Source organism: Halopiger aswanensis (assembly GCF_003610195.1).
In the GTDB taxonomy this organism is placed as follows: Archaea; Halobacteriota; Halobacteria; order Halobacteriales; family Natrialbaceae; genus Halopiger; species Halopiger aswanensis.
Genome location: NZ_RAPO01000002.1, coordinates 54,428 through 165,698 on the forward strand (window position 1 = coordinate 54,428; position 111,271 = coordinate 165,698).

Below are 111,271 nucleotides of genomic sequence, written 5' to 3' on the forward strand. Positions count from 1 at the left end.
GCTCGTGAGTACGAGCGCGGGTACGGGATTTGCGCTCGCAGAGCCGGACCGCGTTCGCGAGCGGTTGGCCGCGGAGACCGATGAGGGCCTCGAAATCGAAGGCGAGGATGCTGCTGCGACTGGAGGCGAAACCGAGTCCGACCCAGAATCCGACGCTGGCGGCGAGGACGACCCCCTTTCGCCTGCGGCCCTCGAGCAACTCGCGAACGACGGTATCGAACCGCAGCGGTGGTCGACGATGGACAAAGCGGCGGGTGCGTTCGCACTCGCCCTCTTTGCCGGCTACTGGAGCACGTCGCTTCGCAACGTTATCGCGTCGGTCGAGAGCGTCGTCTTGGGGCCGATCACTGGCGTCGTCCCCTTCCACGAACTGATACTGCTCCTCGCTGTCGCCACCGGCCTCTACTCGACCGTGCTGCAATCCCGGCTGAGCGACCGCGACGTCATCGAACACCACCGCGAACGGATGACGGAACTCCAGGAGCGAAAACAGATCGCCGAGGAACGCGGCGACGAAGACGCCCTCGAGCGGGTCCGCGAGGCCCAAACGGCGGCCGCAGCCGATCAGCTCAAACTGTTCAAAGTGCAGTTCCGGCCGACGGTCTGGATCATGCTGCTCACTATTCCCGTCTTCCTCTGGCTTCGCTGGAAGGTCAGGGGCGGCCACCTCGGCGCCGCCGAAACGGGATTGGTCGTTCCGATCGCGGGGGCCGTCTCCTGGCAGGACCCGCTGCTCGGCCCGATGTCGACGTGGATCGTCTGGTACTTCCTCGGATCGATGGCCTCGCGCCAACTCATCCGGAAGCTCTACGACTTCTGGGCCGCCGAAGGCGGCCCCGTGTAGCGGGCCCATAATCCGGTACTAGCCTCCGGTAGCTGCCACCTACTCCCGTTTTCTTCGGGTGTGTGACCGAGTAACACTGGTTGCGGGTCGGGTATCTGTATCGTCGTCTCGAGGCGCAGTACGAACGATCATCGGGCGTACACCCCGCTGGACTCGCGTGAATCGCGGCTAGCGGATCGAAAGCGTCGCGGCGATATATGGGGCTCGGACACGGTATTTCGACCGTCTCAGGTGTTTCGATGTCGGATTCCTCAGCGACAAGCGATCGACGGTCGACTTCGAGTTCGCCCTCGATCAGCAACAGAGCGGGCAGCGCCGACAGCGGCGACGACCATCGCCTCGAGCGAGCGGCGCCGACGATCGCATCCTCGGTCCGGAAGACGTGTTTCTGGGGGGCGATCCTGCTGCCGTTTCTCCACGTGCCGCTGTTGCTCACCGGGTTAGCGACCCCGGCGGAGACGGCGGTGTTTTTCGGACTGTTGACCATCAACTTCGTCGCGCTCTACGTCGGCCACGCCTACGAGAAGGACACACAGTAGCGTCGGCGCCCGGTAGCGTCGGCGCTCGGTAGCGTCGGCGGTCGCGTTGCGGTCGCCGACTTCAGTCAGTCGCCCGACACCCACCGCTGCACGTGGCCGAACTCCTCGCGGATCGCCCGCCGCTTCACGAGGAGGAACCCGACGACGATCAGGCCGAACCCGATCAGCGTCGTCGCGTCGACGACCTCGTCAAGGTAGAGCCAGCCGACGACCGCGGCGAAGATCGGCGCGACGTACGACACCATATTGATCTCGACGGCGCCGAGTCGCTCGAGCAGGTCGAAGTACAGCAGGAAGCCGATCGCGCTCGCGCCGACCGCCAGGTACGCGAGCGCACCGAGCGCCTGCGGGTCGGTCCAGGTCGCCGGCTCGAAGGGTTCGCCCAGCGAGAGGCTCACGCCGTGGAGCAGGACGGCGCCGCCGAGCATCGACCAGGCTTCCATCGTCTCGATGGGCAGCGAAGCGTCGATGCGGCGGGTCAGCACGCTCCCGAGGGCGAACGACGCCGCGGCCAGGAAGACCAGCAGTTTAGCGACGGCGTCGGTCGCGAACAGGTTCGAGGGGTCGGGCTGAGCGATGACCGCCACCCCGACGAGCCCGATACAGACGCCGGCCATGCCCGCGGGCGAGAGCGCGTCCGAGGGCATTAGCAGCCGCGCGAAGCCGGTCGTGAGGACCGGCGAGAGGCTGACCACGATCGAGGCGGCTGCAGCGGTCGTGTGCTGCTGCCCGACGAAGAGAAAGGCGTGGTAGGCGGCGATCAACAGCGCGGCGCCGACCGCTGCAGTCGCCCACTCGTCGCGTCCCCTGGGATACCACGTCGCGCCGTCCGCGCCGTCGACGGCGTAGGCCGCGTAGCCGAGCATCAGGAGGCCCGCGACGTCGTACCGCAGCGCCGCGAACAGCACCGGCGGGAGATGCTCGAGGCCGGCGCTGATCGCGACGAAGGCGGTTCCCCAGAGGGCCGACAACACCAGGAAGAGTCCGAAGTTCCGATAGCGGCTCACAGCGGCGGTTACCGCGGCACCGTTCAATGTGTTTCGATTCGAATTACACGCTGCTCGAGGACGGCGGTTTAGCCGAGACCGTTCGCTCGGCTATCGGTTCTGGCAGGCCGGGGCCGAGTACAAGTGTCGGGTACAGGTACGAGGTCGAGACGGCGCCGTCTCGAGTCGGTATCGAGAGGAAAGAGAAGGGGTGACTGCGCCGCGGTATCGGTAGGGAAGTATCGCGACGGTCGCGGTCGATCGCTGAGATCGGCTCTCAGCCGCTTACAGGACCGGACGCTTGCGGATCTCCGGCACGTCTTCGGTCTGTTTGAACTGCTTGAGCAGCGGCTTGATGTCCTCGAAGCCCTCGGCGAGGACGATGTCGCCGCTTCGGAGGTCGTACTCGACGATGTCGTAGTCGGCGAGGCGGGGTAGGTGGTTGTGGACCAGCGTTACGTACACGCGCTGGCGGGCTTCCTTCTCGATCGCGTCGACCGGCAGTTCGTGTTCCCAGGCGGTGATCTGCGTGATGAGGTCCTCGATGTTCTCCTCGCCGTCCTCCGCGAGCAGGTAGAGCAGGTAGCGACGCTTCGATTCCGCGAGTAAGGAACAGGCGGCCTCCATCCGGGTAGCGCTCGTCGTCATAGTAGAGTGGATGCATCGGGTGGTATTACACCTACTGCCAATACAGATAGGACGGCTCTGCCGTACAATCAGCGATTTTGATCAGTGTGGCGCGCACCGAATCGAGCGGCGGTGTCGACTACGGCGCGGACGATCGACGCCTCACTCGCGCCACGAACTGGGGTCGACGGCGTTCGGCGGTGACTCGCCGTAGAGGTGGCAGGCGACCGGCTGGTGCTGGTTGGGCGCGGATTGCTCCTCGGTTCGCAGGTCCGGATGGACGCGCTCACAGACGCTCTCGTACTCCGCCCGCAGTCGTTCGGCTGCGGCGTCCCAGTTCGAGTCGGCCAGTTCCGCGAGCGCCTCCTCGACGATCTCGTCGTGGGGCGACGGCAGGTCGCGATCGAGCAGCCGCTCTTTCAGCGCCGCGACGAATCCGGGGACGTCACTGCCCTGAATCGAGCCGTCCTCGAACGCGAACTGCCCGTCCTCGCCGACCGACTCGAGGGAGATGTCCTCACCCTCGATCCGCTGGCGGAGATCCATGATTTCGCGGTACGCGTCTTGCTCGATCTCGAGGTCTTCAGGTGGGATCACGGCCGGACAGCGGGTGCGGAACCGACAACCGCTGGGCGGGTCCCGCGGGGAGGGAACGTCGCCGGTGAGCGTCTCTCGCTCTCGGTTCCGCTCGTCGGTCGAGGCCCGCGGCACGCTCTCGAGGAGGGCCTTCGTATAGGGGTGTTTCGGCGCCTCGAAGATGTCGGCGACGGGGCCGACCTCGACGATCTCGCCGAGGTACATCACGGCGACGCGGTCGCAGACGTGACGGATCACCGAGAGGTCGTGGCTGATCAGCAGGTAGGTGAGGTCGAACTCGTCTTGCAGATCGTCCAGCAGGTTCAGCACCTGGGCCTGGACGGAGACGTCCAGCGCCGAAGTCGGCTCGTCGAGCACGAGGAAATCGGGCTCGAGGGCCAGCGCGCGGGCGATGCCGATGCGCTGGCGCTGGCCGCCGGAGAACTCGTGGGGGTAGCGGTCGAGTTGATCGACCGAGAGGCCGACCCGCTCGAGCAGGTCCCGAACCCGTTCGCGGCGTTCGTCCTCGGTGCCGATGTCGTGGATGTCCAGGGGCTGCTGGACGATGTCGCCGATCGTCATCCGCGGGTCGAGACTCGAGAAGGGATCCTGGAAGACGACCTGCGCATCGGTGCGGAACTCGGTGAGGGCCTCGCCCGCGAGGTCGTAGACGTTCCGTCCCTCGAACTCGACCCGGCCGTCGGTGGGTTCCTGCAGTCGGAGCAGCGTCTCGCCGGTAGTCGACTTCCCGCAGCCGGACTCGCCGACGAGACCGAGGGTCTCGCCCTCGTGGATGTCGAAGCTGACGCCGTCGACGGCGCGGACGGCGACCCGGTCGTTGCCGAGCAGGCGGTCGAGCAGCGAGTCGTTCTCCCAGAAGTACTTCTGCAGGTTTCGGACGCGGACGAGTGGCTCGTCCGATCGTTGCTCGACCGCTCCATTATCGTCTGCGTCTGCATTCCCGTCCGTGTCCCCGTTCGCGTTCGTCCCTGATTGCGGTGTGTCGGTACTCATCGCAGTTCACCTCCGGTGCCCGCATCGTCGGCGGCAGGCTGCGTCCGATCGTCCGCCGTCGCTTCGCCGGGCTCCGCGTCCTCGGGGTCGGCGTGCTTGTCCCCCGCCGGCCGTTCGTCTTCGCCGAAGTAGCCGTCGGGCAGCGCTCGCGATTCGTCGTACGCCGTTTCGGCGAGCACGCAGCGGGCTGCATGGTACTCGCTCCCCGCGGCGTCGTATTCGGGCGGGTGCTCGAGGCAGTCCTCCATCGCCTTCGGGCAGCGGTCGGCGAAGTGACACCGGTCGCCCATCTCGTGGTCGAGCAGGCTGGGGACGTTCCCCGGAATCGGATCGAGGCGGCCGCCCGCGTCCTCGAGGTCGGGAATCGAGCCGAGCAGCCCCTCGGTGTAGGGGTGGACGTGGTCGTCGAAGACGTCCGCCAAGGTGCCCCGTTCGACGATTTCGCCGGCGTACATCACGCCGACGCGGTCGCACATCCGCGCGATGACGCCGAGGTTGTGCGTGATCAGGAGAATCGTCATGCCGGTCTCCTCCTGGAGTTCGTCCAGCAGGTCGAGCACCTGCGCCTGGATCGTCACGTCCAGCGCGGTCGTCGGCTCGTCGGCGATCAGCACGTCGGGTTCGCCGGCCAACGCCTGCGCGATCATCGCTCGTTGGAGCATCCCGCCGGAGTACTCGTGGGGGTACTCGTCGGCCCGTTCGACCGGGTCGGGAATGCCGACCAGCTCGAGCAGTTCGACGGCGCGCTCGCGGCTCTCCTCGGTGACGTACTTCTGGGAGGGGAGGACGGTCGAGAGCACGAAATTGCCGAGCGAGTACTCCGAGGACTCGGTTCGGGCGCGCGTCGAGCGCGGGTTGGCGCTGGCCCGGCGCTGGACCTCCACGGCCTCGGCGAGCTGTTCGCCGACCGTGAGGCTCGGGTTGAAACTGCTCTCGGGGTCCTGGAAGATCATGCTGAAGGAAGTGCCCCGGAGCGAGCGGCGGATTCGGTCGGGAATCGCCTGCAGGTCGACGAAGTTACCGTCGACCGCCTCGGGATGGTCCTCGCGGACCCGGTCGGCAAGATCGGCGTCGTTGAACTCGATCGTCCCGGCGACGATCTCGCCGGGCGAGTCGATCAGATCCATGATCGACCGGGCGGTGACGCTCTTGCCGGAGCCGCTCTCGCCGACGATGCCGAAGACCTCGCCGCGTTCGATCCGCAGGTCGAGGTCGTCGACGGCGTTTACCTGTCCCTGTTCGGTGAAGTAGCGAGTCGAGAGTCCGGTAACGCGAATGATATCCTCGGGCATCTTAGACACCTCCTTCGCCCTCGATGTTCGGGTCGAGGGAGTCCCGTAGCCAGTCGCCGAGCAGATTGATGCTGATCACGGCAAGCACGATCGCGATCCCGGGGATCGTCGAGATCCACCAGGCGGTCCGCAGGTAGTCCTGGCCCTGGCTGATCTCGTACCCCCACGAGAGCGTCGTCCCGGAGAACCCCAGGTACGAGAGGGAACTCTCGAGGAGGATGATCGCCGCGACCTGTAGCGTCGCGAGGACGATGATCGGCGTGAGGCTGTTCGGCAGGACGTGTTTGAGGAGGATCGTCCGGTTGCTCGCGCCGAGGCTCTTGGCGGCTTTGACGTACTCCTCGTTGCGGATCGAGAGCGCCTCCCCGCGAGCGACGCGGGCGAACCAGACCCAGTTGACCAAGGCGACGACGAGGGTCACGGTCCCCGGGAGCACGGCGTACTCGGGCATCCCGTCGACGAGGCCCGACAGCACGATCGGATCCGGAATGTACTGGACGCTCCGCCCGAAGACGCCGATCAGCGCGATCGCGAGCACGAGCGACGGGAACGCCAACATGATGTCGGCGATCCGCATCATCGAGTCGTCGATCCGGCCGCTGAAGTAGCCCGCGACCAGCCCGAACGGCACCCCGACCGCCGCGGCCAGCCCCGTTCCGATCAGGCCGACCAGCAGCGACGTTCGGGCGCCGTAGAGCAGCCTCGAGTAGACGTCCTGGCCGAGGTTGTTCGTTCCGAGGATGTGCTCGCTCGTCGCCTCGACGGTGTGGGAGACGCGTTCCCGGCCGTCGTCGGTGTCCTCCCAGGTGTGGGTCTCGTAGTCGAAGCCGACCGGCGGGTACGAACTCCCCTCTTCGTCGAAGTAGCCGGTCGTGTTCGGATTGTGCGTCGCGAGTATCGGTGCGAACGTCGCGACCAGAATGATCACGACGGCGATCGAGAGCCCGAGTTTCGCCATCAGGCTCCGGTCGAACTCCCGCTTGAGATTCGATTTGAGTCGGTCCGAGATCATTCGTCGGTCACCCGTGGGTTGAGCGTCGCGTACAGTGCGTCGACGACGACGTTGATGACGACGAACCCGACGCCGATGAAGATGAGCACGCCCTGGATGACGGGCCAGTCACCGGCGTAGAGCGCGTCGATCAGTCGGCGGCCGAGGCCGGGCCAGTCGAAGACGGATTCGGTGATGACCGCACCGCCGATCAGCGTCCCCAGTTGCAGGCCGAGCACCGTGATGATCGGAATCATCGTGTTCCGCAGGACGTGTTTGAACCGGATCAGGACGCCCGGCAGCCCCTTCGCCTCGGTCGCCGTCACGTACGGCTTCCCGAGTTCGTCGATCATCCCGCTGCGGGTCAGCCGCGTGATGAGGGCCGTGAAGTACGTCCCAAGCGTGATCGCGGGCAGCGTGATGTGTCTGAACCACGCGATAAGGTCGTTGAAGTAGCCCGTCGTCACCAGCGAGTACACCGCCGGCCCGAAGCCGACCGGACGCTGGCTCACCGGAAAGACGCCGAGCTGGACCGGCAACAGCAGGATCAGCATGATCCCCAGCCAGAAGTTCGGCGTACTGATCCCGACCAGCGAGAACAGCGTCGCGCCGTAGTCGGCGGGCTCGTGGCGTCTGGTCGCGCTGATGACGCCCAGCGGAATGGCGATCATGATCGCGACGATCGTCGCCGCGATAGCTAACTCGAGGGTCGCGGGGACGCGCTCGAGGACCATGACGGTCACGTCGCGACGCGATTGGTACGAGTAGCCCAGGTCGCCGACGAAGATGCCCTGGACGTAGTCGACGTACTGGACGTAGAGCGGTTCGTTCAATCCCATCTCCTGGCGGATCTGTTCGCGCACCTCGGGGGACGTCGACGGATCGACGATCAGGTCGATCGGGTCCCCCGGGGCGACCGCTCTGAGGCCGAACGTCACCGTGATGACGCCCCAGATGACGAACACGCCCTGGAGAAGACGTTTGATCAGAAACTTGGCGAGAGACATCGATTCCTTCTACCTGATAGTTTTGGGGTGGTGTGCGATTACACCGCTTTCGAACTCCGGCGCGGCGGTCGGCCGACGACGCGATGACGGTCGACGCCGTTCGTCGGCGTTCGATAGTCGGAGGGCGATTCTAATGCCGGATCTCGTTTCGCGACCGATTACCTGCTCATCTCGTCCAGGAAGATACTCTCGTCGGCGCGGGGGTTCCAATCGACGTCGGAGCGGATCCCGTAGATGCTCTCCTCGCGGTGGAGGAAGACCCACGGCGCCGCTTCGTGGAGATCGGCGTTAATCTCCTGGAGCAACTGCTCGCGCTCGTCCGGATCGGTCGTCTGCTGGCTCTCGAGGATCTTCTCCTCGATCTCCTCGTCCTCGAAGTTGTAGGCGGCCTGGCCGCTGACGAACCACGGCGCGAGTCCGTAGTCCGCGTCGTAGGTCGGGTTGCCCCAGCCGATCAGGAAGAAGTCCGGCGAGGTCGACGGATCGGCGTCGAGCGACGATTCGGTGATCGTCTCGAAGTCCGTGATCTGGAAGTCACACGAGACGTTCTCGAGTTGGTCGATCTGCTGGGCCGCCGTCTCCGCGACCTCCGTGTCGTTGAGGTAGCGCCCTTCCGGCGACTCGAGGGTGATCTCGACGCCGCTGTAGCCGCTGTCCTCGACGAGCTGTTCGGCCTGCTCGGGGTCGTGCGGGTACGGGTCGAGGTCGTCGTTGTAGCCGAAAATCCCCTCTGGGATCGGCTGGGAGGTCGGCGAGCCGAAGCCGTCGAGGACGTTCTCGATGATCGCGTCGACGTCGACGGCGTAGTTCATCGCCTGGCGGAACTCCTGGCTGTCGAACGGCTCGTCGTCGTTGGGCATCACCAGGAAGATGTTCCGGAGGCTCGTGACGGTCCGCACCTCGACGCCGTCGGCCTCGTCGATGTTGGCGACGTCCGACGGCGGTACGTTGACGATCAGGTCGCTTTCCCCCGTCTCGAGTTCGGAGACGCGGGTGCTCGCCTCGCTGGCGCCGCGGAACCGGACCGGATCGAGGTCGGGCACCTCGCCCCAGTAGTCGTCGAACGTGGTGAACGTGATCTCTTCGTCCGGGGTATACTCCTCGACCTGATACGGCCCGGTTCCGTTGAGCTCCTCGTTAACCGGCTGCTCGCGCTCTTCCATCCACTCCTCGCTGACGACGGTGGCGACGGTCGCTACGTTGAACTCGACGATCGAGGGGACCGACTCGTGCTCGATCACGACCGTCGTGTCGTCCGGGGCTTCGGCGCCGACGACGCCGGGGTAGCGGTCGGCCTGCTCGCTGGCGATGCCGACGTCCTCGTCGACGGCGCGGTTGATCGTGTAGGCAACATCCGAGGCCGTCATCTCCTGGCCCTCGTGGAAGACGACGTCGTCCCGGACGGTCAGTTCCATCGTGCTGTCGTCGGGGTGGCTCCACTCCTCGACGATCCGCGGCTCGAGTTCGCCGTCGGGCGTGATGTCCCACAGCGGCTCGTAGACCTGATCGAGCACGTTGTACGTCGGCGCGTCGTTGTGGCCGTTCGGATCGACGGTCGTGGCGAACTCTCCTTGCGTCACCACGAACTCGTCGTCCGAGCCGCCGCCGGAGTCGTCGATACACCCCGCCATCGAGGTGAGTCCGGCAGTCGTCGCGATGCCGGTAAGCTGGAGGAATCGTCGCCGATCCAATTCGTTATGTCTAGCACCCTGCATACCCCGAGGATTACAGCGATACTACTTATATATAGTGGTAACAACTAGCATATAGTTGCATTTTGTGAACGTATCTCCACTGAGCGTTGGGATCAGTAGCCGAGCGGAACAGCGATTCGGCGGCTGAATCCAGGGGTAAGTTTAAGAAATCCTCGGTTCGTACTACGGGTATGGCCGCTCACGGCCGGTCCGCACTGCGGGACCTGTTCGACGAGTCGCCCACGCCCCACATCGCCCACCCACCCCGTACTCATCACCGTGACTTCTACGTCGCCACGGACGGGTCCTTCCGGGAGTCGGGCGGTGGCCTGGGCGCCGTCATTGAAACGCGCGACGGCACCCGCGTCGCACGCATCGCGACCGCGGATACGCCGCCGGACAACAACGTTGCCGAGTATCGAGCGTTGCATCTCGGACTCGACGTCCTCGCCGCGCGAGCGCCTCGAGACGCCCGCGTCGGCGTCCTCGTCGACCACGACGCGCTCGCGAGCAACGTCAACACTGCCGTCCTCGCGACGAACCATCCCGACGGGAAGCCGCCGCAACCGCTCTCGGTGCCGGCGGCGACGCGGTATCACTGGCGCGGGATCGAAGCCCGACTCAGCGGCTTCGACGAGGTTCGCGCGGCGCGCATCGACAGCGATCAGAACCCCGCGCATCCGCTCGCGAACACGCCGGACCGGTACCGACACGTCAACCAGGAGCCCGACCGCTGCGTGCTCCCCGAACCCCTCAAGTCCCGAACGTCGGGGACGGGACGGGGCGCCGGAGCGGACGCCAACGAGGACGCCGAGTTCCCGCCGCCGTCCCGCGCCGATCGGCACAGCGCCGGCGGGAGCGGGCGTGCCTCCGACTGACTACACCCCACACCCCGCACTCGCACACCGCGTCTCGCACTCGACAATCGCCACCGTTATTCCGCCACCGCAGCGAGTCGTTGCCGATGAGTCTTCGCGTCGCCGCCGCCGCACCCTTCATCCAGAACGGCACCACTCGCCTCGAGGAAGGCGAGTTCGTCGTCGCGCTCTCGCTGGATCGCGACTGGTTCTCGCCCGACCAGGCTAAGCGCCTGATCGACATCGCGACGCGCGAGGGACTGCTCGAGCGCGACGGTGACGACCTCGTGGCCGGATTCGACCCGTCGGAGGTAACGGTCCCCGAGGAGTTCGTCCCCGACGAAGACATTCTGCAGGAGCGATCGGCGTTCGAACGGGTGCTGGACGCGCTCGTCGCCGACGGCATGGAGAAACACGAGGCCGTCGGGGCGATCAACGCCCTCCAGAGCGACCTCGGCGTCACGATCGAGGCGGCCGCGGTCGTCTACGCCCGCCGCGAGGGACTCGAGGTCGACGATATCGCGCCGATCGCCCGCGACGCGATCGTCGAGGCCGGAGCGGAAGCCGAACCTGAACCCGAAGAGGGTTAGTCTCCGCCGGCCCGACGACCCGCATGGTCGAGGATCGGATCACCGACGGCAAGCGGATCGCACAGCTGTTGTCTTCGGAACTCGACGGCCGCGAGGACGGCGGCCTCGAGCGCGTCGCCGTCACCAACGCCGACCGCGACGTCGAACCGACGACGGACGGGGCGCGGGCGTACGACGTTTCGCTGGACGACTCGAGCGGTGACGACGATAGCGATGCCGACGACGGTGACGACGCCGGCGCTGGCGACCGATTCGCGCAGGTGTTCGTCCAGGAAGACCGCGCCCGCCTCGAGTTCACGGCGGGCCAAGACGTCGCGGCCGAAGCGGGTTCGGAACTCGAGTTGCGGGTCCGTCCCAAGGCGACGCAGCCGCCGCGAACGCTCGTCTTCGTCGAGAGCGGCGCGGAAGTCAAGCGGGCGACGGACGTGGTACAGGCGGTGCTCGACGAACTGGGCGACGAATAGCGTCGCGGTCGCGGGTCAGTTTTCCCCTCTTACTCGAGGTCCGCCAACACTGCCGGCAGCGCCGTCGCGATCTCTCGCTGCTCGACGTGGGCGACCGCCCGCGGATCGGGATCGGGACCGTCCTCGAGCAGCACCTGCACCGGGGTCATACCGGCGTTCGTGGCCCCGGTGACGTCGGCGTCGACGTCGTCGCCGACGTAGACCGCGTCGGCCGGATCGACGTCCAGTTCCGCGGCGATCGCCTCGAACGCGCGCGGGTCGGGTTTGCCGGCCTCGAGTTCGCCCGTGACCAGCGCCGCGTCGAAGGCGTCCTCCCAGCCGAGCGTCTCTAGTTTGTCCCGCTGGGCGCGGACGGGGCCGTTGGTGAGCAGCCCGACGCGGTACTCGGTCCGGAGCTCGGCGAGCATCGCTTCGACGCCGGGAAGCGGCTCGAGCGCGTCCGCGATCGTCTCGCGGTAGGCCGTCGCGACGGCGGCCGGGTCGGCGTCGCTCTCGCGGTCGGCCAGCAGGGCCGCGAAGATCGGTTCGCGCGACTCTCGCGTGAGGTGCTGGCCGTGGACCTCGAGGTAGTCCTCGCGCGAGAGCGACGGGGCGCCGACGGCGTCGACGGCGTCCTGTAGAATGGTCTCCCGGTCCCGGGTCGGCACCGCGAGGGTGTAATCGAGGTCGAAGACGACCGCCTGTGGCATCGTAGCAGGTATGGAGGGCTCGAGCGGGTTGAAGGTATCCCTTCGGCTCGAGGGTCGAGGATCCGACACGACCCCGACTACCGCTCGGCGGGTCGGCGGTCAGTCCCCGCCGGCCTGCGTTCCCGTCCCGGCGCGGGCCTCGAGTCGCGGCACGACGACGGATTCGATCCGGTCGGCGTACTGCATGAGCGAGGTACCCAGCACGCTCATGACCAGGACGTAACCGACGGCGAAGGCGTAGATGTCCTGACCGACGCCGCCGGCGAGCGTCGTCTCGGCCCCCGAGAGCGCGAGGCTCGCGATGATCAGCGAGAACTCGCCGCGGGTCGACATCCCGAGGCCGACGCGGACCGACCGGCGCTCGCTCAAGTCGTAGATTCGACCGCCGAAGTAGCCGCTGACCAGTTTCGTCGGCGTCGTCGCGATCACCGCGACCGCGATCAGTCCAGCGACGCCGAGGAACAGCGACGGATCGGTGACGAGTCCGATCCAAAAGAAGAAGATCGCCGCGAAAGCGTCCCGCAGCGGCTCGAGCAGGTTCTCTAAGTCGTGGACGTGGTCGGTCGACGAAAAGGCCATGCCGACGAAGAACGCCGCGACGGCCTCGCTGACGCCGAGCGAGAGCGCAGCGCCCGCTATCAGCAGCGTGATCCCCAGCGCCCGGAGCACGATGAACTCGTGGGAGTCGGTATCGAGACCGCGCTGGAACCACTCCGTACCCAGATAGACCAGCAGGAGGAGGCCGAGGATGAAGCCGATCGCGACGCCGATCCGGCCGAGCGCCTCGCCGACGTCGCCGCCGCCGAGCACCAGCGCGGTCGCGACGGCCAGGTAGACGGCGATAAAGAGGTCCTCGAACACCAGCGTCCCCAGCATCGCGTCGGACTCGTCGTTGGCGATCCAACCCAGATCGAGCAGCGACTTCGTGATGATCGCCGAGGAGGAGATGTAGACGATCCCGGCGGTGAGGAAAGCCGGCAGCAACGAGCCGAAGAGGGCGTAGCCGAGCAGCAGGCCGACGCCGAAGTTGATCGCGAGATCGACCGCGCCCGCCTTCCCGATGCGTTCCTTCGACGCGAGGAGCCGATCGAGGTTGAACTCGAGGCCGAGGAAAAACAGCAGGAGGACGATCCCGATCTCGTGGCCGACGTAGATGAAGTCGGTCTCGACGAGCGCGAGTTCCGACCCGTGGGGGACGCGGTCCGTCCCGAGCAGCGCCGGGAAGTCGACGCCGCCGAGGACGTGTTCACCGAGCAGCATGCCGACGAGGATGTAGAACGGGATCACCGACTGGTTGATCCGGTTCGCGATAAGGCCGGCCAGCGCGACGGCTCCGAACAGGATACCGACGTCGATCAGGGCGGTCGATTCAGCAGTTGCCACTCGCGGTCACCTCCGGCGGAACGAATGCGAGCATCGATCGGCTAAATCTCGTCACCCAGCAGGGTTTCGAACTCGGCACACTCCTCCCGCGCCCCGATGACGACGAGGGTGTCGCCGACCTCGAGGACCGTCTCCGGCGTCGGCGGCGAGATCAGGTCGTCGCCGCGCTGGATCGCGATGACCGAAACCCCCGTCCGCTCGCGGATCGCCGCGTCCTCGAGGCTCTGGCCGGCGATGTCGGCCGTGTCGGTGACGTTGTACCACTCGAGGAAGGTGTCGTCCGAGAGCATCGTCTCTACGGCCTCGGCCTGGACCGGCTGGAAGTACGCACCCTCCAGAATCGTCCCGACCTTCCGGGCGAGCCGATCCGACACCTCGAACAGTTTGTCGCCGTCCGCGTCCGGATTCGCCTTCAGGTACACCTCCCGCTTCCCCGTGTTGTGCGTGACGATCACCAGTCGCTCGTCGTTCTCGAGTTCGACCTCGAATTTCTTCCCGACCCCGGGGAGGTCGCTCTCGTAAATGGTCATACTTCAAGGACGGGGAGCGGGACTATTAAAGACCGTGTTGAATCACAATCGGTGGACGACGCGACGACGAGCGCGACGCGGCGGCCACCCAACCGACGGTTAGTCGGCCAAGCCCTCGATAAGGAACTCCGCGGACGTGAGGTTCGTCGCTATTGCGGTGTCGTGGACGTCACAGATCCGCAAGAGCGCGGAGATATCCGGCTCGTGGGGCTGGGCGCGCAGCGGATCCCGCAGGAAGACGATCCCGTCGAGTTTGTCCTCCGCGACCTCCGAGCCGATCATCAGGTCGCCGCCCAGCGGGCCCGACTCCTTGCGCTCGATCTCGAGGTCGGTCGCCTCCATGAGCCGCTTGCCGGTCGTCCCGGTCGCGATCAGTTCGTACTCGCGGAGTTGCTCCTCGTGATTTTGCGCGAACTCGATCAAATCCGGTTTCTTCTCGTCGTGTGCGATGAGCGCAACGCGCGTCATACCGGACGGTCGGCGGCCGGGAAAATAAGGGTAGGCGACTTTCGACCGCCGGTACGCTCGCCGTCGCCGCAGGATAGGCGTCAATGCGCGTTCCGATCGTCCGCCAACCGGCAACCTCGAGCGGAGACGGAACGATTTACTGTCCTACCGTCGCGAGTATCGGAGACGATGACGACCGCGAACGCACACGACCTGCAGTCCCACCACGTCGGAATCACCGTCGACGACCTCGAGGCCGTCCTGCCCTTCTACCGCGACGTCCTCGGCTTCGACGTCGCCGATCGGTTCGAGGTCGACGGCGAGGCGTTCTCCGACGCCGTCGGGGTCGACGGCGCCGCCGCGAACTTCGTCCACCTCGAGGCCAACGGCGTCCGCGTCGAACTCGTCGAGTACGAGCCCCAGGCTCGAGCGTCGCCGGGCGCCGGACTGAATCAGCCGGGCGCGAAACACCTCGGGTTCACGGTCGACGACCTCGAAGCGTTCTATTCCGACCTGCCGGACGACGTCGAGACGGTAAGCGAACCGCAGACGACCGCGACCGGAAACTCGATTCTGTTCCTGCGGGATCCCGAGGACAACCTCGTCGAAGTGCTCGAGATCGCCGAGTAGGTCGGCGTCGGGGACCTACAATCCGCACTTCCTAGCTCTGCCAGTACGCCCGCGTCAGTAACACGAGCACCGGGAAGATCTCGAGGCGGCCGATCCACATGTAGAGGATCATCAGTCCCTTCGAGGAAAGCGGGAAGTCGTTGTAGCCGCCCATCGGACCGGTGACCGTCCCGAGTCCCGGTCCGATGTTGCCGAGCGTCGCGATCGACGCGCTCACGATGTCGATCACGTCGAACTCGACGTAGAGGCCGACGCGCGAGACGTCGGCCGCGAGCAGGCCGATACCCACGAAGAAGAGGACGAGGTACAGCAGCGTGAAGGCGTAGATACCCCGCACCGCGTCCTCGTCGAGGATCTGGCCGTTCATCCGAACCGGCCGGACTGCCTCGGGGTGGACCGTCGTGAAAAGCTCCCGCCGAAGCGTCTTTATGATCACGAGCCACCGGAGGACCTTCACGCCGCCGCCGGTCGATCCCGTCGAGCCGCCGACGAACATCGCGAACAGCAGCAGTCCCTTCCCGGCGCCGCTCCACGTGTCGAAATCCATGTTCGCGTACCCCGTCGAGTTGACCAACGACGTAATCTGGAAGACCGCGTACCGCGCCGATCGCTCGAGGTTACCGCCGATCTGTCCCGTCTCGGCCGTCTCGAGCGACGAGAAGAAGAGCATAGCGGTGCCGACGATCGAGAGGACGGTAACGGCGCCGAGATAGAGCCGGAACTCGTTGTCCCGAAGCATGGTCCGCGGATCTCCCGAGACGACGTGCCACCAGAGCACGAAGTTGACCCCCGCGATGAACATAAAGGGGACGACGAGCCACTGTACGAGCGGTGAGAACGCCTCGATGCTCCGGGCTTCCGGCGAGAAGCCGCCGGTCGGCAGCGTCGTGAGGCCGTGCGCGATCGCATTGTACGCGTCCATATTCGGCGCGTAGCCGGCGAGGTGTGCCGCGTACAGCAGGGCGATGTAGAGGACGGTGAAGCCGACGTAGGCGATCCACAGGACGCGGGCGGTCTCGGCGATGTGAGGTGTGAGCTTCGAGACGCCCGGTCCGGGGGTCTCGGCTTCCATCAATTGGGCGCCGCCGACGGCCATCTGCGAGAGGATCGCGACCGCGAGGACGATGATCCCCATGCCGCCGACCCACTGGGTCAGCTGGCGCCACATCAACATCGCGCGGGAGTGGGTCTCGAACGAGATATCGCCCATGACGGTCGCTCCGGTCGTCGTGAACCCGCTCATGCTCTCGAAGAGGGCGTTGACCGGGTGCGCGATGGTGCCGTTGCCCGCGAGGACGAACGGCACGGCGCCGAACACCGCCGCGAACAGCCACGTGAGCGCGACGACCATAAACGCCTCGCGGGCGCCCGGATCCGGCTCCGGCTCGAGTTCTCGCAGCGCGAGGCCGAAGCCGGCGGTTGCCGCCATCGTGACGACGAACACCCAGAGGTCCTCGCCGCCGTACAGCAGGGCGGTGACGATCGGCACGACGTACGCGATCGAGAGGAACGCGAGGATCGTGCCGACGAGGCTCAGCCCGGATCGCCAGTCGACGCGGAGGTGCCGTCGCATCTAAATCGCCTCGATGACTGCGTCGAGTACCTTCGCGTCGACGAACACGACCACGTGGTCCCCGGGTTCGACGACCGTCTCCCCGCGAGGCGTCACGAGTTCGCCGCCTCGGGAGATCGCTCCGATGACGACGCCGTTCGGGAGCGCCGCTGTCGCGTCGACGATCGTCTCGCCGGCCAGCACGCTCTCCGGACTGACCTCGAACTCGATGACCTCCGCGCGATCGTGTTCCAGCATCGCGACCTTCTCGGTGTGGCCCGCTCGCGTGAAGCGAACGATCTCCTCGGCGGTCTCCTCGCGGGGATTGACCGCGACGTCGACGCCGACCGTCTCGAAGAGATCCGTGTACTCGCGGTTCTCGATGACCGCGACGGTTCGATCGACGCCGAGTCGTTCGGCCAGCAGAGAGACGAGGAGGTTCTTCTCGTCCCCGTCGAGCGCGGCGACGACGACGTCGGCCTCGTCGACGTGTTCGCGCGCGAGGAACTCGGTGTCGGTGGCGTCGCTTTCCATCACGAGCGTGTTGGGGAGCGATTCGGCGACTTCCCGTGCGCGATCGGGGTCCCGTTCGATCAGTCGCGGCCGATACCCGTGTTCTTCGAACTCGCGGGCGGCCTGAAAGCCGATTTCGCTGGCGCCGACGATGATGACTTCCTCGTCGTCGGTCGTCGACGGAACCACGTCGCCGGCGAAGTCGGCGACGGAGCCGGCGCTTCCGATAACGACGACCCGGTCGCCGGCCCGAATGACGGTGTCCCCGCCGGCGACGATCATCTCGTCGCCGCGGAAAATGGCCGCGAACGTCAGCGAGTCGTAACAATCGGCCTCCTGAACGGTCATCTCCGCGACCGGACTGTCAGCGTCGATCTCGAACTCCGCCATCCGGACGAGTCCGCCGACGAACGTGTCGACATCCTGCGTCGCCGGCAGCCCGGAGATCCGGACGATCGCTTGCGCGGCCAGCAAGTCCGTACAGACCATGAAGTCGACGCCGAACGCGCCCTGCGATCCCTCCCACGTTTCCAGCAGGGTCCGCCGTCTGACCCGCGCGATCGTGAACGCGTCGCTGACCGTCTTCGTCGCCCCGCAGACGACGACGTTCGCCTCGTCGCTGTCGGTACAGGCGATGACCAGATCGGCCTGCTCGACGTCCGCCTCGCGGAGCGTCTCGAGTTCGGTGCCGTCGCCCTCGAGCGCGAGGACGTCAAGCGAGTAGGTGAGCTCCTCGACGACGTCCCCGTCTCGGTCGACGACGACGACCTCGTGAGACGCTTCGAGATTGGCGGCGATCGCGCGGCCGACGTCACCGGCGCCGATGATGACTACGCGCACGGGAAGACCTCCATTTCTACGGACCGTTTTGCCGGTACTAAGAAATGCCTTACGACGAGCGATCGCGAAACCCCGCGTTTTGCCGGTTCGGTACTGCCCGATTCGCTCGAGTGACCGGTTTCGACGGCCGAAATCGGCGGCGACGCGGTCGGCGTTCCGAACTGATTATTGTTCCGGACGGTCCACCTCGGTACACTCGATGCGAATCCGTGTCGACTGGCGCTCGAGCTGTAGCCTCTCGGGGACGGTACTGAAGTGGATCGCGGTTCCCCTCGCGGTGCCGCTCCTGCTGGCCGTCATCGACGGCGACGACGTGCTTCCGTTCGCGGCGGGCGTAGTGGTGACGGTCGTTCTGGGGGCGGCCCTCGAGTTGTTGAGCGACGACCGCGAACTCGGCCAGCGGGAGGGGTTCCTGATGGTCGCGTTCACCTGGCTCAGCGTCGGCCTCGTCGGGGCGATTCCGTTCTATCTGGCGGGGCTCGCCGCCGGCCCCGACTCCGCGTTCTACAGCCTCGTCAACGCCGGGTTCGAGAGCATGAGCGGGCTCACGACGACGGGGGCGACGATCATGAACGGCTGGGACTTCGAGAACCAGTCGCGCGCGATCTTGCTCTGGCGCCAAATTCTCCAGTGGCTCGGCGGCCTCGGCATCCTGATCGTCGCGATCGGCCTGCTGTCGAACCTGATGGTCGGGGGCGCCCAGTTGATGGAGACGGAAACGCAGACCAAGAACGTCACCAAGCTGACCCCGCAGATCGAGAGTACGGCGCGGCTCATCTGGGGACTGTACGTCGGGCTGACGGTGCTGGCGGCGGCGACGTTCTACGCGCTGCACCTCCTCGGACTCGCGGAGAATATGGACCTGTTCAACGCCGTCGCCCACGCGCTCACCAGCGTCTCGACCGCCGGCTTCTCGCCCGAAGCCGAGAGCATCGCCGCGTTCGAACCGATCGTCCAGTGGGCGGTCACGCCGTTCATGCTGCTGGGCGCGACCAACTTCGTGTTGCTGTACTACGTCGTGCAAGGCGAGTTCGAACGGCCGCTCGAGTCCGAGGAGTTTCGCTTTTACCTCGGGCTCGTCGCCGCGCTCAGCGTAATCGTCGCGTTCATCATCGGCATCGATCCCGAGATGGACCTCGGCCTCGAGGCGACGATCAGACACGGCTTTTTCAACGTCGTCTCGATGGTGACGACGACGGGCTACGCCTCGACGAACTTCGACCGCTGGACGGCCGGCGCCAAACACGTCCTCTTCATCTGTATGTTCCTCGGCGGCATGGCCGGCAGCACGACCTGCTCGATCAAGACGCTGCGGTGGCTCGTGATCGTCAAGGGGCTGTACCGCAACTTCTTCACGTCGATCCATCCGGAAGCGGTCCGTCCCGTCCGGCTGGGCGACGGCATCGTCGACGAGGAGACGATCACCGACATCTTCGCCTACGTGATGCTCGCGATCGTGATCTTCTTCCTGCTGACGGTGCTGATCGTCGTCGACGCCGCTCGAGCGGGGACGACCGTCACCGAGTTCGAGGCGTTAGGCGCCGCCGCGTCGATCTTCCTCAACATCGGGCCCGCGTTCGGTATGGCCGGCCCCATGGACAACTACGCCGGCTTCCCCGCGACGACGCGCGCCGTGATGGTGATCATGATGTGGATCGGCCGCATCGAGATCATCCCGGTGCTCGTGTTGTTGCTCCCGGCGTACTGGCGATCCTGATAGCGGGGGCCGATCACCGATCCGCCCGCTGAAATTCCGATTCGAAAGTAATTGCGCTCCTCGTTCCGGAACGGAAAGTGCTGGGGTTATATATTCCGCCATCCCACACCATGGCGTATGACCGACCGAACCGGCGGCGACTACCGGCTCGACGAGATCGATCGCCGGATCGTCTACGCGCTCATGGGCGACGCGCGCAACACCTCCGCGCCTGCGATCGCCGAGGAAGTGAGCGTCTCCCCCGCGACGATCCGCAACCGGATCGCGAAACTCGAGGAGCACGGCGTCATCGAGGGCTACCACGCGACCGTCGACTTCGAACGCGCCGAGGGCTCGCTGATGAACCTGTTTCTGTGCCACGCACCCTTCGACGAGGTCGAAGGGCTCGCCCGCCGCGTCGGCACGGTTCCCGGCGTCGTCAACGTCCGGGAGCTGATGGGCGGCCGGATGAACCTCCACGTGCTCGCCGTCGGAACGGATACGTCCGACCTCCGGCGGATCGGCCGCGAACTCGAGAAGATGAACGTCGAGATCGAGGACGAGTTTCTCCTGCAGAACGAGCACACCTTCCCGTACGCGCCGTACGGCCCCGCCGACGGGCACCGCCGCGAACCGCTGACCGACTACATCAGCCTCACCGGCGGCGCCGAGGTCGTCGAGGTGACCGTCCACGAGGACGCCCCGATCGCCGGCCGGACGCTCGAGGAGGCCGACGCCGACGGCGTCCTCGACGAGCACACGCTCGTGATCGCCATCGAGCGCGACGACGACGTGATCACGCCCCACGGCGATACCGAGATCCGCCCGTACGACGTCGTCACGGTATTCTCGCCGACCGACGCCGACGAACCCGCCCTCCGCGGATTCCGCGGCCCGGACGGCGACGTCGGGTCGACGCGGGTACACTGAGATGCCCCTCGGACGCTTTCTCCCCGAGTTTCTGCAGACGGGCGACGGGGACGAGCCCGAAGCGACCGCTGGGACGGTCATCTACGAGTGTCGCCACTGCGGGACGGATTTCGACGAACCGTGCGAACAGTGTCCCGTCTGCGGCGCGACGGAAATCGCGACTTACGAATTCGGATCCGGAACGGCGACCGAATCCGAGTCGAAGCCGGCCTCGGAACCAAAGTCAGTATCGGAACCGGACGACCCGGACGACTGACGGCAGGCGAGCGTCGATCGAACTTGTTCAACTTCGGTCTCGCAGGTCGGACAGAACTGCTTCTCGTCGGCGATATAGACGGTTCCGCACGTCGAACAGTGGAAGAGATTCCCGGGCGCGTCGACCTGCCCCTCCGCTTCGGCCTGGTCTTCCGCCTCGGCCGGTGTCCGCTCCGAGCCGTCGATGGCCGAGCGGACGCGGTCGACGAGACGCTCGAGAGACGACTGATTCGAAAGCGTAGCTCTGATTCCCATACACGAGCCAACCAGTATCTAATCGAAATAAATACCGTCTAAAGAATTTGGACTTCTCGTACCGTTCAAAGAGCTAATATTTCCGAAGCTAACCGGATAGCAACCTTTTCGACCGTCGCGGCGCCACTCGCTGCCATGAACTTCTTCGACCGGCTGCACGACCGCATCCGAACGGTCGACAGCGTCGTCAGCGTCGGGCTCGACCCCGATCCGGACCGCATTCCCGACCACCTCCAGGAGTACGACCTCCCCCGCTGGGCGTTCAACCGGCGAATCATCGACGCGACCCACGAACACGCCGCCGTCTACAAACCCAACGCCGCCTTCTACGAGGATCCGGACGGGTGGCGCGCCCTGCAGGAGACCATCGCGTACGCACACGGGAAGGACGTGCCCGTGCTGCTCGACGCGAAGCGCGCCGACATCGGGAACACGACCCGCCAGTACGCCAAACTGCTCGAGACCGTCGACGCGATCACGGTCAACCCGTACATGGGCCGGGACTCGCTGCAGCCGTTCCTCGCCGACGAGGAGTCGGGCGTCTTCGTCCTCTGTCGCACGTCCAATCCGGGCGGCGCCGACGTTCAGGACCTGGAACTCGAGACCGGCGAACCGGTCTACGAGCGGGTCGCGGCGCTGGCGGATCTCTGGAACGAGAACGACAACGTCGGGCTCGTCGTCGGCGCGACCCAGCCCGAGGAACTCGAGGACTTACGCGAGCAGGTGCCCGACCTGCCCTTCCTCGTGCCGGGCATCGGAGCGCAGGGCGGCGACGCGGAGGCCGCCGTCGAGTACGGCCTCGCGGACGGGGTCGGCCTCGTCAACTCCTCGCGGGGTATCATCTTCGCGGGCGAAAATGACGGCGAGGAGTTCGCGAAGGCCAGCGAGCAGGCTGCCAAGCGGCTGAAAAAGCGGCTGAACCAGTACCGAGACTGAGCGTCGTCAAAAAGGCCGAATCGGACCGATCACGCCGCGAACTCGACGCGCGGGCGGTTCGGGTGCTCGAGGGTGACGAGCGTGTAGACGGGCGAGCGCTTCGGGTACTCGCGGACCAGCGTCCGCTCCTCGGGCGTGAGATCGCCCGTCACCTCGACGTCGATCTCGAGTTCGCCGTACATCTCGTCGGCCCTGTCGATCTCGTGGATACCGAACAGCATCCGGAGGTCGACGGGTGCGCGGACGGTCGTCGTGACGTCTGCGACGTCGATCCCGTCGCGGATCGCGTTGTAGGCGATCGTCCCGTTGATGCAGGCCGTCAGCCCCGCGAGGGCACCTTCGATGGCCTCGTAGCGGTCCGTCGGCTCGAGGTAGCCCATCGCGTCTTCGAGTTCGGGCGGGAGGCCGAACTCGAGGGTGTGCTCGCGCTCCTCGCCCATCGCCTCGCCGCCGAGAGCCCAGTCGCCGATCGTCGTCGTCGTGCGGTTAGCGGTCGGCTCGGTGACGCCCGTCGCCCGGAACTCGAGGCGGCCCTCGCGCGGGTGCTCTGCTAACCAGTCGATGAACTCGCGGTGGGCGTCGACGTCGACGCCGTGGTCGATCTCGTCCGTGCGTTCCGCGGTCATCTCCTTGCGGTTTTCTGTGGTCATCTCGCTCACCTACGTATAGGTAGGCGCTCTCGAATCTTAACGTAGTAGTACGAACGGATAGTATAGTCCGAAAATCTGACCGAACGTCCACTGATATGTCCGAGTTCACTTCTATTCGGGGACGGCAGCCGGTTCGACGACACGGCCGGCGATCCGTCCGTCGACGACCTCGCCGACGATTTCGACCGCGACCGGCTCGGTCGGCGGCCGCTCTTCGAGCCGGTCCAGTCCGTAGACGACGGCGATGTCCATCGGGCTTGCGTCGCGAGGGTGGGCCGCGACCAGCGTGTCGTCGCTATCCGCTTTCTCGAGTCGCAGTCGAAACGTCTCGCCGACGGCGAGCGTATCGCCGAGCAGGTCGCGGATCGACGTCACGGCAGGTTAGAACCGGTTGACGTCGACGTCGTCGTGATCCGGGTCGGGGTTCGTGATCGGGTCGCCCTCTTCCGAGGGACGCGCCTGCGACGCGCAGTCGGCACACAGGCCCGTCTCCTGCTCGTAGTGTTGCTCGCACGCGAGCGTTCCGCAGTTATCGCAGCGCTCCTGTGCTTGCCGGGACTCGCAGATCTGACAGAGGCCGCTGACGCTCATACAGGACGTAGGCCATCGAGCGCCTTGAATCCGGGGCAGGATCCTCCCAGTCGGGTCGATCGCGTTCCCTCGAGGACGAGCGCCGACCGGCGCCTTTCCGTTCGCGGTGACAGTCCGCCTCCGCAGCACGTATATCTGTGTTGCATGCTATCAACTGACGAGAAAGCTTTTGCCGTGTGAGGCGCTAACGGTGTATATGAGCCGTGACCGGGCCCTCCTCGAGCGGGCCCTGGACCGTGGCGAACAGGACGGTGGCAACGTCGAGTTCAAGGAACGCCTCTCACGGGACGTCCACCTCGAGGGTGGGCGACGCGAGAGCCTGGCCGCGCAGCTCCGACACCGACTGCTGTCGGGCGACGGTGAGGCGACCTACGTCGTCGGCGTCACCGACGACGGCGGCCTCGCCGGCATCGACCCGGACACCTTCTCCGAGACGATGGACGTCCTCTCCTTGCTCGCCGAGGAGGCAGACGCCCACATCGACGACGTCCAGACGTGGGGCGTCAAGGACGGTCTCGTCGGCGTCGCCTTGATCCGCGAAGGCAGCGTCCTCGAGACCGACGACGAGCACGTCGTCGTCGGGACGGCCGGCCACGTCGACCACGGCAAGAGTACGCTCGTCGGCTCGCTCGTCACCGGGAAGCCGGACGACGGCGACGGGGCGACGCGGGCGTACCTCGACGTCCAGCCCCACGAGGTCGAGCGCGGGCTCTCGGCCGACCTCTCCTACGCGGTCTACGGCTTCGACGAGGACGGACCGGTTCGCGTTCGCAATCCGAACCGGAAGGCCGACCGCGCGGCCGTCGTCGAGGAGGCGGACCGACTGGTCTCGTTCGTCGACACGGTCGGGCACGAGCCCTGGCTGCGAACCACAATTCGCGGACTCGTCGGCCAGAAACTCGACTACGGCCTGCTGGTCGTGGCCGCGGACGACGGTCCCACCCGTACCACGCGCGAACACCTCGGGGTCCTGCTGGCGACCGATCTGCCGACGATCGTCGCGATCACCAAGACCGACGCGGTCAGCGAGGAGCGCGTCGAGGAAGTCGAACGCGAGGTCGAGCGCCTGCTCCGAGAAGTCGATAAATCACCGCTGCGGGTCGCCCGCCACGGCGTCGACGCCGCCGTCGAGGAGATCAACGAGCGCGTCGTCCCCATCGTCGAGACCAGCGCCATCACGATGGAGGGCCTCGAGACGCTGGACGAACTGTTCGATCGGCTCCCCAAGACCGCCGAAGACTCCGGCGAGTTCCGGATGTACGTCGACCGCAGCTACTCCGTTACCGGTGTCGGCGCGGTCGCCTCCGGGACCGTGATGGCCGGCGAGGTCGAGGCCGGCGACGAACTGCTCATCGGACCGATGCCCGACGGCCGCTTCGAGGAGGTCGAAGTCCGGTCGATCGAGATGCACTACCACCGCGTCGACCAGGCCCAGGCGGGTCGGATCGTCGGCATCGCGCTCAAGGGCATTCAGGAGAGCGCCATCGAGCGCGGGATGGTCTTGCTCCCGCGAGACGCCGACCCCGATCCCGTCCGGGAATTCGAGGCCGAAGTCATGGTGCTCAACCACCCCACCCGCATCGGGGACGGCTACGAACCCGTCGTCCACCTCGAGACGATCGGCGAAGCCGCCGCGTTCTATCCCGAGGACGGACGCCTCCTGCCGGGCGATACAGGCGAGGCGACCGTCCGCTTCAAGTTCCGCCCCTACCTGGTCGAGGAGGGCCAGAAGTTCGTCTTCCGAGAGGGCCGCAGCAAGGGCGTCGGGACCGTGACCGACGTCCACCCGATGGAGTAACGATGTGGGGCGGTCACCCCGTCGACGCGTCCGCACGGCTCATTTGCTGGTTCCGCGACCATCGGTGGCCGCTCGAGGCGGCCGAGTAGACGAACGACTTCGATTTTGGCAACTGTTCTCCCCCGCGATCACCACGGTGGCGTCGTCAACGCTCGAAGACTCTCGAGCGTGTACGCTGGCGTCGGTTCAGGCTGTTTGGGCGCGGATTCGCCGCCAGTACGTGGAATCCAGACCGACCGGAGACCCGCAGATCGAGCGCCCGCAACATCCGGCGACAGTGAGTGTCCGACGTGGACCGCCCGGTCCGGGCTCGAGTCCAGTTCCTCGAGTGCGACGTCGAACGGTTCCGGGGCCGGTTTGGCGGGCGTCTCGTAACCGCCGCAGACGACGGTCTCGACGTAGCCGTCGAGGCCGGCCGCCTCGAGTTTCGCCCGCTGCAGGTCCGGTGCGCCGTTCGTGACGACGCCGAGCCGGTACTCGTCGGACAGCGTCTCGAGGACGGCTCTAGCGCCCGGGACGGGAGCGACAGACGTGCGGTCTCGAATCGCTTTGCGCTCGTCGGCGATAGCCCACCCACCGTCTCCCGCAGGGACCGGTTCTTCCTGCTGCTCGCCGGGATACTGTCGCCGTACCCCGGCTGTACTCGCGTCGCTCTCGCTCTCGAGACCGGTCGCAGTTGGCTGCGTCTCGGTACAAAGCGTTCCGTCGAGCCCAAAACAGATCGCCTCGACATCGGCGTCACCCGCTCGCGCACTGCTCATTTTCCCGAGATAGCCGATATCGACCTGAAAGCCGACTGCTTACTCACGCATGCTCACCGTCTCGCCGTCCGGCGGTTCCGGGTCAACTCGCCGGGACTCGGAGGCGGGACGTATTCGGAGCAACGACTATTTGTCCCTGTCCGCCAGCAGCACCCGGTCAAAAACGGCCGCGTCGATTCCGTCGGTTACAGGTCGAACGACTCGAGGAGCAGTTCTTCGTCCGTCTCGCCGTGGACGTAGGTCGGGCCGCCGAGCACGTCGATCGTCACCTTCGCGGGCGCGAACAGGTCCGAGGGGACTTCTTCGAACTGCCAGTCGAGGTCGTCGAAGACTTCGCCGAACGGCCGGCCGTGATCCTCGGCGGCCGTCGAGGCGACCGAATCGAAGACGTCGGCATCCTCCCGAACCGTGAGGTGGGCCGTCCCGCCGTAGGCGATCGCGTCGTTCGTGCGGGCGATGGCCGTCCGCTCGTCGTCCGCGACGGGGGCGACCGGCGCGCGACCCGTCGCCGAGACGATGTCGAGCGGCTCGTAGCCGAGTTCGGCGAGCCGGAACGTCGCGAGTTCGGCCGCGCGGGCGGCGTTCGTGATGCTACCGACGAGGCTGGCGGTCGGATAGGCCAGCAGGAAGACGCTGCTGGGTTCGACCTCCGCGAGTTCGGCGACCTGTTCGGCGGCCGATTCGGGCGGCAGTTCGTCAGTTTCGACGGCCAGCGCCGTCAGGTCGAAGGCGTCCGTGTAGCCGACGCGGCGGAACTCCTCTTCCTCGGCGACCAGTGCGCGGGCCGGACCGCTGCCCAGCCCCTCGAAGTCCTCGGTGGTCAGCTCCCAGCCGGCCTTCTGCGAGCACAAAAGCGAGAGCGCCGGCTGATCGGTCGATAGCTCGACCGTGTGGATCGGTACGCCGTCGATCTCGCCGAGTTCGTGGCTCGGCGTCGCCAGCCCCGCGGTCTGGATCTCGGTGAGCAACAGTCCCGCCTCGATGCCGCCGTCGAACTCGACTCCGAAGTCGAGGACGGTCGCCTCGTTCTCGAGGTCGTAGCCGCCGATATTGAGTTCCTCGGCGTAGTCGAGGGCCTCGTCGACCAACTCGATCGCCATGCGATTGAGACTTTCCATACCTTATGGATCAGGCCCCGGCGTAAAACAGTTTGTCAGTTCTCGTCTGACCTGCGTCAGACGGCGACCACAACGCCGAGCGACGGCCTTCGATATCGAAGCCGTCCTCCCTCAGATCGCGGGTTCGTATCCGGCGTCCGCGATCGTGTTCGCGATCGCCGCCTCGTCGACCATCGTCTCGTCGTGTTCGACGCGGACCTCGCCGTCCTCGTGGCTCGCTCTCGCCGCCGACACGCCCTCGAGCGCCTCGAGAGCATCGGTGACCGTCGTTTCACAGTCGGTAGAGGACATGCCGCCGACCTCGAGCGTGGTCTGTTCCATACTCGACGCTCGAGGCTCGCCGGGGGAGAGTCTTCTGCACGTGTCTGCAACGACGATGGCCGCCGGCGCCGTCGCTGGGCCGTATCAGCTACGCTACTATCAGTTCGCCGGTGTCGAAACGGTTATCGGGGAGACCCGTCCGATCAACGGACGAGAATTCTGTTTCCGTATTTGGTCGGACGCAGCAACAGCTACCGTTGCGGTGACGGACGAACGGCCGTCCGGCGTTCTCAGTCCTCGCGGTTCGTCGCGGGTCGGCCGAGTTGCTCTTCTACGGCGTCGACCTTCTCCGCAGCCGACTCGTCTCGCGTTCGCTTGTCGTCGATCTTCAGTACCGTACTGACACGATCCGCGTCGACCGCCTCGTGGGCCGCCTGGGCCGCCGCGAACAGTTCGTCGGTCGACTCGGCTTCGATCACCGTCCCCATCGGATTGGTCTCGTACTCGACGTCGTAGTCCTCGAGGGCGTCGACGGCCTTCGCGACCTCGCCGGACATGCTGCCTTCGATCACCGGTGCGACGCTCAGTAGGGCGATTACCGTCATAGCTACCCCTAACGGGTGGCACGGTCCTAAAGCCGTCCCATGACGGCCTGTCGAGACCTCTCGGTACGCGACGGGGTGAAACAAGGGAAGAAAGTGAGCGCGAGCGACGGACTCGGAGTCGAAGTCGGCGTCAGTTCGAGGGCCCACCAGCGCGACTGCGACCGCGTCCGGCCTCCGAGGGCGGGTAGACGATAACGTCCCCGTTCGCGTAGACGTACACCTCGTGCTCGAGGGCGGTGAAGGCGACGTGACCGCCCGTGCGCTCGGTGCCGTCGGCCTTCTTGCTGAAGAGTCGGTCGAGCGCGTCGGGATCGACGCTATCGTAGAGGGAGAACTCGCCCTGCGAGACGTCCGTCTCCGCGATCGAGGCGAGCGCGTGGACGATCGTCGTCGTGATCGTCGCCGTCCCGTCGGTGTCGTGGTGGAAGACGTAGCGGTCGTTCGTCTGGTCGTACCGCGGGTCGTCGCCGGCGTCGGTTGATGAGAGCTCAGTTTGCATGGAGGATCTACGAGTCAATCGTCTATTGATTCGTAGTTACTCGGAGTATAAAAGGTGATCGCAGCCGATATCGGTAAACGAACGTGACGGAATCCGCTACTAACAGTTCAGATTCGTGTATTGTGTCGCTGCGAGATGCATTGCGCACCACCGCGACGCCGTCCCGGAGAACGACGACGGACTGTAACCGCGACTTACTCGCGAAGGCGGACAGGTGCTCGCGCGGGCGCGATCACAAGAGACGATTAGGCATTAGGACGGCACCGACGACACCGACGGCGAGGTCACGGATCCAGTGACGGGCGCAGAAAGACGGACGCGAACGCGGTGACTCGTCGCCTGCCTACGCCGAGGTCGCGTCGAACGACTCGAGGATGTCGAGGCCGCGTTTGGTTTTGACGAACGCCGCGATCGGCCGTTCGGACTCGCAGCGCTCGCAGGTGTACCGGTTGCCGGGCGACGGGAGGGACGCCGGATCGGCCTCCCAATGGTCGCCGCAGTCGGGACACTCGAGGTCGATCCACCCCTCGCGCATACACACGGTAGTAGGTACTCGATTGCCTTCAGGTTGACTCGCGCCGGTTCGTCGGTCCGGCGGAGGGACCGTCCGACGGCGATTCGAGTGCTTGCCACGTCCGCCCTCGAACTTATTCAGGGGACGCCCCGACGAAGAGGTATGGCAACTAGTTCGGCGGACGACATCGGCGCTGCCCTCGAGGAGTTCGAGGACGACATCCCGGCCACGATCGACGACTCGGTGATCGACCGCATGCGCCTCGTGGCTCGGATTCTCGACGAGGGGATCCGTATCCCCGGAACGAACTTCCGATTCGGGCTCGACCCGATCGTCGGCATCCTTCCCGGGGCCGGCGACACCGCGACCGCGTTCGTCTCGCTGTACATCGTCGCCGAGTCCGCACGACTGGGCGTCTCGCAGTCGACGCTCCTGCGGATGCTCGGGAACATCGCCGTCGACACCGTCGCCGGCTCGGTCCCCATCCTCGGGACCCTCTTCGACGCCTTCTGGAAGTCCAACAAGTGGAACGTCATGCTGGCGCTCGAGGATCTGGCCGAGACCGAGCGCCATCCGCAGACGGGACCGGAGACCGTGACGATCGACTAACCCTGGTTCGTTGGCTCAGGTGACGGTTTTCGGCTTGCGGCTCGTGACTCGAGCGACGACAACCCCGCAGTCAAAGGTACGAGAACCCGAAAACAACGTCACCACTGCCGGAAGTGAGTTCGAGAGAAGTGCGCTGGCTGGGATTTGAACTACGTCCAGACGTGCTCGCTTCGCTGCGCACGACTGGTCTCATTCAAATCCAGAGACGATTTCCGCCGCTCACGGATTTGTTCGCGACAAAAATGCGCTGGCTGGGATTTGAACCCAGGTTGTGACCATGGCAAGGTCACGTGATACCACTACACTACCAGCGCCCTGTGGTGCTTCGCTGCACTCATACCTACTGTCGGGTGGATATATAAGGCCTACGAATCAGTCCGGCATCGGCATGCGATTACATGGTGAATGTCGCCGACGGCGACCAGTTTCTCGGCGGATTTGCCGGCAAAACAGCACGGGTTTTAGTAGCTCGGAAAGTGACTCGTTACCATCCGTGAGTGTGTGTCCGTTCGGCACGAATTCGCGGGTGTGAGGCGTTGTCAGCCGGAATCGAATCCGCTATTCTTTTAAGACCCTATCCGCAATACATCGCTACAGTCTAGTGACGCGGCGCCGAAGCGTCTTGGCATGACCGTCAGCGTACTCGTGCCGTCGTCGCTCACCCGGGAAGCCGAGGACAAACGCGAGGCTACTCGCAAACTCGGATACGTCGCCCGCGCGGCGACGATCTTCCGGGCCGATCGCCTCATCGTCTATCCCGATCGGGACGGCGAAACGGGGCGATTCGACGGCGGGTTCGTCAGTACCGTCCTGCGGTACGCCGCAACGCCACCGTACCTCCGCAACGAGGTGTGGGGGATGCGGGACGAACTGGAGTACGCGGGGGTCTTGCCGCCGCTGCGAGCCGTGTCACAGACCGGCTCCGAATCGAACGATTCGGGGTCGATAAGACAAGGGATCGTGACCGAGGTCGGACCTGAAGGGCGCGTCCGGGTCAATTGCGGACTGCAACACCCGATCTCCCTCAACACGCCTCCGGATATGGAGGTCTCCGAGGGGGAGCGCGTGACCGTCAGGATCTCTTCGCGACGACCGGTCCGGGCGAAGCTCGTCGACGAGCCCCTTCCGGGGCTTTCAGTCGAGCGGACGGACCTATCGGCAGCACTCAGCCGTGAGGACGCTGGCGTCCGCATCGCCGCCTCTCGACACGGTGAACGGCTCACCGTCGGGCGGCTCGAGACGCTGGCCGGACGCGTCGAACGAGACGGGATGACCGTCGTCTTTGGCGCGCCCGAGAGAGGGCTGCCGGCCATCCTCGGAATCGAGGCGTCCGACGTCGCTGCCGCATACGGCGGCGGCGCGGATGACGGCAACGTCGAACCCACAGCCGATCCAGGACCAGGGTTCGACCTCTGGCTCAACACGGTTCCGGATCAGGGAAGCGAGGTCGTGCGAACGGAGGAGGCTCTGTTCGCCACCCTCGCGCCCCTCTCACTACGAGAGTGATAGAATGCCACAATCAAACGCACCACGCAAAGGCTCACTCGGGTTCGGTCCACGGAAGCGCGCCTCCTCGGAGGTGCCGCGTTTCAACTCGTGGCCGGACGACGAAGGACAGCCGACGCTCCAGGGTTTCGCTGGCTACAAAGCCGGCATGACCCACGTCGTCATGGTCGACGACCAGTCGAATTCGCCGACCGAGGGGATGGAACAGACCGTCCCCGTGACGATCGTGGAGACGCCGCCCATGCGCGCCGTCGCCCTGCGAGCGTACGAAGATACGGCGTACGGGAAGCAGCCGATCACCGAGGTCTGGACCGACGAGTTCGTTTCCGAACTCGATCGCGTCCTCGACCTCCCCGGTGACGACTACGATCCCGACGCCGCCGAAGACGAACTCCGCGGTCTCCTCGAGGAGGGCCGCGTCGACGACGTCCGCGTCATCACGCATACGGTTCCGGCCGAGATTCCCTCGGTCCCCAAGAAGAAACCGGACGTGATGGAGACGCGCGTCGGCGGCGGCTCCGTCGAGGAACGCGTCGACTTCGCCCTCGAACTGCTCGAGGACGGTGGCGAGCACGTCATGAACGACGTGTTCCGCGCCGGCGAGTACGTCGACGCAAGCGGTGTCACGAAAGGGAAAGGGACTCAGGGCCCCGTCAAGCGCTGGGGCGTCCAGAAACGCAAGGGCAAGCACGCCCGGCAGGGCTGGCGCCGCCGCATCGGGAACCTCGGTCCCTGGAACCCGTCCCGCGTCCGGTCGACGGTCCCCCAACAGGGCCAGACCGGCTACCACCAGCGGACGGAACTGAACAAGCGCCTCGTCGACATGGGCGACGGCGCAGACGCGACGGTCGACGGCGGCTTCATCAACTACGGTGAAGTCGACGGACCGCACGCGCTGATCAAGGGCTCGCTCCCCGGACCGGAACAGCGCCTCGTGCGCTTCCGCCCGGCGATCCGACCCGGAGACCAGCCGCGCCTCGATCCCGAGGTGCGCTACGTCTCCACCGCATCCAACCAGGGATAACATATGGAAGCAACAGTACGCAACCTGGACGGCGACGACGCGGGCTCGGTCGAGCTCCCGGCGGTCTTCGAGACTAACTACCGCCCGGACCTGATCGCCCGCGCCGTACGCGCCGCCCAGGCAAACCGAAAACAGGACTACGGTGCCGACGAGTTCGCCGGCCTCCGCACGCCGGCCGAATCGTTCGGCAGCGGCCGAGGGATGGCCCACGTCCCGCGACAGGACGGACGCGGTCGCCGCGTTCCCCAGACCGTCAAGGGACGCAAGGCCCACCCGCCGAAGGCCGAGAAGGACTGGACCGAATCGATCAACACGAAAGAGAAGAAGCTGGCCGTCCGCAGCGCGATCGCGGCGACGACCGACGAAGAGCTCGTCGCCGAGCGCGGCCACGAGTTCGACGACGACGCCGAGATTCCGGTCGTCGTCGACGACGAGTTCGAGGACCTCGTGAAGACGAAGGAGGTCGTCTCCTTCCTCGAGGCCGCCGGACTCGCCGACGACATCGAACGCGCCGACGAAGGCCGTAGCATCCGCTCGGGTCGCGGGAAGACCCGCGGACGCAAGTACAAGACGCCCAAGTCGATCCTCTTCGTCACCTCGAGCGAGTCCGGTCCGTCCCGTGCGGCCCGGAACCTCGCCGGTGCCGACGTGACGACCGCTGCGGAGGTCAACGCGGAGGATCTCGCGCCCGGTGCACAGCCGGGTCGACTGACCGTCTGGACCGAAAGCGCTCTCGAGGAGGTGGCTGACCGATGAGTTCGATCATCGAGCACCCGCTCGTGACGGAGAAGGCGATGAACGACATGGACTTCGAGAACAAGCTCCAGTTCGTCGTCAACCCTGACGCCACCAAGCCCGAGATTCGGGACGAAGTCGAGGAGCGCTTCGACGTCTCCGTCGACAACATCAACACCCAGGTAACGATGAAAGGGAAGAAGAAAGCGACAGTTCGCCTGTCCGAGGACGACGACGCCCAAGAAGTCGCCTCGCGAATCGGGGTGTTCTGACGATGGGACGACGCATCCTTGGACAGCGACGTGGTCGCGGTACCTCCACGTTCCGCGCCCCGTCGCACCGATACAAGGCAAAGCTCGATCACAAGAAGGAAGAAGACGACGACGTCGTCCGCGGCACGGTCGTGGACATCGAACACGACCCCGCGCGTTCGGCGCCGGTCGCGGCCGTCGAGTTCGAGGACGGCGACCAGCGCCTCGTCCTCGCTCCCGAGGGCGTCGCCGTCGGCGAGGAGATTCAGGTCGGCGTCTCCGCGGAGATCAAGCCGGGCAACACGCTCCCGCTCGCGGAGATTCCCGAAGGGGTACCGGTCTGTAACGTCGAGGCGAACCCGGGCGATGGCGGCAAGTTCGCTCGTTCCTCCGGCGTCAACGCGGACCTGATCACCCACGACCGCAACGCTGCGGTCATTCAGCTCCCCAGCGGCGAGGTCAAGCGCCTCGATCCGCAGTGCCGCGCCACTATCGGCGTCGTCGCCGGTGGCGGTCGCACGGAGAAGCCGATGGTCAAGGCAGGGAACAAGTACCACAAGATGAAAGCGCGCGGGACCAAGTGGCCCCGCGTCCGCGGTGTCGCGATGAACGCCGTCGACCACCCGTTCGGTGGCGGCGGCCGACAGCACCCCGGAAAACCGAAGTCCGTCTCGCGGGACGCCCCGCCGGGGCGGAAGGTCGGTGACATTTCCTCGCGCCGTACCGGCCGAGGTGGGAACAAATGAGCCAGGAGTACCGAACCGGCCGCGAAGGTGAGGAGTTCACCTACCGCGGTCACACGCTCGACGAGCTGCAGGACATGGAGCTCGAGGAAGTCGCGGAACTGCTGCCCGCACGCCAGCGGCGAAGTATCCAGCGCGGTCTCTCCGTCGAGAAGCAGAAGCTTCTCGAGGAGGCCCGTGAGAAAGACGAGGAAGAGACGGCGAACGCGCCGATCCGGACGCACCTGCGCGACATGCCGGTGCTGCCGGAGTTCGTCGGACTGACCTTCGAGGTCTACAACGGCCAGTCCTTCGAGCGCGTCCGCATCGACCCCGAGATGATCGGACACTATCTCGGAGAGTTCCAGCTGACCCGCACGTCCGTCGAACACGGACAGGCGGGGATCGGCGCGACTCGCTCGTCGAAGTTCGTCCCACTGAAGTGATCTACGCATGGGAATCAACTACTCAGTCGACGCGGACCCGGATTCCACCGCGAAAGCGATGCTCCGGGAGCGTCACATGAGCCACAAGCACAGCAAGGAGGTCGCCCGCGAACTCAAGGGCCGAACCGTCGCCGACGCGCAGGAGTACCTGCAGGACGTCATCGACCAGAAGCAGTCGGTGCCGTTTAAGTCGCACAACGCCGGTGCCGGCCACCGATCCGATCTCGAGGGCTGGGACGCCGGCAAGTACCCCGAGAAGGTCTCCGGCGAGTTCCTCGACCTCCTCGAGAACGTCGCGGCCAACGCCGACCACCAGGGCTTCGACGGCGAGTCGATGGAGATCGTCCACGTCGCCGCCCACAAGGTCGGCGAATCGGTCGGTCGCAAGCCCCGCGCGATGGGGCGTGCGTCCTCGTGGAACACGCCGCAGGTCGACGTCGAGATCGTCGTCGCGGAACCCGACGCAGAGGACGACTCCGACGAGGGTGATAACTAATGGCTGACGAACAACAATTCATCGAGAACGGCCTGCAGCGGTCCCAGATCGACGAGTTCTTCCAGGAAGAGCTCGGCCGCGCGGGCTACGGTGGCATGGAGGTCGCCAAGACGCCGATGGGCACCCAGATCGTCCTCAAGGCCGAAAAGCCCGGGATGGTCATCGGTAAAGGCGGCGAGAACATCCGGAAGGTCACGACCGCCCTCGAGGAGCAGTTCAACCTCGAGGATCCGCAGGTCGACGTGCAGGAGGTCGACGAACCCGACCTCAACGCACGCATCGTGGCCGACCGGCTGGCCAACGCTCTCGAGCGCGGCTGGTACTTCCGTAAGGCCGGTCACACGACGATCGACCGGATCATGGAAGCCGGCGCGCTCGGCGCCGAGATCGTCCTCTCCGGGAAGGTCACGGGCGCCCGCTCGCGCGTTGAGAAGTTCAACCGCGGCTACATCAAGCACAACGGCGAACCCGCCGAGGAGATCGTCGACGAGGGCCAGGCGACGGCCGTCATGAAGCTCGGGACGATCGGCGTCACGGTCAAGATCATCCCGCCGGGAGCCGAACTCCCCGACGACTTCGAGGTCAGCGAGGACGTCGACCCCGAAGAACTCGTCCCGGAGGCCGTCGAGGCCAACGAGGCCGAAGGCGTCGAGGAACTCCTCGAGGGCGAACCCGAAGAGGCAGACGCCGAAGCCGAGACCGAGGCGTCCGAGCCTGAGGCACCCTCCGACGAGGCCGAAGTCGACGAAGAGGTCGTCGAGGAAGTCATCGAAGAGGAAGTCGACGCCGAGGCCGACGAGGACTTCGAAGAAGTCGAGGTCCCCGAAGGCGACGAGGACGTCGAGGAAGAACTCGACGAACTCGAGGAAGACGTCGAAGCGGAAGCCGAAGAACTCGTCGAGGAGATGGAAGCCGAATCCGACGACGAGGACGACGAGGGAGGTGACGCCTAATGGCGATTCTCCACGTCGAAGAGATCCGCGACATGACCCCTGCCGAACGGCAGGAGGAACTCGAGGAACTCGAGACCGAACTGCTGAACGCGAAGTCCGTCCTCGCCGCCGGTGGCGCCCCGGAGAACCCGGGCCGCATCGGCGAACTGCGTCGCACCATCGCGCGGATCAAGACGGTCCAGCGCGAGGAAGGCGACCTCGAGGACGAAGCGGACGAATAACGATAACATGGCACTGACACCCGAGACCCTGCCGCGACACGAACTCAACGGCCTGCCGGTCCGCGTCGTCGAGAGTACCGACGACTCGCGGGTCGGGATAGCCGGCCGTGTCGTGATCGAGACGACGAAGACGCTCTCGATAGAGATTCGCGACGACGGCGAGTCTCGGGTCGTCACGGTGCCGAAATCGGGCTCGACGTTCGAGTTCGCGATCACAGATGACGCCGCCGACTCCGCCAAGGGGTCGGGGACCGCGTCCAAACTGGCCGACACTCAACCCTCTGCCGCCGGAAACGGTGCGGAGGAACGAGCCGGCGAGGGCGCGGCCTACGTTACGGTCGATGGATCGCGCTTGCTCTCACGACCCGCCCGACGCACGGAAACGAATGGTGATTCACCATGGCAATTGGACTAGACGTTGAAACCCCTCCGGAACCAGAAAACCCGGAGGAATACGACTACGAGAAGTGTCCGTTCTACGGCGAGCTCTCCGTTCGAGGCCAAGTCCTCGAGGGGACCGTCGTGTCGACGGACATGGAGAAGACCGTGGTCGTCGAGCGAGAGTACGACGTGGCTGTACCGAAGTACGACCGGTACATGAAGCGTCGCTCGCGCATCCCGGCTCACGTGCCGGGCGTGCTCGAGCCGCTCTCGGTCGGTGACACGGTCAAGATCGCAGAGACCCGACCACTGTCGAAGACCAAATCGCACGTGGTCGTCGAAGTAACCGAAGAGGCAACCGCGGAGGACGTCGCCGACCTCACCGGCCAGGCCGAGCCTGAGCCGGAGCTGTCGGCCGAGGACTTCGCGACCGAGGAGGGTGAAGAATAATGGAAGCGATGAAAGCCGACGTGACCCAGGGGCTCAAGAAGGGCTCGCTGGTCACGTGTGCCGACAACACCGGCGCACGCGAGCTGAAAGTCATCAGCGTCTCGGGCTACCACGGCACCAAGAACCGCCAGCCGAAGGCGGGTCTCGGTGACAAGGTCACGGTCTCCGTGACGAAGGGTACCCCCGAGATGCGCCGCCAGGTCCTCGAGGCCGTCATCGTTCGCCAGCGGAAGTCGATCCGCCGGCCGGACGGGACGCGACTGAAGTTCGAGGACAACGCGGCGGTCATCATCGACGAGAACGAGGAGCCCCGCGGGACGGAGATCAAGGGCCCGATCGCTCGCGAAGTCGCCGAACGGTTCGGCGCGATCGCCTCCACCGCGACGATGATCGTATAGAACAATGACGAAGCAACCACACAAACAGCGAACGCAGACGGAGCGAGCACCGCTGCACAAGCGGCAGAAACAGCTCCACGCGACGCTGTCCGACGACCTCCGCGAGGAGTACGATACCCGTCGCACCCGCGTCAACGCGGGCGACCGGGTCGAGGTCATGCGCGGCGACCACGCCGGCGAAGAAGGCGAGGTCATCCGTGCCATCCTCGAGGACGGCGTCATTCACGTCGAGGACGTGACGGTCGAGACGGCCGACGGCGAGGAAGTGCCCCGGCCGCTCGACCCCTCGAACGTCCGGATCACGGAGCTCGACCTCGAGGACGAGCGCCGCGAGGCGCGCCTCGAGGGCGAATCGGAAGGTGATAACGAATGACGAAACACCAGAAACGACTTTCGGTCCCGAAGACCTGGCCGGTCGAGCGCAAGACCGACACCTTCACCGTCAAGGCCGGCGCCGGCCCCCACGGTGAGGAGGGCGTCCCGCTCGTCGTCCTGCTGCGGGACGTACTCGGCTACGTCGACTCGACGAAGGAAGCGCGATACGCCCTCTCCGAGGACGCGATCCTCGTCAACGGGCAGCCGATCAACGACGAACAGCGTCCGATCGGCATCTTCGACATCATCGCCTTCCCCGGCCGCGAGGAGTACTACCGCGTCTTCCCCGACGAGGGCGGTCGGCTCGCGCTGACCGAGATCGACGCCGAGGCCGCGGAAAGCCGCCTCGGCAAGATCGACAACAAGCAACAGGTTCCCGGCGGCGATACGCAGCTGACGCTGCACGACGGGACTAACGTCCTCGTCGAGGACGGCGCCGAGTACAGCAGCAACGACTCGATCGTCATCGACAACGACGACAAGTCGATCGTCGCGCACTTCCCCTACGAGGAAGGTGCGCTCGTCACCGCGATCCGTGGCAACCACGGCGGGAAGATCGGCGAAGTCGAGACGATCGACGTGACTCCCGGCAGCGGCTCGAACACCGTCACCGTCGACACCGAGGACGGCGGCTTCGAGACCATCGAGGAGTACGTCGTCGTGATCGACGAGAACTTCACGGGTGATGACGAATGAGCGAGGCTGACTCGGAAGCCGACTTCCACGAGATGCGGGAACCCCGCGTCGAGAAGGTCGTCGTCCACATGGGCGTCGGTCAGGGTGGTCGCGAACTCGGCCGCGCGGAGGACATCATCGAGGAGATCACCGGACAGGAAAGCGTCCGGACCCAGGCGAAGAAGACCGAACCCGACTTCGGCATTCGCCAGGGCGACCCGATCGGCACGAAGGTTACCCTTCGTGGCGACGACGCCCACGAGTTCCTCGAGACGGCCCTCCCGCTGGCCGACCTCTCGGCCAGCCAGTTCGACGACACGGGTAACTTCAGCTTCGGGATCGAGGAACACACCGACTTCCCGAGCCAGGAGTACGATCCGAACGTCGGGATCTTCGGACTGGACGTCACCGTCAACCTGGTGCGTCCGGGCTACCGCGTCTCCAAGCGCGACAAGGCGACGCGCCCGATCCCATCGAAACACCGACTGAACCCCGAGGACGCCGTCGCGTTCCTCGAGTCGACCTTCGACGTCACCGTGGAGGGATCCGCAGATGAGTGAAAGCGAAACCGAAGCCGAAACTGAAACCGAAACCGACGCCCTCAGCACGGGCGAGCACGCCGCAAAGCGCACGGGGCAGGAAGAAGCCTGCCAGCGCTGCGGTCGCAAACAGGGTCTCGTCGGGAAGTACGACATCAACCTCTGTCGGCAGTGCTTCCGCGAGATCGCTCGTGACATGGGCTTCAAGAAGTATCGATAACATGACTGGGAACGATCCACTCAGCAACGCGCTTTCGGGCATCGACAACGCCGAAAGCGTGGGCCATCTGACCCACGAGGTAACGCCCGCCTCGAACGAGATCGGCAGCGTACTCGAGGTCTTCTACGACCGCGGGTACATCGACGGCTTCGAGTACGTCGATGACGGCAAAGCCGGTCGGTTCGAGGTCGAACTGAAAGGAGCGATCAACGAGTGCGGCCCCGTCAAGCCCCGCTACAGCGCCGGCGCCGACGAGTTCGAGAAGTGGGAGAAGCGATTCCTCCCCGCTCGAGACTTCGGCGCGCTCGTCGTGACGACGAGCAGCGGCATCATGAGCCACTACGAGGCTCGTGAGCAGGGTATTGGGGGCCAGGTGATCGCATACGTCTACTAACAATGCGAGTCGAACTGGAAATCCCTGACAACGTAACCGTCGAGATCGACCACCTCGACGTGACCGTCGACGGTCCGGAAGGCAGCGTCACCCGCCGCCTCTGGTACCCCGACGTGAGCGTCGACGTGGAAGACGACAGTGTGGTGATCGAAAGCGAGTCCGAGGACGCGAAGACCAACGCGACCGTCGGTACCTTCGAGAGCCACATCACGAACGCCTTCCACGGCGTGACCGAGGGCTGGGAGTACGAGATGGAAGTCTTCTACTCTCACTTCCCGATGCAGGTCCGCGTGGACGGCGACGACGTCGTCATCGAGAACTTCCTCGGCGAAAAGGCACCGCGACGTACGACTATCCACGGTGATACCGAGGTTACCGTCGACGACGAGCAGCTCGTCCTCTCGGGTCCCGACAAGGAGGACGTCGGGCAGACGGCAGCCGACATCGAGCAGCTGACTCGCGTCAGCGGCAAGGACACCCGCGTCTTCCAGGACGGGGTCTACATCACCAACAAACCCGCCAAAGGAGGTGCCTGATAGATGGCAGCCGAAGACGACGAACCACAGGAACTCGAAGACATCAGCGGTGTTGGCGCGAGCAAGGCTGACGCCCTTCGCGAGGCCGGCTTCGAGTCCATCGAGGACGTCAAGGAAGCCGACCAGGACGATCTGGCAGAAGCCGAGGGCATCGGTAACGCGCTCGCTGCCCGTATCAAGGCCGACGTCGGCGACCTCGAGGTCACCGAAGAAACGGAGGCCGAGATCGAAGACGAAGGCGCCGAAGAAGAGGAAGAGCCCGACGAAGACGTCGAGACGGAGCTTCGTGCCCGCGGCCTGACCGAGAAGACCCCCGAGCTCTCCGAGGACGAGGAACGACTCCTCGAGCGTCGGAAGAGCGAGGGCAAGCCGCAGTTCAAGCGCCAGGACTACCACATGAAAAAGCGGACGCCCGAATCGTGGCGCCGCCCCCGCGGCCAGCTGTCCAAGCAGCGCAAGGGCATCAAGGGCAAGGGCCCGAAGGTCCAGGCCGGCTTCCGCACGCCCGAAGCCGTTCGCGGAAAGCATCCGAGCGGCTTCGAAGAGGTCTACGTCGAGAACGTCGACGACCTCGAGGGCGTCGACGGCTCTCGCGAAGCAGTTCGCATCGCCTCCTCGGTCGGCGCGCGCAAGCGCGAACGGATCGAGGAAGTGGCCGAGGACGAGGGCATCCGCGTCCTGAACCCGACCTACGAAGAAGTCGAGGTGGAAGCCAATGACTGATCTCTCCGCACAGAAGCGACTGGCCGCCGACGTCCTCGACGTCGGTGAGAACCGCATCTGGCTCGACCCCGACGCCCAGGCCGACATCGCCGAAGCGATCACCCGCGACGAGATCCGCGAACTCGTCGAGGAAGGTCGCATTCAGGCCGAAGACACCAAGGGCAACTCCCGCGGCCGTGCCCGCGAGCGCAACGCAAAGCGCTCCTACGGCCACCAGAAGGGCCCGGGCAAGCGCCGCGGCAAGAAGGGCGCACGCCAGAACGAGAAAGAAGAGTGGGAAAGCAAGATCCGCGCACAGCGCCGGAAGCTGCGCGAACTCCGCGACAAGGGCGAACTGACGCCCACGCAGTACCGCGAGCTCTACAAGAAGGCTGGCGGTGGCGAGTTCCGCAGCGTCCGGTACCTGTTGAACTACATCGACGACAACTACGGTGACCAATAATGGCGACAGGACCACGATACAAAGTGCCGATGCGGCGTCGCCGTGAGGTCCGGACGGACTACCACCAGAGGTTGCGCCTGCTGAAGTCGGGTAAGCCCCGACTCGTCGCTCGAAAGAGCAACAAGCACACTACGGCGCAGCTGATCACTCCCGGACCTCAGGGAGACGAGACGCTCGCGAGTGCACACTCGAGCGACCTAGAGGAGTACGGTTGGGAAGCCCCCACGAGTAACATTTCCGCGGCGTACCTGACCGGCCTGCTGGCCGGCCAGCGCGCCGTCGAGGCCGGCCTCGAGGAAGCGGTCCTCGACATCGGTCTCAACACCGCGACGCCCGGTAACAAGGTGTTCGCGGTCCAGGAGGGCGCGATCGACGCGGGTCTCGAGATCCCGCACAACGACGAGGTCCTCGCGGACTGGTCGCGCACGCGCGGCGAGCACATCGCCGAGTACGCCGAACAGCTCGACGAGCCGCTGTACAACGGCGAGTTCGACGCGACCGACCTCCCCGAACACTTCGACGACGTACGAGAGGCGATCCTAGAATGAGCGCAAACGACTACAACGACAACGGCTGGGAACCCGTCACCCGTCTCGGCCGGATGGTTCAGGAGGGCGAAATCGACACGATGGAGGACGCCCTCAACTCGGGGCTCCCCCTGAAGGAGCCCGAGATCGTCGACCAGCTCCTCCCCGGACTGGACGACGAAGTGCTGGACATCAACATGGTCCAGCGGATGACCGACTCCGGACGACGCGTCAAGTTCCGCTGCGTCGTCGCCGTCGGCAACCGCGACGGCTACGTCGGCTACGCGGAAGGCCGAGACGATCAGGTCGGGTCCGCCATCCAGAAGGCGATCGGTATCGCGAAGCTGAACATGATCAAGGTCCCCCGCGGCTCCGGTTCCTGGGAGGACCGCTCGGACCGGCCCCACTCCCTGACCCGACGCACGAAGGGGAAGGCCGGCTCCGTCGAGGTCGAGGTCATCCCCGCCCCCGAAGGGCTGGGGCTTGCCGCCAGCGACACCGTCCACGCGGTGCTCGACTTGGCCGGCATCGAGAACGCCTGGACCAAGAGCCACGGCAACACTCGGACCACGGTCAACCTCGCGAAGGCGACGTTCAACGCACTGGAGAACGCATCGCAGTCGCGCCACCCGCGGCGTCGCTCGGGTGCGAACCGAGACCGAGACGAAGCCGAGGTGACTGAGTAATGAAGGCAGTCGTTCAGGTTCGCGGCGAAGTGAACCGCCAGCAGGACGTTCAGGACACGCTGGAGATGCTGAACATCCACAGCGTCAACCACTGCGCGCTCGTCCCTGAGACCGACACCTACACGGGAATGGTCAACAAGGTCAACGACTACGTCGCGCACGGCGAACCGAGCGCCGAGGTGCTCGCAGCCGTGCTCGCAAAGCGCGCAGAGCCCCTCGAGGGCGATCAGTCCGACGTCGACGCCGACTGGCTCGACGAGAACACCGGGTATAGCGACTTCGAGTCGCTGGCCGAAGCGCTGCTTGCCGAGGAGACGACGCTGCGCGAGCAGGGACTGTCCCCGACGCTTCGTCTGCACCCGCCCCGCGGCGGTCACGACGGCATCAAGAAGCCGACCGCCGAGGGCGGCCAACTCGGAAAGCATACAACGGACGAAATCAACGACCTGTTAGAATCGATGCGATAACCATGACGAGTAAAAAACGACGCCAACGCGGGTCACGAACGCACAGCGGCGGCTCCCACAAGAACCGACGTGGTGCGGGCCACCGTGGCGGTCGCGGCCGCGCCGGGCGCAGCAAGCACGAGTTCCACAACTACGAGCCGAAGGGCAAGCACGGCTTCAAGCGGCCCCAGGACATCCGCGAAGAGGTCGCGGAGATCGACGTCCAGAAGCTCGACGAGGACGCCATCCTCTACGCGGCCGAGGGTGTCGCCGAGGAAACCGACGACGGCTACGCGATCGACGCACGCGACGTCGTCGAGGACGGCCACGAGGTCGACACCGTGAAGGTCCTCGGCTCCGGCCAAGTCCGCAATGCCCTCGAGGTCACGGCCGACGCCTTCTCGGATGCGGCCGAGGAGAAGCTCGCGGACGCCGGCGGCGAGGCGGTCCTCTCGGAACGAGCGCAGGAACGAGCGGACGCTGAATCCGAGTCGGATACGGACGCCGCTGACGAAACCGAACAGAGCGAGGACTAACGATGGGATGGAAGGAAGCCGCTGAACCGGTCTTAACGCGGATGCCCGCCGTCCAGCGTCCGGAGGGGCACGTCCCCTTCAAGCGGAAGCTGGCGTGGACGGCCGGCATTCTCGTGTTGTATTTCTTCCTGACGAACATCTCGCTGCTCGGGATGCAATCCGGCGGCGCGAACGACCTCTTCGGCCAGTTCCGTGCGATCCTCGCGGGGTCGCAGGGCTCGATCCTGCAGGTCGGTATCGGACCGATCGTCACGGCGAGCATCGTCTTGCAGTTGCTCGGCGGTGCGAACCTGCTCGGTCTCGACACCAACGATCCGCGGGATCAGGTTCTCTACCAGGGGCTCCAGAAGTTGCTCGTCGTCGTGATGGTGGCACTCACTGGGCTCCCGATGGTGTTCGCCAGCGGCTTCCTGCCAGCCCAGCCGTCGCTGTCGATCGGCGGCCTCCAGTTCGGTCAGACGCAGGTCCAGCTGCTGATGTTCCTGCAGATCTTCGCTGGCGGTATCCTCCTCCTCTACATGGACGAGGTCGTCAGCAAGTGGGGCGTCGGGAGCGGGATCGGCCTGTTCATCATCGCCGGCGTGAGCCAGCGACTCGTGGCCGGGTTCATCCAGCCCGCACAGGGCGGGTTCTTCTACAACTGGTACATGATCCTCACGGGGCGGATGGAGGTCGGCTCCGTCGTCTCCACCGACGGGCTCTCCACGCTGCTGATGACCGACGGCGGGATGATCATCCCGCTGCTGACGACGCTGCTGATCTTCGGCATCGTCGTCTACGCGGAGTCCGTGCGGGTCGAGATCCCGCTCAGTCACGCCCGCGTGAAGGGTGCTCGCGGCCGCTTCCCGGTGAAGCTCATCTACGCGAGCGTCCTGCCGATGATCCTCGTCCGCGCGCTGCAGGCGAACATCCAGATGCTCGGCCAGATCCTGAACAGCCAGTGGGCCGGGATGCCCACCTGGCTGGGCCAGTACACCGACGGGCAAGCGGTCGGCGGGTTCTTCTACTACCTGTCCCCGATCTACTCGCCCCAAGACTGGATGTGGTGGACCGGTGCCGTCACCCAGGAAGCGTGGCAGGTGCTGATTCGCGTCTCCGTCGACCTCACCTTCATGATCGTCGGCGGCGCGATCTTCGCCGTCTTCTGGGTCGAAACGACGGACATGGGTCCCGAGGCTACCGCCCAGCAGATCCAAAACTCCGGGATGCAGATTCCCGGCTTCCGACAGAACGTCGGCGTCATCGAGAAGGTCATGGAGCGGTACATCCCGCAGGTGACCGTCATCGGTGGCGCGCTGGTCGGCCTGCTGGCCGTCTGGGCGAACATGCTCGGCACTATCGGGTCCGTTACCGGAACCGGCCTGCTGCTGGCCGTCTCCATCACCTACAAGCTCTACGAGGAGATCGCCGAAGAGCAGATGATGGAGATGCACCCGATGATGCGCCAGATGTTCGGCAAGGAGTAGCAATAGCGTAGCGCCACGCTGGCGCTGCTGTTCTATTCTCCGTTGCAGTCTTCGTTCTCCGTTCTTTCAGCCTCGTAGAGACGGCTCTGTCCCGACCTGGTGGCCCGAGATCAAAGTCAAACCACAGTGTCCTCGGAATAGGACTTCTCCTGTAGATACGGATGTGCTGGCCGAGGAAGCGTCAGTCTCCAGCAGGTATGTCACCTGAGTCGCAGCCGATCTCGCTGTCGTGTGTGCGTGCCGGCTCGTGAGGTCATAGGCGCCATCACTGGTCGGCTGCTAATGTGCGGACACAATCTCTTCAGCGCACAGCCCGAGCGAGACGACTCGGTATCGTCGTTCACTGGTAGACGAGGGGCATCAGGAGTTGGTCGTCACTGAAGACCTCGAGCCGGGTGCTGACGGATTCGACTCGATAATAGCGCTACCGTCGAGATGGCCGGAAGGAGATAGCGCTACCCCTCCACTGGTTTCAATCACAGGTAACTGCACTCACAGGATCTCGACGAGCTCTGAGTTGCCGTCGGACTGAGAAGCAAGCTCGACGCTGTCCTCGAGAGACTGATCGAATCGAAAGGGTGGCCGACGCGATGGACTGTTCGAAAGCGAGTTCGGGTTGGGGTAGGGTTGTTCGGAAAGTGTAGAGTCGAACCGGGATCAACCGCGAGGCCCGATTACTGGATGGAGTACCCGGCCGCGATGGTCAGCAGGAAGACCATGAACACGGCGGTGCCCATCATGTACGTGATTGCGCGCGGTTCCTCGACGAGGTGCTGGTAGTAGCCGGCGATCAGGAGCGACTTGGCGACGATCAGCGCCATCGTTCCGGCCATCGCCATCCCGTACGTGAAGAAGTCGAAGTGGAAGAACACGAACTTCCCTGTCGCCAGTGCCACCAGCGCGACGTAGATGAGGGTGTACGTTCGGATGTCAGCCATTAGTGTGCATTGAGGCTGACGACCACTTATACCTTCCTCATGTCGTCGTGCAGGCGTCTCGGACGAGTCCTGGGTGAGTTCGCTGCCCGTCTATCAACAGATGGTTACCCGCCCCATCCAGAATCGATTCGATACTACGAACTTCTTTATTGACTGACTGTCTGTGTGCGGTCATAGTATGACTTCGCGTCGCGGGAGGGCGGGACGGTCGGAGATCGTTCCGATCGTCGTCTGTCTGTTGCTCCTCTCTGCAGGGCCGATCGCAGCGGGTGCGTCAGCGATGGCGGCGGGCCACTCCGACGGACCGCCGACTGACGACGGGATCCGGATCGACGACGATCTCCCGGCCAACGGGACCACCGTCGAAGTGATCGTCAGACTCGAGGACGCCCCGGCAACCGACACGGCTGTCGCTGCGGACGAAACTGACGTCGATATCGACCGCCTCGAGGAACACGCCGAAGCGACGCAGGACCCGCTCCTCGAGTACGCGGCCGACACCCCGGGGATCACCGTCGCCGAGGAGTTCTGGGTGACCAATGCCGTCTTACTGGAAGTCAACCTCGAGCGGGTCGACCTCGAGACGTTCGAGCGGTTCGAGGCCGTCGAAGCGGTCCACGAGAACTTCGAGGTTCCCGTCCCGGACCGGCCTGCGGAGCCGACCGCGGTGAACGGAACGCCGACCGCGAGTGCTGCAGACGGGACCGCCCAGACTACCCAGGGATCGTCGGTGACGCCTGCGATCGCCGCGATCGACGTCCCGTCGGTCTGGAACGAGTACGAGACGCGCGGCGAGGGCGTGCGCGTCGCCGTCCTCGATACCGGTATCGAGCCGTCTCATCCCGATCTCGAGTTGTACACCGACGACCCGTCGGACCCGACCTATCCCGGCGGCTGGGCTGAGTTCAACGACACCGGTCACCGAGTACCCGACTCGACGCCCCACGATACCGGCGTGCACGGCACGCACGTCAGCGGGACGGTCGCCGGCGGCGCCGCGACGGGGACGGCGATCGGCGTCGCACCAGAGGCCGACCTCATGCACGGGCTCGTGATGGACGAGACGAACGGGACGTTCGCCCAGATCCTCGCCGGCATGGAGTGGGCGCTCGCAGAAGATGCGGACGTCATCAACATGAGCCTCGGCACGACGGGGACGTACCCGCAGTTTATCGAGCCGATACGCAACGCGAACCTGAGCGGGACGATCGTCGTCGGCGCGATCGGAAACGAGGGACCGGAGACGTCAGGGTCGCCGGGGAACGTCTACGAGACGCTTTCCGTCGGAGCCGTGGCTGCCGACGGGACGGTCGCCCCCTTCTCCGGTGGCGAGCGACTCAACCGGACCGACTGGGCGGCGACTCCGTCCGACTGGCCGGACGCGTACACTGTTCCCGATGTCGTGGCTCCCGGCGTCGATATCGCGAGTTCCATGCCCGACGGCGGCTACGCTCGCATGCCCGGGACGTCAATGGCTGCCCCTCACGTCGCCGGCACGGCCGCCCTCCTGCGCTCGGTCGAACCCGACGCGACGCCGGCGGATCTCTCGAGCGTGCTAACTGAGACGACTCAGGTTCCCGCTGACGACCGGGAATCGGCCGTAGAAACGCGGTACGGTACGGGGATCATTGATGCCGACGCTGCCGCCGCTGAACTCCTCGAGCGTACGAGTGAGGTCGAGTCGTCGATGGAGTCCGGCGGTGATACGACCGGCGGTCAATCCGACGAGAGCGCCGTAGCTGGCGGCCACACGGCTGGCGACGCAGCCGGCGTCGACTGGCCGGGCCAGCTTGCTACGATCGGACTGGCGATCGTTCTCGGCCTCTGTGTCGTCACGGTGCTGTCCGGTTTCGGTGTCGGACGACTCGAGCGGTAGTCGTCTATTTCATCTCTCCTCTCTCGCCGCCTTAGCTCGAGAACACAGTCAGCGGTGGCGGAGCGATCGTCATCTGTACGATAGGCTTGCTGGTTAGACTCGTCCAGCGAGACCGACGGCCTTCCGAGGAATACAGACCAGTGCGTCCACTCCATCACTACGTCGCTTTGTCCGGCTCGGAGTGAGACAACCTCGCTGCTACAGCATCAGCCATTGGTTCCTCGCTCGAGCAGTCACTGGACGGGATCAGCCTACGCAGTACAGTCGCTACGCACGCGCGTTCTGGGGACTCAACAGCAAGGCGGTACCATCGAGTCACTGATCGATCGGTCGGCGCGACAAAAATCGAACCCGCAGATCGAAACCCGAATGGAATCGACCGCGCTCGAGGCGCGGTCGGGCTTAGAAGAGGTAGAACAGCGGGAACAGGAACACCCACACGATGTCGACGAAGTGCCAGTAGAGCCCGAAGTGCTCGACCGGCCGGTGGTCCTCGAGGTAGGCGTCGACGCTGAGGATCCGGTAGATCATGAACAGCGCGATGATGACGCCGAGGATCACGTGGAGTGCGTGCAGTCCCGTGGTCACGAAGTAGATCGAGTACTCGATGCTGTACCACCAGTAGTGGCCGTCAGCGAACTTCGCGCCGTACTCGTAGGCCTTGACGCCCATGAACACCAGCGCGAGCAGCACCGTCGCGACCATCGACCCGAGCATCTTCGTCTTGTCGCGGCGCTCGGCGTATGCCAGCGCCAGGATGACGGTGAAACTCGAGGTCAACAGCACGTAGGTGTTGACCAGCCCGGCTGTGGTGATCGAGTCGAGGTGCCAGTTGCCCCAGCCCATGTGCAGGCGCATGAAGACGAACGCACCGATCGCGCCGCCGAAGACGACGACGTCGGACGCGAGGAACACCCAGATGCCCATTTTCATGTTGTCGACGCCGCCGAACGGCCAGCGTTCGGCGATGGCCATCGTGGGGGCGTTGAAGTCCTCGACGCCGAGCTTGAACAGCGAGTAGCCCATGATCGCGACGCCGAGCAGCATCACTGCCGGATAGATGATGTTCGGCTCGGCGCTCGTTCCGGTAAGTCCTTCGGGTGCGTGTCCGACGCCTTCCGCGAACTGGACCACGTAGGGCGTGAGTCCGGAGAGGCCGAGGAAGAACGTGAACGTCCCCAGCCCGATGCCGAACGGCCAGATGCTGGCGTGGTCGACGTGTTCCTCCTCGTGGCCGGCCGTTGCATGGCCGGCAGCGCTCTGTTCGTGTGCGACACCGCCGTCAGTCGCCGCGGCCGAGTCATCGAGGAACTCGAGGCTTCCGCTGGCGTAGCTCGGACGGCCGGGCCAGTTCTCCGACGGCGGGGGCGAGGGAATCGCCCACTCGGCCGTCCGGGAGTACTTCCACGGGTTGTCGGGTGCGTCCGGCCCCGAGAGCCAGCTCTTCCCGAGCGTGTAGAACATGATCAGGAAGGAGGCGCCGAGGATGAACGCGCCGACCGTTGCGATCTGGTGGTAGATCTGGTAGCCTTCGGGGTACTCGAAGACGCGGCGAGGCGTCTCCCAGGCGAGGAACAGCGGGAAGTACAGCAGGTTGAAGCCGATGAAGTACACCGCGAAGTTGAGCTTCCCGAGTGCCTCCGAGTACATCTTCCCGGAGATTTTGGGCCACCAGTAGTAGAGCCCGCCGACCAGCGCCGTCACACCCGACACCATCACGTAGTGGAAGTGTGCGACGACCCAGTAGGTCCCGCGGAACTCGTAGTCGAGCACGACGGCGCCGAGGAAGACCCCGGTAATTCCGCCGAGGATGAACAGCACGAGTGCGCCCATCCCGAACAGGAACGGCGTCGTGAACCGGACCCGTCCCTTGACCATCGTGTAGATCAGCGAGAAGACCATCAGGTCGAAGGGGAGCGAAATCCCGATGGTCGTCGCCATCATCAGGGTCTTGATCTCGAGGTTGATGGTCGTCAGGAACATGTGGTGCATCCAGACGAGGAACGACTGGACGGCCACGAGGACCATCGCGATGATGACCCACTTGCGGCCGACCAGGCGTCGTCCGGTGAACGTCTGGAAGACCTCGAACATGACCCCCAGCGCGGGGAAGAAGACGATGTACACCTCGGGGTGACCGAAGAACCAGAACAGGTGCCCCCACAGGAGGCTCGAGCCCTGGTCGGTCGCGAAGTACTGCGTCAGGAAGGTGCGGTCGACGGCCAGCAGCAGGAGTGCGGCCAGCAGCGCCGCGAAGGCAAAGAGCATCATCCAGACGGTCAGCAGCCACGACCAGGTGAACATCGGCATGTTCCAGAGGCCGAGGCCCTCCGCGCGCGAGCGGTGGATCGTCACCAGGAAGTTCACGGTCCCCATCGTGATCGAGATCGTGAACAGGATCAGCGCGAGGATCGTCGCGTTACCGCCGGTCGCGGCCTCCATGGCCGTCGTGTACGCCGGGACGTTCAGCGGCGCGTACAGGGTCCAGCCGCCGGCAAACGCCTGTCCCAGGAAGTACGAGAGACTCAGGAGCACTCCCGAGAACAGGTAGAACCAGTAACTCATCGCGTTCAGCCGCGGGAAGGCGAGATCCTTCGCCCCGATCTGCAGCGGCACGAAGTAGTTCGCGAACCCGGTCGCGAACGGCGAGAGGAACCAGAACACCATCAGGAAGCCGTGGGTCGTCACGGCCTGGTTGAACTGGAGCCCGTCGAGGAGCCCGATTCCGCCGGGCGCCCAGAGGTGGGTGCGGAACAGCAGCGCCATGACCCCGCCGAACAGCAGGAAAAACAGGGACGTCGCGATGTACATCATCCCGACGTCCTTGTGGTTGGTCGTGACTAGCCACCGTTTGATCGTGGTTTTCGGTGGGAGCTCACTCATTCGCCGTCACCTCCGTCGCTCGTTTCGTTGTTGCCTGTCTCGTCATCGGTTGCGTTGTCGGTGTCACTACCCGATCCACCGTCGTCGGCCGACTCGTTGCCGCCGTCGTCGCCACCGTCACTACTGTCGTCCTCGCTCGCGTTCGGGTCCTCGAGCGTGTACGTCTCGTCGGTCGGGCCGGTGACGTCGATCGTCTCCTCGACTTCCTCGAACTGGCCGTCGGTCGGCGAGATCGTCAGATCGTACGGACCGCCCCGTTCGAGGGTGACGGTGATCGTGCCGTTATCGAACTCCTCGGAATCGGGGGTGAACGTGTAGCTGAGGTCCTGATCGTAGTCGCTGTTGTTCTGGTGCTCGAGCGTGACTTCGAAGCCCTCGGTGACCGGCGACTCGTTGCCGTCCTCGAGCGTGATGTTCGCCGTCAGCTGCTCGTTCATCCACTCCTCGTAGGCCGATTGTTCGAGAACGGTCACGTCGGAGAGCATGTCGGAGTGCTGCGGGCCACACAGTTCGAAACACTTGGCGGTGTGTTCTCCGGGCTCGTCAGCCTGGAACCACGTCTGGTCGTACTCGCCGGGGATCGCGTCGGCTTTCACCCGTAAGTCGGGGATGCCAAACGTGTGCCAGACGTCGCGTGACGTCGTTTCGATCCAGATTGCCTGATCGGCCGGGACGACGAGTCCTTCACCGTAGCCGCTCGTCTCGATACCGTTGTCGTAGTAGAAGTCCCAGCCGAACGCGTAGCCTTCGACTTCGATCTCGATCGCGTCCTCCGGTTGTTCCGGCCCGTCCTCGACGTACAGCAACATCCCGTAGGTCCAGACGACCAGCGAGATGACGATGATGGCGCTCAGGCCGAACGAGAGGAATAGTTTCTTGCCGCCCTTTCCACCTGTCGGTAGTTCCCCGACGCTCGGCAGGTTCTCGTCGTCGCCGACCTCGCCGGTGTCTCGGTACTTGTACGCGTTGTACAAGATGTACGAGACCACGACGATGCCGACGAGCGTCCCGAGTCCGAGGAAGACCAGAAAGATCCCCTCGAACACGTCGACGCGCGATCCCTGCTCCGGAATGAGCTGCATCGGGGGGAGTATTGCGCTGAAGATTGTGTTCACCTCTATTGAAGACCGGTTATATGTCGGACGATGGTTGCTGGGGGCACTTATCTATTTGGAAACTGCCCGACGCGCGGCGGCTCACCGGTACGTTACCGGTGAATCTGACCGACGATTTCCGTGCCCCGTCGTTCACTCCTCTCCCATTCGTTGGATTGCGTCCTCTTCTTTCTGTCGCTTATTCGCCGATTAGGTGTCGGAATAGAAATACATTCGTAGCCCGGGTACACTCGTAATCGAACAGGTTCGGCTCGATTCGCGGAAAACATACGTATTCGCATACTTTCTGTCGGCCCAGACCGGTCGTTCGACCTCGCGCGCGTCACGCGCCAACACGCACCCCACGGCAGTGCGCCCCCTCTGGGATCGGCCCGTTACACTTCGACGACCCACACCCGGAACCCCTCGGGTAGGCCGTAGACGCGCTGGAACGTTGCATCGATGAACTGGGCGATCCGGTTCTGGTCCGCCTTCGCGCTCACGCGGGCGTTGACTCCTTCGGCATTTTCCGGACGCGTTAGCTCGTCGACCTTGAAGGCCGGAAACTCGCTCAGCAGGTCCTTGAGCGCGTCCAGTTCCTCGTCCGTGCAATCGAGGTTGACCGTTCCGTCGCCGAATTGAAGCCAGGGGACGCCGAGTTCCGGGTCGAGACCGGACTCGCGGTCGTCGGGGGTAGCCCCTGCGTCGGTACCGAGTTCGGCATCTTCGCTTCCATCGTTAGTCTCAGACTCGTCGGTCGACTCGAGGGCGCTCGGATCGACCTCGAGCGTGAGAAAGCCGCTTCCGCGCTCGCGGTGGGCAGTGATTGCGTCCACGTACAGCTTTCGGCGTTCGGCCGGATCGGCCGCGTCGAATCGGGTCATACCCGTACGGATGTGCCCGTTTCTTTAAGCCTTTATGTGGTGGTCGTGAACGGTGGCGTATGGCACAGCCACAGCTCGTGATTATGGGCGCCCCCGGGGCGGGAAAGGGGACCCAGTGTGCAAAGATCACCGAGGCGTTCGGCATCGATCACATCACCACCGGCGACGCACTTCGGTCGAACAAGGAGATGGACATCTCCGACATGGACACGGAGTACGACACGCCCGGCGAGTACATGGACCAGGGCGAGCTCGTCCCCGACGAGGTCGTCAACGCCATCGTCGACGAGGCGCTCTCGCAGGCCGACGGCTTCGTGCTGGACGGCTACCCGCGAAACATGGACCAGGCCGAGGAACTCGAGGGCATGACTGACCTCGACCTCGTCCTCTACCTCGACGTCAGCGAGGAGGAACTCGTCCACCGACTGACCGGCCGGCGACTCGACCCCGAGACCGACGAGATCTACCACGTCGACTACAACCCGCCGGAGGACCCCGAGGTCGAAGACCGACTCGTCCAGCGCGAGGACGACACCGAAGAAACGGTCAAGGAACGACTGCGCGTCTACCGAGAGAACACCGAACCCGTCATCGAACACTACGAGGACGAGGGACTGCTCGAGCGCGTTAACGGCGAGCAGAGCCCGGATGAAGTCTGGGAGGACGTGAAGGCGACGATCGAAGACGCAGCGTAGAACCGTTTCTCTACTTCTCGCGGACGTCGACCGTGTGTTCGGCGATGTTGAGATACGTCAGTTGGGGCGGCAGCAGACTCGGGTCCGGATAGATTCCCACGTCCTCGTCCTGGAGTTGCTCGTCGTACTCGAAGTCGATGCTTCCTTTGCCGCCCTGTATCTCGACCGAGGAGGCGATTATCGATCCGTAGAAGTTCGGATTCGAGTGAATGCACACCTGCTTATCACACCCGTGTCGTTTCGTCCAGTCCTCGTTCGTTCCACCGGCGTAGATGACGCCCTCGAATCGAGATTTCCCACCGGGACCGAAGTCGATCTCGGACTCGTCCGACGTGACTAACTGAATCACCGTTGCGTCTTCGTTCGTGTAGCATCCTGACTCCGTGACGCAGATGTTGCCGCCGTTTTCAGCATCGTAGTCCCCGGTGAGATACACGCTCAGTTCGTGGTCGTTCTCGTGTTCACTCACCGTGATCGTCTCGTCGTTCGCGTTAATGTCGCCGTCGACGACGAGCGTCGCGTTGCCGTCCGACAGGTCAAACTCGAGATGCCCTGCCTCTTCGATCCCGTCGGCAACGTAGATCCCGTCCTCGAGGCTATCGTTGTGTTCGTCGACCGTCCCGAGGCGCGTAATCTCCGTTCCTTCGAAGGTATCCTTCGGTGCGCGCGTCGCGTTGACCAGTCGATTTACTTCCTCGGTGAGCGGCGGATACGCGACCTTCTGTGTGAGGTCGTCGTCGACCGCTGCACCGCCCTGTACTTCGAGGTTCGTCGCGTAGATCGCACCGGTTTTGAACGCGTCCGAAACCTCTTGGTAGCCGAACTCCGCAGTCACCGTTCCCGTCTGATTGTCGTACACCTCGACGTTTCTGACGGTCGTCGCGCCGCCTTGCTCTTCGAAGAAGCGTTCCCAGCCGCGGTAGTACTTACTCGTCACTTCGATCGTCACCGTGTCGTTTTCGACGAGACTGCTACCGCCGAGCGGATCCGTTTCGTAGTGATCCACGACGATGTCTCCGGATCTGAGGCGCGTTTCGTCGCGGACCTCGGTGATCGGGAACGACAGCGTCTCCGAGTCGACGTCGTACTCGATCGGCGGCGCGGAGATAATTCGCGTTTGGTTCCCGGTCTCTCTGAAGACGCCGCCCGCCTGGTAGGCAATTTTCGTCCCGTCGTCGTCTTGGTACTCGATCGCCCCGATCGAGACGTTCTTGTTGACGTCACCACCCGAGATGGAGATCTGACCAGTATCCGTCATTACGACCGCCCCATCCTGATCCGTCTGGAGGTTCAACGCTCTCGAGCTGTCGCCGGCGGACGACGCGGTCGCCATCTGTTGGCTTAGTTCGACGAAGCCGCTCTCGATCCGCTCGTGTTCGGACTGGCGCTGTACGCTCGTGAGACTGTCATCGGCGACGAGAACCATACTGCTGCCGACGACCGCGACCATTCCGATCAGCAATATCAGTCCAAGGAGCGTGGATTCGGCGCGACCTGATGAAACGGCAACGGATCTCTCCTCACGACGCCAACTCATGGGCCTCTCGAGGCAAACGAGTGGGATAATGGCCTCGTCCGATCAAACGCTTCAGAATCGTTCAGGTTCGTTCACAGCGAGAATACGTTCATTGGTAAGACAACGAAATAACTACTGCTGACGCCAAACTACCCATCATCTTTCCGAATGAACCGTTTGAACAATCGCTGGTATCGAACTTACTCTTTCGCGGGTTGGTCTCTAGTCCTCAATAGTCACGTGATGTTCGTCGACGTTGAGTACGTATTCGTTCGAGCTTCCATCGATTTGTGGTTCCATTGCTGCTTCGAAGGTAACATCCGCCTCTTCCTCGATGACATCGTTGGCGATCCCTTCGAAGATTTCCTCAAGCTCCTCGGCATTATCAATCATATGGAATTCGCCCTCGTCGGTCGTTATGTCCCGTAGTAACTCTTTGTCGATGTTGTCCTCGCCGAGACCGATTGTATATACGGTAACGCCCAGATCGGCGGCTCGATCAGCCTGCCTTTTCGTGTGTTGATCTGCTGCCTCCGAACCCCCTCTTCTGGGATTGTTTTCTCCGTCGCTTAGGACAACCATGACGCGATCCCTGGTACTTGTCGGACCCCTATACTCGTCAAGTGCGAGTTCCATGCCTGCCGAAATGTCCGTGTATCCGCTACCCGTAACGTCGACGCTTTGCCGAACTGCCTCGAGATCGTCGCTCAGCGAGTGGAGTTCGTACCCGCGATCGTTAAACTCGTAGACACCAGCACGGTCGTCGTTGGATTCGTTCATGAGGCCGATAAAGTCCCGCGTTGCATCACCGCGGAGGCCGGTTGGATCGTTTCCATCGACTACCTCGAAGGTTGTAACCTCGCACCGGTCACACGATTCATTTGCAACTCGCACTTCTGTCGTCCAAGTTCGATCGTGAACAACATACATCGAATTCCCTGGTTCGATTGTCGTTCTGTATCCACATCTTCCGTTGTTGCAGTACTGCACTTCGATCGAATGATTTGCTCTCGGATCTAACAGCGCTTCAGTACCTCGTCTCGTTCGTAGTGGTGCGTCCTGCCAGACATTGCCGGTGACTGTCCCACTATCGTAGATATCACCCATTGACCCAGACCGGTCGAGTACGAACGTAACGTCAAGCGGGGGTCTAGTTTTCGTGTCCTTGACCGAGATATTCCGATTCTCGGGCGGAATCGGTACGTCAGTTCGGAGCGATCGATCGAAGTTGATCGTCGCATCGTCGCCGAGTTTTGTTTCACCCCCAACGATAGCCCCGGTGATGTCGGCGTTGTCCTCAATCGTCATTTCGCTTCCTGGAGCGTAAACGACACCCTCGTACTCGTCATCAACCGTTACTTCGGCACGCTCAGTCCCGTATACCCAGAAAGCTCCCGCTCTGTCATCGGGCTGAATATCGATATTACCGACCGTTAATCGATCATCTGTATTAGTATAGACAAACGTCTGATTTCCGCCAGTGATTTCGATATCTGAAATATCAATATAACCACGTTTATCAATCCCGATGTGGACATCGCCGTTCGAGGTATCGATCTCGTCCACATCGAGTTCGTCTCCGTAGTACAGCCCCGCATCAATCGTACTTCCGCGTCCAGGAATCGGATCGACGTCTTCGTGGTCTTCGAGATAGGGCAGCGCCTTGTTCTCGAGTTTCGCGGTGACCGGCTGGACCGTCTCAACCGATTGTGACATGTTCGCGATCAGAGCGTTTTCCTCGCCCGTCAGCCAGAAAACGGCCGTCGATCCGTTCTCCGTGGTATTGATGTACTCGTACTCGCTCGGTGCGGCTCCTCGCTCGAGGTTCGCAGCGTATCCGATCGGTGAAATAGACGGATGGCCACTTGCGGCGGTTATCGAGTCGTTGACGACGGGTGTTCCCTCGATATCGGCACCGCTATTCAGTTCGAAGTCATCGTCGACGACGAACAGGTCTTTCGAGACGTTGTCCGTCGTGTCGTGATTCTCGTACCCGGTTACGGTAAACGGCGCTCCGTGCTGTCCCGTGATACTGTCTGCGTACAAGCCCCCGTACACCGTCGGCGTAATCCCGACCTGACTTGCAAACGAGTTCTCGAGGTCGATTGTGGCCATAACCGTTATCGAATCCCCATCTTCGCAGATGACGTTTGTATCCGGCTGTCTAGGACAGGTACCGACCTCAGTTGCGTCGAACTCTGATTTGAGGAAATCAACCCACGCATCACGATGTGGTGGGTCCTCGACCGTTATTTCGACGTGACGAACGAATCCAACCTGATCCATTACACGCTCGAGATCCGCTGAACTCGAATTTTTGTACTGGACTGTGTGTTCACCGTTCCCCACATTACCGTCCATATCCGTCACCGAGAGGTCAATCCGACCAACTTCCTTGCCCTCGGCATTTGTTTCCTCATAGTAGCGGATGTCGGGCTCCGAAATCAGCGTCGTTGTCTGGTCAGTGACCCGCCAGACTCCGCCGGCCTGATAGAGGAGTTCGTTCTCGGAACCGTCTTTATAGCGGAGTGCGCCGATCGAAATCGGGTCAAGATCTTCCTCGTAGAATCCGTTCGAGACTGTAATCTCCAACTCTCCGCCGTTGATTAACTCGCTTCTGCCCTCTTCAGGAAGATAGGCGGGATGTCTCGTATCGTTATCGAATAGGGATGTCGAGAGGTCCTTGTCGAACTTGACCATCAACTGCTCGCTCTGTTCCGCAGAAATTTGCCCCTTGACCGCGTCGTTCGTTCCCATCCCGACCATGAGAATGAGCATACTACCGGCAAGCACGAGCCCGATCAGCAGTATGAGCCCAATAATCGGACTCACTCCCCGACTACCGCTGTTACTACTAGTTATTCGCGATGTCCGCACCCTCATTTACTCACTCTAATATTATCGTCATAACATAAAACCACGGTAACTGCTGTTTGAAACGATTAAATTACTCTGTGAGATGGAATTATACGAAGTTATTTAGAGAAAGCAATCTCTCTCCACATGACGGATTTGCCCGCTGTCTCCGCGAAGAAAAACACTTGTATACCGGACGAACCCTAGCACACCCAGATGACGCGTACCGCCGAAAAAATCAACGACCTCGTCCGCGAGGACGCCTCGATGGAGGACGCCCTCGAGGCAATTCGAGAACGGGCGGACGAAAACGGGGGCGAGGTCCAGTGGGCCGACGTCAGCGACGAACTGACGAGCGGACAGTGGGGCCGACTGATCGAGAAGGGAGTGTTAGTTGACGGCAACGAGGGATTCGAAATCGCCAATCGAGACGCCTACGACGAGGCCCTCGACGGTGACGGCACCGAGCCGGGTGCCGATGTCGACGTCGACGCGGAACAGTCCAAGTGGTCCCAGTGGGACAAGATGGCCGGCGTCGCATCGCTGCTGTTGATGTTCGGGTACTGGTTCAATCCCGTTCGGAACACGGTCGGCAGCACGATCGACCTCGTCCTCGCGCCGCTGGACGCCGCGTTGCCGTTCTACGCCGTGATCATGTCCGTCGCACTGCTGACGGGCCTCTACTCCACGCTGCTGCAGGCCAACCTGATGAACCCCGAAGTGATGGCCAAGTACCAAAAGCGGATGAAGGCCATGCAGGAGAAGATGCAGGACGTCCAGGACCGGAAGCAGGAGGCCGAAGAGCGCGGTGCCAGCGACGCCGAGATCGAACGCCTCGAGAACGAACTCGAGCAGGTCCGCGAGGAGCAGATGGAGGCGATGTCGGACAACTTGGGCATGTTCAAAGAGCAGTTCCGGCCGATGGTCTGGATCATGCTGCTGACGATCCCGCTGTTCCTCTGGATGTACTGGAAGATCCTCGACGGCCACGTCAGCGAGGCCGAGATGACGATGATCATGCCGATCGCCGGCGAGGTCTCGTTCAACGAGTCCCTGCTCGGTCCGATGTGGTCGTGGATCGTCTGGTACTTCCTCTGCTCGATGGGCTTTACCCAGCTGCTTCGCAAGTCGCTGAACATCGACATGACGCCGTCGACGGCCTGATCGGCCGCTCTCCGTCGAAACAGTACTTCGGTCTCATTCAACCTCGTCTAACTCCGTTCGCTCGAGTGCGCGGATCAAATTCGAACGCCACCGCGTCAGGCCACCGCTCGAGGGATTCAAAACCCATTTTACCCGGCACCTCGGAGGTCGAATATGTTGCTCACCGTCTCTGGCCCGCCGGGAAGCGGGAAGAGCACGACCGCGGAGTTGCTCGCCGACGCCTTCGATCTCGACCACGTCAGCGGCGGCGACATCTTCCGCGAACTGGCCGACGAACGCGGCTACACGCCGCTCGAGTTCAACAAACTCGCCGAAGAGAACGATCAGATCGACCGCGACCTCGATCGCCGGCTTCGGGAGATCGCACGCGAGGAAGACGACCTCGTGCTCGAGTCCCGGCTCGCCGGCTGGTTGGCAGCCGAACAGGCCGATTTCCGGTTCTGGCTGGACGCGCCGGCCCGCGTTCGCGGCGAGCGGATCGCCGAGCGAGAGGGTAAGAACCCCGAGCGTGCGACCGAAGAGACGAAAGCCCGCGAGGCCAGCGAAGCCCAGCGCTACGAGGAGTACTACGGCATCGACATCCGGGATCTGACGATCTACGACCTCTCGGTGAACACGGCCCGCTGGGAGCCCGATGCAGTGCTCGACATGCTCGTGACCGCCGTCGAGGAGTACGACCCCGCGGGCGACGAAGGGAAGGCCCACATCGACCTCGACTACGAGTTCGAATGACGGACGCGTTACGTGGCCCGCCCGAGGAGCGGTCGCCTGCCGAACTGCTCACGTTCGGCGTCGTCAATCTCGACAAACCGCCGGGGCCGTCCTCGCACCAAGTAAGCGGCTGGCTCCGCGACGCCGTCGCCGACACCCTCGCCGAGCGAGGCGTCGACGAAACGATCGAGCGCGCCGCCCACGCGGGGACGCTCGATCCGAAGGTTACCGGCTGTCTGCCGATCATGCTCGGCGACGCGACGCGGCTCGCGCAGGTCTTCCTCGAGGGGTCGAAGGAGTACGTCGCCGTCCTCGAGTGTCACGGCTCGCTGCCGGCCGACGCCGAGTCGGTCGTCGCGGAGTTCGAAGGCCCGATCTACCAGAAGCCGCCGCGCAAGAGCGCCGTCGCGCGGCGGCTGCGGGTCCGCGAGGTTTACGACCTCGAGGTGCTCGAATGCAACGAAGCCGAGCGCCAGTTGTTGCTGCGGATCCGCTGCGAGAGCGGCACCTACGTCCGGAAACTCTGTCACGACCTCGGGCTGGCGCTCGGCACCGGGGGGCACATGGGACACTTGCGGCGAACGGCGACGACGCCGTTCGACGATCGTGATTTGTACTCCGCCTACGAATTTCTCGACGCGCTGGCGTTCTGGCTCGAGGACGACGACCCAGAATTGCTGTCCGAGATCGTCGACCCCGCCGAACGGATTTTGGAAGGTATCCCGAGCGTCGTGATCCCCGATAGCGCCGCTCGAGAGGTGGCCAACGGCGCGCCGGTCTACGAACCGGGGGTGCTCGAGGTCGACGGTGACGTCAGTGCAGGCGACCTCGTCGCTTGCTACACGCCGAACAGGGCTGCGGTCTGTCTCGGCGAGTTCGTCGCTGATGAACGGCGGGACGTGGCGGTCGATCTCGAGCGCGTGCTCGTGTGAGGGTTCTCGAGGGAACGACTCGATGCTAGTTTAACGAGGCGGGTGAAACACGGTCACGAGGCGGCGGCGAAACGACACGCTTAAACAACAGACGCCCTTCGGATAAGATGCGGGACCGTGGGGTAGTGGTATCCTCTGCGGATGGGGTCCGTAGGACCCGAGTTCAATTCTCGGCGGTCCCACTTCTAATTCCCTAAGTGTTCAACCGTTAGGCTCTCATACCTCTGAGCCTGCCGAAAATCCAGTTCTCGCTTTAGGGATAATTACAGATGGCGGACAGAAGTGTGGGGGGTGGTCGGCGTGACGACCGTCCTGCGGACGTCGACCAGTCGATCGACGTGCCTCCACTGCGGTTCGTTCGTCACCGATCGATTCCGTCGAGTCTACGGTGATGATGCTGACCGGGCTCACCGCTGTTCCGAGTGCGATTCTTACCCACGATTAAGCCGTGGGTCGGCCGCCGGGAAAGAGGTCGAGATACCAGATCCAGAGACCTCACCGGGTCGTCATGGGGGTGACTCGGACCGATGACGGTCGCCGAGAATCGCGAGCGCGGCCACTACGTCGAGACCGCTGCCTGCGACCGCTGGCCCCTCGAGCGTGTCGACGACGATCGTGCCGAGTGGCACGATCTCGAGTTCGTCCAAGACCTCGTCGGTGACCGCGCCGGCGTGATCGCGACGGCGGGCGAGGTCGCCGAAGCGAAGTCATGTTACGAGACCTACGACGGCCGCGCGGGTCGCTGGTGGATCCGACGGGAGAACCACGAGCGACTTGTCGGCGTCGACGGCTGGTACATCCTCGTCGTCCTCGAGCGCGAGTCCGACGAGATACTGCGGATCGCATTGACGCGTGCCGCGACGGTTGACCGGATCATCGACGGGAACTGGTGGGAGTGCGGGAACGGTGGGCGCAGCGCCGAGCAGTACCGTCAGATTGCGTGGACTGCAGTCTTCGACGGTGTCGGAGGTGAGTGGTCATGAAAAGCGCGTTCCCGTACATCGGTGGGAAGACGCGCCTAGCTCGGTGGGTAATCGATCACCTACCGGAACACACCACCTATGTCGAACCGTTCGGCGGGTCGGCGTCGGTGTTGTTGAACAAACCACGAAGCGACGTCGAGATCTTCAACGACAAGGACAGCGACGTCGTGACGTTCTTCCGGGTTGCCCGCGAGCGGCCGGACGAACTCGCGGAGTGGTGTCGGTATACGCCGTTTTCAGAACAGCTTCACGACGAGTGGGCCGACGAGTTCTTCAGCGGCGAGCGGCCAGACGACGACGTCGAGCACGCCGGGAAGTGGTTGTTCCTCCGGTACAGTCAGTACGCGGGGAAAGTATCGCGTAAAAGCGGGTTCAAACGCGAGAGTCCCCGCGACGAGAAGGGTAGCCGGAACGCGAGAAACTGGGTCAACGCGCCGGAGCGAATCGAGTACGTCGCCGAGCGGTTCCGCGGCGTCTCGGTTGTTCACGAGGACTACCAAGACGTCGTCGAGCGGTACGATTCCCCCGAGACAGTCTTCTACATTGATCCACCGTACTACCAGAAAGAGGACCTGTACCGGGAATCTGCCGAGCACGCCGCCCTCGAGCAGACCCTTTGTGATGTCGACGGACATGTTCTCGTCTCCTATACTGAGATCCCGCCCGGACTGTACGAAGGTGATACCTGGAACGTCGTCGAACGGACGGTGACTCATTCCGCGGCAGGAACCGGGAAGACGGCAGACGAGCGGCTGATCATGAACTTTGAGCCGTCGACAGAACGGGAGTTTACCCAGCGAACGCTCACTGACGCGGTCGACGCTCGACAGGCCCGGCCAGACGGGGGTGATTCCCGGTGACGGTCCATACGACGTACTTCGGCGGAATCTCACAGTTCGATCCGCCTGAGGGAGACGATGTCTTCGGCGTAGTCCGATACCCGAAGGATTTCGTCGAACGGGTCACCGACCGGAATATCCCAGCAGTCGCGCCGCCGGGGGATCTACTGAACGCCTACAAGACCGTCGAGAACGCCGCCGAGGAAGACGACGAGCCCAACCCCGCGGCAATCGCTTGGAACTCCGTCGACTACGAACGCCGGTATCTCGGGTACCTCGAGCGGGACGGTCCCCAGGCGCTGATCGACGAGTTGGCCGATCGCGCACGCGAGCGTGATATCTGGTTGGTGTGCTGGGAGAAGGACGCCCGGTGGTGTCACCGCCGACTGCTCGCGAACGTCGTCGTCGAGCGCCTCGAGGATTCCGAGGTAGTCCATCACCCGGACCCATCGACGATTCCGGTCAATACTGCTGGCGACGAACCCAGCGATAGCACCGATGAGACAGCCACATTGCGAGACTTTGCGGAGGCTGGAGGGGACTGACGATGGACCTAACAGCCTTTGGCCTCGAGCCGCAGGACTCGCCAGCGTCCGAGGATGACACGTCTGACGATGTCGACAACGAGTCCGACGACGTCGACAATGAGCAGGTCTGGAGCGAGTGCGTCGACTGCGGGTACGCTGGCTATGAGGTGCAGGTTCGTCGCGAGAGCGGCGTGCTGCTCTGTCCATCGTGTTTCGCCGACCGGGAGGGGCTACGATGACGCAAGTCGAAACGACACCTCACGAAAGCGAGGGGCGCTGGAAGTGGCCCGACTGGGGCCGTGGTCCGTACGATGCCCTCTCATCGGTTATGCTCGGGCCGCCCTTCGAGGGCTACCTGGAGCTGGACGTCGAGGTTGACGGCGAACCGTGGCACCTCGAGGTGAGCTACAGCAAGTCGGGGTTCGCACCACGGCTATCGGACGGAATCAACGCCGAGCGATTGTACGAGTGGGACATCCGCGGACGCGGGCGCGGCGAGCGAAAGGCGTCGTTCAATATCTCGCCGCGGTTCCCGAACATGCGTCACTGGGAGACCGGCGAGCTGGTGAATCTCCCCTGGGAGAATCAGGTCGGCGAGGTCGACGGCGTCGACGTCGAGTTCCACGTCAGTAACATCGAACCCGGCCACGGCCTCGAGTTGCTGCCGGAGTTCTTCGCGGCGATCTTCGAGCACGCAGGCGAGCGCGTGCATCCGGAGTACTTTCGCGCGGATCCGCACTCGGCCAGCCGCATGTGGGCGTACGAGCGCTACGTTCGTATCCGTCGGCAGTGGGCTGAAAAGCTCGCATCGGCCGGTGTCCTGCAGAAAGTAGTTCATTTCCTCTCGGACCTCGAGGGCGTGAAGGCGGAACTGTACCTGGACAACGAGGAAGTGATCAACCACCAGAACCGGCTGATTCTCGATCCGACGTCGGCTGCGAAGTTGCTGCCGGGACACACCTACGGGCGGAAATTCGAGATTTACCAACTGGCTGATCCGGACGCGGTGTCGAAGGATCACCCGTCGTACCATCCGAAGGTGGAAGTCCTAGTGAACAAGTCGATGAACGACGGCGAGGCATGGGCATGGGCAGACCGCCACGAAGTGACCGAGCAGATCGAGGAGACGCTATTGAACGCACTTCACTGGGAGGATATTCCGCTCGGACCTGATGGGAACGACGTGTACGTCCCCGACGATCACTTCGACGCTGTCGCTCGAGAGGAGTCAGTCGAACTCTATGAAGATCCAACGCCGCGCCTCGAGGCGAAGACGGATCACCTGTTGATGACGACGTTGCGGGACATGGGCGAGACCGCGCGCGAAGTGACCGAGACGGTCGCAACCGATGGCGGTAGTACCGTCGACGGCCTGGCCGACGAACTCGGCAAGCACCCCGCGACGATCTACCGGGCGATCGAAGACCTCGGCGACATCCTCGAGCTGGACCAGGGCGAGATTTCGTTCCGGGCGCGCAAGTACCAGGAGGAGTTGCGCGCGCTCGTCGAGTCGGCAGAGTACGCAATCGAGAGTTTTGCTGATCGAATTCAGCACGTGATGGGCTTGGCCGATCACATCGCCGATTCATCGCCATTCCAGCGGTGGCTCGCCGAGAACGGCGCTGAAATCCAGTACGACGAGAACGGCGATCCGCGGACCGTCCGAATCGATACGATCCTTTCCGAACTGAAGTCGAGTAGCTTCGAGAATGTGCGGACGATCGCCGCCGAGGCGCTCGAGAAGTGGCGGAAGTCGGGCAACGACCCGGCGCTGTTACGCCGTGCTCAGTTGACCTGGAAGGCTCCGGGCGGCGGCACCGAGGTTGGATTCGTCGGTGCGATCGCCGACCGCTGAACCGGCCTCGGTAGTGGCAACACTATTCTGCGACCTGCTTTCGGCAAGTTCGCTTGTATAATAGCGGCTGTTAGTCAATTCTGGTTGTAGTTCTCTCCTCGATGGAGGTGCCGCCGGCACGATCGTGCCGGCTCGCCTGCGGGTCGGTTTCGCGCTGCGCGCGAAACGCCCCTTGGCGGGTGTCGCCAAGGCGACAGCGCCAAAAAATTACAGTTCACCACCCCCGCTTCCGTACGCAGATCTCCAGTTGAAGCACATGAAACAAAGGTCATTGAGAGATCGACTACTCCAATAACACATGAAGTCTCTATCAGACCCGAGTTTACACTAGCATAACATCAATATAGCCTGCAGACTTGGTTGCTACGAATAGACCCAATGACAGGCGCTGAGACGGTAATTAAAGAATCGCTAAATAGCATTGGTCAGTTTGTAGATGAGGATTCTAAGAAGCAAGATCTAACGCAAATATTTATAGACATATTAGAAGGCTTGGGATATTCTGGCGATGAGATATTTTTAGATGTTCAAATAAGAAAGCCGAGGGATATTAGGGAGAACTATCATGTCGAGGATAATATTTCGACATTCGATGTAATTGTCTCCGAGTCTATTCGATCTGCGCCCTACATTGCCTGTCGTGTGGCAACTACTGATTTAGACGGTTATATGGATAAAAGGAATTTGGGTCAAGGAAACCATCTTGAACTAACAGAAGCCGTAGGAACTGCTAAAGCTGAATGTACGATTCTTTTCACTGAGAATTTTATAGCGATTCAGGATGGGTATCGACCAATCCCTTATGATCTGGATTTTACGGAGTTCGCTTCAAACTATACAGTCTTCCCTACTGGTAAGATAGATGATGAAGATGCAGAGGAAATCCGCGACCTTTTGGAAAGGCCAGAGACACTGCCAACTAGTGGGAGTCCCCGTTTCCCACCCGGATACCATCCTGACCAAACAAAATTAACACGATGGCTCTTCCCCGATTCAGAGATAACACCTGAGTATCGGGAAGAAACAGACACAGAATTCTTCACTCTTGATGTAAGTAAATATTCGGAACTTCTGTACGAATCATATATTGAAACAGATTCAAACAAGAAGGGGGAGAATTTAGAGAATACGTTATCATACCTCTTTGATAGTTTAGAGATGATCGATATTCGCGATCAAAATCTACGTACGAAAACAGCCGAATTTGATATAATTCTAGAATATTCTGGCTCTGACGACCATAATTTATTCAGATACTACGACAGATTCATCCCAGTAGAAAGTAAAAACACAAAAGACCCAATTCCTGCAGGAAAGGTGAGAAAATTCAGCGATAAAGTAGCTCGTGCCTATCTTGATTTGGGAATATTTGTTAGTTGGAATGGGATCTCAGGAGAGGGAGAAGATATGCACGCAGAGCGGCTTTCCTCGGAATATAATCCAGATAGACCAATAATTATTGTATTGACCTCTAGGGACTTGTATCGTCTATTAGATGGAGAATGCTTATATGAAATGATAGATGAGAAACTGTACTCGACCCGATTCGATATCTGATGATATTTCATTCCCTTTCCCCTGGGGTTGTATGCTGACAGAATTCTTTTTCCGAATATGCACACAAGTCAAGCAGCGCCGTGTGCATATTTCGTGTCAATTGAACGGTATGAATCCATGGTCTGCCCGCGAGTGTGATAGAATCGACCGTCTCTGGACGGTCTACTGCTTGAATGAGACGAACAGGGGAACATATAGGACCGTGTGTACGAGTATTCGAAATAGAAAGGGTTCTACTCGTAAGCGAGCTGCTCGAAGGCACAGTCGCGGTGGATTGTTGATGAGGTACCGTCATCTTGGAGAGACTGAGGTCGATTATCTTGGAGATCGTCGAGCGTCACCCGGGCTGTGCTGGTGTCAGCGTCAGTTGGTTTCGCTGACGACATAGGAGTTTTAGACGCGTGTTCGCTGGTAGCGGCACCACGATAGATCGCTTCCCATGTTTCACAGTCGGGACAGGCGAAGGCCTTCCCGTTCTGACCGAAAACACGGACAAAATCGCTACTGATGACAGCGTTGCAGTGCTGGCAGTGGTGGTTTCGAGCCATACCCGGCGCGGTTCGGCGAATGGATAAAAAGACTCGGCGCGAGTGACGGTCGTTCGTACGGTGTCACAATGGGATACTGATTTAGGTGGGATTGGGTGTGACGACCGATATGCCACCGGAACGCTCGGTACTGATCGGCCGGCGGACAGTGATCGAAACGGGCAACTCGCAAGGCGTGACGATCCCACAGGAGGTCTTAGCGGACATGGACCTCAAGGTCGGCCACGAGGTGACACTGGTGTACGACCGAGAGAATGAACGCGTAGCCGTCGAACGCGCGCCGGAGTCAGGCGGGGTGTTCTGAGCATGGAAGCCGTCGCAGTCTATCTCGGCACGCGGACGCTCCGCGAATTGAATAACACCTACTCGGCATCGGTGCCCGCTCATATTGTCACCGAAACCGACCTCGAGCGGGGGCAGTCGCTGTTCGCTCATTTCGATCGACGAGAGCAGACAATCGTCTACCGTACGACTGAGCAGAATCCAATCGATGGTTCCGGGCCAGACGGAGCGGTGTTCTTGGGCTCATACCAGCTCCGGGAACTCGATGGGGACAACCTCGGGCTCACGGTCCCGCGGGAGATCGTCGTCTACACTGACGTCCAAGTCGGTGACGGCCTCGGCGTTCACTGGGACCCTGCTGATCGCGCCCTTCGCTATCGGCTCGAGCCCGATCCGAATCCCTTCTCAAAAAATAACAATTAAATGGTCTCTTGACTCTTCAGAATTCACTATAGAATCAAAAAACATTGCGAAGTGAGTGTTACCTAATCTCTAGAAGATAGTGTGAGTCTCGCATCGTATCGATAACGTTCACCGTTCCTGCTTCAATCTCCACGTTGTGAACGTGATTCGCAACACTCTCTAATTTTCTTGTGTCGACCGTTGAACCGACAGGTTCGGTTGTCCCCATCTCTTTTATTCCTTCGAGAAATCTATCATCAGTCCCTTCTACGCCGATGTTTATCTGGTATCTGTCCAGGCTTTGGTTGTATCGAATTTTCTCTGGGTTTAGGCCAAGATCTTGGAAGACTTGTCTAATCTGTTCTTGAACCGGATTGGATGGTTCACTCATAGATTGAGTTAGATTCTCTTTCCATTTAAACTCAAGTACGGTGGTATAGATTTCTGTCGAGACTTTTGTTAGAGTTCACTCAGTATCCAGTACGTCTGTTAAGTCTGATCCTCGTCCCTGGATTTCAATAAATGAGGTTTTAGCGGGATGATTATTTTCCGAAGCGAAGTGAAACGACGCCTTCGAATTGGCAATTCGGATTCGGACAGGTAAGTTCGACACCACCGAGTGCGGAGACGTTGGCACCGAGGAGAACACCGCCAGCGATGCCGCGGTCACAGTCGGGACAGGTGATTCTCGAGACGTTGACCGGCTGGTAACGCCGAGCACAGTCCATACAGGGGCGGCAGGATGAGCGGACGGTGTAGTGCCGGGCAAACCGATAGTCGGCGTCTTCGGCAGTGTTCGGTGAGCCGTGACAGGCGGGGTGTGCCTCACCACGGCCAGCTGCACGCGGGTCCGGCAGGTGGAACACATTCGAACTCGAGTGAACGACTGTCCAGGTCGGTTCCATATCGAGCACGCGGACGGACTCGACAGGATAGGTTTCGTTCTCTTCGTACCAGTTGGGCGTTCTAAGTACGTGTAGGCGGCAGTGATAGCGGTCAGGATAGGTTACCAGCACCAGCGCAAAGACGGCGTTGGGCTCATCGGACCGTCCGCGAGTGGTAAGGCGAATCGCTCGCTTGGACTCCCGATCGTCGTCCTGGTCGTCGAACTCGCGGTCGACGATATCGGTCACCTCCCACGTTCGACTGTCCCCGTTGACGATCAGTAGGTCGCTCTTGTCGATACCAGTAACCGTGTCGGCCAGTTTGGGATGACACTCGTATATGTCCGGTCGCTCGAGGTCAGACCGGCCAGATTCACTTTGCGCCACGTTAGGCGTCACCTCCGATCGCATCGGGGTCCATCTCCCACAGACGGCGCGCAAGCCCGTTTGCAGGCGGCCGCTCAAGTTCAAGCCCATTGCGTTCGGCCGCTCGATAGATCGTCTTGCGGCGAACCTCGTGAGCCGTCGCGAGGTCCTGAACGCTGAAGCCTGCGTCCAGTGCTCGCTCGAGGTACTCGCGGTGTCGGTGGCCATTGATCGGGAACGCGTCTAACTCGAGTACGTCAATGATCCGGGCGCGAAGGGCTGTTACGTCTGTTTGGAACTTTGCCATGACCGCGCGTTTTCGGCCGGGGATTAGAAGCGTCGAGAATCTTGGTAGATTCTTCTGAGGTTGCGAGCGAACGCGCGTGTGGGCGACCGTCGAAGACGGTCGCAACGCGCGTCACACGGGGGGGACCCCACCGTGCCTATCCGATACGTGCGCGCGCGTAAAATCGCTCAGATGAATTCGACTCGAGCTGGCGGCGAGTATTCTCGACCGTTTTCGATCGGGGTGTGATCGTCGAAGTCGAGGTCGTGGAACGGTGCGAACTCGTGACTGGTGATTTCAAAAATTCGACTCAAGAGAGACGAACTGGGATCTACACAGACAATCACACGACCCTATACATTTATTAGATAGCGGAGAACCGCTACGGGCGATCCATGAGTGGAATTGACGGCTTCTACGCCGACAGTCGCAAAGTCACGCAAGGAGACGGCACGCTACTCGTCGTGGTTCCGGCACCGATCGTCGACGAGTTCGACCTGGAGGCCGGAGATGACCTCCCGTTCATGCTCGAGGAAGGCGGGGAGAAGGCGACGATCTTGAATCCGAACCGCGACGATAGTACCGAGGTCTCGATCTCACTTCCATGAGGTTACTGCAGCGCCCTGGAACCGGGTTCCAGAAGCCGACCCCATGGGGTCGCTCGCGAATGTATACAGAGATCTCGATCTATGCACCTTCCCATGGCCGACTGGCTTGCTTGGTGCATAGAATCAGCGGTGCTCGAGTCGGTAGCCGCGCCGATCCACTGCCACACCGTCCCTCTTTCTTAAAGAATGGTTCAGTCACTCACCTGTAAGTGAAGCGAATCTCCCCCTGTGCATACACCTGCTTAAATATGACCAAACGCACCAGCTTGAAACTCACCGACGAACGGCAACGAAAACTCGACAAGGCCAGCTCAATTGTTGCAGAAGATGAATATGACGACCCACCGATGAGCGTGGTGATCGACGCTGCGCTTACGCACTTGGTAGAAAGTAAGCAGAATATCGACAACGCCCGCGGTGATATCGACCCGGAGACGATCCAGACGGTTGCGAATACGTCTGTGATTGGGCTCAGATATCGGACAAGCATTGAAAGCAAATGGCGATAGAAACCAAGATAAGATTTCAGCCTCTGTTATTCGAAAACTCATAGCCAAATTATTATATCATCTATGCTAACCCACACGATATGTTATCGGATCGGAGTTCTCATCGCCAATGGGCCACTAAGAAACTAAAAGAGACAATTGATGAATACGATTTGAGACCCATATTATTTATCGGATCTGGTATCTCTCAAAGATATCTTGATGATGCACCCAGTTGGGATGGGCTATTAAGGGAATTAATAAACGAATGTCCGGACACGCACATTGATTACCCGTTGGAGTATTACAAACAAAAATATAGCAATCCACGCATTGGAACAGAAATTGCAGATGCTTATGCTGAGTGGGCGTGGGAAGTAAGAGAAACCTCAATATTTCCCGACTGGACATATGAACATGAAAATAGGGAGGTGTTTCTGAAACAAAAGGTATCGGAGAAGTTTGACGACCTCTCACCAGACTCTATCGAAGACTTCGATAAAAATATTGAAGAAGCAAAGATTCTTCAAGAGATAGGACCCCACGCAATCATCACGACAAACTATGATACCGTGATCGAAGAGGTGTTCCCCGACGAATATAACACAATTGTTGGTGAACAAGTGTATGACGTTGACTTCACGAGTATTGGTGAAATCTACAAAATCCACGGATGTACTAATGAACCGGAGAGTATCATTATAACTGAAAACGATTACCAGAGATTTTTGAATAGAAAGAAGTATTTGAGCGCAAAACTACTCACCTACTTTGCAGAACACCCTGTTGTTATTTTAGGATATGATATCACAGACCAGAATGTTACCACTATTCTTTCTGACTTAGATACTGTTACCACTGATGATGAAAATGATCTTCTAGAGAATATTTTCCATATAGATTTTACAAGAGGAATATCCAATAATGATGATTTGCAGAAATATAGTGTGGTCAATCATGAAGATGGTGGGAGATCTCGCGTACGTTCTATCAGTGCAGAAGATTACAGTTGGATTTATGAGACACTCACCTATGAATCTGAACTTTCTGCTGTCAAAATAAAACATCTGAGAGAACTAATGAACAATACGTATAAGGTTGTAACTCAGGATGCCCCCAGAAAAAAGGTGCAGATCGAGATTCTTCAGCAGGCCTCTGATGAAGATGAACTCACAAATATGCTAGGCGTGCTCCCCATGGACGGAGATTCTGAGAGTGCAGATATACTTAGGAAATATCTTATCAATCAGAAAGAATCTGAGACCCGAGATGGAGAGAACTTGCAAACAAACCTTGAGCTAGCGACATTGACGTTCATTGGTGATAAGAACCAGACATTAAGTTCAGATGAAGTGGTTCTCATGATGAGGAAAGAGATCGACGAGTTAGATTGGAACGATGACCGATGTGAACTTCTTATCCACAGTAGTTTGGAAAATGGGTTACACGGTGTTGAATGGCTATTAATGCATAATGAGGATATCTCTGAAGTTCTTCATGATATCGCCGGGAAAGTCGGGAAGAAGAACAAAGCTCAACGACTCGAATACATTCTTTATGTTCTTGGGGAGGAGGAGCCCCTTCAAACTCTGTCGGAAAATGAAAGTATTCAGCAGTATAAATTGAACTATGAAGAATTCCTTGAAAATATCAACAATCCTGTTGAAGAGAGAGTGGGTCGATATGGTGCCAGTGATACGATTCATTACCCAGATGGAGAAACTACGTATGACGAACTATTAGGAGACCAGGAAAAGACTGAGAAAGTGTTGAATAGCCTGAATGAAGCAATACTTCCAGATACAGGTGTTGAATTAGGAAGAACAAACCCGAAGATGTACTTCAGAGCAGCAGAATTGGTTAAAATTGCGAATGTGACCGGCCTCACTAACGATTAGAATTCATTCCAGTTCCTTTGTAGACAACTCTCCCTGAAGATATTCAAGGCCCTGACCGGTAATCTGATACCGACCGCTTTCGATTTTCTCCACTAATCCATATTCGTTTAAATCAGACAATTTCCGTGCAACGTTTTCCTGTGTATAGTCCAGATTATATGCGATGATCGCAGGAGACTGGATTTTAAGTTTCGTCTCTTGAGCTTCAGCTAACGATTCTAAAATATGATACGCACTTCGAGTCATCCAATCTGGTCTATCTCTAAGCGACACAAATTTATCTACAGCAGCAGCTACAATCGTTATTTCTAATTAATCAGTGTATGCTGATCTCAGATTTGTTTCTATTGATTAGATATAAGTAATTTCGGTTGTTGGTGATTTGTAACGGAAGCCGGACGGACCAACCAGTACGTGGTTGGAATCTCGTCAGAAACGCAGGCCCGGTGTAAGGGCACCGACCTGCTGGCTTCCGTAACCACACTACGGAAGCATGCAATTGCACGACACCGCGGGGAATAAACGTCCCGCTCGAGAGTCGTATCGATCACATACGAACTCGGCAGTGAACGGAAAGGGCCACCACCACCCCGACGCTGTACCGCGCTTTCGGGTTTACCGTTCATTCTGGCCGTTTTCCGCTCACCGAAATAGAGCGGTTTTCTACCCGGATATCGTCACAGAGAGACGTTTTCGGCGATTTTCCGTTCACCTCCGCTGTAGACACAAGAAGTACCCCCTCTTGCCAGTAGGTATGTTCGATCTGTCAACCGAAATTTCGGTTACGGGGGGTAGCGCATGAGCGACGAACTCGAGCCGATGAAACCACGGGAAGCCGTGGACATGTGGATCGATCGGCTGCAGTCCACGCGGGCTGACGAGACGCTCAAGAGCTACCGCTATCGGCTGAAACCGTTTCTCGAGTGGTGTAACTCGGAAGGAATCGACAATCTGAATGATCTCACCAGCCGTGACATCTTCCAATATGACTCACATCGGCGGTCTAAGGGGCTGAAGGTATCGACGTTAAATAACCAGATCGGCACGCTCAAGCAGTTCATTGAGTTTTGCGAACGGATCGATGCGGTCCCGGAGGGACTTCCGGCGAAGGTCGAAGTCCCGTCAGTCAAGCTGGCCGATCGAGTCAATGACGAGCTGCTGTCCGCCAATCGTGCCGAGACAATCCGAGAGAATCTACACCTCTACCAGCGCGCGTCGCGACGGCAAGCGATGTTCGAACTGCTTTGGCATACCGGCTGCCGTCTCGGTGGGCTGCGCTCGCTTGATCTTCGTGATTGCTTTTTCGAGCAATCGGACCTCGAGCGGCTTCGCCATCAGGACGATATCGAGAAAGATGCGCTCGAGGCGGTCGACGTGCCATTTGTCTACTTCCGCCACCGACCGGAGACGCCGCTGAAGAACAAGCGCGAGGGAGAGCGTCCGGTGGCGCTCGAGCAAGAAGTTGCCGACCGAGTGCAGGAATACATCGACATAAATCGAGTCGAGCGAACTGATTCGGACGATCGAAAGCCCCTGTTCACGACCGAGAAAGGCGAGAACGCCAGAGTATCGAAGTCGAGCATCCGGCGGGAGGTCTACATCATGACTCAACCCTGTCAGTGGGGTTCCTGTCCTCACGATCGGAATATCTCGAAGTGCGAAGCCCGGGAGCACGGCCACGAGGCACGGTGTCCTTCGAGCCGATCACCGCACCCGCTTCGAACCGGCGCAATCACGCACATGCGCGATCAGGGTTGGCCGCCAGAAGTCGTCGCGGAGCGAGTGAACGCCACCCCTGAGGTGATCAGAGAGCACTACGACCACCCCGACCCGATCCGGCGAATGCAGTCTCGTCGCGAGTTTCTCACGGAGGACTCAGCATGACTGCAGCAATTGCTCAAATCGGGCAGTTCAGCATGCGTAAAAGCCGAATCGACCACCTCGGCGGTCCCACTTCTCATTCCCTGAGTGTTCAACTCTTAGCGGCTCGTGTCTCGAGACGGCCGAAAATTCAGTTCTCGGTTTCGGCACAATATCAAATACCGGATATTTCATCTGGTGATGGACAGCGTGACGGTCGTACCAGAGCCGTTAGCCGGCCAGTCGATATACTTTCACTGCGATTCGCTCGTCTCCGATCGGTTCGGATCCGTCTTCGGTGACGAAAGCGGCGGCGTTCACCGTGTTCGGAGTTCCACTCCTCCGTGCGGTTGACTCGCGGAGCCGCTGCTAAGGTGTCGTCCGAGGGCTCGCGCACACTCCGTCAATCGGTCCTCCCGAGTTAGTTGTGTCGTGACCAGATCCGACACTGATGGCCGCTCTCGAGCCAGTCTCACCTGTCGTCGGATGGCTCGTCGAGGTCGTCCGTATTGACTCGCGAAAACGACGAACTACCGCACTGGCACCCGTCTCGAGAGCCGAGTGGAATGATTCGCCCGGTCTCAGTTTCGGTTGCAGCGTAGACGGCGCTACATTCGTCACAGGCAGCGAGAAAGTCATCCCCCGTCTCTGTCATCGGTTGGTCACGTAGTACTTAATACGACGACCAAATTATATAGGTCTAGGGTAATCCGAATCGGTGTCCTGCGGGCGATTCGGCGCGCGATGACGTGTTCACTTTCGACCAGACGACCGCACGTACTATTGCGTCGAGTCAGCGTGGATCGATTCTACCGTGTGACGACTCGAGCACAGCGAACTTCCGGTCCGTCGTCGGAACCATCACAATAGTATAAAGATTCAAGCCGGTGCTGCAGCGTAGAAGTCGATAGAACGGATGATCGTCCCGACACACACCCCTGCAATCCATACTCCGAGCTGGCGTGTGTGGGACGAGCGCAAGCGTCAGTGGGACCGCGGCCAGCCGATTAACTCCCGGAAGCCGATCGAATCTGAGCCGCGGGTCGAGACGACCCGCAACGCCGGGAGGCACAACCGATGATCAAGCGACTCGACGACTACATGTCGCCGGCCGTCACCAAGACGACGCTATACCACGTCGTCCGGCTCGGGCTGCGGGTATACATGATCGCATTACTCGTCGCGGGGGGCTACAGCCTCCTTTGGCTCGCCGAATTCGCCGACGTCATTCCCGAGCGGTTGGTGTCGACGATCTGGATCGCCATCGCCGTCATGGGAACGCTCTTTCTGGTCCTTCTGATTCCGCTCTTTTACGTCTCGCAGTCGAGCGACCGGTAATCGGGTCTACTGCTGGTGACCGACAGCGGCGCGATGACGATCATCGGTGCTACTGGTATCGAGCGCTTTATCGCACGCGACTTCCGATACTCCGTCGATGACGGTCGTCCTCGCAGGCGTCGGTGCCGACAGCACGAACCTCGGCGCGCTCGGACCGCTGTACGATGACGGGCAGTTCGAGTACATTCCGATCCCCGAGAAGACCCGCGAGACGAGCGAAGCCGAAACCCTCGGCTCGTGGGAGCTCCGCGCCAGCGACGACCACCGCGTCGCGGCGGATCTCACGACCCGCATCGAACCCCAGCCCGTCCGCGGCGGCGTCGAGACCGTCACCGGCGACGCCCTCGAGTCGTGGCCGTTCCACCGCGATCCGAACTTCGAGGCGCTCACCTACGGCGAACACCGCACCAGCGGCTACGTCTCCCGGCTGCGCGCTCTCGAGCCGGGCGACGTCGTGGGCTTTTACGCCGGCTTACGCCGTCCGGGCGGAGAGCGCGCACACCGGTACCTGATCGGCTACTTCACCGTCGATCGCGTCGACGTAATCTCGCCAGAGACGCCGCCCGCGGAGTGCGAAGCGATCTTCGAAGCCCATTCGGAGAACGCGCACGCGAAACGCGCTCGAGACGGGGAACCGTACCTCGCGGAGAAAACGATCGTCCTCGTCGACGGTCGCGAACCCGGCGGCCTCTTCGATCGGCATCCGATCCGGTTGAGCGAGTACGTCGTGAAGCCGGGCAACGAACGCCCGCAGTACTATCTCCGCGAGGAGGTGGCGTCGGCTTGGAACGTCACCGAAGGCGGTGCGAACATGATGTTCAAGCCGGCGTACCGCTGTGAGCTTTCGGGCGAGCGGTTCCGCGAGTTGGTCGGGCAGCCGAGAGCTCGGGCGGCCGCGGACGCGACGGTCGAGACGCCGCAGCCCTGACGACGCCGACGGTATCGTCGACTGTCCGCGAGATCAATCGGTTTCTTGTATCGATAGGTCGAACTGCCGACGAGTGACTGACGACAGCCCTGGTACCGAATCCGAATCTGAATCTGAATCTGGATCTGGATCCCGCACCCGACACGATCGCATCACCCGCCACCCGACCGCGGGGCCGCGCAACTCGCTCGCGTTCTGGACCGACGCCAAGCACCCGCTCCGGATCGCGATCAACTACGTTGTCGTCTGGCTCGTCCGGATCTCGCCGAGCCTGCGGCTCAAGCGCTGGCTCATGCGTCGCATCGGCGTCACCGTCGGCGATGACGTTTCGTGGGGGCTCGAGGCGACACCGGACGTCTTCTGGCCCGAACTGATCACGCTCGAGGACCACGCGATCGTGGGGTACGACGCGACCCTGCTCTGTCACGAGTTCTTACAGGACGAGTACCGGACGGGCGAGGTCGTCGTCGGCGAGCGGGCGATGATCGGCGCGGGGGCGATCGTCCTGCCGGGCGTCGAGATCGGTGCCGAAGCGCGGGTCGCGGCGAACTCGCTCGTGACGCGGGACGTCGAACCCGGAACGACGGTCGCCGGCGTGCCGGCGCGGCCGATGGGTGGGGATAGCGATGACGACACCGGAGCTACGGCGGACGAGGCGGACGAAAACGAGAGCGGCGAGCGGTAACGCGTTGGACAGTAGCGCGTCGTTTCGATACCGGGTTACAGCGACGACCAGGACTTGCGCGCCTCGTTCCACGAGGTGATGCTCGCGATCCAGCGCGCGGCGATCATCTTCTTTAAGGTCTGGGCCGGGACGCCGCCGAAAGTGCCGACGGGCAGGGAGATGCCGAAGCCCGGCTTGACTTCGTGGGCGACGGCCTTCTCGCCGACGGAGACGACGGTCCCCTTGTCCTCGTGTTCCCAGGTCTTGAGCGGCCGGTTCTCGATCGCGCGGGCGATGTTCTCGCCGGCGACCTCCGCGGCCTGCCAGGCGGCCTGTGCCGTCGGCGGTGCGGGCTGGTCGCCCTGATCGATAATCGCCGAGTCGCCGATCGCGAACACGTGCTCGTCGGAGGTCTGGAAGTTCGGCTCGGCGTTGACGCGGTTGTGCTCCTTCTCGAGTTCGGCGTCGTCTAAGGCGTCGCGGCCCGTGATGCCGCCGGTCCAGACGAGCACGTCGTGGTCGAGGGGTTCGCCCTCGTCGAACTCGATGTGGTCTTCGGTGGCCTCGGTGATCGGGTCGTCCGTGTGGATGCGGACGCCGGCTTCCTCGAGCAGGTCGCGCAGGGCCTGCTGGATCTCCGGATCGTTGCCGGGGAAGATCTCCTCGAGTGCTTCGACGAGGTGGATCTCGATCGGCGCGCGGTGTTCGTCGCGGAACTCGGCGATCTCGCCGGCGGTCTGGATCCCGGAGAGGCCGGCGCCGCCGATGACGATCTGCGCGGGGTCGCCGCGGGTCGCTTCCTGGCTGGCCTCCTGGACGGCCTCGTGGATCTCGAGGGCGTCGTCGAGACTCTTGAGCGTCAGGGAGTGTTCCTCGAGGCCGGGGATGCCGTAGTAGGCAGTCTGGCTGCCCAGCGCGACGAGGACGTAGTCGTACTCGACGTCGTCGCTGTCGGCGAGTTCGACGACCTGCTCGTCGACGTCGAGGCCGACGACTTCGTCCTGGATGAACCGGGTCGAGGGGTCCGCGATCTCGGTTACGGGGAAGGTGATGTCCGAGCGGACGTCCGGATCGCGGATCACGCGGTGGGCCTCGTGGAGTACGAGGTGGTAGTCGACGTCAGCGATCCACGTTAGTCGCGCGTTGCCATCGAGTGCCGACTGGAGTTTGGTGACCGCACCGGCACCGGCGTATCCGGCGCCAAGTACGACGACGTTCTCAGTCATACCAACTAGTCTAAAAGCCTACGATACAAAGGTATTGGAACCGTTATACCGTGGTTCTCGTTACCATCGATCAATGATGGCGCGGGGGTCCGTGGCCGAACGCACCGCTCAGAGGATCCGCTTGCCGAACGCGCTCGCGGTGAGTTCAGCCGCGAGCGACGCCGTTTCGTTCGCCTCGTCGAGGATCGGGTTGACTTCGACGACGTCCATCGAGCGGAGTATCCCGTCGCGGTCGTGGCGCTTCGAGACGGTCTCGAGGGCGGCGTGGGCCTCGCGGTAGGTGACGCCGCCGCGGACCGGGGTCCCGACGCCCGGCGCGGCCTTGGGATCGATCATGTCGAGGTCGAGGCTGACGTGGACGCCGTCGGTACCGTCGGTCGCGACTTCGAGGGCGTCCTCGACGACGGCCGTCATGCCCCGCTGGTCGATGTCGGACATCGTGAACGCGGTCATCTCGCTTTCGCGGACCAGTTCCCGCTCGCGCTCGTCGATGCTGCGGAGGCCGACGTAGGCGATCGAGTCCTCCTGCAGTCGGGGGGTGTGGGCCCAGTCCATGTCCCCGAAGACGCCTCGGCCGAGCACGGCGCCAAGCGGCATGCCGTGAACGTTGCCGCTGGGCGAGGTTTCGGGCGTGTTGAGGTCGGCGTGGGCGTCGAACCAGATCGCGCCGATGTCCGCGTCGCGTGCGGAGCCGTGGAGCGATCCGATCGCGACCGAGTGGTCGCCGCCGAGCACGAGCGGGAACTCGCCGTCAGCGAGCGTCTCCGCAACGCGGGCGGCGAGCCGGACGTTGACTCCCTCGATCGCCGGGAGGAACTTGGCGTTCTCGACTCCTGAACTCTCCGACTCGGTCGATGTGAGTCCGGACGCCTCGTCCGTATCGGGGTCGATCTCCTCCGCGCGCGGCATCGAGAGGTCCCCGTCGTCGATCGGGTCCACGCCCGCGCGCTCGAGTTCGTCGGCGAGGCCGGCGTAGCGGATCGCCGACGGCCCCATGTCGACGCCGCGGCGGTTGGCCCCGTAGTCCATCGGCGCACCGATGATTCGAACGGTCGCGTTCGTCTTCATGCGTAGCCGTACGCCGGGCACCGGTTTGGTCGTGACGATCCCCTGTGGCCCACCCTCGAGCAGTTGACTCCTCGATCGGTCGATTTCGGTGGCGGTAGATTTAGGGGTAGACGGGGCTAAATCTCGAGTATGATGCTGAGCGACGTGATGGAAGACTACCTCAAGGTCATCTACCAGCTCCAGCGGTCGACCGACGACCGCATCAAGACCTCCGAGATCGCCGCGGAGCTGGACGTCACGTCGCCGACGGTCACCAGCATGCTCGACAAACTCGAGGACCGCGGGCTGGTCGACCGGGAGAAGTACCGCGGGGTAACGCTCACCGACGAGGGCGAGACCGTCGCGCTCGAGGTCGTCCGCCACCACCGCCTGCTCGAGGCCTACCTCACCGAACACCTCGACTACGACTGGTCGGAGGTCCACGACGAGGCCGACCGGCTCGAACACCACATCAGCGAGGACTTCGAGGCCCGCGTCGCCGACGCGCTCGGCGAACCGGAGGTCGACCCGCACGGGTCGCCGATCCCCGGCGCCGACCTCGAACCCCCCGAACGCCCCGAGGGGAAGACCGTCTCGGAGTTTGCGGAGGGCGAAACCGTCGTCGTCGAAGAGGTCGCCGACCGCGACCCGGAGGTACTGTCCTACCTGGCCGACCACGGCGTCGAGCCCGGCGTCGAACTCGAGATCGTCGAAGTTGCCCCCTTCGGCATGGTGACCGCCCGCTCGAGCGCACACGACGAGCCGGTCTCACTGCCGGAAGCGGTCGCACGACACGTCCGCGTTTCCTCGCCAACGAAAGTCGAACAATAGTTCTTTTCGAACTACTTTCGTCCACCATATTCTGATTTCGGTTGGTTTAGATCCAGTCTAATGCAGTATGCGCGGAAAAGCTATAAGTTTAGATTCGTCTAATCGATACGTGATGAGTACGGTAGCTGGACCGGACGGAGGTGAGTGACGAATGCGTGAGCGATCGAACGGGGCGCTGCCCCAGTGGCTCCTCGCGGTCGGTCCCGTCCTCGTTCTCGGTTCGATCCTCGGGCTCCTGTCCCTAACGACGCCCTTCGAGGCCCTCGTTGCCGTCGACGATGCGAGCACGCTCGAGATCGTTTGGCTGCTCACGGTAATCGGGGCGCTCGCGGGCGTCGTTCCGGTCGCGATCGGCATGCTCTGGTTTCCGTTCATCCGGGATCTCGACCCGCGATATCTCCACGGATTCCTCGCGCTCGCCGGCGGCGTGCTGGCGTTTATCGCGATCCAACTGACGGTCGACATCGTCGAAACCGGACTGGCCGCCGACCGGACCGGGCTGGCGATGGGGCTCGCAGTCGTCGGCATCGTCGGGACGTTCGTCGCGATGCACGCGGTAAGCGCGTGGCGACAGCGGACGATGGCCGCGGCCGACACGGACGCGAACGGACTCGCGATCGCGTACCTCGTCGCGCTCGCACTCGGCCTGCACAGCATCGGCGAAGGACTCGGGATCGGCGTCTCCTTCGTCCGCGGCGACACCACGCAGGTGACCCTGCTCGTGCTCGCGTTCGTGACCCACAACGTCATGGAAGGACCGACCGTCGTTGCCGCGGTCGCCCGCGACCGGACGGCGCCCCCGCTGCGTCACTTCGCCGCGATGGGGCTGCTCGCCGGCGGTCCGGTCATCCTCGGCGGTTGGCTCGGCAGCTTCGCCAACTCGGCGCCGCTCGCCGTGTTGTTCTTCGCGGTCGCCGTCGGTGCGATCGCACAGGTGCTCATCGAGGTTGCGGGGCTGATCCGCTTCGACGCCGAGGGCGTCCTGACTCGGACTAACGTCGCCACCTTCGCGGTCGGATTCGCCCTGATGTTCTTCCTCGAGGACGTGCTCGCCGGTGCGTTGCTGAACGGGGTGCTCGTGCCGTCGTGATCGACGCCCGTCGACGTCCGTCGATGCAGCACCGCTGATCGGACTGCAGGCCTACGTGGGTCGCTCCCGCACCCGGAACCGAAGAGAAACGCCTTACTGTCCCCGCTGCCGATACCGAAATCCCGAAGAACGACCGACGTCACCCGTCGGGTTTAAGGAAATCAACTACGAACAATTCACCATGTCATCAATTGAACTAACCCCGAGTCAGAAGAAGATCCTCCGCGCGCTCACGAATCTCCACAAGGAGTCCGAGGACGCGATCAAGGGGGAGGACATCGCCGAACAGGTAGACCGTAACCCTGGTACCATCCGCAACCAGATGCAGAGTCTCAAGGCCCTCCAGCTGGTCGAAGGTGTACCGGGGCCGAAAGGTGGCTACAAACCGACAGCCGCAGCCTACGAAGCCCTCGAGATCCAGCAGATGGACGATCCCGCGTCCGTCCCGCTCGAGCACGAGGGCGAGCCGGTCGAGGACGTCATCGTCGAGGAGATCGACCTCTCGAGCGTCCACCACCCCGAACTCTGCCGCGCGGAGATCCACATGCAGGGGACGATCGACGGCATCTCGGAGGACGACGCCGTCACCGTCGGTCCGACGCCGCTGTCGAAGCTCGTGATCGACGGGCGCGTCGACGGCAAGGACGACACGAACAACATCCTCATCCTCCGGATCGAGGACATGACCGCCCCGGGCGAAGAGCCGGCACACTGATCGCCGTCCTTCCCCAGTCACCGACAGCCAACACTGGCCGCGACCGGACGGCCGGACTCTAGACCCGTCTCTCCCGATTTCTGGTCTTCTCGTCTTCTTGTCTCCGCGTCTTCTCGGTTCCGCGTTCGCACCCTTGCCGCTCCGCTAGTCGGTTATGCTGGTGCTTTGAATCCGAAGTCACGCCGGCGCTCGAGCGGTCAGTCGCGAGCGCGAACGGTGAAAAGGGGCCGTTTCTCGCTGCTAGCGGCTCCGGCGTCGAATCGAGGCGAACCGCTCAGTCGTCGGCTGCGTCGGCGTCTACGTCTGCGTCTTCCTCGATGTCGGACTCGAGCGACTCGACGGGAACGACGTCGACGCTCGCGACCGCGTCGTCGCCCTCGACTTCCATCACGATCACGCCCATCGTGTTGCGACCGACCGTCGAAATCTCGTCGACGCGGGTGCGCATGATCTGTCCGTCCTCGCTCATCACGACGAGTTGATCGTCGTCGTCGACGGCTTTGACCGCCGTCACCGGTCCGTTCCGGTCGCCGGTCTTGATGTCGATCAGCCCCTTCCCGTACCGGGACTGGCGGCTGTACTCGGAGAGGCGAGTCCGCTTCCCGTACCCGTTTCGGGTGACGGTCAGCAGGGCCTTGTCGTCGGCCTCGTCGGTCGCGACCAGGCCGGCGACCGCGTCGTCGCCCTCGAGTTTGATGCCGTTGACCCCGCGGGCGTTGCGGCCCATCGCGCGGACCTCGTCCTCGTCGAAGCGGATCGTCATCCCGCCCTCGGTGGCGATCACGAGGTCCTTCGTGCCGTCCGTGACCTCGACGTCGACGAGTTCGTCGCCCTCCTCTAAGTCGGAGGCGATGATACCGGTCGAGCGGATGTTATCGAACTCCTCGCCGGCGGTCCGCTTGACGTAGCCGTTGCGCGTGACCATCGTCACAAACTCGTCGTCGGCCAGCGCGTCGGTGTCGACGATGGCGGTGATGTCCTCGCCGTCGTCGAGGTCGAGGATGTTGACGGCGGACTTCCCGCGGGCCGTCCGACCCATCTCGGGGATCTCGTAGGTCTTGAGCTGGTAGACTTTGCCCTGATTCGTGAAGCACAGGAGGTAGTCGTGGGTGTTCGCCCGGAAGACCGTCGAGACGCGGTCGCCCTCCTTGACGTCCGCGCCGATGATGCCCTTGCCGCCTCGACCCTGGGGGTCGAAGTCCTCGATGGGCATCCGCTTGACGTAGTCGTCCTCGGTCATGACGACGAAGACCTCTTCCTCGGGGATGAGGTCCTCGTGGGTGACCGTCCCCTGATCCTCGACGATCGAGGTCCGGCGCTCGTCGCCATATTCGTCCTTGACCTCGCGGAGTTCGTCCTTGATGACCTCGAGCAGCTTCTGTTCGCTCTCGAGGATGGCGGTCAGGCGCTCGATTTCTGCCTGAACCTCCTCGTACTCGTCCTCGATCTCGGCGGCCTCCATCGAGGTGAGGCTGCCCAGTTGCATGCGGACGATGTGGTCGGCCTGATCCTGGGAGAAGCCGTAGGCGTCCTGAAGGTTCTCCTTCGCGTCGGAGCGGGTCTCGCTGTCGCGGATCAGTTCGACCACGTCCTCGGCGTTCTCGACGGCCTTCAGCCGGCCCTCGAGGATGTGCGCCCGATCCTCGGCTTCCTCGAGGTCGTACTCGCTGCGTCGGCGCACGACCTCGCGGCGGTGGGCGACGTACTCCTCGAGCGTTTCCTTCAGCGACAGCACCTGGGGCTGGCCGTCGACCAGCGCGAGGTTGATGACGCCGAAGGTCTTCTCTAAGTGGTTCTCGAGCAGTTTGTTCTTGACGACCTCGCTGTTGGCGCCGCGCTTGAGTTCGATGACGACGCGGACGCCGTCGCGGTCGGACTCGTCGCGCAGGTCGGAGATGCCCTCGATCTCGCCCTCGTTGACGTCCTCGGCGATTCGCTCGACGAGGCGGGCCTTGTTGGACTGGAAGGGCAGTTCGGTGACGACGATCCGCTCGCGGCCGTTCTTCCACTCCTCGACCTCGAACTCGGCGCGCACGCGGAGGCGTCCGCGGCCGGTCTTGTAAGCGGAGTAGATGGCGTCGCGACCGACGATGTTCGCACCCGTCGGGAAGTCGGGTCCCTTGACGTGCTCCATCAGGTCCTCGACCGTCGCGTCGGGGTTGTCGATCAGTTCGATCGTCGCGTCGATCACTTCCCCGAGGTTGTGCGGCGGGATGTTCGTCGACATCCCGACCGCGATCCCCGAGGAGCCGTTCACCAGCAGGTTCGGGAACGCCGCCGGCAGGACGTCGGGCTCCTGCAGGCGGTCGTCGTAGTTCGCCGAGAAGTCGACGGTGTCCTTCTCGATGTCCTCGAGCAGTTCCTCGGAGATGGGCGACATCCGGGCCTCCGTGTACCGCTGTGCGGCGGCCGGGTCGCCGTCCATCGAGCCGAAGTTCCCCTGGCCGTCCACCAGCGGATAGCGCATCGAGAAGTCCTGGGCCATCCGGACCAAGGTGTCGTAGATCGCGCTGTCGCCGTGGGGGTGGTAGTCACCCATCGTCTCCCCGACGATCGAGGAGGACTTCCGGTGGGAAGAGCCGCTCGAGACGCCCATCTCGTGCATCGCGTACAGGATGCGGCGGTGGACGGGTTTGAGGCCGTCCTCGACGCGGGGGAGCGCACGACCCGCGATGACGGACATCGCGTAGTCGATGTAGCTCTGCTCCATCTCGTCCTCGATGCGGACGTTCTCTACGGCTCGAGCCTCTACGTCTGTCGGATCGGGTACGTCTGAACTCATGTGGACATCACCTCAGCTACCGCGGCTATATGTCGATCCACTCTGCCTCCGGCGCGTTCTCCTTGATGAACTGCTTGCGCGGTTCGACCGCGTCACCCATCAGCACGGAGAACATCTTGTCCGCGGCGGCCGCGTCCTCGATCGTGATCTGTTTGAGGATGCGGTTCTCCGGGTCCATCGTCGTATCCCAGAGCTGCTGGGGATTCATCTCGCCCAGGCCCTTGAACCGCTGGACCTGCGACGGCGAGCCGTCGCACTTCTCCTCGATGATCTCGTCGCGCTCCTGATCGGTCATCGCGTCGTAGGTCTCGCCGCGGTACCGGATGCGGTACAGCGGCGGTTGGGTCGCGTAGACGTAGCCGCCTTCCAGCAGCGGCCGCATGTGCCGGTAGAAGAACGTAAGGAGGAGGGTGCGGATGTGGGCGCCGTCGACGTCGGCGTCGGTCGCCATGATGATCTTCTTGTAGCGGACGTCCTCGACGTCGAACTCGTCGCCGACGCCGGCGCCGATCGCCGTGATGATGTTCCGGATCTGGTCGTTCTCGAGCACCCGATCGAGGCGGTGTTTTTCGACGTTCAGCACCTTCCCGCGGATCGGGAGGACGGCCTGGAACTCGGGGTTGCGGGCCTGCTTCGCGCTGCCGCCCGCGGAGTCACCCTCGGCGATGAACAGTTCGGCGTCCTCGGGATCTTTGGTCTGACAGTCCGCGAGCTTGCCGGGCAGCGAGGTCGACTCGAGGGCCGACTTCCGCCGCGTCAGCTCCTCGGCCTTCTGGGCGGCCATTCGCGCTTTCGCGGCCTCGACGGCCTTGGTGATGATCGCCTCGGCGGTGTCGGGGTTCTCCTCGAAGTACGTTCCGAGCCCCTCGTGCATGGCGCTCTCGACGATACCACGGACTTCCGAGTTGCCGAGCTTGGTCTTCGTCTGGCCCTCGAACTGCGGGTCGGGGTGTTTGACCGAGATAACCGCGGTCAGCCCCTCCCGGATGTCCTCACCCTTGAGGTTGTTGTCGAGGTCGCCGAGCATGTTGTTCTCGTTGGCGTAGTCGTTGACCGTCCGCGTGAGGGCGGTCTTGAATCCCGTGAGGTGGGTACCGCCCTCGCGGGTGTTGATGTTGTTCGCGAAGGCGTGGATCGAGCCCTGGAGCTCCTCGGTGGCCTGCATCGCCACCTCGACCTGGATGTTCTGCTCCTCGTCCTCGAAGTAGATGATGTCGTCGTGCATCGCCGAGCGCGTCTCGTTCAAATACTCGACGAACTCGCGGATGCCGCCCTCGTACTCGAAGGTCTCCTCGACGGGGCCCTCGTCGTCGGCGTCGCCGGCGTCCTCGCGCTCGTCGCGCAGCGTGATGCGCACGCCGGAGTTGAGGAAGGCCAACTCGCGAAGGCGGTTCGCGAGCGTCGAGAACGAGAACTCGTTGGCCTCGAAGATGCCGGTGTCGGGCCAGAACCGGACTTCGGTGCCGGTCTCCTCGTCCGGCTCCATGTCGCGAACGCGCTCCATATCGCCGACGGGCTCGCCGGCTTCGAAGGCGTGGCGGAAGACGCCGCCGTCGCGCTTGACCTCGGCCTCGAGGCGCTCGGAGAGGGCGTTGACTACCGAGACGCCGACGCCGTGGAGGCCGCCGGAGACCTGGTAGGACTTGTTGTCGAACTTGCCGCCCGCGTGGAGGACCGTCAGGATGACCTCGAGGGCGGGGCGATCGTACTCATCGTGCGTGTCGACGGGGATGCCGCGGCCGTCGTCCGCGACGCTCACCGAGCCGTCCTCGTGGATGGTGACGGTGATGTCGTCGCAGTAGCCGGCCAGCGCCTCGTCGATCGAGTTGTCCACCACTTCGTAGACGAGATGGTGGAGTCCTCGAGAGTCGGTAGAACCGATGTACATCGCCGGCCGTTTCCGCACGGCTTCCAGGCCCTCTAGGACCTGGATTTGTCCGGCGCCGTACTCGCTTTCCTGGGACATGAGAAACCTGCTTTCGGGTAGTGGCTACCGACTAATAAAGCTCACGTACGCGCTCGCGCGCGAAACGCGAGAAGCGGATAATGTTCTCCCCAGCGGCTGCAAGCCCAAAGTAACCGCGCGTCGGCCGTTGTATCGACCGCCCGGCTGACCGGTCGTCTGCGTCCGCGTCCGTCGGATCGGTATGAACTGCGGGTTCTAACGGCGCGTCGTGTTGGTTTCGCTGATCGGATCTGACGGCGTGTAACCGGTCGCACGGGCCACTAGTGCCTCGATTTCATCGACTCGAGACCGTCCGGTCTCTGGATGTGACAGAATGACGGCACTTGGAATGCTGCTGGTCGAAATCCACCAGTACAAGAATTCCGTTGATACGGGGCCTGACTACGCGGTTAATCGGATCTTCCCCGTACGGGCCGGTTTCCGAGTGCAAAATTTGATAGACTCCTTTCACCTGCCAGCCAGCAACTCACTTGGCAGGATACCCCAGATAGGGACGAGGCGAATTAGGCGACGTGTCGCCGTCTCTCGCGCCGAAACGGTCGCCACCGCGTTTGGCTTCCAATCGGGGACGAGCGCACCCGTCTCCGACCCCACTACACATGATCGACTCATTCGATCGGACGGGCACACCGGAACCGGAATCGCAATCGAATATCCCAATCTTCTTTCGTTCGAATCGGGTTGGTCCCCCGGCTACCCCGACGATCGACGGATTCGAACGGACGGTTCGCGTAATCGGCCACGGACTCGTCCGTCGAAGTTGCGGGCGTGTTCCTCGGGGTGATCTCGCATGAGCGAGCGATCGGCGACGCCCTCCGAGCTCGTCCAGTCGATCCCCGGCGGCGAGACGGTCCACGGCGCGCTCTACAAGTACGGATTGGGAATTCTATTCGCAGCGAACGTGTTCGGCGCTGGATCGGTGTACATCCTCGCCGACACGGGCGCGAATTTCGCGTTCTCGCTGCTGTGGGTGCTCCCGCTGGCGTTCCTGATCGACATCGCGCTCCACGACATGAGCGCCCGTCTGGCGGTCGACGACGAACCGCTCGCGGACTACATCGTCGAGACGCTTCCGGTCGGCGGGACGGCGCTCGTGGTTTCGATTTCGCTGATGTCCGCGCTGTGGGCCGTCTCGAACTACGCGGTCGCCGGAGCGGCGCTCGCCTGGCTCGTTCCGGGGATCGACAACGTGCTCGTCGGCATCGTCCTCGCTGCCGGCACGGGGATCGCCATCGTGCAGCTCAAGGTCTACGACCGCGTCGAAGCCGCGATCGCCGCCGCCGTGTTCGCCGTCTTCGGCTCGTACGGACTGCTCCTGGTCGGGCTCGACGTCCCGTGGCAGTCGGTCGCCGCGGGGCTGCAACCCGCGCTCCAGAGCGATATCGGCTACTTGACCGCGGTCATCGCCCTGTTAGGGACGACCGTCTACTGGCCGAACTTCTTCATCCAGTCGAGCATCAAACCGACGAAGGAGTGGACCGACATCTGGCGGTACCGGCAGGACAACGCCGTCGGCATCGCGACGACACTCACCATCGGGAGCTTCGTGATGATCGTCTCGGCGGTGACCCTCTCCGAAGGCGAGATGACGCTGACGGGGCCTGGCGTCCCGCTCGCGGACATTCTCGGTCACGGGGCGCTGGTCGTGTTCATGCTCGCGGCGTTTCTCGCGAGTATCACCTCGGCGACCGGGACGCTGTTCGGCGCCGGCTTCATGGTTCCCCAGTCGCTCGGTCGGGACACGGTGTTCGGCGACGTCGCGTTCCGCCGAACCGTCGTCGGACTGATCGCCGCCTCGGGAGTCGTCGCGCTACTGATGCTCGTGTACACGGGCTTCGGACCGGTCGAGATGGCGATCATCATGCCGGCGGTCAACGGCGCCATCGGGCTACCGGTAACCGTCTTCGCGCTCATCGGCGCGGTCAACAAGTTCTACGACGTCGAGTGGTACGAGAACGCCGCGTTTCTGGCCGCAGGACTTGTCCTGCTGGTCGGGAGCCTCCTCACGGTCCAGTCGCTCTACGAGACCATCGTGAACATCCTGTAGGCCCCCGATCGCGTCGCTCATCGACGCCCTTCGTCACCGTTGTCGGGTCCGATCCCGGCGGACGCGGCTGCGGGTTTTTGTCGACGCTCCTCGAGCAGATGGCGTCCGGTCTCCGGCGGAATCGACCCGCTCGCCAACGAGACGAGGGGTGATGCCGACGAACACGATTGTCGACGAATCTACGGACTAATATGTCGAACCGTTGAACGACCCACTATGTCAGATACCGCCGCGCCGACCGACTGGATCGTCGATCAGCCCGGACTGACCGCGCTCGGACTGGTGAGCGCCCTCCTCGCGCTGGTCGTCCTCCTCCCGTACCTACAGTTCGTCCTGTTCGGCGTCGTCCTCGCGTACATCCTGTTTCCCGTCCAGCGACGCCTCGAGCGGTACGTCAGACCGACGATCGCTGCGGGCGCCGTCGTCGTCGGCACGCTCCTGACGGTCCTTCTCCCGCTCGTCTACGTGATCGCGATCGCCGTTCGACAGTCGCTCGACGTCGCTCAGTCCGTCAGAGGCGGTGAATTCAACGTTGCGGAGATCGAGGCACTGCTCGAGGCCAACGGCATCGCCGTCGATCTCGCTGCGCTGTACGAGGCGAATCAGGATCGGATCGCAACGGCGGTTCAGGAGGTGACGATGAGCGTGATGGGGTTCCTCGGAAACCTCCCGAGCCTCTTTATCGGCCTGACGGTGACGCTGTTCGTCCTCTTCGCCCTGCTGCGGGACGGGGAACGACTCGTCGCGTGGGTGCAGTGGGTGTTGCCGGTCGACGACGCGGTACTGGCGGACCTCCGCGGCGGACTGGACGACCTCATGTGGGCCTCGGTCGTGGGGAACGTCGCCGTCGCGGCGATTCAGGCGGTGCTGCTCGGCGTCGGGTTAGCGATCGCCGGCGTCCCCGCCGTCGTCTTCCTCACAGTCGCGACGTTCGTCCTGACGCTGCTGCCGCTGGTCGGCGCGTTCGGCGTCTGGCTCCCGGTCGCTGGGTACCTCGTCGCGGTCGGCCGGCCGACCGTCGGCGCGGCCGTCGTCGTGTACGGGCTGCTCGTCACGTTCTCCGATACGTACTTGCGACCCGCGTTAATCGGCCAGACCGAAGCGTTCAACGCCGCGACCGTCGTCGTCGGTATCTTCGGCGGACTCATCGCGTTCGGTGCGGTCGGGCTGTTTATCGGCCCCGTCGTCCTCGGAGGGTCGAAACTCGCGCTCGACTGTTTCGCCCGCGGCCACGCCGGGACGCCGCCCGACGGAGCGCCGCCCGAGGGGTCGGCAGCCGAACCCGATGCGACCGAGTCGGCTACTGGCCGAGAACCGACCGACGCGGACGACTCCGACGCGGACGACACCGACGCCGACGAGTAACCGTTCGTCGCACGGTTGCGTCGCCCCCGCCCGGTCGCTGTCGCTCGTAACCGGAAGAGTCACGGGTGCGGCCACGAAGCCTCGATACCGTCGATGTTCGGGCTCCCGTTCGACCTCTCGCTCCTCCTGTTGCTCGCGTCGATCGCCTTCTTCTCCGGCATCGGTATCACGACGATCGGCCCCGGCGGTATTTTCGTCACGATTGCGCTGTACTCGCTGACGGGACTCGCCGCCGGCGAGGTCGCCGGCACCGCCCACGCGACGTTCATCTTCACCGGCCTCGTCGGCAGCGCGGCGTACCTCCACTCCGGCGAGATGCGAACGGGTCACGGACGTGCGCTGGCGGTCATCCTCAGCGGGTCGAGCATCGTCGGCGCGCTCGTGGGCGCGTACGTCAACGCCTTCGTTCCGCGTTCGGTGTTCGGCCTGCTGCTCGGCGGAGTTGCCGCAACCGTCGGCGGGATCATCCTCTACCGGGAGCGGCACGGCTTTAGTCCGGTTTACGACCTCGAGCCGCTGCAGCGACAGGGGAAACTCACCCTCGCCGGACTCGGATTCGCACTCGGCGTCTGCAGCGGCTTGCTCGGAATCGGCGGCCCCGTGCTGGCCGTGCCGGCGCTGGTGCTGGTCGGCATTCCCATGCTGCTTGCGGTCGCCGTCGCGCAGGTCCAGTCGATCTTTATCGCGGCGTTCGCGACGACCGGCTACGTTCTTCAGGGGAGCGTCAACGTTGCGCTCGCGGTCGTCGTCGGAACGCCGCTCCTGCTCGGCGTCGTCGTCGGCTGGAAGGTCGCACACGTCGTCGATCCGGAGAAGCTGAAAGTCGCGCTGGGGATCGTCCTGCTTGCCGTCGGGCCCTATCTCGCCCTCTGAATCGAGATCGAGACTCGAGAACCGAGCGTTGAGACTCGCGACCCGAGACCAGACTAAAGGCGCCGCTGCCCGTTATCAACCCCATGGCACGCGTTCTCGTCCCGTTCGACGACTCCGATCCCGCCCGCGAGGCGCTCGAGTACGCGTTCGATCTCTTTCCGAACGGCGAGTTCGTCGCCCTGACCGTCGCCGACACGTCCGCAGTGCCGTTCATCCCGAACGCGGCCGACGACGCACCCGACGAACAACTCGAGGACCTGCTCGGCGAGGCGACCGACCAGCTATCGGCAGCCGAGGACTTCGCAGCCGAACGGGGCGTCGACATCGAGACGCACACCCGGATCGGCTCGCCGGCTCAGGAGATCGTCGAGTTTGCCGAGACGAACGACGTCGACCACGTCGTGATGGGGAGTCGCGGCCGGTCGGGCGTCACCCGAATTCTACTCGGTAGCGTCGCCGAAGTCGTCGTCCGTCACTCCTCGGTGCCGGTAACCGTCGTCCGCTGACCCGAACCAGAGCGAGGGGCTCACCCGACGAGCGTCGAAATCGACCGCCGCAGCGAGTGCGTTACGTCGGCGGGATGGGGCAGTCCGAGCCGGTACCGAACCCGATCCTGCCGTTTGAACGGCTCGAACGGTGCCGGTTCCTCGAGTTCCCACACCTGCGGCGCCGGTCTGCGGACGCCCAGCCGTTCGAGCGCGGCAGCCGCCGCCCGGCGACCGGCTTCGTTCGCCGATTCCATCGAGGCCAGATCCGAGTTCGTCCGCACGTAGTCGCTCGCGAGCGTGAGGTTCTCGACGTCGGGGTCGGCCGACGGCCGGTTTCGCAACGAGCCGACGGTGTTGATCAACAGCGGCGACCGGTTTACGAGGCCGTCTTCGGTCTCCTCGAGGGCCGGATCGAGGAACCAGTCGACCAGCATCTCGTCGCGCAACCGCTCGTCAGGGCCGTTCAGGTGGGCCTTCAGTTGGGCCCAGATCTCCGTCGCGACCTCCTCGCGGGTGCACTCTCGGGCCGGCTTTCCGTGGACGATCCCCGGCGTGTCCCAGTCGGAGGCGATCACCGAGAGCACCCCCTCAACGTCGACCTCGTCGGGACCGCGCGCCCCGAGTTCGTACGCGGAGTCCTCCCAGAACTGGCGCTGGGAGATCGACGTCAGCGCCCACGGCGCGTCGGCGTAGACCTGATGGCCGCGGGTCAGCGAAACCTCCTCCGAGAGGTAAAACTGGATGCCGTTCATCCAGGCGGTGTCGAGGCGCTCGATCCGACCCAGCTCCGGCGCGGCGCGGGCGAGCTCGGGCGTGACGAACTCGGTCGCGACCTCGACCGGCACGGCGAGGACGTACTCCTCGGCCGTCACCGTCTCGCCGTCGGCCAGAACGACGCCCTCGATTCGTCGCCCGCGACCGCCGACGGCGAGTTCCCGGACCGGCGCGTTCGAACGACAGTCGACGCCGAGCGACTCGAGGTGGCGAACCCAGGGATCGATCCAGGCCTCGCTGGTCGGCGCGTTCAGGATCCGTTCGGTCGGCCGACTCGGATCGAGTTGCCCGAACAGCAACTGGAGGTAGATGGCGCCGATCGTCCGGGCGCTGCCGACCTGCGGCCGGAGCGCGACCAGCGCCTGGGTGGCGTAGGCGAGCCGATCGCGGAACTCCGGCGAGCGGTTTTCGGCGTCGATGAACTCCCACCACGAGACCGCGTCGAACTCGTTTTCCCGCCGCTCCTCGCAGGCGGTCAAGAAGTACAGCAGCCGCTCGAGCAGGAAGCGCACGTCCGACGGCGGCAGATCGTCCGCGAAGGCCGGGCGAAGCGCCTCGAGCCAGCCCCGCAGCGAGTCGGGGCGGCCGGTGTCGGCGATCCGGTCGGCACCCGTCGTGCTCGCGATGAGCGTCGCTTCGGTTTCGACGAGGTTGTCGGCGACGGTGCCGTTGCCGTCCGGAATGCGAGCCATGGTGTCGACGACGTGGCGGTAAAACGCCGGGAAGAACCGGAAGCCGTGCTCGCCGTGCAAGGGCGCCGGGCCGTCGTCGATCGGTATCGATCGCGCCTTGCCGCCGAAGCGGTCGTTCGCCTCGAGGACGGTCACGTCGACGCCCCGCGTCGCGAGTTCCTGGGCCGCTGTGAGGCCGCCGACCCCGCCCCCGATGACGACAACGTCTGTCATTGGTCGTACTCCGGGATCGAACGGATTAACGCGTGGCCCTAACGACTGCAGGGATCCGGAAGTCGATCGATCCTGAATCGATCGGACCCCACTCATTCTCGGAGTATCCCGGCGCTCCGCGGCCAGTTGCAGCATATGCCGGGGCAATCCACTTGGGGCCCGTTCCTGTATCCCCGTATCCGGATGCTTCCGTTCCTCGCGCTCGCCGTCGTCCTCGCCGGTATCGTCGTCGTCCTCGAGGCCGTCTCCTACGCCGCGCTCGAGCGGATCCCCTCGGTGGCGACCGAGGAATTTCCCGAGATCGACCGAGAGTTGCTCGGCAAGTTCAGCAGTTTCGACCCCGAACTCGGCTGGGTGCCCCAGCCGAACCAGGAGAAACAGAAGGACACCGGCGACCACCTCCCCGGCGAAGAACTCCGGACGGTCGTCACCTACTCGACGGACGAGTACGGGAGTCGCGTCTGTCCCGCAAAGGACCGGGACGAGGACCGGGCGGCGACAGCCGCCGACGAGGAGCGGTCCGGAGGGACCGCGAACGCCGGCGTGACGGTCTCGACCTACGGTGACTCCTACTGCTTCTGCCGCGAGGTCAACAACGACGAGACCTTCCAGCACTACATGGCCCAGGAGTTAGACACCCACGTCGCCAACTACGGCGGCGGAAACTACGGGCTCGACCAGGCCCTGATGCGGCTCAAGCGCCAGTACCCCGACGAGCCGACCGACTACGTCTTCGTGGTCGTCACCGCCTCCTCGATCGCCCGCATCCTCTCGGTGTGGAAACACTACCAAGAGTTCGGCAACATCCTCGCCGTCAAACCGCGGTACGTCCTCGAAAACGGCGACTTAGAGCGGATCGACAGCCCGGTCGACGAAAAGGAAGATTTGCTCGACCTCGAGTCGAAGGCCGACTTCCTGCGGGAGTACGACTTCCACTACGACCACTGGTTCAAGCCCCACTACGCCACGTTCCCGTACACGACGGACTTCGTCGACGACGCCGAGAAGGTGCGGTACGCGCTGATCGAGGCCGGTATCGAGATCGAAAAGCGCCTCGAGCAGCCGATTCCCGGGATCGACTTCGACGGGGCCCAGACTCAGTCGGTGCTGCGGATGGAACAGCCCCGCGTGCGCTACCACGAGCGGCTGTTCGAGACCCACGAACCGCTGTTCGACGCGCTGATCGCGGAGTTCGTCGACTACGCGGACGAACAGGAGTTTACCCCGGTGTTCGCGATGGTCCAGCAACTCCGGTACGCGAAGTACGAGGCCGAACACGGCCCGATCTACGGCGACCTGCTGGACCGGTTGGACGAGCGGTACGACGACCTCGAGACGATCGACATGGTCGAGCACCTCTCGCCCGAGGACGGCGACGTCGAGTCCCTGTACGTCGAGCGCGGCGAAGGTGGCCACTACAGCCCGGAAACGAACCGAGAGATCGCGACGGTGCTCGCCGACGTGGTCGAGTCGTAGCACGTTGGCTAACCGGATCGTCTCGTCCAGGGACCACCAACACACATTGGCGTCAGGGATACCATCCCTGCGTGCATACGAGGGAATACGGCAGGACGGTCCACTCAATCACTGCCACATCATCACTGCGCCATACACGCACACACATCGTCCTGCCACGACCGCGATCGCTTTGTCGCGGTCCCTTTCACTACTTCGACAGCGCCCGCTACCCCCTTCAGACGGTGTTGAGAGGGAGATACCGAAAGCTCTCGAGTGTTCCGAAAACCGATTTTATAGGGTCGAGTACCGGATCTCCAGTTAGTCGACCTGCAGCAGGAGCGACTCGCAGAGCGCGTCCGGCCCCGCTTCCTCGAGGAGTCGGCGCTGTTTTTGCGCGCCGCTTTCGCGCTCGTAGACGCGCTTGATGCCGTCGATGCCGAGTCGCTCGCACTCGCGATCGACGAGTTCGCCCAGATCGACGGTATCCTCCATGTCGCGGTCGAGCAGGCTGGCCTCGTGGCCGTAGCGGATCGCGCGCCACTTGTGTTCGTCCAGCAGTTCCCGGCGGTGATCCCGGCCGTAGCCCGGCGCGCCGTCCTCGTACTCCTCGGCCAGCGCGCAGACGAGCGCGTGGGCGTACTCGACGAACGCCATCACGACGTCGGGGTCGGCCTGGCCGTCCGGCGTCCGGAGTTCGACCGTCCCGTGGGCCGTGTGCGGGCGGACGTCGTACCAGAGTTCACCCCGATCGTTGATCGACTCGGTCTCTAACATCCGGCGCTCGAACCGGTCGAAGGCCGCGAAGTCCTCGAAGTAGGTCGGCATCCCGGTGTTGGGCAGTCCTTCGAAGATCTTCGCACGGGCCGACTGGAGGCCGGTGTCGAACCCGTTCCAGTACGGCGAGTTCGCCGAGAGCGCGAGCATGATCGGCACGTACCACCGCAGTTCGTTGGCGATCCAGACCGCCTTGTCGGCGTCGTCGACTCCGACGTGGACGTGGACGCCGGCGGTCGTGTTCCGGTGTTGGGGGTACTGGATGCGGTCCAACTGCGAGCGGTAGCGGGGCTTCTCGGCGTGCTCGAGTTCGCGCCACTTGGCCAGGGGGTGGAGCCCGGCGGCGGCGATCTCGTAGCCGTGCTCGCGGGCGTAGTCGACTAACGCCTGTCGAATCTCGAGCAAGGCGTCGCGGGCGTCGTCTGGGTCCTCGATCAGCGGGGTTTGGGTTTCGATGACGGATTTAAAGAGTTCGTGATCGAGGCGGTCCTCGAGGATCTCCGGGGGGTCGTGTTCGTAGACGAGTTCGTCGGTCCCGCTGGTGGGTCGGCCGCGCTCGTCGACGACGAAACACTCCTCCTCGATCCCCAGCGTGCCCATGCGCGTAAACGATTCCGGCGACCCGCGTTCCATCGTGGCATCTTTTCCACGCCGGGAGTAAATACGGTTTGGAGTCGGCGCGTCCCTCCGGCTTCGGTTCGGTTCCGGCCCGTCGCCGCCTGCGCCGGCGTCAGCGTGACGCTGTGCGCCCCACCGCGCGACTCGAGCGCGAGGGCCCACCGATCGAAATATGTTCCTTCGGCAGAATTATCCGGCGAGTGAATTCGATCCGTGTCTCCGCCCCTCCCCTCCGCTTTCGTCGGTGAACTCGGCCAGTGGCTCGCGTTCGCTGCGCTACTGCTGGTCCCCGGACTCGTCGCGACCGTCCTCTGGGCGCCGTTCTTGCTGTCCGAGCGGCTCAGGGCCCTCTTTCGTTCGCTGCCGCCGGCCGGCCGTACGCTGCCGACCTACGTCCTCATCGGCATCGGCGCGTCGATCCCCTACCTCGCCGGCTTCCTGGCTATCCTCGCGCTCGTCGACTCGAGCGGGGTCGCCTGGAGCAACGCCTTCCTCACCCTCTGTTTCCAACTGGGCGTGCTGTACGTCGTCGGCCTCCCCATCCTCTGTGCGGTCGGCCTGCCGCGGCTCGGCGTCGACTGGGATCCGACCGGCTACGGCTGGCCGACGTGGGGGCTGCTCGTGGTCGGCGCGGCCTGGTACGCGCTGCTGTTTACGGTCCCGATCGCGCTGTTGAGTTTCGTCTTCGCGTTGCCCGGCGGCTACTGAGCCCCAAACGAAAACTGAACCCCTCCTCAGCGCGGCCGTGCGACGATCCCGAGGTGGTCCGCGTGGTACTGCTCGAGCCGCTCGGACTCGAGGATCTCGTAGCCCGTTTCGAGTTCCTCGCGAACCTCGCCGAACACCTCGCCGGGATCCTTCGTCACGTCCTCGCTGCGGGCCTTCACCGCGAGCAGGAGCCGGCCGTCCTCGGCCAGGAATCGTCGATTCTCGAGCGCGACGCGGGCCTGCCCGCGCGTGGCGACGTCCTGCACGATCGCGTCGACGTCCGACTCGACGACGTGGGCGTACGTCTCGGGCTTGCGGGCGTCCTTGAGCAGCGGGAACAGCCGCGGGCGCGATTCGGCCGCCTCGAGCAAGTCCCGGACCGGTCGCGCGGCGAACTCGACGGCGTAGGTCGGGCCCGCGAAGTCCGCGACGTGGCTGACCGTCGTGCCGCTGGCGGCGCCCAGATAGAGGACGGTCTCGTCGTCCCCGCCCTCGAGGCCGGTGTCCATGCCGAGCTCGAGCATCGCCCCGAGCTTGGAGCGGTCGGGGTTCCAGGTGCGCCACTCGCCGTCCGTGGGCTCGCCGTAGACCGGTTCGCCCCGCGTCGCGAGGCGTTCGGTGCCGTCGAACTCGCGGCGCTCGATGCCGTCGGGGAGCGCGTCAGTCATCGCTGCCACCTCCGTCGTTGCTGCTGTTGCTGTCGACTGTCCGCGACTGAATCGTCTCGATGCGCTCCTCGAGTTCCGCGTCGAGTTCGGGCTTGCGCTCGCCCGAGTAGTGGTCGACGCGGGCGGCGATGGCGAGCTTGCCGGCCAGCGCGCGGGCCGCCGAGCCGCGGTTCTCGGGGTGGGTGCCCCGGACCGCGTCGTGAACGTAGATAATCCCGTGCTTGGGCGAGGGCGCGTGCCCGCGCAGGTGGGCGAACAGGGCGTCTTCGGCGCCCAGCACCTGAATCGTGCCGCTGGGTTTCTTCGCGAGTTCCTCGAGGCCGCCGGCCAGCGAGATCAGCCGGGCCGCGAGCACGGGGCCGGCCAGCGCCGCGAGGTTGGGGGCGACGGTCGGGGTCTGCCGTTCGACGAACTCCCGCAGCTCCTCGGCCTCGTCCGCGAGGCCGGCGACGCGCTCGGCCAGCGAGACGATCGCCGCTTCCCCGGGTTCGGGATCCTCGCGGGTCGCCAGTTCGCGGGCGTACTCGACGCCCGTCCCCGCGTCGGGGTCGACGGTCCCGGCCCACTCGGCGAGCCGTTCGGCGAGCTCGTTGGCCGTCCGCTCGCAGTCGTCCATCGCGCGCACCGCGTGGACGAGCTGGCGGTCGTCCGCCCCCTCGCGTTCGGCGACCGCGGCGCGGGTTGCGGCGGTCGTCGCCTCCTTCAGGCGGTCGTAGTACGCCTCGGTCGACTCGGCGGCGCCAGTTTGAACGGCGAGCGTCGGCCAGTCGTTCGGCTCGTCGGCGCGGCCGTCCCGTATCGCCTCGGCGGCCGCGTCGGTATCTCCGGAATCAACGTCCGCAAACCAGCTCCCTGCCGCTGGATCGGTCCCGTCGCTCATTACCCGACGGTTGTCCCCCTGCTCGTATATGCGTTCCCGAACCGTTCTCCGGTCGAGGTGGCGGCCGCTTCGAGCGTCGACCGCCATCGGCTGCGCATCGTCCCGCTCGAGTCCGGCCCCTTCGCTCTCGCCTCGAGCCGAAAACGCGCCGATAAGCGCCTGAACGCCACGTTCGGTGCATCACTCGTTCGGATCGTCGTCCCGGAGGAGGGCGTCTTCGACGACCGCGTTCGTCGCCCGTCGGAGACGCTGTGAGAGCGCGCTGTCGCTGATCTCAACGGTGTCGGCGAGTTCGGTGAGCGTCGTGCGTCGGGGTACCTCGAAGTACCCCTGTCGGTACGCCGTCAGTAGCGCGTCGCGCTGCTCGGCCGACAGCGCAGCCTCGTCCTCCGGGAGAGTGGGATTATAGATGTGGCGCAACGTGACGGGAATGTCGTTTTCCGTGAGCGCGACGTTGAACGTGGACAGCTCCTCGTGGGACGAAAAGCGCAGTCGAAACTCCCACTCGTCGGCGGTCCCGGTCGCCTCGAGAATTTTCGCGCGCGTGTCGACGAGCGCGCCGATAAGGCCGTTAATGTCGGGACTCCAGCGGACTTCGAACAGCGTCGCGTCCTCGGCGGACGTGAGCTGGTCGACCGCCTTCGTCTCGGGATGGTCGCGCAGCGTCGTATCGATCGTGCTCGCCTCGCCGCCGGAAATCCAAAACAGCGGAATAATGGCTTCCTGGAGGGGAACGATACGCTCGAGTTCGATTTCGACCCCCGGGATGTCCTCCAGCACGCGACCGAGCGGGAACGCGTCCGCGGGAACGGAGATGTCGGCGATGACGGTCATTGGTATCGTCGGTGGACTGGCGTGTCGTGCTGGGTGCCTCCTGACGGCGCGGGACGGGTATCGTCCTTCGAGATCGAACGTAAAAACGCTCGGGGGTCGTCGAATCGGTTCGAGGTCGAAGGTCGGCTCGCTCGGACGCGACGGCCTGACGTTCGATACCGAAGCGTCCGACGGGACGCCAGCGAATCGAGGCTGAAGGCAACCCTTGTCGCCGGTCTCGCTGTATTCCGGCCGGAGGCGGAAACCCATGACGACACCAGACGACCCCACGGTAGCGGGCGAGTTACACACCGCTGACGTTCCTCGAGAGCGGGTGTGGGAACGAGTCCGCGACGTCGACCGGAACTGGAACCCGGAACGAGAGGGAGTGCACAGCCGAGTGCGAGACCGAGACCGAGGCCGAGACCGATTCACGAGCGCGAACGGCCCGTCCCGCGTCCTCGTCCCGTTCGACGACTCCGGCCCCGCGTACGATGCGCTCGAGGCGGCCTTCGACCTGTTTCCCGACGCCGCCGTAACCGCGCTGACGATCGTCGACGACTCGACGGTCGTCTACGCACCGGCACCATCGACCGAACCGCGCGCGAGCACGGACGGCGAACTCTTGGCCGGACGCCCGGCCGAACTCGAGCGCGCGATCGAGATCGCCGACCGCTGCGACGAACGGATCCGGACGGCGGGCCGCGTCGGGTCGGCGACGCAGGGCATTCTCGAGTACGTGACCCGCGAAGCCGTCGATCACGTCGTCATCGGGAGTCACTGTCGGTCCGGCCTCGCGAGATTCCTGCAGGGAAGCGTCGCCGAGACCGTCGTCCGTCACTCGCCGGTTCCGGTCACCGTGATCCCCGCGTCGTCGCTCGGGGGTGACTGACCGTGTCGCTCGAAACCGACGCCGTCCCCGGGGACGGCGAGATCGAGGGTGGTCGACGGTGACGAACGACCGACAGAAGGGCGTCGTGATGTGCGAGCAGTGCCGGACGGTCTACGCCGTGTGGATCCGACCCGACGGACGGCGCTACCCGATCAGTTCGCACAACAACTGTTCGTGCGACGAGCGCGCTCGGGTCGTCATCGACAAACCCTGACTGCGTCCATCGCAGCCCCGTCGCCCCGTCGTCGCCCCATCGTCGCCCCATCGTCGCCGGTTCGGCCACAACCGAGGGAACTCATTCTCGCGATTCGAATTCGTGGACGGTCAACTGCGTCGACGGCGGCGCTTCCTCGCGTTCCCGGTCTCGATTCGGCTCGAGGGTTTCCCAGCGGAGTGCGTACTGCGTCTCGCCGGGCGAGTCGCCGCCGTCGTCGACCCAGTTGACCTGCATGTCGGGATACGCCGTCCGCACCTCTCGCAGCGCGTCGGGGTAGGTGTGCCACGGCGAGTACCAGTCGGTCGGCGTCAGCGTTTCCTCGTCCAGCACCCACTTGCCGGTGCCGTACTCGACGTGGTCGTAGGTCTGGACCAGCTTCCCGTCCTCGCGTTCGACCGGGCCGAACTCGATCTCGAAGGGGATGGTGCCGCCGCCGCCGAAGGCCCAACGGTAGTCCCAGTCGCTGGTCCGATAAATCTCCCAGCCGTCGGCCTCTGCACGGGCGTTGTAGAGCTGCGTGTTCCCCTCGTGGTCGAACTTGTGGTAGCTGACGACGACTCGTCCCTCGGTGTCGAAACCGATCTTCGTGTTGTTGTTGATCATCCCGCCGTAGGGCGGCACCGGATCGACGAGGTCGCCCGAATTGATGTCGATCGGCAACTCGAGCGGGTCCCCCTGGCTGGTTTCCCACTCGCGCAGATCGGGACTGCGCGCGTAGCAGAGGTCGTGGTTCGTCTGCGCGCCGCCGTGGTCGCGCCAGACCCAGCACAGGTGGTAGTCCCCGTCGGGGCCGACGACCGGTCCGTAGGGGTAGGCGTTCATCGCGTCGCCGCCGTAGGTTAGCGGCTCCTCGAGCAGGCGCTCCCACTCTCGACTCTGTTCGTCGTAGACGTTGTAGCGCCAGTCGCCGCCGCCGCTGTAGCCGTCGCGGTACTTGAAGACGAGTTCGTCGTCGGGACCGCGGAGAAACTGCGGGTACGTGACCTGTGACTCCTCGCTGCCGACCATCTCGTCGAGCCGCTCGAACGTGGTGACGTCCAGCGGCTCCCGCGTCCGGTAGTATTTCAGCGGGTGGACGTGCATATTCCCGCTCAGGTGGAGGTAGCCGTCGCGATCGACGGCTACCGTGAGGTCGTTGTGGGCGTCCCACTTCACCTTGCGATCCTCCGGCAGGCGGGCGACCGTCCAGTCGTCGGTCCCGAGTTCGCGCTGACCGACCGCCAGATTCCGATCGGCGTCGTAGAACGCGACGAACTGCCGGTCACCCCGCGTGTATAGGTCGAACTCGGCCGCCGCCCCCGCCCAGACGTCCGCGATTTCGGTCCGCGATCGCTCCTCGAGTTCGGTGTTAGAGACCACGAGACGGGGTATCACGCCCCAGTATTATTAGGGCTTCTGACACGCGATCAAACGGTGGACGAGAGAAAACGGGGCCGCGGGCGGCTCAGCCGAACAGCCGTTCCCGCAGCGACCGCGAGGTTGGCCGTTCGGCGAGGATCACGGACCGGTCGACGTCGTGGACGACATCGTAGGCGAGCGAGCCCCGAAGCAGTCGCGAGAGCAGTCCGCGCTCGGTCGCGCCGAGGACGATCAGCGAGTGGTGGGTCGCTTCCGTCGCGATTGCGCCCTCAACGTCGCCGGACGCGTCGATCTGGATCGTCGCATCCTCGAGCCCGTGGTCGGCGGCCCATTCGGTCAGGAAGGTCTCACCTGCGGTTCGCTCGCTCTCGTCGTCGACGACGTGCAGGAGCGTGATCTCCGAGCCGAGTTGGTCGCGCATGTGGCGCGCAACCTCCGCGCTCAGATCGGAGTCGGGCCCGCCAGCGGTCGGCACCAGCACGCGGTCGGGCTCGAGACCGCGGTCGTTGAGCACGAGAAAGTCACAGGGCAGGTCGTGTGCGAGTTCGTCGAGCGGCCGTTCCGCGCGGCCTGCGGACCAGGGGCGACCGGGCCCCCAGCCCATGACGACCGTATCAGCCTTCTCGCGGCGCGCGACGTTGAACACTTCCTCGAACGAGCGATGGGAGACGACCGTCCGCACGTCGACCGGCACGTCGAGCGTCTCGGTGCTCTCACGGACCTGTGTCATCAACTGCTGCGATTCCGCGTCGATGCGCTGGATGTGCTCGGAGCCCTCCTCGAGCGGCGTCTGGTCCGGCACTTCGACGATGTGAACCGCTTGGACGACGCCGTCGTTGGCCTTCGCGAGCACGCTCGCGAGCTCGAGCAGTTCGGATTCGGTCCGCGGGTTCGAGACCGGGACGACGACGGTGTACTCGTCGCTGGCGGGGCGTGCAGCGCTCGCGGCTGTCACCGCCGCGTCGGGCATCGTTCCCGATCGCGAGAGGATATAGTTGCTCAGTACGCCCTCGCGGTCGGTCTTGTTGCGGGCGTAGATTCCGTACCAGACCACCGCGATAACGACGAACAGCAGGCTCAGTGCGACCTCCTTCAGGTCCATGAAGTAGATGAGCGCCAGCGAGAGGGAGAACCCGGCAATCGGCGTGGCGGGGTAAAACGGCACCTCGAAGTCCGGATCGTACTCCGGCACGTCCGCCTCGCGGAAGACGATCAGCGCCGCGTTGATCAGCGCGTAGACGATCAGGTGAAGCACGCTCGCGGCCTTCGAGAGCACCTCGAGATCGTTCCCCAGAACGGCGATAAATAGGAGGATCATGCCGCCGGTGACGGCGATCGAACGGTACGGGGTCGCGAACCGAGGGTGGATCTCGTTGAGCCAGTCGGTGACGATCTTGTCCCGCCCCATAGCGAAGTTGATCCGTGCGGACGCGAGAATCGAGGCGTTTGCGCTCGAGGCGGTCGCCAGCAGCGCCGCGATCGTGATCGAGGCGATGCCGACCGCGCCGAGGTTGCCGTCGAAGACGATGCCCGCGGCGTGGGACATCGGCGTCTCGTCGCTGATGGAGTCGTAGGGGATGATCCCGACCATCAGGCCCACGAGGATCGCGTAGATGACCATGACGATGGCGACGCTGCCGATGATCGCGATCGGCAGGTTTCGCCCCGGATTCTTCAGTTCCTCCCCGATCGTCGCGATCTTCGCGTAGCCGAGGAACGAGACGAACACGAGCGCGGTCCCCGGGAGAATCTGGCCGTAGCCGAGCGGCGCGACGCTCCCGTCGATCATCACGGTCCCCCAGTCGAACGAGAAGAAGCCGAAGATCGCGAAGACGGTGAGGATACCGAGCAGCAGCGTCACGATAACCGTCTGGACGCCGCCGGTCTCCTTCGCGCCGATGTAGTTGACCCCGACGAACGCGACGCCGGCGAGAAGGGCACCGATCTGGATGTCCGAGAGGACGAGTGGCCCGAGCACGATCGTCGGGATCAGCGTGATCTCGCCAATTCCGGGGATCGGGAGGACAACGCCCTCGAGAATGTCCGCCAGATAGCCGCCGAAACCGATGCAGTAGAACGCGCTGGCGAAGGCCAAGCCCATCCAGTCGCCCATGCCAGAGATCGAGCCGAACAGCGGCCCGAGCGAGCGGTTGATGTAGTAGTACGCGCCGCCGGCTTTGGGCATCGCCGTCCCGAGTTCGCTGACCGTGAAGGCGTTGACAAGGGCGATCATCCCGCCCACGATAAACGAGAGGACGACGATCGGACCGGCCTCCTGTGCCGCGACGCCGGGTAATACGAAGATACCCGCCCCGATCATCGTCCCGATTCCAACGGCGAGTGCTGACAGCAGTCCGAGGTCCTTCGCGAGTTCCTCGTCGGTCTCAGCCATCCCCACCACCTCGAGGTGGGAGCCGATCGTCGATCCGCGGATGAACGCAAGTGTGTCCTATCATGGTGGCCCTCCGAATACTCCGTACGGGCAGCCGAGGAGGGACGCCACCTTAGCTTATTCGGTTACCGAATATTCTGGGCGCAAATTCGAACGGATCGAAAATCGGTGCCGCGTGAGAATACGCTTTCCTGATTCCTACTCGCTTCGCCCGTCGTCGGAACCGTCCGACACTGCCGTTGTCGACGAACCTGGTGTAGCGCCGGCCGCCTCGAGCGATTCGGAATCGTTACCGGATCCGAAGAGACGCTGTCGAATGCTGCGGTCGTGGCTCTTCTCCGCGAGGATGACCGAACAATCCACCATCTCGAGGACGTCGGAGGCGAGCGATCCCCGGACCAGCCGCGAGAGCAGCCCGCGTTCCGTCGCCCCGAGAATGACCAGCGAGTGCTGAGCGGACGCGGTCGCGATCGCGGCTTCGATATCGCCGGAGGTGTCGATCTGGGTCGTCGCGTCCGCGAGCCCGTGGTCGGCAGCCCATTCGGTCAGGAAGGCCTCGCCGTCGGCCCGTTCGGATTCGTCGTCGACGACGTGCAAGAGCGTGATCTCGGAGCCGACCTGATCGCGCAGATAGCACGCGACCTCCGCGCTCAGATCGGAGTCGGGACCGCCAGCGGTCGGCACCAGCACGCGGTCGGGCTCGAGACCGCGGTCGTTGAGCACGAGGAAGTCACAGGGCAGGTCGTGTGTGAGTTCGTCGAGCGGCCGTTCCGCGCGGCCCGCGCTCCACGAGCGGCTCGGTCCCCATCCCATGACGACCGTATCGGCTTGCTCCCGGCGTGCGACATCGAACACTTCCTCGAACGAGCGGTGGGAGACGACCGTCCGTACGTCGACCGGCACGTCGAGCGTCTCGGTATCTTCCCGTACCTGCTCCATCAACGCCTGCGACTCCGCGTCGATGCGCTGGATGTGTTCGGACCCCTCCCGGAGCGGCGTCTGGTCCGGCACTTCGACGATGTGAACCGCTTGGACGACGCCGTCGTTGGCCTTCGCGAGCACGCTCGCGAGCTCGAGCAGTTCGGATTCGGTCCGCGGATTCGAGACCGGGACGACGACCGTGTACTCCTCGTTGGCGGGGCGTGCAGCGTTCGCGGCGCTCACTGCGACGTCCGGCATCTCCTCGGACCGGTCGAGGATCCAGTTGGCGAAGACGCCGGCGTTTTCGACCCGCGTCCGGGAGTACAGCAGGTACCAGCCCGCTGCGAAGACGACCAGCCCGGCCGAGAGGGCGATGACGAACGGTTCGATGTACGCGATCAGCGCGAACGACGAGACCGCGCCGATAATCGGAACGAACGGATAGAACGGCACCTCGAAGTCGGGGTCGTAATCGGGCGGTTCGGCCTCCCGCATCACGATCAGCGCGATGTTCAACAGTCCGTACACGATCAGGTGGAGCACGGACCCGGCGGTCGACAGCAGTTCGATGTTCCCGACCAGGAGGAAGACGACGATGAGCGTCCCGGTGATCAGAATCGACTTGAACGGCGTCCCGAACCGCGGGTGAATCTCGTTGACCGACGGCGAGATGATCTTCTCTCGGCCCATCGCGAAGTTGATCCGCGACGACGAGAGGATCGACGCGTTCGCGCTCGAAGCGGTCGCCAGGAGGCCCCCGAACAGCAGCATTCCCCAGCCGAGGAGGCCGAGGTTGTAGCCGAAGATCTCGTACTGGCCGAACAGCAACTGGGCCGCTTCGACGACGGCCGTCTCGTTGTCGGCCACCAGTTCGGTCGGTACCGCCGCCAGCAGTACGAGGAGGAACAGCGCGTAGACGACCGTGACGATCGCTACGCTGCCGATGACCGCCAGCGGAAGATTCCGCCCCGGATTCTTGATCTCCTCGGCGACGGAAGTGATCTGGACGAATCCGAGGTAGGAGACGAAGACGAGGGCCGTCACGGGAAGGACTTCGCCCATCGCGCCCTCCTCGACGATCGGCTGCAGCGACTCCATATCCGCGTTCAGCAGTCCGACGACGGTGAACGCGGCGAGGATCGCAAGCAGCGTGACGACGATGACGATCTGGAGGCCGCCGGTCTCCTTGGCACCAAAGTAGTTGACGGCGATGAAAAGCACCGCGCCGACGAGGCCGATCGTCTGGGCCGCCGTCACCGTTACCGGTCCGAGCCCGAGCGCCGGGGCGCCGACGAGTTGGTTGACGTACTCGCCGAAGCCGTACATGTAGAACGACGACGCGAACGCTAATCCCAACCAGTTCGCCCAGCCGCTGATCGAGCCGAACAGCGGCCCGAGCGCACGGTTGATGTAGAAGTACGCGCCGCCGGATTTCGGCATCGCCGTCCCGAGTTCCGACGCCGACAGCGCCGTAAACATCGCCGTGATACCGCCGATAACGAAGGTCGCGGCTGCGAGCGGCCCGACGTCTGCGACCGCGGTCCCCGGGAGCACGAAGATACCCGCCCCGATCATCGTGCCGATCCCGATCGTGATCGCCGACAGGAGCCCGAGGTCCTTCGCGAGTTCGTCGTCGCTGCCGCTCATCGTTTCCCCCTCGATTCGTCCGCGGTCGAACGCGACGTTGTGATCCCCACCATGTCTGTCTTGCGTATCCGCATCTCCCCTCCGACGGTGACCGTCGGCATTAGCTTACACTCGAACGCCGCAACAGGACGGTTCCAAACCGATAGGCGCGACTCCTCGAGTTTTGATGAACATAGTAAATCGAAGCGCCACGCCGCCCTTAATTCGTTCGTTTAACGACTAATGACCGTATTCGTGAAACGCGCAAACATTTCAAATTTTGCGACGCTACGGCGGGTCGACGAATGGGGGCGCCGTCACCGGGCCGAGAACGGAGCCGCAGCGACGACGGTTAGACGCCGAACGTCGCCCGGAGCATGTCTCGCGTGCCGGGCCCGAGTCCGACCGCGACAACCGTGATCATGAGCAAGATCGCGTAGCGCGGGCTATCCTCGAAGACCGTTTCGTCGAAGATCCAGACGACGATGACCGCCGCGGCGAGTTTCACCAGCAGGAACGGCCAAGCTTCCCCGGTGACGGCGACGACGCTCGGCGGGAGGATCGAGCCGGTCCAGTCGACGATGGCCGCATTGATCGGGTGTTTCGGGACGAGATTGTTCGAGTGGCCGAAGGCGGTCGCCCAGTCGAGCCCGATGACGTTCGCGACGCCGTCGACCGCGTGGGCCCAGATGACGACGATCCCCATGTACTCGGTTCCGCGGTTGATCCCGGGCGCGAACCGCTGGATCGCAGCCCAGGTGAGCCACGTTGCGGCCGTCGCGCCGACGAGCGTGGCTATCAGCAGGAGCGGGTAAAACCGGGAGAACGCCTCCGTCGCCGCCGTGTAGCCGAGGTGGGCCAGCGTGAGCGTGAGCAGCCCGGTACCGATCGCGAAGAGGGGGTACTCGTAGCCCGAGACGTAGTCGTTGCGCTCGAGCCAGACCGAGACGACGACCGCGACGGCGGTGACGGCGAAGACGGTGAAGTAGATGAGCGGGCTGATGATGAATCCGGACCACGGGAGATCGATCGCGAGCGTCCCCGTGGCGCGGTAGGCGGCCGCGTTCGCGTCCTCGACGACGCGCAGCGCGCCGCCGAACAGCATGAACGGGAAGAGTCCGTAAAAGCCCGCCCGATACCGCTCGATCTCGAGGCGTTTGATGAGGAAGACGACCCCGATGACGCCCAGGATGAGCGTCGGGATGTAGCCCGCATACGAGACGAACGTGTAGCCCGGCGACGCGGTCGGGCCGGCGTTCGGGCCGGCCTGTGAGCACGGGAGCTGCTCGCCGCCCGCCCAGGCGACGCAACTCCAACTGTGGGCGTCGGCGACGACCGGCCCCCAGTAGTACTGCCAGATGAACTCGACGTACACCTGCTTGGGGAACGCGGCGGCAGCCCCTGCGACCCCCGCGACGAAGAGGACGACGGCCGCGGCCCAAACGCGTTCGGGCCCGTACCGCTCGATGGACTCGTACATACCCGATATCCGTTACGGCGGGCGCTTACCGTTTCCGGTTCTCGATTCGCCGGTCGCCGCAGTGGAAGATTCCCCGCGCCCCTTCCCCTACGCGGCGTCGATCTCCCGCGCCGCCTCGAGCAGGTCGTCGTGAACGCCGCCGTTCGAGGCGACCAGCCCCCGACTGTCGTGGCGCCAGCGGTCGCCCTCGAGGTCGGTGACCGTCCCGCCGGCCGCGCGGATCAGGGCGACGCCGGCGACGGTGTCCCAGGGGTTCGCCCGCAGGTTCGTCACGACGCCCTCGAGCGCGCCGGAGGCGACCATCCCGAGTTCGAGTTGGGCGCAGCCGAAGCGGCGGACGTCGCCGAACCGGTCGACGAGCGCACGCGTCGCCGCGGCGTACTGGTCGCGCTGGTCGAAGTCCCACCAAAAGGTCGGGCAGACGTGCGCGCGTTCGGGGTCGGTGCAGTCGCTGACCGACAGCGGCTCGTCGTTCAGGAAGGCGCCCTCGGGACCGACGCGGTAGGCGTCCTCGAGAGCGGGACAGACGGTCGCCCCGGCGACGGGGTCGCCGTCGACGACCGCCGCGATGGCCGTCCCGAACGCGCGAATGCCGTCGACGTAGTTGTTCGTACCGTCGATCGGGTCGACGATCCAGGCCGGTCCCTCCTCGGGCACCCGCTTCAGTGCGTCCTCCTCCTCGCCGACGATCGGGTCGTCAGGGAACGTCTCGCGGATGACCTCGATGACGCGCTCCTGGGCGTTCCGATCGACCTGTGTGACGACGTCGGTCTTCCCGTCTTTCTGTTCGACCTCGAGCTCGCTGCGGAACGAGTCGGCCGCGATCGCGGCGCCGGCTTCGGCGGCGGTGACAGCGACGTTCGCCCGCCGCTCCGGTTCGTACTCGGCGCCGACCTCGCGATAGCCATCGCGTTCGCTCATTGATCCCAGTCGTGTCGCGTCGCGAAAAGGTGTAGCGGTTCTCGGCAGTGCGTGCCGCGGCGCTCAACACCCGTATTCGATCCGCTGGTCGACCTCGAGGTCCCCCACCGGACCCGAGGGACCGATCGGCTGTTCGACGGTGTAGACGGTCACCGACTCGAGGTCGGCATCCGGTTCCGTTTCGTGCTCGGCGACGTGGTCACAGAGGTAGGCCGCCAGCGGCTCGTACTCGTTCTCGCCCGCGCTGCGCAGATCCAACCCGTACCGCATCCAGAGCGTCGACGGGTACCTGTCCGCGGCGTCCGGCGGCCGATCGATCGCACCCGACTCGTCCCTGAGCGTGTCGATCGTCTCGCCGGACTCGAGGTCGGCTTCCCAGGCGAACCACCAGTAGCCGCTCAGCGGATCCGGCGCGAAAAACGCCCAACTGACGTCTTCGACGTCGCCCTCGACGATTTCTTCGGGCATCTCGACGAATCCCAGCCCGGCGGCCTGCCACGCGATCAGTCCGAGGAGAAAGCAGACGAGCGCGACGTTCCCGGCGATTCGCGCGCGACGGCGCACGGCCGGCGGAATCGCGATCGATGGAAGCGAGGGCAGTCGTCGGCCGCCGTCAGTCGCTACCGCGCGATCGGTCGCCGATTCGAGCCGCCGCTCGAGTCCGGTGCGCTCGAGCACCGCCTCGAGGCGATCCCAGGCTCGCGGCGGGAAAAAGAGCAGCAGCGCGGCGACCATGACGAACGGGAACGCGCCGAGGCGCATCGTCGCGGCCAGCCCCAACTGCGCGCCGACGAACGCGCCCGCCAGCGCGAGTCGCAGTCGATCGCGGAACACGAGCAACAGCGGCGCTGCGGTGAGCAGCGCCGACCACGACCAGTTGGCCGCGACGAGCAGCGGCGTCCGGTCCGCGAGATAGGGGCCGAATCCCACGATGAGCTGCTCGAGGTGGAATATCTGCGCGACGGCGGTGCCGTTCATCCAGGTCTCGCTGCGGGTCTTGAGCACGCCGTTGACGGCGTAGATGGTCACGAAGTGAACGAGGACGGTCGCGGTTGCGACCGAGAGGACGCGGCCGTCGACCGTCGCTGGGGGATCGGTATCACGATCAACGCGGTACCCGCGCCGACGCGCGTCGATCGACCAGCGAGCGCCCAGCGGCAGAAAGAGTCCGAGAACCAGCAGGGACAGCAGGATCGTGTCCCCGCCGTTGAGGACGTAGGGGTTTCGGGCTTGCATCGAGGCGAGCAAGATCGCGGAGCCGAGCGTCGCCGGCGTCGTCCGGTAGCCGACGAGCAACAGCCCGGCGAAGACGCCGGCGACCGCGAACAACAGCCCCTGTACCCACGCCGAACCCGACAGCGCGTGCAGCGAAAGCGCCTCGAACGTCGGAAAGAGTTCCGCTAGCGCCGATCGCGGCAGCGTTCCGGCGTCGGTGTAGAACGTCACGACTCCCGGAACCCGGAGATAGAGGAGATCGCAGAGGAGAATCAGTCCCAGCGCGATCCGAAACGCAGCGAGCGCTCGCGGGTCGATTCCGAGTCGCGGTGCGACCGCTGATCGAAGCCGGGTAGCGACCGCTGCTCGGCTGCCTACCGTCGACGCATCGGATCGGGAGGGAATCATCGGCGGGACCGCTCGAGGCTCGAGTCGGTCCCCAGTTCTCAACAATCGTATAAGTGTTTTGTCGTCACTCGGCGTCGTGGTCGACTCGAGCGGTAGACGCCGAACGGCGACGCTCCCGACGCATCGTCCCGGAGAAGCTTTGCGAGGGCAAGACGCTCCGTCTTGCCGCACTGTTGCAGTGCGAGGGGAGGGAATCGAACCCACGAACCCCTACGGGAGCGGATCTTGAGTCCGCCGCCGTTGACCGCTTGGCTACCCTCGCACGCAGCCGTTCGTACGACCGTGTCGTTTGAATAGTCTGCGATTTCTCGTGCGGCGACTCGAGCGTGCGATCGCGATCTACTAGTCCAACCGATCAGGCCGTCGATTCACCGTGCTCGAGGTCCGGTGCCGACTCCGAACCGGACTCGAGATCGAAGTCGAGGTCGTCGGCCGCGTACTGCGTTTCGCAGTTCGGGCACCGATAGCCGCCCTCGATGTGCTCGTAGAGGCGCTCTCCGCAGTTCTGACATCGCCCGTAGGGGTGGTTCATTCACCCGAGGTTACCAGTTCGATCGAAATAAACGTCAGCCTTCTCGGAGACAGGCTTTACGTACGCCGACGGCCGGGCACGCCGAACAGTATACCCGTCGCACGCACGAAGGATACTCCATGAGCGATCACACCAGCGATCCCACCGTCGCGCCGCCGCCCGACGGCACGGCGCCGACCGGCTGGCTCGCGTCCGCTGGCCGCTGGGAGCATGCGACCCTCCGGAAGGCGACGATCCACGGCGTGCGGCTGTTCAACGACGGCGCCTACCACGAGAGCCACGACTGCTTCGAACTCGAGTGGTACAACTACGGCCGCGGCAGCGAGGAGAGCGCCTTCCTCCACGGGATGGTCCAAGTCGCCGCGGGCGCGTACAAGCACGTGGATTTCGAGAACGACGACGGGATGCGCTCGCTGTTTGGAACCGCCCTCCAGTACTTCCAGGGCGTCCCCACCGACTACTACGGCGTCGACGTCCTCGAGATTCGGACGACGCTGACCAACGCCCTCGAGGACCCTACCGTCATCGACGGCTGGCGGATTCCGATCGACGGCGAGCGACCGACCGCGCGAGCGATCGATTACGAGTACATCGAGGCTCTCGAGGAGTGACAATTCCGCCCGTCCGCCCGCGAAATCGGTCGGCTGTGTGCGGGACGGTACCGTGATTTCCGCTCGTCGTACTCGTCTTCCGACCGGCAGGGAGTGTGACAGACCGAACGGCCTTT

The 111,271-nt window shown here is 63.6% G+C and carries 119 protein-coding genes and 3 tRNA genes (1 of these 122 only partly in view); 70 read left to right on the plus strand and 52 right to left on the minus strand.

Features of this window, described 5'->3' with window-relative positions:
* On the plus strand, positions 1-844 hold the 3' portion of the coding sequence (locus tag ATJ93_RS07330) for a DUF106 domain-containing protein (RefSeq protein WP_120244000.1). Its footprint begins 170 nt before the window's first position; the window shows 844 of its 1,014 coding nt (coding positions 171-1,014); its start codon lies beyond the left edge, outside the window; its stop codon occupies positions 842-844.
* Between the two features lie 239 nt (positions 845-1,083).
* Positions 1,084-1,383: a hypothetical protein gene (locus ATJ93_RS07335; protein WP_245977530.1), complete on the plus strand. Its 300-nt coding sequence runs from the start codon at positions 1,084-1,086 to the stop codon at positions 1,381-1,383.
* Between the two features lie 65 nt (positions 1,384-1,448).
* Here the strand turns inward: ATJ93_RS07335 and ATJ93_RS07340 are convergent, their stop codons facing one another.
* The 7 genes from ATJ93_RS07340 to ATJ93_RS07370 all read right to left on the minus strand — a co-directional run bounded on the left by ATJ93_RS07340 (position 1,449) and on the right by ATJ93_RS07370 (position 9,591).
* The gene (locus ATJ93_RS07340; protein WP_120244002.1) at positions 1,449-2,390 is read right to left on the minus strand and encodes a DMT family transporter; all 942 of its coding nucleotides are present in this window, start codon (positions 2,388-2,390) and stop codon (positions 1,449-1,451) included.
* 264 nt (positions 2,391-2,654) lie between these two features.
* Positions 2,655-3,017 carry a DUF7344 domain-containing protein gene (locus ATJ93_RS07345; RefSeq protein ID WP_120244003.1) on the minus strand — a complete coding sequence of 121 codons (363 nt, stop codon included), beginning with the start codon at positions 3,015-3,017 and terminating at the stop codon, positions 2,655-2,657.
* 141 nt (positions 3,018-3,158) lie between these two features.
* A complete protein-coding gene (locus ATJ93_RS07350; protein ID WP_245977531.1) occupies positions 3,159-4,586 on the minus strand; it encodes an ABC transporter ATP-binding protein in 1,428 nt (475 codons plus the stop codon).
* The gene (locus tag ATJ93_RS07355) at positions 4,583-5,878 is read right to left on the minus strand and encodes an ABC transporter ATP-binding protein (protein WP_120244004.1); all 1,296 of its coding nucleotides are present in this window, start codon (positions 5,876-5,878) and stop codon (positions 4,583-4,585) included. The genes ATJ93_RS07350 and ATJ93_RS07355 overlap by 4 nt, the downstream gene beginning before the upstream one ends.
* A 1-nt stretch (position 5,879) precedes the next feature.
* Positions 5,880-6,890, minus strand: a complete 1,011-nt coding sequence (locus ATJ93_RS07360) for an ABC transporter permease (protein ID WP_120244005.1) — start codon at positions 6,888-6,890, stop codon at positions 5,880-5,882.
* Complete coding sequence (locus tag ATJ93_RS07365) at positions 6,887-7,876, minus strand: ABC transporter permease (protein WP_120244006.1); 990 nt, start codon at positions 7,874-7,876, stop codon at positions 6,887-6,889. The genes ATJ93_RS07360 and ATJ93_RS07365 overlap by 4 nt, the downstream gene beginning before the upstream one ends.
* Positions 7,877-8,034: 158 nt before the next feature.
* Positions 8,035-9,591 carry an ABC transporter substrate-binding protein gene (locus ATJ93_RS07370; protein WP_120244007.1) on the minus strand — a complete coding sequence of 519 codons (1,557 nt, stop codon included), beginning with the start codon at positions 9,589-9,591 and terminating at the stop codon, positions 8,035-8,037.
* Between the two features lie 170 nt (positions 9,592-9,761).
* Between ATJ93_RS07370 and ATJ93_RS07375 the strand changes: the two genes are divergently transcribed.
* The 3 genes from ATJ93_RS07375 (at position 9,762) to ATJ93_RS07385 (ending at position 11,481) form a co-directional block, all read left to right on the plus strand.
* Positions 9,762-10,448 carry a ribonuclease H family protein gene (locus tag ATJ93_RS07375; protein ID WP_120244008.1) on the plus strand — a complete coding sequence of 229 codons (687 nt, stop codon included), beginning with the start codon at positions 9,762-9,764 and terminating at the stop codon, positions 10,446-10,448.
* A gap of 86 nt (positions 10,449-10,534) precedes the next feature.
* Entirely contained in the window at positions 10,535-11,017 is a 483-nt protein-coding gene (locus ATJ93_RS07380; protein WP_120244009.1) for a DUF2240 family protein, read from the plus strand.
* Between the two features lie 23 nt (positions 11,018-11,040).
* Complete coding sequence (locus ATJ93_RS07385; protein WP_120244010.1) at positions 11,041-11,481, plus strand: hypothetical protein; 441 nt, start codon at positions 11,041-11,043, stop codon at positions 11,479-11,481.
* A gap of 29 nt (positions 11,482-11,510) precedes the next feature.
* On the opposite strand, the gene ATJ93_RS07390 is transcribed toward ATJ93_RS07385, so the two are convergent.
* From ATJ93_RS07390 to ATJ93_RS07405, 4 genes are all read right to left on the minus strand, one after another.
* A complete protein-coding gene (locus ATJ93_RS07390; protein ID WP_120244011.1) occupies positions 11,511-12,170 on the minus strand; it encodes an HAD family hydrolase in 660 nt (219 codons plus the stop codon).
* A 99-nt stretch (positions 12,171-12,269) separates the two neighbouring features.
* Positions 12,270-13,553: a cation:proton antiporter gene (locus ATJ93_RS07395; protein ID WP_120244012.1), complete on the minus strand. Its 1,284-nt coding sequence runs from the start codon at positions 13,551-13,553 to the stop codon at positions 12,270-12,272.
* A gap of 41 nt (positions 13,554-13,594) precedes the next feature.
* The gene (locus ATJ93_RS07400; RefSeq protein WP_120244013.1) at positions 13,595-14,083 is read right to left on the minus strand and encodes a cation:proton antiporter regulatory subunit; all 489 of its coding nucleotides are present in this window, start codon (positions 14,081-14,083) and stop codon (positions 13,595-13,597) included.
* A 99-nt stretch (positions 14,084-14,182) separates the two neighbouring features.
* A complete protein-coding gene (locus ATJ93_RS07405; protein ID WP_120244014.1) occupies positions 14,183-14,551 on the minus strand; it encodes a methylglyoxal synthase in 369 nt (122 codons plus the stop codon).
* Positions 14,552-14,719: 168 nt separating this feature from the next.
* Here ATJ93_RS07405 and ATJ93_RS07410 point away from each other — a divergent pair, with 168 nt between their 5' ends.
* Positions 14,720-15,160 carry a VOC family protein gene (locus tag ATJ93_RS07410; protein WP_120244015.1) on the plus strand — a complete coding sequence of 147 codons (441 nt, stop codon included), beginning with the start codon at positions 14,720-14,722 and terminating at the stop codon, positions 15,158-15,160.
* A 31-nt stretch (positions 15,161-15,191) separates the two neighbouring features.
* Here ATJ93_RS07410 and ATJ93_RS07415 read toward each other — a convergent pair whose 3' ends face one another.
* Both ATJ93_RS07415 and trkA read right to left on the minus strand, forming a co-directional pair.
* Positions 15,192-16,733: a TrkH family potassium uptake protein gene (locus tag ATJ93_RS07415; RefSeq protein ID WP_120244016.1), complete on the minus strand. Its 1,542-nt coding sequence runs from the start codon at positions 16,731-16,733 to the stop codon at positions 15,192-15,194.
* Entirely contained in the window at positions 16,734-18,065 is a 1,332-nt protein-coding gene (gene trkA / locus ATJ93_RS07420) for a Trk system potassium transporter TrkA (RefSeq protein ID WP_120244017.1), read from the minus strand. It lies immediately after the preceding gene.
* 199 nt (positions 18,066-18,264) lie between these two features.
* Between trkA and ATJ93_RS07425 the strand changes: the two genes are divergently transcribed.
* Entirely contained in the window at positions 18,265-19,782 is a 1,518-nt protein-coding gene (locus ATJ93_RS07425) for a TrkH family potassium uptake protein (protein WP_120244018.1), read from the plus strand.
* 117 nt (positions 19,783-19,899) lie between these two features.
* Positions 19,900-20,691 (plus strand): Lrp/AsnC family transcriptional regulator, encoded by a 792-nt coding sequence (locus ATJ93_RS07430; RefSeq protein WP_120244019.1) that lies wholly within the window; start codon positions 19,900-19,902, stop codon positions 20,689-20,691.
* Positions 20,692-20,853: 162 nt separating this feature from the next.
* Here the strand turns inward: ATJ93_RS07430 and ATJ93_RS07440 are convergent, their stop codons facing one another.
* The gene (locus ATJ93_RS07440) at positions 20,854-21,201 is read right to left on the minus strand and encodes a hypothetical protein (RefSeq protein WP_342768854.1); all 348 of its coding nucleotides are present in this window, start codon (positions 21,199-21,201) and stop codon (positions 20,854-20,856) included.
* A gap of 135 nt (positions 21,202-21,336) precedes the next feature.
* On the opposite strand from ATJ93_RS07440, the gene pyrF reads away from it, so the two are divergent.
* Positions 21,337-22,137, plus strand: coding sequence for an orotidine-5'-phosphate decarboxylase (gene pyrF, locus ATJ93_RS07445; RefSeq protein ID WP_120244021.1), 801 nt, complete (start codon positions 21,337-21,339; stop codon positions 22,135-22,137).
* 29 nt (positions 22,138-22,166) lie between these two features.
* On the opposite strand, the gene ATJ93_RS07450 is transcribed toward pyrF, so the two are convergent.
* The 3 genes from ATJ93_RS07450 to ATJ93_RS07460 all read right to left on the minus strand — a co-directional run bounded on the left by ATJ93_RS07450 (position 22,167) and on the right by ATJ93_RS07460 (position 23,378).
* Positions 22,167-22,787, minus strand: a complete 621-nt coding sequence (locus tag ATJ93_RS07450; protein ID WP_120244022.1) for an OsmC family protein — start codon at positions 22,785-22,787, stop codon at positions 22,167-22,169.
* Positions 22,788-22,898: 111 nt separating this feature from the next.
* The gene (locus ATJ93_RS07455; protein WP_120244023.1) at positions 22,899-23,162 is read right to left on the minus strand and encodes a hypothetical protein; all 264 of its coding nucleotides are present in this window, start codon (positions 23,160-23,162) and stop codon (positions 22,899-22,901) included.
* Between the two features lie 6 nt (positions 23,163-23,168).
* Positions 23,169-23,378, minus strand: coding sequence for a hypothetical protein (locus tag ATJ93_RS07460; RefSeq protein WP_120244024.1), 210 nt, complete (start codon positions 23,376-23,378; stop codon positions 23,169-23,171).
* 196 nt (positions 23,379-23,574) lie between these two features.
* Here ATJ93_RS07460 and ATJ93_RS07465 point away from each other — a divergent pair, with 196 nt between their 5' ends.
* Entirely contained in the window at positions 23,575-25,176 is a 1,602-nt protein-coding gene (locus ATJ93_RS07465; RefSeq protein ID WP_120244025.1) for a GTPBP1 family GTP-binding protein, read from the plus strand.
* A gap of 128 nt (positions 25,177-25,304) precedes the next feature.
* Here the strand turns inward: ATJ93_RS07465 and ATJ93_RS07470 are convergent, their stop codons facing one another.
* The 6 genes from ATJ93_RS07470 to ATJ93_RS07495 all read right to left on the minus strand — a co-directional run bounded on the left by ATJ93_RS07470 (position 25,305) and on the right by ATJ93_RS07495 (position 28,955).
* Positions 25,305-25,937 carry an HAD family hydrolase gene (locus ATJ93_RS07470; protein ID WP_120244026.1) on the minus strand — a complete coding sequence of 211 codons (633 nt, stop codon included), beginning with the start codon at positions 25,935-25,937 and terminating at the stop codon, positions 25,305-25,307.
* A 185-nt stretch (positions 25,938-26,122) separates the two neighbouring features.
* A complete protein-coding gene (gene mch / locus ATJ93_RS07475) occupies positions 26,123-27,055 on the minus strand; it encodes a methenyltetrahydromethanopterin cyclohydrolase (protein WP_120244027.1) in 933 nt (310 codons plus the stop codon).
* Between the two features lie 111 nt (positions 27,056-27,166).
* Positions 27,167-27,376: a heavy-metal-associated domain-containing protein gene (locus ATJ93_RS07480; protein WP_120244028.1), complete on the minus strand. Its 210-nt coding sequence runs from the start codon at positions 27,374-27,376 to the stop codon at positions 27,167-27,169.
* A 230-nt stretch (positions 27,377-27,606) separates the two neighbouring features.
* Entirely contained in the window at positions 27,607-27,921 is a 315-nt protein-coding gene (locus ATJ93_RS07485; protein ID WP_120244029.1) for an MTH1187 family thiamine-binding protein, read from the minus strand.
* 130 nt (positions 27,922-28,051) lie between these two features.
* The gene (locus tag ATJ93_RS07490; protein ID WP_120244030.1) at positions 28,052-28,420 is read right to left on the minus strand and encodes a HalOD1 output domain-containing protein; all 369 of its coding nucleotides are present in this window, start codon (positions 28,418-28,420) and stop codon (positions 28,052-28,054) included.
* A 343-nt stretch (positions 28,421-28,763) separates the two neighbouring features.
* Entirely contained in the window at positions 28,764-28,955 is a 192-nt protein-coding gene (locus ATJ93_RS07495; RefSeq protein ID WP_120244031.1) for a DUF7836 family putative zinc-binding protein, read from the minus strand.
* Between the two features lie 141 nt (positions 28,956-29,096).
* Here ATJ93_RS07495 and ATJ93_RS07500 point away from each other — a divergent pair, with 141 nt between their 5' ends.
* A complete protein-coding gene (locus ATJ93_RS07500) occupies positions 29,097-29,543 on the plus strand; it encodes a DUF4112 domain-containing protein (RefSeq protein WP_120244032.1) in 447 nt (148 codons plus the stop codon).
* A gap of 243 nt (positions 29,544-29,786) precedes the next feature.
* Here ATJ93_RS07500 and ATJ93_RS07505 read toward each other — a convergent pair.
* Positions 29,787-29,857: transfer RNA gene (locus ATJ93_RS07505), tRNA-Gly, on the minus strand.
* 313 nt (positions 29,858-30,170) lie between these two features.
* Between ATJ93_RS07505 and ATJ93_RS07510 the strand changes: the two genes are divergently transcribed.
* From ATJ93_RS07510 to secY, 25 genes are read left to right on the plus strand one after another with little or no spacing between them, the layout of a single operon-like run.
* Positions 30,171-31,049, plus strand: coding sequence for a putative RNA uridine N3 methyltransferase (locus tag ATJ93_RS07510; RefSeq protein WP_120244033.1), 879 nt, complete (start codon positions 30,171-30,173; stop codon positions 31,047-31,049).
* A gap of 4 nt (positions 31,050-31,053) precedes the next feature.
* A complete protein-coding gene (locus tag ATJ93_RS07515) occupies positions 31,054-32,073 on the plus strand; it encodes a 50S ribosomal protein L3 (protein ID WP_120244034.1) in 1,020 nt (339 codons plus the stop codon).
* Between the two features lie 3 nt (positions 32,074-32,076).
* Positions 32,077-32,829 carry a 50S ribosomal protein L4 gene (gene rpl4p / locus ATJ93_RS07520; protein ID WP_120244035.1) on the plus strand — a complete coding sequence of 251 codons (753 nt, stop codon included), beginning with the start codon at positions 32,077-32,079 and terminating at the stop codon, positions 32,827-32,829.
* On the plus strand, positions 32,826-33,080 hold the full coding sequence (locus ATJ93_RS07525) for a 50S ribosomal protein L23 (protein ID WP_120244036.1): 255 nt from the start codon (positions 32,826-32,828) through the stop codon (positions 33,078-33,080). Before rpl4p ends, ATJ93_RS07525 begins: the two co-directional genes overlap by 4 nt.
* Positions 33,077-33,805, plus strand: coding sequence for a 50S ribosomal protein L2 (locus tag ATJ93_RS07530; RefSeq protein ID WP_245977563.1), 729 nt, complete (start codon positions 33,077-33,079; stop codon positions 33,803-33,805). The genes ATJ93_RS07525 and ATJ93_RS07530 overlap by 4 nt, the downstream gene beginning before the upstream one ends.
* Positions 33,802-34,227, plus strand: coding sequence for a 30S ribosomal protein S19 (locus ATJ93_RS07535; RefSeq protein WP_120244038.1), 426 nt, complete (start codon positions 33,802-33,804; stop codon positions 34,225-34,227). Before ATJ93_RS07530 ends, ATJ93_RS07535 begins: the two co-directional genes overlap by 4 nt.
* Before the next feature lie 7 nt (positions 34,228-34,234).
* Positions 34,235-34,723 carry a 50S ribosomal protein L22 gene (locus ATJ93_RS07540; protein ID WP_120244039.1) on the plus strand — a complete coding sequence of 163 codons (489 nt, stop codon included), beginning with the start codon at positions 34,235-34,237 and terminating at the stop codon, positions 34,721-34,723.
* Entirely contained in the window at positions 34,723-35,676 is a 954-nt protein-coding gene (locus tag ATJ93_RS07545; RefSeq protein WP_120244040.1) for a 30S ribosomal protein S3, read from the plus strand. Before ATJ93_RS07540 ends, ATJ93_RS07545 begins: the two co-directional genes overlap by 1 nt.
* Positions 35,676-35,897 (plus strand): 50S ribosomal protein L29, encoded by a 222-nt coding sequence (gene rpmC, locus ATJ93_RS07550; protein ID WP_049989625.1) that lies wholly within the window; start codon positions 35,676-35,678, stop codon positions 35,895-35,897. The genes ATJ93_RS07545 and rpmC overlap by 1 nt, the downstream gene beginning before the upstream one ends.
* Positions 35,898-35,904: 7 nt before the next feature.
* The gene (locus ATJ93_RS07555; RefSeq protein WP_120244041.1) at positions 35,905-36,312 is read left to right on the plus strand and encodes a ribonuclease P protein component 1; all 408 of its coding nucleotides are present in this window, start codon (positions 35,905-35,907) and stop codon (positions 36,310-36,312) included.
* Complete coding sequence (locus ATJ93_RS07560) at positions 36,297-36,728, plus strand: 30S ribosomal protein S17 (protein WP_120244042.1); 432 nt, start codon at positions 36,297-36,299, stop codon at positions 36,726-36,728. The genes ATJ93_RS07555 and ATJ93_RS07560 overlap by 16 nt, the downstream gene beginning before the upstream one ends.
* Positions 36,728-37,126 carry a 50S ribosomal protein L14 gene (locus ATJ93_RS07565; RefSeq protein WP_004213668.1) on the plus strand — a complete coding sequence of 133 codons (399 nt, stop codon included), beginning with the start codon at positions 36,728-36,730 and terminating at the stop codon, positions 37,124-37,126. The genes ATJ93_RS07560 and ATJ93_RS07565 overlap by 1 nt, the downstream gene beginning before the upstream one ends.
* Positions 37,127-37,130: 4 nt before the next feature.
* The gene (rplX, locus tag ATJ93_RS07570; protein WP_120244043.1) at positions 37,131-37,499 is read left to right on the plus strand and encodes a 50S ribosomal protein L24; all 369 of its coding nucleotides are present in this window, start codon (positions 37,131-37,133) and stop codon (positions 37,497-37,499) included.
* Positions 37,496-38,197, plus strand: a complete 702-nt coding sequence (locus tag ATJ93_RS07575; RefSeq protein ID WP_120244044.1) for a 30S ribosomal protein S4e — start codon at positions 37,496-37,498, stop codon at positions 38,195-38,197. Before rplX ends, ATJ93_RS07575 begins: the two co-directional genes overlap by 4 nt.
* A complete protein-coding gene (locus ATJ93_RS07580; RefSeq protein ID WP_120244045.1) occupies positions 38,194-38,736 on the plus strand; it encodes a 50S ribosomal protein L5 in 543 nt (180 codons plus the stop codon). The genes ATJ93_RS07575 and ATJ93_RS07580 overlap by 4 nt, the downstream gene beginning before the upstream one ends.
* On the plus strand, positions 38,729-38,935 hold the full coding sequence (locus tag ATJ93_RS07585; RefSeq protein WP_013878554.1) for a 30S ribosomal protein S14: 207 nt from the start codon (positions 38,729-38,731) through the stop codon (positions 38,933-38,935). The genes ATJ93_RS07580 and ATJ93_RS07585 overlap by 8 nt, the downstream gene beginning before the upstream one ends.
* 1 nt (position 38,936) lies before the next feature.
* Positions 38,937-39,329: a 30S ribosomal protein S8 gene (locus tag ATJ93_RS07590; RefSeq protein WP_120244046.1), complete on the plus strand. Its 393-nt coding sequence runs from the start codon at positions 38,937-38,939 to the stop codon at positions 39,327-39,329.
* Positions 39,330-39,331: 2 nt separating this feature from the next.
* Complete coding sequence (locus ATJ93_RS07595; protein ID WP_120244047.1) at positions 39,332-39,865, plus strand: 50S ribosomal protein L6; 534 nt, start codon at positions 39,332-39,334, stop codon at positions 39,863-39,865.
* Positions 39,866-39,868: 3 nt separating this feature from the next.
* Entirely contained in the window at positions 39,869-40,588 is a 720-nt protein-coding gene (locus tag ATJ93_RS07600; protein WP_120244048.1) for a 50S ribosomal protein L32e, read from the plus strand.
* Positions 40,581-41,030 carry a 50S ribosomal protein L19e gene (locus ATJ93_RS07605; protein ID WP_120244049.1) on the plus strand — a complete coding sequence of 150 codons (450 nt, stop codon included), beginning with the start codon at positions 40,581-40,583 and terminating at the stop codon, positions 41,028-41,030. The genes ATJ93_RS07600 and ATJ93_RS07605 overlap by 8 nt, the downstream gene beginning before the upstream one ends.
* Complete coding sequence (locus tag ATJ93_RS07610) at positions 41,030-41,578, plus strand: 50S ribosomal protein L18 (protein ID WP_120244050.1); 549 nt, start codon at positions 41,030-41,032, stop codon at positions 41,576-41,578. Before ATJ93_RS07605 ends, ATJ93_RS07610 begins: the two co-directional genes overlap by 1 nt.
* Positions 41,575-42,243 carry a 30S ribosomal protein S5 gene (locus ATJ93_RS07615; protein ID WP_120244051.1) on the plus strand — a complete coding sequence of 223 codons (669 nt, stop codon included), beginning with the start codon at positions 41,575-41,577 and terminating at the stop codon, positions 42,241-42,243. The genes ATJ93_RS07610 and ATJ93_RS07615 overlap by 4 nt, the downstream gene beginning before the upstream one ends.
* A complete protein-coding gene (locus ATJ93_RS07620) occupies positions 42,243-42,710 on the plus strand; it encodes a 50S ribosomal protein L30 (RefSeq protein ID WP_120244052.1) in 468 nt (155 codons plus the stop codon). Before ATJ93_RS07615 ends, ATJ93_RS07620 begins: the two co-directional genes overlap by 1 nt.
* A gap of 2 nt (positions 42,711-42,712) precedes the next feature.
* Complete coding sequence (locus tag ATJ93_RS07625) at positions 42,713-43,225, plus strand: uL15m family ribosomal protein (RefSeq protein ID WP_120244053.1); 513 nt, start codon at positions 42,713-42,715, stop codon at positions 43,223-43,225.
* A 2-nt stretch (positions 43,226-43,227) separates the two neighbouring features.
* Positions 43,228-44,691 (plus strand): preprotein translocase subunit SecY, encoded by a 1,464-nt coding sequence (secY, locus tag ATJ93_RS07630; protein ID WP_120244054.1) that lies wholly within the window; start codon positions 43,228-43,230, stop codon positions 44,689-44,691.
* A gap of 674 nt (positions 44,692-45,365) precedes the next feature.
* Here the strand turns inward: secY and ATJ93_RS07635 are convergent.
* Positions 45,366-45,629 (minus strand): cytochrome C oxidase subunit IV family protein, encoded by a 264-nt coding sequence (locus ATJ93_RS07635; RefSeq protein ID WP_120244055.1) that lies wholly within the window; start codon positions 45,627-45,629, stop codon positions 45,366-45,368.
* 178 nt (positions 45,630-45,807) lie between these two features.
* Here ATJ93_RS07635 and ATJ93_RS07640 point away from each other — a divergent pair, with 178 nt between their 5' ends.
* A complete protein-coding gene (locus tag ATJ93_RS07640) occupies positions 45,808-47,505 on the plus strand; it encodes a S8 family serine peptidase (protein ID WP_120244056.1) in 1,698 nt (565 codons plus the stop codon).
* A 402-nt stretch (positions 47,506-47,907) separates the two neighbouring features.
* Here ATJ93_RS07640 and ATJ93_RS07645 read toward each other — a convergent pair whose 3' ends face one another.
* The 3 genes from ATJ93_RS07645 to ATJ93_RS07655 form a co-directional block, all read right to left on the minus strand.
* On the minus strand, positions 47,908-50,388 hold the full coding sequence (locus tag ATJ93_RS07645) for a cbb3-type cytochrome c oxidase subunit I (RefSeq protein ID WP_120244057.1): 2,481 nt from the start codon (positions 50,386-50,388) through the stop codon (positions 47,908-47,910).
* Entirely contained in the window at positions 50,385-51,470 is a 1,086-nt protein-coding gene (coxB, locus tag ATJ93_RS07650) for a cytochrome c oxidase subunit II (protein WP_120244058.1), read from the minus strand. Before coxB ends, ATJ93_RS07645 begins: the two co-directional genes overlap by 4 nt.
* A 407-nt stretch (positions 51,471-51,877) precedes the next feature.
* On the minus strand, positions 51,878-52,366 hold the full coding sequence (locus tag ATJ93_RS07655; protein WP_120244059.1) for a hypothetical protein: 489 nt from the start codon (positions 52,364-52,366) through the stop codon (positions 51,878-51,880).
* A 59-nt stretch (positions 52,367-52,425) separates the two neighbouring features.
* Here ATJ93_RS07655 and ATJ93_RS07660 point away from each other — a divergent pair, with 59 nt between their 5' ends.
* A complete protein-coding gene (locus ATJ93_RS07660) occupies positions 52,426-53,061 on the plus strand; it encodes an adenylate kinase (RefSeq protein ID WP_120244060.1) in 636 nt (211 codons plus the stop codon).
* 10 nt (positions 53,062-53,071) lie between these two features.
* On the opposite strand, the gene ATJ93_RS07665 is transcribed toward ATJ93_RS07660, so the two are convergent.
* Entirely contained in the window at positions 53,072-54,598 is a 1,527-nt protein-coding gene (locus ATJ93_RS07665) for a DUF7289 family protein (protein WP_120244061.1), read from the minus strand.
* A 201-nt stretch (positions 54,599-54,799) separates the two neighbouring features.
* On the minus strand, positions 54,800-57,409 hold the full coding sequence (locus tag ATJ93_RS07670) for a vWA domain-containing protein (protein WP_170155538.1): 2,610 nt from the start codon (positions 57,407-57,409) through the stop codon (positions 54,800-54,802).
* Positions 57,410-57,649: 240 nt separating this feature from the next.
* On the opposite strand from ATJ93_RS07670, the gene ATJ93_RS07675 reads away from it, so the two are divergent.
* The 11 genes from ATJ93_RS07675 (at position 57,650) to ATJ93_RS23235 (ending at position 66,001) form a co-directional block, all read left to right on the plus strand.
* Positions 57,650-58,597 (plus strand): DUF106 domain-containing protein, encoded by a 948-nt coding sequence (locus tag ATJ93_RS07675; RefSeq protein WP_120244063.1) that lies wholly within the window; start codon positions 57,650-57,652, stop codon positions 58,595-58,597.
* Positions 58,598-58,750: 153 nt separating this feature from the next.
* Positions 58,751-59,329, plus strand: coding sequence for a (d)CMP kinase (cmk, locus tag ATJ93_RS07680; RefSeq protein WP_120244064.1), 579 nt, complete (start codon positions 58,751-58,753; stop codon positions 59,327-59,329).
* Positions 59,326-60,240, plus strand: a complete 915-nt coding sequence (locus ATJ93_RS07685; RefSeq protein WP_120244065.1) for an RNA-guided pseudouridylation complex pseudouridine synthase subunit Cbf5 — start codon at positions 59,326-59,328, stop codon at positions 60,238-60,240. Before cmk ends, ATJ93_RS07685 begins: the two co-directional genes overlap by 4 nt.
* A gap of 111 nt (positions 60,241-60,351) precedes the next feature.
* Positions 60,352-60,422, plus strand: a tRNA-Pro gene (locus tag ATJ93_RS07690).
* A 109-nt stretch (positions 60,423-60,531) separates the two neighbouring features.
* A complete protein-coding gene (locus tag ATJ93_RS24000; RefSeq protein ID WP_120245213.1) occupies positions 60,532-60,771 on the plus strand; it encodes a DUF7563 family protein in 240 nt (79 codons plus the stop codon).
* Positions 60,768-61,223: a hypothetical protein gene (locus tag ATJ93_RS07700; protein WP_120244066.1), complete on the plus strand. Its 456-nt coding sequence runs from the start codon at positions 60,768-60,770 to the stop codon at positions 61,221-61,223. Before ATJ93_RS24000 ends, ATJ93_RS07700 begins: the two co-directional genes overlap by 4 nt.
* On the plus strand, positions 61,220-62,083 hold the full coding sequence (locus ATJ93_RS07705) for a DNA adenine methylase (protein WP_120244067.1): 864 nt from the start codon (positions 61,220-61,222) through the stop codon (positions 62,081-62,083). Before ATJ93_RS07700 ends, ATJ93_RS07705 begins: the two co-directional genes overlap by 4 nt.
* A complete protein-coding gene (locus tag ATJ93_RS07710; RefSeq protein ID WP_120244069.1) occupies positions 62,080-62,607 on the plus strand; it encodes a DUF488 family protein, N3 subclade in 528 nt (175 codons plus the stop codon). Before ATJ93_RS07705 ends, ATJ93_RS07710 begins: the two co-directional genes overlap by 4 nt.
* A 2-nt stretch (positions 62,608-62,609) precedes the next feature.
* A complete protein-coding gene (locus ATJ93_RS07715) occupies positions 62,610-62,828 on the plus strand; it encodes a hypothetical protein (RefSeq protein ID WP_120244071.1) in 219 nt (72 codons plus the stop codon).
* Entirely contained in the window at positions 62,825-64,444 is a 1,620-nt protein-coding gene (locus ATJ93_RS07720) for a DUF7845 domain-containing protein (protein WP_120244073.1), read from the plus strand. The genes ATJ93_RS07715 and ATJ93_RS07720 overlap by 4 nt, the downstream gene beginning before the upstream one ends.
* A 378-nt stretch (positions 64,445-64,822) precedes the next feature.
* Positions 64,823-66,001, plus strand: a complete 1,179-nt coding sequence (locus ATJ93_RS23235) for a hypothetical protein (protein ID WP_147376635.1) — start codon at positions 64,823-64,825, stop codon at positions 65,999-66,001.
* 233 nt (positions 66,002-66,234) lie between these two features.
* On the opposite strand, the gene ATJ93_RS24665 is transcribed toward ATJ93_RS23235, so the two are convergent.
* On the minus strand, positions 66,235-66,549 hold the full coding sequence (locus ATJ93_RS24665) for a DUF7563 family protein (protein WP_120244074.1): 315 nt from the start codon (positions 66,547-66,549) through the stop codon (positions 66,235-66,237).
* Between the two features lie 109 nt (positions 66,550-66,658).
* On the opposite strand from ATJ93_RS24665, the gene ATJ93_RS07730 reads away from it, so the two are divergent.
* Positions 66,659-66,853 carry an AbrB/MazE/SpoVT family DNA-binding domain-containing protein gene (locus tag ATJ93_RS07730; protein ID WP_120244075.1) on the plus strand — a complete coding sequence of 65 codons (195 nt, stop codon included), beginning with the start codon at positions 66,659-66,661 and terminating at the stop codon, positions 66,851-66,853.
* 2 nt (positions 66,854-66,855) lie between these two features.
* Positions 66,856-67,254: a hypothetical protein gene (locus tag ATJ93_RS07735; protein ID WP_120244076.1), complete on the plus strand. Its 399-nt coding sequence runs from the start codon at positions 66,856-66,858 to the stop codon at positions 67,252-67,254.
* Positions 67,255-67,312: 58 nt separating this feature from the next.
* Here the strand turns inward: ATJ93_RS07735 and ATJ93_RS23240 are convergent, their stop codons facing one another.
* From ATJ93_RS23240 to ATJ93_RS07745, 3 genes are all read right to left on the minus strand, one after another.
* The gene (locus ATJ93_RS23240; protein WP_147376636.1) at positions 67,313-67,624 is read right to left on the minus strand and encodes a hypothetical protein; all 312 of its coding nucleotides are present in this window, start codon (positions 67,622-67,624) and stop codon (positions 67,313-67,315) included.
* 151 nt (positions 67,625-67,775) lie between these two features.
* A complete protein-coding gene (locus tag ATJ93_RS07740; protein WP_147376637.1) occupies positions 67,776-68,528 on the minus strand; it encodes a hypothetical protein in 753 nt (250 codons plus the stop codon).
* Positions 68,506-68,790 carry a hypothetical protein gene (locus tag ATJ93_RS07745; protein ID WP_120244080.1) on the minus strand — a complete coding sequence of 95 codons (285 nt, stop codon included), beginning with the start codon at positions 68,788-68,790 and terminating at the stop codon, positions 68,506-68,508. Before ATJ93_RS07745 ends, ATJ93_RS07740 begins: the two co-directional genes overlap by 23 nt.
* A 374-nt stretch (positions 68,791-69,164) precedes the next feature.
* Here ATJ93_RS07745 and ATJ93_RS07750 point away from each other — a divergent pair, with 374 nt between their 5' ends.
* The 3 genes from ATJ93_RS07750 (at position 69,165) to ATJ93_RS07760 (ending at position 71,763) form a co-directional block, all read left to right on the plus strand.
* Positions 69,165-69,377, plus strand: a complete 213-nt coding sequence (locus ATJ93_RS07750) for a hypothetical protein (protein WP_120244082.1) — start codon at positions 69,165-69,167, stop codon at positions 69,375-69,377.
* Positions 69,378-69,625: 248 nt separating this feature from the next.
* The gene (locus tag ATJ93_RS07755; RefSeq protein WP_120244084.1) at positions 69,626-69,886 is read left to right on the plus strand and encodes a DUF7386 family protein; all 261 of its coding nucleotides are present in this window, start codon (positions 69,626-69,628) and stop codon (positions 69,884-69,886) included.
* An 80-nt stretch (positions 69,887-69,966) separates the two neighbouring features.
* Positions 69,967-71,763, plus strand: coding sequence for an SIR2 family protein (locus ATJ93_RS07760; RefSeq protein WP_120244086.1), 1,797 nt, complete (start codon positions 69,967-69,969; stop codon positions 71,761-71,763).
* Positions 71,764-71,766: 3 nt separating this feature from the next.
* Here the strand turns inward: ATJ93_RS07760 and ATJ93_RS07765 are convergent, their stop codons facing one another.
* Positions 71,767-72,009: a transcriptional regulator gene (locus tag ATJ93_RS07765; protein ID WP_120244088.1), complete on the minus strand. Its 243-nt coding sequence runs from the start codon at positions 72,007-72,009 to the stop codon at positions 71,767-71,769.
* 552 nt (positions 72,010-72,561) lie between these two features.
* On the opposite strand from ATJ93_RS07765, the gene ATJ93_RS07770 reads away from it, so the two are divergent.
* The 4 genes from ATJ93_RS07770 to ATJ93_RS07790 all read left to right on the plus strand — a co-directional run bounded on the left by ATJ93_RS07770 (position 72,562) and on the right by ATJ93_RS07790 (position 76,574).
* Positions 72,562-73,647, plus strand: coding sequence for a tyrosine-type recombinase/integrase (locus ATJ93_RS07770; protein WP_120244090.1), 1,086 nt, complete (start codon positions 72,562-72,564; stop codon positions 73,645-73,647).
* 1,053 nt (positions 73,648-74,700) lie between these two features.
* Positions 74,701-74,961: a hypothetical protein gene (locus ATJ93_RS07780; protein WP_120244092.1), complete on the plus strand. Its 261-nt coding sequence runs from the start codon at positions 74,701-74,703 to the stop codon at positions 74,959-74,961.
* A 97-nt stretch (positions 74,962-75,058) separates the two neighbouring features.
* Entirely contained in the window at positions 75,059-75,889 is an 831-nt protein-coding gene (locus tag ATJ93_RS07785) for an Nmad3 family putative nucleotide modification protein (protein WP_120244093.1), read from the plus strand.
* Positions 75,890-75,962: 73 nt separating this feature from the next.
* A complete protein-coding gene (locus ATJ93_RS07790) occupies positions 75,963-76,574 on the plus strand; it encodes an acyltransferase (RefSeq protein WP_120244095.1) in 612 nt (203 codons plus the stop codon).
* 35 nt (positions 76,575-76,609) lie between these two features.
* Here the strand turns inward: ATJ93_RS07790 and ATJ93_RS07795 are convergent, their stop codons facing one another.
* Positions 76,610-77,779 (minus strand): NAD(P)/FAD-dependent oxidoreductase, encoded by a 1,170-nt coding sequence (locus ATJ93_RS07795; protein WP_120244096.1) that lies wholly within the window; start codon positions 77,777-77,779, stop codon positions 76,610-76,612.
* 108 nt (positions 77,780-77,887) lie between these two features.
* On the minus strand, positions 77,888-78,847 hold the full coding sequence (rocF, locus tag ATJ93_RS07800) for an arginase (RefSeq protein ID WP_120244098.1): 960 nt from the start codon (positions 78,845-78,847) through the stop codon (positions 77,888-77,890).
* A 129-nt stretch (positions 78,848-78,976) separates the two neighbouring features.
* Here rocF and ATJ93_RS07805 point away from each other — a divergent pair, with 129 nt between their 5' ends.
* The 3 genes from ATJ93_RS07805 to ATJ93_RS07815 all read left to right on the plus strand — a co-directional run bounded on the left by ATJ93_RS07805 (position 78,977) and on the right by ATJ93_RS07815 (position 81,462).
* Positions 78,977-79,657: a metal-dependent transcriptional regulator gene (locus ATJ93_RS07805; protein ID WP_120244100.1), complete on the plus strand. Its 681-nt coding sequence runs from the start codon at positions 78,977-78,979 to the stop codon at positions 79,655-79,657.
* A gap of 151 nt (positions 79,658-79,808) precedes the next feature.
* Entirely contained in the window at positions 79,809-80,747 is a 939-nt protein-coding gene (locus ATJ93_RS07810; RefSeq protein ID WP_120244101.1) for a ZIP family metal transporter, read from the plus strand.
* A 181-nt stretch (positions 80,748-80,928) separates the two neighbouring features.
* Positions 80,929-81,462, plus strand: coding sequence for an Rrf2 family transcriptional regulator (locus tag ATJ93_RS07815; protein WP_120244103.1), 534 nt, complete (start codon positions 80,929-80,931; stop codon positions 81,460-81,462).
* 274 nt (positions 81,463-81,736) lie between these two features.
* On the opposite strand, the gene gyrA is transcribed toward ATJ93_RS07815, so the two are convergent.
* Together gyrA and gyrB are read right to left on the minus strand one after the other, a co-directional pair.
* Entirely contained in the window at positions 81,737-84,244 is a 2,508-nt protein-coding gene (gene gyrA / locus ATJ93_RS07820) for a DNA gyrase subunit A (protein WP_120244105.1), read from the minus strand.
* A 25-nt stretch (positions 84,245-84,269) separates the two neighbouring features.
* Entirely contained in the window at positions 84,270-86,210 is a 1,941-nt protein-coding gene (gyrB, locus tag ATJ93_RS07825; protein WP_120244107.1) for a DNA topoisomerase (ATP-hydrolyzing) subunit B, read from the minus strand.
* A 790-nt stretch (positions 86,211-87,000) separates the two neighbouring features.
* Between gyrB and ATJ93_RS07830 the strand changes: the two genes are divergently transcribed.
* The 4 genes from ATJ93_RS07830 (at position 87,001) to ATJ93_RS07845 (ending at position 91,001) form a co-directional block, all read left to right on the plus strand.
* A complete protein-coding gene (locus ATJ93_RS07830) occupies positions 87,001-88,257 on the plus strand; it encodes a divalent metal cation transporter (protein WP_120244108.1) in 1,257 nt (418 codons plus the stop codon).
* Between the two features lie 216 nt (positions 88,258-88,473).
* Positions 88,474-89,622, plus strand: a complete 1,149-nt coding sequence (locus ATJ93_RS07835; RefSeq protein WP_120244110.1) for an AI-2E family transporter — start codon at positions 88,474-88,476, stop codon at positions 89,620-89,622.
* Positions 89,623-89,715: 93 nt separating this feature from the next.
* Positions 89,716-90,495, plus strand: a complete 780-nt coding sequence (locus ATJ93_RS07840; RefSeq protein ID WP_120244112.1) for a sulfite exporter TauE/SafE family protein — start codon at positions 89,716-89,718, stop codon at positions 90,493-90,495.
* 83 nt (positions 90,496-90,578) lie between these two features.
* On the plus strand, positions 90,579-91,001 hold the full coding sequence (locus ATJ93_RS07845; RefSeq protein ID WP_120244114.1) for a universal stress protein: 423 nt from the start codon (positions 90,579-90,581) through the stop codon (positions 90,999-91,001).
* Between the two features lie 20 nt (positions 91,002-91,021).
* Here ATJ93_RS07845 and ATJ93_RS07850 read toward each other — a convergent pair whose 3' ends face one another.
* Complete coding sequence (locus tag ATJ93_RS07850; protein WP_120244115.1) at positions 91,022-92,662, minus strand: hydroxysqualene dehydroxylase; 1,641 nt, start codon at positions 92,660-92,662, stop codon at positions 91,022-91,024.
* A 183-nt stretch (positions 92,663-92,845) separates the two neighbouring features.
* Here ATJ93_RS07850 and ATJ93_RS07855 point away from each other — a divergent pair, with 183 nt between their 5' ends.
* Positions 92,846-94,138, plus strand: coding sequence for a hypothetical protein (locus ATJ93_RS07855; RefSeq protein ID WP_120244117.1), 1,293 nt, complete (start codon positions 92,846-92,848; stop codon positions 94,136-94,138).
* A 300-nt stretch (positions 94,139-94,438) separates the two neighbouring features.
* Here ATJ93_RS07855 and ATJ93_RS07860 read toward each other — a convergent pair whose 3' ends face one another.
* Positions 94,439-95,527 (minus strand): glutamate--cysteine ligase, encoded by a 1,089-nt coding sequence (locus tag ATJ93_RS07860; protein WP_120244119.1) that lies wholly within the window; start codon positions 95,525-95,527, stop codon positions 94,439-94,441.
* A gap of 198 nt (positions 95,528-95,725) precedes the next feature.
* Here ATJ93_RS07860 and ATJ93_RS07865 point away from each other — a divergent pair, with 198 nt between their 5' ends.
* Positions 95,726-96,220, plus strand: a complete 495-nt coding sequence (locus ATJ93_RS07865) for a hypothetical protein (RefSeq protein ID WP_120244121.1) — start codon at positions 95,726-95,728, stop codon at positions 96,218-96,220.
* Positions 96,221-96,246: 26 nt separating this feature from the next.
* Here ATJ93_RS07865 and ATJ93_RS07870 read toward each other — a convergent pair whose 3' ends face one another.
* The 3 genes from ATJ93_RS07870 to ATJ93_RS07880 form a co-directional block, all read right to left on the minus strand.
* Entirely contained in the window at positions 96,247-96,888 is a 642-nt protein-coding gene (locus ATJ93_RS07870) for a fibrillarin-like rRNA/tRNA 2'-O-methyltransferase (protein WP_120244122.1), read from the minus strand.
* Entirely contained in the window at positions 96,881-97,768 is an 888-nt protein-coding gene (locus tag ATJ93_RS07875) for an NOP5/NOP56 family protein (RefSeq protein WP_120245214.1), read from the minus strand. Before ATJ93_RS07875 ends, ATJ93_RS07870 begins: the two co-directional genes overlap by 8 nt.
* Positions 97,769-97,948: 180 nt before the next feature.
* Positions 97,949-98,602, minus strand: a complete 654-nt coding sequence (locus ATJ93_RS07880) for a helix-turn-helix domain-containing protein (protein WP_120244124.1) — start codon at positions 98,600-98,602, stop codon at positions 97,949-97,951.
* Between the two features lie 247 nt (positions 98,603-98,849).
* Between ATJ93_RS07880 and ATJ93_RS07885 the strand changes: the two genes are divergently transcribed.
* Both ATJ93_RS07885 and ATJ93_RS23570 read left to right on the plus strand, forming a co-directional pair.
* Positions 98,850-99,473 carry a universal stress protein gene (locus ATJ93_RS07885; protein ID WP_120244126.1) on the plus strand — a complete coding sequence of 208 codons (624 nt, stop codon included), beginning with the start codon at positions 98,850-98,852 and terminating at the stop codon, positions 99,471-99,473.
* Positions 99,474-99,531: 58 nt separating this feature from the next.
* On the plus strand, positions 99,532-99,687 hold the full coding sequence (locus ATJ93_RS23570; RefSeq protein ID WP_170155534.1) for a hypothetical protein: 156 nt from the start codon (positions 99,532-99,534) through the stop codon (positions 99,685-99,687).
* Positions 99,688-99,768: 81 nt separating this feature from the next.
* On the opposite strand, the gene ATJ93_RS07890 is transcribed toward ATJ93_RS23570, so the two are convergent.
* The 8 genes from ATJ93_RS07890 to ATJ93_RS23575 all read right to left on the minus strand — a co-directional run bounded on the left by ATJ93_RS07890 (position 99,769) and on the right by ATJ93_RS23575 (position 110,544).
* Positions 99,769-101,049, minus strand: a complete 1,281-nt coding sequence (locus ATJ93_RS07890; RefSeq protein ID WP_120244127.1) for a BNR repeat-containing protein — start codon at positions 101,047-101,049, stop codon at positions 99,769-99,771.
* Between the two features lie 85 nt (positions 101,050-101,134).
* On the minus strand, positions 101,135-103,441 hold the full coding sequence (locus tag ATJ93_RS07895; protein ID WP_120244129.1) for an amino acid permease: 2,307 nt from the start codon (positions 103,439-103,441) through the stop codon (positions 101,135-101,137).
* Between the two features lie 198 nt (positions 103,442-103,639).
* Positions 103,640-106,009: an amino acid permease gene (locus ATJ93_RS07900; protein ID WP_120244131.1), complete on the minus strand. Its 2,370-nt coding sequence runs from the start codon at positions 106,007-106,009 to the stop codon at positions 103,640-103,642.
* 331 nt (positions 106,010-106,340) lie between these two features.
* The gene (locus ATJ93_RS07905) at positions 106,341-107,468 is read right to left on the minus strand and encodes a DUF63 family protein (protein WP_120244133.1); all 1,128 of its coding nucleotides are present in this window, start codon (positions 107,466-107,468) and stop codon (positions 106,341-106,343) included.
* 87 nt (positions 107,469-107,555) lie between these two features.
* A complete protein-coding gene (locus ATJ93_RS07915; protein ID WP_120244135.1) occupies positions 107,556-108,389 on the minus strand; it encodes an inositol monophosphatase family protein in 834 nt (277 codons plus the stop codon).
* A gap of 63 nt (positions 108,390-108,452) precedes the next feature.
* Positions 108,453-110,012 (minus strand): HTTM domain-containing protein, encoded by a 1,560-nt coding sequence (locus ATJ93_RS07920; protein WP_120244137.1) that lies wholly within the window; start codon positions 110,010-110,012, stop codon positions 108,453-108,455.
* Positions 110,013-110,191: 179 nt separating this feature from the next.
* Positions 110,192-110,274: transfer RNA gene (locus ATJ93_RS07925), tRNA-Leu, on the minus strand.
* 93 nt (positions 110,275-110,367) lie between these two features.
* Positions 110,368-110,544, minus strand: a complete 177-nt coding sequence (locus ATJ93_RS23575; protein WP_170155539.1) for a hypothetical protein — start codon at positions 110,542-110,544, stop codon at positions 110,368-110,370.
* A gap of 119 nt (positions 110,545-110,663) precedes the next feature.
* On the opposite strand from ATJ93_RS23575, the gene ATJ93_RS07930 reads away from it, so the two are divergent.
* Positions 110,664-111,155 (plus strand): DUF309 domain-containing protein, encoded by a 492-nt coding sequence (locus tag ATJ93_RS07930; RefSeq protein ID WP_120244139.1) that lies wholly within the window; start codon positions 110,664-110,666, stop codon positions 111,153-111,155.
* Positions 111,156-111,271 lie beyond the last annotated feature (116 nt).

Coding starts and splice junctions, on each gene's coding strand:
- ATJ93_RS07335 (WP_245977530.1), top strand. CDS start 1,084: ATGTCGGATTCCTCAGCGACAAGCGATCGACGGTCGACTTCGAGTTCG.
- ATJ93_RS07345 (WP_120244003.1), bottom strand. CDS start 3,017: ATGACGACGAGCGCTACCCGGATGGAGGCCGCCTGTTCCTTACTCGCG.
- ATJ93_RS07350 (WP_245977531.1), bottom strand. CDS start 4,586: ATGAGTACCGACACACCGCAATCAGGGACGAACGCGAACGGGGACACG.
- ATJ93_RS07355 (WP_120244004.1), bottom strand. CDS start 5,878: ATGCCCGAGGATATCATTCGCGTTACCGGACTCTCGACTCGCTACTTC.
- ATJ93_RS07360 (WP_120244005.1), bottom strand. CDS start 6,890: ATGATCTCGGACCGACTCAAATCGAATCTCAAGCGGGAGTTCGACCGG.
- ATJ93_RS07365 (WP_120244006.1), bottom strand. CDS start 7,876: ATGTCTCTCGCCAAGTTTCTGATCAAACGTCTTCTCCAGGGCGTGTTC.
- ATJ93_RS07370 (WP_120244007.1), bottom strand. CDS start 9,591: ATGCAGGGTGCTAGACATAACGAATTGGATCGGCGACGATTCCTCCAG.
- ATJ93_RS07375 (WP_120244008.1), top strand. CDS start 9,762: ATGGCCGCTCACGGCCGGTCCGCACTGCGGGACCTGTTCGACGAGTCG.
- ATJ93_RS07380 (WP_120244009.1), top strand. CDS start 10,535: ATGAGTCTTCGCGTCGCCGCCGCCGCACCCTTCATCCAGAACGGCACC.
- ATJ93_RS07385 (WP_120244010.1), top strand. CDS start 11,041: ATGGTCGAGGATCGGATCACCGACGGCAAGCGGATCGCACAGCTGTTG.
- ATJ93_RS07390 (WP_120244011.1), bottom strand. CDS start 12,170: ATGCCACAGGCGGTCGTCTTCGACCTCGATTACACCCTCGCGGTGCCG.
- ATJ93_RS07400 (WP_120244013.1), bottom strand. CDS start 14,083: ATGACCATTTACGAGAGCGACCTCCCCGGGGTCGGGAAGAAATTCGAG.
- ATJ93_RS07405 (WP_120244014.1), bottom strand. CDS start 14,551: ATGACGCGCGTTGCGCTCATCGCACACGACGAGAAGAAACCGGATTTG.
- ATJ93_RS07410 (WP_120244015.1), top strand. CDS start 14,720: ATGACGACCGCGAACGCACACGACCTGCAGTCCCACCACGTCGGAATC.
- ATJ93_RS07415 (WP_120244016.1), bottom strand. CDS start 16,733: ATGCGACGGCACCTCCGCGTCGACTGGCGATCCGGGCTGAGCCTCGTC.
- ATJ93_RS07425 (WP_120244018.1), top strand. CDS start 18,265: ATGCGAATCCGTGTCGACTGGCGCTCGAGCTGTAGCCTCTCGGGGACG.
- ATJ93_RS07430 (WP_120244019.1), top strand. CDS start 19,900: ATGACCGACCGAACCGGCGGCGACTACCGGCTCGACGAGATCGATCGC.
- ATJ93_RS07440 (WP_342768854.1), bottom strand. CDS start 21,201: ATGGGAATCAGAGCTACGCTTTCGAATCAGTCGTCTCTCGAGCGTCTC.
- pyrF (WP_120244021.1), top strand. CDS start 21,337: ATGAACTTCTTCGACCGGCTGCACGACCGCATCCGAACGGTCGACAGC.
- ATJ93_RS07450 (WP_120244022.1), bottom strand. CDS start 22,787: ATGACCACAGAAAACCGCAAGGAGATGACCGCGGAACGCACGGACGAG.
- ATJ93_RS07460 (WP_120244024.1), bottom strand. CDS start 23,378: ATGAGCGTCAGCGGCCTCTGTCAGATCTGCGAGTCCCGGCAAGCACAG.
- ATJ93_RS07465 (WP_120244025.1), top strand. CDS start 23,575: ATGAGCCGTGACCGGGCCCTCCTCGAGCGGGCCCTGGACCGTGGCGAA.
- ATJ93_RS07470 (WP_120244026.1), bottom strand. CDS start 25,937: ATGAGCAGTGCGCGAGCGGGTGACGCCGATGTCGAGGCGATCTGTTTT.
- mch (WP_120244027.1), bottom strand. CDS start 27,055: ATGGAAAGTCTCAATCGCATGGCGATCGAGTTGGTCGACGAGGCCCTC.
- ATJ93_RS07480 (WP_120244028.1), bottom strand. CDS start 27,376: ATGGAACAGACCACGCTCGAGGTCGGCGGCATGTCCTCTACCGACTGT.
- ATJ93_RS07485 (WP_120244029.1), bottom strand. CDS start 27,921: ATGACGGTAATCGCCCTACTGAGCGTCGCACCGGTGATCGAAGGCAGC.
- ATJ93_RS07490 (WP_120244030.1), bottom strand. CDS start 28,420: ATGCAAACTGAGCTCTCATCAACCGACGCCGGCGACGACCCGCGGTAC.
- ATJ93_RS07495 (WP_120244031.1), bottom strand. CDS start 28,955: ATGCGCGAGGGGTGGATCGACCTCGAGTGTCCCGACTGCGGCGACCAT.
- ATJ93_RS07500 (WP_120244032.1), top strand. CDS start 29,097: ATGGCAACTAGTTCGGCGGACGACATCGGCGCTGCCCTCGAGGAGTTC.
- ATJ93_RS07510 (WP_120244033.1), top strand. CDS start 30,171: ATGACCGTCAGCGTACTCGTGCCGTCGTCGCTCACCCGGGAAGCCGAG.
- ATJ93_RS07515 (WP_120244034.1), top strand. CDS start 31,054: ATGCCACAATCAAACGCACCACGCAAAGGCTCACTCGGGTTCGGTCCA.
- rpl4p (WP_120244035.1), top strand. CDS start 32,077: ATGGAAGCAACAGTACGCAACCTGGACGGCGACGACGCGGGCTCGGTC.
- ATJ93_RS07525 (WP_120244036.1), top strand. CDS start 32,826: ATGAGTTCGATCATCGAGCACCCGCTCGTGACGGAGAAGGCGATGAAC.
- ATJ93_RS07535 (WP_120244038.1), top strand. CDS start 33,802: ATGAGCCAGGAGTACCGAACCGGCCGCGAAGGTGAGGAGTTCACCTAC.
- ATJ93_RS07540 (WP_120244039.1), top strand. CDS start 34,235: ATGGGAATCAACTACTCAGTCGACGCGGACCCGGATTCCACCGCGAAA.
- ATJ93_RS07545 (WP_120244040.1), top strand. CDS start 34,723: ATGGCTGACGAACAACAATTCATCGAGAACGGCCTGCAGCGGTCCCAG.
- rpmC (WP_049989625.1), top strand. CDS start 35,676: ATGGCGATTCTCCACGTCGAAGAGATCCGCGACATGACCCCTGCCGAA.
- ATJ93_RS07555 (WP_120244041.1), top strand. CDS start 35,905: ATGGCACTGACACCCGAGACCCTGCCGCGACACGAACTCAACGGCCTG.
- ATJ93_RS07560 (WP_120244042.1), top strand. CDS start 36,297: ATGGCAATTGGACTAGACGTTGAAACCCCTCCGGAACCAGAAAACCCG.
- ATJ93_RS07565 (WP_004213668.1), top strand. CDS start 36,728: ATGGAAGCGATGAAAGCCGACGTGACCCAGGGGCTCAAGAAGGGCTCG.
- rplX (WP_120244043.1), top strand. CDS start 37,131: ATGACGAAGCAACCACACAAACAGCGAACGCAGACGGAGCGAGCACCG.
- ATJ93_RS07575 (WP_120244044.1), top strand. CDS start 37,496: ATGACGAAACACCAGAAACGACTTTCGGTCCCGAAGACCTGGCCGGTC.
- ATJ93_RS07580 (WP_120244045.1), top strand. CDS start 38,194: ATGAGCGAGGCTGACTCGGAAGCCGACTTCCACGAGATGCGGGAACCC.
- ATJ93_RS07585 (WP_013878554.1), top strand. CDS start 38,729: ATGAGTGAAAGCGAAACCGAAGCCGAAACTGAAACCGAAACCGACGCC.
- ATJ93_RS07590 (WP_120244046.1), top strand. CDS start 38,937: ATGACTGGGAACGATCCACTCAGCAACGCGCTTTCGGGCATCGACAAC.
- ATJ93_RS07595 (WP_120244047.1), top strand. CDS start 39,332: ATGCGAGTCGAACTGGAAATCCCTGACAACGTAACCGTCGAGATCGAC.
- ATJ93_RS07600 (WP_120244048.1), top strand. CDS start 39,869: ATGGCAGCCGAAGACGACGAACCACAGGAACTCGAAGACATCAGCGGT.
- ATJ93_RS07605 (WP_120244049.1), top strand. CDS start 40,581: ATGACTGATCTCTCCGCACAGAAGCGACTGGCCGCCGACGTCCTCGAC.
- ATJ93_RS07610 (WP_120244050.1), top strand. CDS start 41,030: ATGGCGACAGGACCACGATACAAAGTGCCGATGCGGCGTCGCCGTGAG.
- ATJ93_RS07615 (WP_120244051.1), top strand. CDS start 41,575: ATGAGCGCAAACGACTACAACGACAACGGCTGGGAACCCGTCACCCGT.
- ATJ93_RS07620 (WP_120244052.1), top strand. CDS start 42,243: ATGAAGGCAGTCGTTCAGGTTCGCGGCGAAGTGAACCGCCAGCAGGAC.
- ATJ93_RS07625 (WP_120244053.1), top strand. CDS start 42,713: ATGACGAGTAAAAAACGACGCCAACGCGGGTCACGAACGCACAGCGGC.
- secY (WP_120244054.1), top strand. CDS start 43,228: ATGGGATGGAAGGAAGCCGCTGAACCGGTCTTAACGCGGATGCCCGCC.
- ATJ93_RS07635 (WP_120244055.1), bottom strand. CDS start 45,629: ATGGCTGACATCCGAACGTACACCCTCATCTACGTCGCGCTGGTGGCA.
- ATJ93_RS07640 (WP_120244056.1), top strand. CDS start 45,808: ATGACTTCGCGTCGCGGGAGGGCGGGACGGTCGGAGATCGTTCCGATC.
- ATJ93_RS07645 (WP_120244057.1), bottom strand. CDS start 50,388: ATGAGTGAGCTCCCACCGAAAACCACGATCAAACGGTGGCTAGTCACG.
- coxB (WP_120244058.1), bottom strand. CDS start 51,470: ATGCAGCTCATTCCGGAGCAGGGATCGCGCGTCGACGTGTTCGAGGGG.
- ATJ93_RS07655 (WP_120244059.1), bottom strand. CDS start 52,366: ATGACCCGATTCGACGCGGCCGATCCGGCCGAACGCCGAAAGCTGTAC.
- ATJ93_RS07660 (WP_120244060.1), top strand. CDS start 52,426: ATGGCACAGCCACAGCTCGTGATTATGGGCGCCCCCGGGGCGGGAAAG.
- ATJ93_RS07665 (WP_120244061.1), bottom strand. CDS start 54,598: ATGAGTTGGCGTCGTGAGGAGAGATCCGTTGCCGTTTCATCAGGTCGC.
- ATJ93_RS07675 (WP_120244063.1), top strand. CDS start 57,650: ATGACGCGTACCGCCGAAAAAATCAACGACCTCGTCCGCGAGGACGCC.
- cmk (WP_120244064.1), top strand. CDS start 58,751: ATGTTGCTCACCGTCTCTGGCCCGCCGGGAAGCGGGAAGAGCACGACC.
- ATJ93_RS07685 (WP_120244065.1), top strand. CDS start 59,326: ATGACGGACGCGTTACGTGGCCCGCCCGAGGAGCGGTCGCCTGCCGAA.
- ATJ93_RS07700 (WP_120244066.1), top strand. CDS start 60,768: ATGACGGTCGCCGAGAATCGCGAGCGCGGCCACTACGTCGAGACCGCT.
- ATJ93_RS07705 (WP_120244067.1), top strand. CDS start 61,220: ATGAAAAGCGCGTTCCCGTACATCGGTGGGAAGACGCGCCTAGCTCGG.
- ATJ93_RS07715 (WP_120244071.1), top strand. CDS start 62,610: ATGGACCTAACAGCCTTTGGCCTCGAGCCGCAGGACTCGCCAGCGTCC.
- ATJ93_RS07720 (WP_120244073.1), top strand. CDS start 62,825: ATGACGCAAGTCGAAACGACACCTCACGAAAGCGAGGGGCGCTGGAAG.
- ATJ93_RS23235 (WP_147376635.1), top strand. CDS start 64,823: ATGACAGGCGCTGAGACGGTAATTAAAGAATCGCTAAATAGCATTGGT.
- ATJ93_RS24665 (WP_120244074.1), bottom strand. CDS start 66,549: ATGGCTCGAAACCACCACTGCCAGCACTGCAACGCTGTCATCAGTAGC.
- ATJ93_RS07730 (WP_120244075.1), top strand. CDS start 66,659: ATGCCACCGGAACGCTCGGTACTGATCGGCCGGCGGACAGTGATCGAA.
- ATJ93_RS07735 (WP_120244076.1), top strand. CDS start 66,856: ATGGAAGCCGTCGCAGTCTATCTCGGCACGCGGACGCTCCGCGAATTG.
- ATJ93_RS23240 (WP_147376636.1), bottom strand. CDS start 67,624: ATGAGTGAACCATCCAATCCGGTTCAAGAACAGATTAGACAAGTCTTC.
- ATJ93_RS07740 (WP_147376637.1), bottom strand. CDS start 68,528: ATGCGATCGGAGGTGACGCCTAACGTGGCGCAAAGTGAATCTGGCCGG.
- ATJ93_RS07745 (WP_120244080.1), bottom strand. CDS start 68,790: ATGGCAAAGTTCCAAACAGACGTAACAGCCCTTCGCGCCCGGATCATT.
- ATJ93_RS07750 (WP_120244082.1), top strand. CDS start 69,165: ATGAGTGGAATTGACGGCTTCTACGCCGACAGTCGCAAAGTCACGCAA.
- ATJ93_RS07755 (WP_120244084.1), top strand. CDS start 69,626: ATGACCAAACGCACCAGCTTGAAACTCACCGACGAACGGCAACGAAAA.
- ATJ93_RS07760 (WP_120244086.1), top strand. CDS start 69,967: ATGTTATCGGATCGGAGTTCTCATCGCCAATGGGCCACTAAGAAACTA.
- ATJ93_RS07765 (WP_120244088.1), bottom strand. CDS start 72,009: ATGACTCGAAGTGCGTATCATATTTTAGAATCGTTAGCTGAAGCTCAA.
- ATJ93_RS07770 (WP_120244090.1), top strand. CDS start 72,562: ATGAGCGACGAACTCGAGCCGATGAAACCACGGGAAGCCGTGGACATG.
- ATJ93_RS07780 (WP_120244092.1), top strand. CDS start 74,701: ATGATCAAGCGACTCGACGACTACATGTCGCCGGCCGTCACCAAGACG.
- ATJ93_RS07785 (WP_120244093.1), top strand. CDS start 75,059: ATGACGGTCGTCCTCGCAGGCGTCGGTGCCGACAGCACGAACCTCGGC.
- ATJ93_RS07795 (WP_120244096.1), bottom strand. CDS start 77,779: ATGACTGAGAACGTCGTCGTACTTGGCGCCGGATACGCCGGTGCCGGT.
- rocF (WP_120244098.1), bottom strand. CDS start 78,847: ATGAAGACGAACGCGACCGTTCGAATCATCGGTGCGCCGATGGACTAC.
- ATJ93_RS07805 (WP_120244100.1), top strand. CDS start 78,977: ATGATGCTGAGCGACGTGATGGAAGACTACCTCAAGGTCATCTACCAG.
- ATJ93_RS07810 (WP_120244101.1), top strand. CDS start 79,809: ATGCGTGAGCGATCGAACGGGGCGCTGCCCCAGTGGCTCCTCGCGGTC.
- ATJ93_RS07815 (WP_120244103.1), top strand. CDS start 80,929: ATGTCATCAATTGAACTAACCCCGAGTCAGAAGAAGATCCTCCGCGCG.
- gyrA (WP_120244105.1), bottom strand. CDS start 84,244: ATGAGTTCAGACGTACCCGATCCGACAGACGTAGAGGCTCGAGCCGTA.
- gyrB (WP_120244107.1), bottom strand. CDS start 86,210: ATGTCCCAGGAAAGCGAGTACGGCGCCGGACAAATCCAGGTCCTAGAG.
- ATJ93_RS07830 (WP_120244108.1), top strand. CDS start 87,001: ATGAGCGAGCGATCGGCGACGCCCTCCGAGCTCGTCCAGTCGATCCCC.
- ATJ93_RS07835 (WP_120244110.1), top strand. CDS start 88,474: ATGTCAGATACCGCCGCGCCGACCGACTGGATCGTCGATCAGCCCGGA.
- ATJ93_RS07840 (WP_120244112.1), top strand. CDS start 89,716: ATGTTCGGGCTCCCGTTCGACCTCTCGCTCCTCCTGTTGCTCGCGTCG.
- ATJ93_RS07845 (WP_120244114.1), top strand. CDS start 90,579: ATGGCACGCGTTCTCGTCCCGTTCGACGACTCCGATCCCGCCCGCGAG.
- ATJ93_RS07850 (WP_120244115.1), bottom strand. CDS start 92,662: ATGACAGACGTTGTCGTCATCGGGGGCGGGGTCGGCGGCCTCACAGCG.
- ATJ93_RS07855 (WP_120244117.1), top strand. CDS start 92,846: ATGCTTCCGTTCCTCGCGCTCGCCGTCGTCCTCGCCGGTATCGTCGTC.
- ATJ93_RS07860 (WP_120244119.1), bottom strand. CDS start 95,527: ATGGAACGCGGGTCGCCGGAATCGTTTACGCGCATGGGCACGCTGGGG.
- ATJ93_RS07870 (WP_120244122.1), bottom strand. CDS start 96,888: ATGACTGACGCGCTCCCCGACGGCATCGAGCGCCGCGAGTTCGACGGC.
- ATJ93_RS07875 (WP_120245214.1), bottom strand. CDS start 97,768: ATGAGCGACGGGACCGATCCAGCGGCAGGGAGCTGGTTTGCGGACGTT.
- ATJ93_RS07880 (WP_120244124.1), bottom strand. CDS start 98,602: ATGACCGTCATCGCCGACATCTCCGTTCCCGCGGACGCGTTCCCGCTC.
- ATJ93_RS07885 (WP_120244126.1), top strand. CDS start 98,850: ATGACGACACCAGACGACCCCACGGTAGCGGGCGAGTTACACACCGCT.
- ATJ93_RS07895 (WP_120244129.1), bottom strand. CDS start 103,441: ATGGCTGAGACCGACGAGGAACTCGCGAAGGACCTCGGACTGCTGTCA.
- ATJ93_RS07900 (WP_120244131.1), bottom strand. CDS start 106,009: ATGAGCGGCAGCGACGACGAACTCGCGAAGGACCTCGGGCTCCTGTCG.
- ATJ93_RS07905 (WP_120244133.1), bottom strand. CDS start 107,468: ATGTACGAGTCCATCGAGCGGTACGGGCCCGAACGCGTTTGGGCCGCG.
- ATJ93_RS07915 (WP_120244135.1), bottom strand. CDS start 108,389: ATGAGCGAACGCGATGGCTATCGCGAGGTCGGCGCCGAGTACGAACCG.
- ATJ93_RS07920 (WP_120244137.1), bottom strand. CDS start 110,012: ATGATTCCCTCCCGATCCGATGCGTCGACGGTAGGCAGCCGAGCAGCG.
- ATJ93_RS23575 (WP_170155539.1), bottom strand. CDS start 110,544: ATGAACCACCCCTACGGGCGATGTCAGAACTGCGGAGAGCGCCTCTAC.
- ATJ93_RS07930 (WP_120244139.1), top strand. CDS start 110,664: ATGAGCGATCACACCAGCGATCCCACCGTCGCGCCGCCGCCCGACGGC.